This window comes from Burkholderia sp. Bp9004 (assembly GCF_003858025.1).
In the GTDB taxonomy this organism is placed as follows: Bacteria; Pseudomonadota; Gammaproteobacteria; order Burkholderiales; family Burkholderiaceae; genus Burkholderia; species Burkholderia diffusa.
In genome coordinates, this window is record NZ_QTQD01000019.1 from 1 (window position 1) to 113,141 (window position 113,141).

A 113,141-nucleotide genomic window follows, 5' to 3' on the forward strand; every position below is an offset into this window, starting at 1 on the left:
TCTGGCGGTTGCTCGGTGCCGTGCTCGGCGAGCCGGGGCTGCACGAGCTTGTGTACGACGCGCGGCTCGAGCGCGTGCTTTCGCACGGCATCGGCATCTGGGACGTGCTGGCCGCGTGCCATCGCGAAGGCAGTCTCGATTCGGCGATCCGGCATGCGAAGCCGAACGACTTCGACTCATTGCGTGAGCATGCGCCGTTGCTGAAGAAGGTCTGCTTCAACGGCAAGACGGCGGGGCGGTTTGCTGAAGTGATCGGCGCAGCCGGTTACGAAACGCTCGTTCTGCCGTCTTCGAGCCCGGCAAATGCTTCGCTTTCGTTCGAGCAAAAGCTGCTGCGTTGGCGCGAAGTCGAATCCTGATTGCATGGATGGTCTCCGGGTGTCGAATCAGCCCAAACCTCAACCAGTTTTCGATGCGCTGCGCGAACATGCGCCATTGCTGAAGCGTGAAGCTAGACGCGTTCGACGCGTACCTCGACCGAGTCCTTGGGGACGGTCAGCCGCGTGCGGTCGAGCAGGGCATCCGCGGGAGCGGTGCCGTCCGGGTTCAACGGCCTCACTTTGTTGAACACCACGGAAAAACACTCCGGCGTGACGGTGGCCGACGCATAGCCCTGTGCGTCGTGGTCGGCGTAGCGCAGGTCGGGGTTGTTCGTCATCAGGAAGGTGTCGAGTTTGGCCGGAGTGGCGGCCAGCGACGCAAGCGGCGTGCCGCCCCATGCGGCTTTCAGGTAGGAATAGAAGGACGCGCTGCTGATGCCTGCGCAAACGAAATCGACGGCCACGGGCGTACCTTTTTCCGGGTCGGGGTCGTCCCGCACGACGCCACACTGAAACGCGTGCAGGTCCCCGCTGATCGCGACGACGTTGCGGATCCCCTGCTCGTTCAAGTATGAGAGCAGTTCGTGTTTGTGCGCCGGATAGCCGTCCCATGCGTCGCAATCGACCACGAGGCGTGCTGCCGGTGTCTTTGGCGCGCCTGGCATCACGGCCCACAGACGGTTCAACATCACCTCGTTGCCCCACACCTTCCAGGTCGCAGGCGAACCCTTTAGCGTGGCTTTCCACCATTGCGTCTGCTCCGCGCCAAGCATCGACGGCGCGCGACCGAGCTGCTCGGTATCCCGCGCCTCGAAGCGCTGCAGCACATTCTGGTTGACGAAGTAGCGCGAGCCGGCCGCGTCATCGCCTTTGACCGGGTCGTGCCCGTGTGTGCGCGCGACAGCCGCCTCGCTGACGACATGGTCGTCGCGATACAGCCGCTCGTCCGTCATCACGAGATGCATCAGCATGCCGAAGCGAAATTCGCGATAGATACGAATGTTGGTGTACGACGGATTGTCCGGTTCGAAGCGCACGTCGCTCCAGTCCACCGGCATGTACTCCGCCCACGCGCGACTGGCGTTGCGGCGACGCTGCGTCTCCTGCCTCTCTTCGTTGGTGTAGACCTGATGATCCTGCCAGCAGTCGTCGGAGAACTCGTGGTCGTCCCATATCGCGATCATCGGCAGGCGCCGGTGCAGCGTCTGCAAGCGAGGGTCGGCACGATAGGTGCGGTAGAGCGTTCGATAGTCTTCGAGCGTATCGGCGTACACGCGGCCATCGGCGAGAGGCTTTCCGTCAGGCAGGCGCAGCGGAGGATGCGCCGCCTCGACCGCGCCGGGTCTTGAGGCCCCGACCGTTTCATAGATGTAATCGCCCACATGCACGACGAAATCGAGATCGCTTTCGGCTGCCAGCAGGCTCATGGCTTGCCAGTGATTGATGCTCCAGTCCTGGCAGGTGAGCCATGCGAAGCGAACGCGGTCGTTGGCCTCGTGGGCATCCGGAGCCGTGCGCGCGACGCCGGTGGCGCTCACGTCGGCGCCGGCGACGAACCGGTAGTGGTACGTGATATTCGGTGAGAGCGCCGTTACCTTCGCGCGCACGGTGAAGTCATAGGTGGCGCGTGCCGTCAACGGTACGCTGGCGACGAGAGCCGCGAAATCCGGCCGCGTCGATACTTCGAGCCGTAACCGTACCGTGTCCGCGACGCCTTTTGCGCGGTGCCGCGCGTCCTCGGAGACCGGCACGCATCGCGTCCAGAACACGACGGAGCGATCGCGCGGATCGCCGCTGGCGACGCCCTGCGGGAACCGATACCGGCCTTTGCGCACGGTGCTGGCAGACGGGGCCGACCGCGGAACGCCAAGCGTACCGGTGGCTGCCGCAACCGTGAAAAAGGTCGACGACTTGAGGAAATGGCGGCGATCCATCGATCCTCCCGATCGACATACCGTGGATGCCAGGAGAGGCGCGTCGCGATGCGGCAGTATGCGATTGCGTCTCTCGCTCTGCAATCCTGCCTCCCGCCACCGGGCACGAGCGGGGGGAATGGTCGATTTACGACACTACCTCGAAGATCTGCTCGTGAAAAGTCGTTAGCCATTCCGTTTCGATGCCGTGGGCCTCGCAGCGATTGATCTGATGTCAAATCGACCCAAACCGCAACCAGCTCTGGCGGTTGCTCGGTGCCGTGCTCGGCGAGCCGGGGCTGCACGAGCTTGTGTACGACGCGCGGCTCGAGCGCGTGCTTTCGCACGGCATCGGCATCTGGGACGTCCTCGATGCGTGCCATCGGCAAGGCAGTCTCGATTCTGCGATCCGGAATGCGAATCCGCACGAACGTCACGCGCTTGCCGACCAGCATCGCCGCGACTTCGTCATGGCTCAGCCAATGGCGGGCCATGTTCGCCATGACGATGGTCAGCGGCTTGCTGATGCCGTGCCGTCGAACGCCTGTTGATCGGACGATTCGGCGGATATCGTCGCGCCGATCACTCGTCGTCGCCCCATCGCCACCGGGGCTTCTCGCCCTTGAGCAGGCACACTGCAATCAGCAGCGCGACCCACACCACGACGCAGGTGCCGTATGCAAGCGGCGAGCGTTGCGGCGGCACGAGCCACGCGGTGGCGAGGATCCCGATCGCGAACAGCAGCAACACGACCCATCCCTGCCATGCGACCGGCAACCCCCAGCCCCATCCGTAGCGCTTTGCCGGAAACCAGATCCTTTTGCCGTTCGAGTTCATGCGTCCTCCCTGGATCACCGAGTGCAGCGTAGCGCCAACCGGATTCGAAGTCATGCAGGGCATGCGGCACGGCCACCATCCCCCGCCAATGCTATCCTCTCGTCCGCCAAAACCAGCTTCACCCAGCGAGATTCACACATGACCCGACTGATCAAGCGCGCGTCCGCCGAGGCGCGCGCGTTCAAGCAACGCAAGCCGGCCGCCTACAACGGCTCCGAAAAGCTTCAGCCGCCGCGCGTGAAGCGCCGTCCGGAGATCGACGAACACGACGACGTGCCCGTCCTCGAGGCGCCGCGCAAGCCGCGCTTCGCACCCGTCACGTTCTCCGAAGAGCGCGGCGTGCGCTTCCTGCACTTCGGTACCGAATGGGTGCAGGGTGCGATGCGGATCTCGAAGCCGCTGCACATCGAGCTCGAATACGCGCAGCAGATGATGGCGTGGCTGCTGTTCCTCGAAACGCCCGAGCGGATCGTCCAACTCGGGCTCGGCACCGGCGCGCTCACCAAGTTCTCGCACCGCTTCCTGCCGCACGCGAAGGTCGAGGCCGTCGAACTGAACCCGGCCGTGATCGTCGCGGCGCGCACGATGTTCGCGCTGCCGCCCGATGACGCACGCCTCGTCGTGCATGAAGCCGATGCATGGGATTTCGTCAACGATCCGGCCAACCGCGGCACGACGGGCGCATTGCAGATCGACCTGTACGACGCGACCGCCCGCGGCCCGGTGCTCGACAGCGTGGCGTTCTACCGTGCGGTGCGCGGCTGCCTCGCCGACGCGGGCGTCGCGACGATCAACCTGTTCGGCGACCATCCGAGCTTCGTGCGCAACATGAAGCATCTGAACGCGGCGTTCGACCATCGCGTGATCGCGCTGCCGGAAGTGCACGACGGCAACCGGATCGCGATCGCGTTCTCGGGCCCCGCGCTCGACGTGTCGTTCGCGCAGCTGGAAGCCCGCGCGAAGCTGATCGAGGACACGCTGAAGCTCCCCGCGCGCAAGTGGGTGAAAGCTTTGAAAGAAACGACCGGCGCACGCGAATCCTCGTTCGCGATCTGACGCTCATGCACCGGTCGCATGCCGGTGCAACCGCTTGACTGGGGGGCGGATCACCTCGGGTTCGCCCCTGCTTGACCGCTCGCTCGCGGCTCCTATACTGGCGCGAAGCCAGGGGAGCCGCAGCTTACCCGTTTTGCCCCTCCTCTCGCCGCCGTACCCGCTTGACAAGATCGATAACCGGGAAAGATGAGGAGACGTCATGGCTCACGATGCCGACGCCAATCGGGCCGCCAAGCGCTGGCTCTGGCTGCTGGTGCTGCCGCTGATCGCGATGGTCTGGGTGCCTTCGTACAGCAAGATCGAACCGCAATGGTTGGGTTTTCCGTTTTTCTACTGGTACCAGTTGCTGTGGGTGTTCATTAGCGCGGTGATCACCGCGTTCGTGTATTTCAAGACCAAGCACGCATGGAAGGCAGGCGGCACGCAGGGAGGTGCGCGATGAATCTCGGCGCGACCTTCGTCTTCGTACTCCTGTTCATCGGTGTCACCATACTCGGTTTTCTCGCCGCGAACTGGCGGCGCGGCGATCTCGCCCACCTCGACGAATGGGGGCTCGGCGGCCGCCGCTTCGGTACGATCGTCACGTGGTTCCTGCTCGGCGGCGACCTCTACACGGCCTACACGTTCGTCGCGGTGCCCGCGCTCGTGTTCGGCGCCGGCGCGATGGGCTTCTTCGCGTTGCCGTACACGATCCTGATCTACCCGTTCGCGTTCGTCGTGTTTCCGAAGCTGTGGAGCATCGCGAAGCGGCACGGCTACGTGACGGCCGCCGACTTCGTCAACGCGCGTTACGGCAGCCGGATGCTCGCGCTCGCGATCGCGGTGACGGGCATCCTCGCGACGATGCCGTACATCGCGCTGCAGCTCGTCGGCATCGAAGTCGTGATCGGCGCGCTGGGTTTCGACACGACCGGCTTCGTCGGCGACCTGCCGCTCATCATCGCGTTCGCGATTCTCGCCGCATACACCTACACGTCGGGGCTGCGCGCGCCCGCGATGATCGCGATCGTGAAGGACATCCTGATCTACATCACGATCGCGGCGGCGGTCATCGTCATCCCCGCGAAGCTCGGCGGCTTCAGCCACATCTTCGCGTCGGTGCCGCCGGCGAAGCTGCTGCTGAAAGCGCCCGATGCGACGAGCCTGAACGGCTACAGCGCGTATGCGACGCTCGCGATCGGCTCCGCGCTCGCGCTGTTCCTGTATCCGCACTCGGTCACGGCGATCCTGTCGTCGGCGTCGGGCAACTCGATCCGCCGCAACATGGCGATGCTGCCCGCGTACTCGTTCGTGCTCGGCCTGCTCGCGCTGCTCGGCTACATGGCGCTCGCGGCGGGCGTGAAGGACATGCCGCAGTACGCGCCGTACTTCAAGGCGTTCGGCCCGAACTTCGCGGTGCCCGCGCTGTTCCTCGAGTATTTCCCGTCGTGGTTCGTCGGCGTCGCGTTCGCGGCGATCGGCATCGGCGCGCTGGTGCCGGCGGCGATCATGTCGATCGCGGCCGCGAACCTGTACACGCGCAACATCCACCGCGAGTTCGTGAACCGCAACATGACGCACGATCAGGAGACGCACGTCGCGAAACTCGTGTCGCTGATCGTGAAGGTCGGCGCGGTCGCGTTCATCCTCGGGCTGCCGTTGACGTACGCGATCCAGTTGCAGCTGCTCGGTGGGATCTGGATCATCCAGACGCTGCCGGCGATCGTGCTCGGCCTGTACACGCGCGTGCTCGACCATCGCGGCCTGCTGGCCGGCTGGGCGGCAGGCATCGTGTGCGGCACGTGGATGGCGATTTCGCTGAAGCTGGCCAGCTCGATCTTCACGATCCACCTGTTCGGTCTCGCGATTCCCGGCTACGCGGCCGTGTGGTCGCTGGTCGTGAACCTGGTGGTGTCGGTGGCGGTGAGCGTGCTGGTGCGCATGATGGGCATGGCGCACGCGGAGGACCGCACGCGGCCGGAGGATTACCTCGACGTCGCCGAGGGCTGAACGCCTCCCGGCTGTTGCAGTTTCGACACGGCGCCCGCGACGCAAATCGCGGGCGTTTTGCATGGTCCGCCGTGAACGCCCCGTGCGGCCGTGCTTCCGTTTCCGTTGATCTCCAAGCGATTCTAGAATAGTCGCGCCGCGGCGAAAATCGGTGGAAGACCGATTGGAAGCTGCGCTTCCCGTTTGCCAGTATTGCGTCCCGCCCGGCCACGCCGGGTGATTCGATCTCGACACGATTCGACTACATGAGGGATGCAATGATGAAGATTGGGTTGCTGGTGCTTGGCCTGTGGTGCGCCGCGCTTGCCGGTTGCGTGAACGCGTACTACCGGTGAGGCGAACGATGAGAGTCCTGTTGATGTGGGTGCTCGTCGCCCCGATCCTGCTCGCCGGCTGCGCGAACATGTATTACCGGTGATGGTGGGCCCGATGAAAACGATCTTGCCGGCCGCGCTGCTGTGCGCGATGCTCGCCGGCTGCATTTCAGTCTACGGTCCAGGACAGCGGTACGCGGCGCGCGATGCGCCGCCGCAGCGGCAGGATACGTCCGACGGCGCGCACGGCGCCGACGATGCGTCGGGCATCGTAATCGGCAATCGCAAGTATGACGAAGTATGGACGGCCGTCGCGCAGTTCTACGCGGACCACAAGCTTGCCGTGCGCGTCAGCGATCGCGACGCGGGGCTCCTGGCCGCCGCCTATGCCGATTATCCGAACGCAGCGAATTTCCTGGATTGCTCCGAGCTGAAGCAGACGTCGAACGTGACACACACGCTGAAGGTCGTGACGCGCATCGACGACGCCACGCAAGGCGTGGCCGTGTCGATCGACGTCGCGGGCACGGCCAGCGTGGTCGCGGCCGGCAAGCAGAAGAGCGCGCGCGTCGCGTGCCACTCGAACGGCACGCTGGAGCGGGCGCTGGCGGAGGCGCTGCGCAAGTAGCGAGGCCGCCCGGATCACGGCGCTTGCGCGGCGGTCCGGGCGGCGCGCGTGCGTTACTGCCCCGCGCGTTTCGCGAGATCCTCGCGTTGCGAGAGATCTTCGACGTTGACCATCCAGTGCACGCCGAAACGATCCTTCGCCATGCCGAAGCCGAGCGCCCAGAACGTCTTGCCGAACGGCATCGTCACTTCGCCGCCGTCGGCGAGCGCATTGAACAGCTTCTGGCCTTCCTCGACCGTCGCCGGGTTCAGCGACAGCGAATAACCCGAATGCGTGCCGCCCGGCTGGCTGCAGTCGCCGTCCGAGCACATGATCATCGAGTCGCCGATCGTGAAGCTCGCATGCATCACCTTGTCGCTCATCTCCGGCGACATCGGGTAGTCGGGATTCGGCGGCGCGTCCTTGAAGTGCATCTTGAACATCGTCTTCGCGCCGAGCGCCTTTTCGTAGAACTGAAGGGCCTCTTCCGCGCGGCCGTAGAACGTCAGATACGGTTGGACCTGCATCGTTGTCTCCTGTTGGCCGGGCCGGCGTGTCGGTGCCGGCCCGGGTACTTCCAAGATTGACCGGGAAGAGCACGCCGGGATGCGGCCGGCGCACTCGTGACGTGGATTGTAGTGCGCGCGCTTGACGATGGAATGAAAAATAAAAACGGCCGCGAACACGGAGTTCGCGGCCGTTCGTCACGCTTGCTGACGGCTGTTGTCAGGCTTGCTGACAGTTCAACTGACAACCGTCACGTGCAGCGCGGTTCAGCGCAGTGCATCGATCAGCTTCTCGAGCTTCACCGCGTCGGCGGCGAACACGCGGATGCCCTCGGCCAGTTTTTCCGTTGCCATCGCTTCGTCGTTCAACTGGAAGCGGAACGATGCCTCGTCGATGGCGACGCGCTCGGTCGGCTTGTCCTGCAGCGCGTCCGGCGACAGCTTGCGTGCCACCGTATCGTTGCTTTCCTGCAGCTTCTGCAGCAAATCGGGGCTGATCGTCAGCAGGTCGCAGCCCGCGAGCTCGGTGATCTGGCTCGTCGTGCGGAAGCTCGCGCCCATCACTTCGGTGTTGTAGCCGAACGTCTTGTAGTACGTGTAGATGCCTCGCACCGACTGCACGCCCGGATCGTTCGCACCGCCGTTCTTCGCTTCATCCCAGTCGGCCCCGGCCTGCTTCTTGTACCAGTCGTAGATGCGGCCGACGAACGGCGAGATCAGTTGCGCGCCGGCTTCCGCGCATGCGGCGGCCTGGACGAGCGAGAAAAGCAGGGTCATGTTGCACTTGATCCCTTCCTTCTGCAGCACCTCGGCCGCGCGAATGCCTTCCCACGTCGACGCGAGCTTGATCAGGATGCGCTCGCGGCCGATGCCGGCGGCTTCGTAAAGCTTGATGAGTTCGCGACCCTTGTCGATCGAGCGCTGCGTGTCGAACGACAGGCGCGCATCGACCTCGGTCGACACGCGGCCCGGGATCAGCTTCAGGATCTCGGTGCCGAATGCGATCAGCAGGCGGTCGATGATGAAATCGGTGCTTTCGTTGCGATGATCGCGGACGGTTTTCTCGAGGATCGGCTTGTACGCGTCCTTCTGGACGGCCTTCAGGATCAGCGACGGGTTCGTGGTCGCGTCCTGCGGCTTGTATTGCGCAAGCTGCTGGAAATCGCCCGTGTCGGCGACGACGGTCGTATATTGCTTCAGCTGGTCGAGTGCGGTAGTCATGGCGATTCGGGAGGAGGGCGCAAGGCGCCGGGGTTCTCACGGGCCGCGCGAGCGCGGCAGCGAAGCGAGGCGGCGCCCGGGCGCCACCTCCGATCCGCTATTTTAGGCCCGAATCGCGTCGTGCACGTTTCGGCGTGCCGTTTGCGGTGCGGGGCCGCGCCATGCGGCGCTACGCGGGGCGCCGCGCGTTCAGGATCACCTGCGTGACGATCCCCGCGACGAGCCCCCAGAACGCCGAGCCGATCGACAGCAGCGTGAGGCCCGACGCGGTGACCATGAACGTGACGAGCGCGGCTTCGCGCTGCTTCACGTCCTGCATCGCATTTGCGAGCCCGCTCATGATCGAGCCGAACAGCGCGAGCGCGGCGACCGACACGACGAGCGCCTTCGGCAGCGCCGCGAACAGCGCGGCGATCGTCGCGCCGAAGATCCCGGCGACCAGGTAGAACGTGCCGCACCACACGGCGGCCGTGTAGCGCTTCGCGTGATCCTCGTGCGCTTCGGGGCCGGTGCAGATCGCGGCGGTGATCGCCGCGAGGTTCACGCCGTGCGAGCCGAACGGCGCGAGCAGCAGCGATGCGAGACCCGTGGTCGCGATGAGGGGCGACGACGGCGTCGAATAACCGTCCGCGCGCAGCACGGCGATGCCGGGCACGTTCTGCGATGCCATCGCGACGACGAACAGCGGAATGCCGATGCTGACGATCGATGCGATCGAGAACGCGGGCATCGTGAACACGGGCTGCGCGAGCGCGATGTGGAAGCGGCTGAAGTCGAGCAGGCCGAGGCCGCCGGCCACCGCAGTGCCGACGATCAGCGTCGTGACGATCGCGTAGCGCGGCGCGAGTCGCTTGACGATCAGGGAGGTGAAGAACATCGCGAGCACGAGCGCGGTCTGGAACTGCGCGGCGCGGAAGATCTCGATGCCGATCTCGAACAGGATGCCCGCGAGCAAGGCGGCCGCGATGCCGGCCGGAATGCGCCGCATCAGCGTGTCGAACAGCCCGCTCACGCCGACCGCGGTCAGCAGCAGCGCGCACACGACGAACGCGCCGATGGCCTCGGGGTACGGCACGCCGGGCAGCGACGCGATCAGCAGCGCGGCGCCGGGCGTCGACCATGCGACCACGACAGGCGCGCGAAAGCGCAGCGACAGGCCGATCGTCGTCAGCGCCATGCCGATCGACAGCGCCCAGATCCACGACGAGATTTGCGCGTCGGTCAGGTGCGCGGCGCGGCCGGCCTGAAACATCAGCACGAGCGAGCTCGTGTAGCCCGTCATCATCGCGACGAAGCCGGCGACGAGCGCGGAGACGGACGTGTCGGTGAAAAAGCGGCGGCCGCCGGCGCGGCCAGCGCTCGCGGTGGGCGAAGGGTTCATGCTATCTCCGGGGAGAGGCCGCTCTGACGCGGCCTTCGTGTCTGCAGGGCGGGTTCGTTATTTGCTGAGTGCGCGCATCGCGGTTTCGAGGCCCGCGAGCGTGAGCGGATACATGCGCTGGCCGAGCAGGTCGCGGATCACCGCGACCGATTGCCGGTACTCCCATAGCCGCTCGGGCTCGGGGTTCAGCCAGGCATGGTGGGGGAACTGGTCCGCGAGGCGGCGCAGCCAGACGGCGCCTGCTTCCGGGTTGTTGTATTCGACCGAGCCGCCGGGCTGCAGCACCTCATACGGGCTCATCGTCGCGTCGCCGACGAAGATCAGCTTGTAGTCGGGCGTGAACTTGTGCAGCACGTCCCACGTCGCGGTGCGCTCCGAGTGACGACGGCGGTTGTTCTTCCACAGGTGGTCGTACACGCAGTTGTGGAAGTAGTAGAACTCCAGGTGCTTGAATTCGGCCTTCGCGGCCGAGAACAGCTCTTCGGTGCGCCTGATATGGTCGTCCATCGAGCCGCCGACGTCGAGCAGCATCAGCACCTTCACGTTGTTGTGACGCTCGGGCACCATCCGCAAGTCGAGCCAGCCGGCGTTCGCGGCCGTGCTGCGGATCGTGCCGGGCAGGTCGAGCTCCTCGGCCGCGCCTTCGCGCGCGAAGCGGCGCAGGCGCCGCAACGCGACCTTGATGTTGCGCGTGCCGATTTCGACCGAATCGTCGTAGTCGCGGTACGCGCGCGCCTCCCACACCTTGACGGCGGTGCGGTTGCCGTTCGACGGGCCGCCGATGCGCACGCCTTCCGGGTTGTAGCCGCCGTGCCCGAACGGCGACGTGCCGCCGGTGCCGATCCACTTGTTGCCGCCTTCGTGGCGTTCCTTCTGCTCGTCGAGCAGTTCCTTCAGGCGCTCCATCAGCTTGTCGAGCCCGCCCATCGCTTCGATCTGCGCCTTTTCCTCCGGCGACAGCTCGCGCTCGAGGCGCTTCTCGAGCCAGTCGAGCGGGATGTCGAACGCTTCGGACGGCAGCACGGACACGCCATGGAAATACGCGCCGAACGCCTGGTCGAACTTGTCGAAGTACTGCTCGTCCTTGACGAGCGTCATCCGTGCGAGGAAGTAGAACGCGTCGATCGACGGCGAGATCAGGCCAGCCTTCAGCGATTCGAGCAGCGTCAGGTATTCCTTCACCGAGACGGGCAGCTTGGCTGCGCGCAGCGCGTAGAAGAAATTGAGCAGCATGGCCGGGCCTTCGCGGGTGGGTTACCGGTTGTGCCGGTTCATGTAGACGAGCCGCTCGAGCAGGCTCAGATCCTGCTCGTTCTTCAGCAGCGCGCCCGCGAGCGGCGGCACGATCTGCTTCGCGTCGGCGCCGCGCAGCGCGTCGGCCGGGATGTTCTCGGCGAGCAGCAGCTTGAGCCAGTCGAGGAGTTCGGACGTCGACGGCTTCTTCTTCAGCCCCGACACGCCGCGCAATTCGAAGAAACTTTGCAGCGCCGCCTGCAGCAATTCTTCGCGGATGTTCGGAAAGTGGACCGCGACGATCTGCTGCATCGTCGACGGATCGGGAAACTGGATGTAGTGGAAGAAGCAGCGGCGCAGGAACGCGTCGGGCAGTTCCTTCTCGTTGTTCGACGTGATGATCACGAGCGGGCGGTGCTTCGCGCGTACCGTCTCGCGCGTCTCGTACACGTGGAATTCCATCCGGTCGAGCTCGCGGAGCAGGTCGTTCGGGAATTCGATGTCGGCCTTGTCGATCTCGTCGATCAGCAGCACGCTCGGGTGCTCGGCGTCGAACGCCTGCCACAGCACGCCCTTGACGATGTAGTTCGAGATGTCCTTCACGCGTTCGTCGCCGAGCTGCGAGTCGCGCAGCCGCGATACCGCGTCGTATTCGTACAGGCCCTGCTGCGCCTTCGTCGTCGACTTGATGTGCCACTGCAACAGCGGCATGTCGAGCGCGGCCGCCACTTCCTCGGCGAGCATGGTCTTGCCGGTGCCGGGCTCGCCCTTGATCAGCAGCGGGCGTTGCAGCGTCAGCGCGGCGTTGACCGCGAGCTTCAGGTCGTCGGTGGCGACGTAGTGCGAGGATCCTTCGAAACGCATGGCGGCGCTCTTTCCTGGTCGCAAAAAAACCCAGTATAAGTCAGAAGGGCTGTCCGGTTGGCCCGGGGCCGCGTATCGTTGCGGGGTTGCGGCGGGGCCGGACTGGGGCGCCATATGGACGCGTTCCCCGCCGACGCGGTACAATCTGGCCGTTTTTTTTGGCCTGCGTGGCGATCCGATAAGCAAAACGGCGCGGGCCGTTGCCGCTTCGGCGCCAGTTTCCCCTCAAGCTAGGTTACAAGAGCTATGAACAAATTCGTCGGCAAACACGTCGTTGTCGCAGCGCTCGTGGCGCTCGCGGGCAGCGCGCAGGCGGCCGGTGTGGTCGGCAACCCGAAGGACGGGGCGAGCAAGGCCGCCATGTGCATCGGTTGCCACGGCATCCAGGATTACCGCGCGGCGTACCCGGAGGTCTACCGGGTGCCGGTCCTCGGCGGCCAGAACCAGCAATACCTCGAGAACGCGCTGAAGGCCTACCGCAAGAAGGATCGCCACTTCCCGTCGATGAATGCGATCGCCGGTTCGCTGACGGACCAGGACATCGCGGATCTGGCGGCTTACTACGCCGCCCAGAAGGCCGACACGAAGGACAATCCCTACAAGTAAAGCGCGCGCCGCCGATCTGACCGGCGGGACAGGAGCATTCATGAATAACGCATTCAAGACGGCGGCGGTTGCACTGGCGGCCGGCCTCGCGATCGGTACCGCGCATGCGGCGGACACCACGAAGGGCAAGGAGCTGGTCGAGTCGCACAATTGCGCGGCCTGCCACGGCGCGCAGCTGAACAAGCCGATCAACGCAGAGTATCCGCGCCTCGCCGGCCAGCACGCCGACTACCTCGTGTGGGCGATGCGCCAGTACCAGATGGGGCTGACGAACCCGCTGCTCGGTCGCAATAACGCGATCATGCAGGCGCAGGTGCAGAACCTGTCGGTCAGCGACATGAAGGACATCGCGGCCTACATCGAGTCGCTGAAAGAGACCGATCTCGTCTTCAAGAAGTAAGCGCATCGGACCTTCCCGGTCCGTGCAGCCAGAGTACCCCGCCGCGGCGGGGTATTTTTTTGTCCGCGGCGCTCAGTCGCGCGACGCGCGGCGCAGGATGCGCTGCAGGTACGCGTCCGTATCGGGCGGCGTGCCGGTGCGCTGCGCTTCCCAGATCGTCTCGCCGAGGCATTCCATGATCATGTGCTGCGCCTCGTGGGTCGAATCGAGCTTCGCGGCCAGCTTGTCGTGCGCGGCGCGGATGCCGGGCGGCTGGTCGATCGACAACTGCTCGCTGATCGCGAGGTGCATCGACAGGTGCAGGAACGGGTTCGTGCGGCCTTCCTCGGGCGTGTAGTTGCGCGCGGCGGCGCCGTCGGCGTCCGCGAGGTCGTCGTGGTATTCGGGATGCTCGACGATCCAGTCGGCTGCCATCGCTTCCAGCGGCGTCAGGATCTCGCCGGCGCGCTGCTTGCGCCAGGTCTCGGTGAAAAAGCGACGGACTTCGTCGCGACTCGGATTGAACATGGTGGGGATGCGTCGTGATTCGGGCGGCGTCATGCCGCGTCGCGCATTGTACGCCGGGTCGGCGCACGGCGCTGGCGGCGGGCGGCGCGCGGGCGGGGCGCCCGCCGTGGCATAGCGCGGGCGACGTCAACTGGAGTCGGCCAGCGCGGGCCGCGGCGCGGCGCAACGGGTAAGCGCGGGCTAGGCTGCCGGCCACCGGGCCGTTAAACTCCGACGATTCCCGTCGTCGCGCTCACACCGTTCCGTCATGTCCGCCACCGTCCGCTCATCGTCCGCCGCGCTGCAGGGCGCGCTCTATGTCGCGCTGTCCGCCGCCGCATTCGGCGCGATGGCGATCTTCGGTCGTTATGCGTATGCGGCCGGCGTCGACGTGCTCGGGCTGCTCATCGTGCGCTTCGCGATCGGCGGCGCGGTCCTTGCCGCGATCGCCCGGCACCGCCGCGTCGCATGGCCGCGCGGCCGCGCACTCATACCGCTCGTGGCGATGGGCGCGCTCGGCTACGTCGGGCAGTCGTTTTGCTATTTCAGCGCGCTCCAGCATGCGCAGGCGAGCCTCGTCGCGCTGCTGCTGTACCTGTATCCGGCCTCCGTCACGCTGTTGGCCGCGTGGTGGCTCGGCGAGCGCCTCACGCGCGCGAAGGCGGTCGCGCTCGTGCTCTGTGTCGCGGGCTCGGCGCTGATGGTCGGCGGCGGCCACGGCGAGCCGCTCGGCATCGCGCTCGCACTGGCCGCCGCGGTGATCTATTCGCTGTACATCGTCGGCGGCACGAAGGCGACGCGCGGCGTCGATCCGCTCGCGACCACCGCGATCATCTGCCTGTCGGCGACCGCGACGCTCGTCGTGATCGCGATCGTGCGGACCACGGCGTTCGGCGCGCCGCCGCGCTGGCCGGAGACGGCCGCCGGCTGGGCGTCGATGCTCGCGATCGCGCTGGTGTCGACGGTCGCGGCGATGCTCGCATTCTTCGCCGGGCTCGAGCGGCTGGGGGCCGCGCGCACGTCGATGCTGTCGACGCTCGAACCGGTCGTGACGGTCGCGCTTGCGGCGCTGCTGTTCGGCGAGGCGCTGTCGCCGTTGCAGTGGGTCGGCGGCGTCGCGATCCTCGCGGCCGTGCTGGCGCTCGTGCGTGCGGGCGGCGCGGCGGCCGACGACGCGACGGCGACGTCCAACGCATAAGCAGGGAAACGGGGAAAGTCGTGGGGGCCGCAACGGCGCTCGCGGGTCGTGCCGCGCGCCGCGCACGGCTCGGGCGGCCGCGTGCTGCGCGTCAGCCGCGGCCGGCGGTCACTCGTTCGGCGGTGGTGTCTTCGGCCGGAATTCGCACAGCGGCTCGATCGCGCAGTGCCAGCATTCGGGCTTGCGGGCCTTGCACACGTAGCGACCGTGCAGAATCAGCCAGTGATGTGCGTCCTGCAGGAATTCCTTCGGCGTGAACTTCTCGAGCGCGGCCTCGACGGCCCGCACGTCCTTGCCCGGCGCGAGCCCCGTGCGGTTCGCGACGCGGAAGATATGCGTGTCGACCGCGATCGTCGGCTGGCCGAACGCGGTGTTCAGCACGACGTTCGCGGTCTTGCGGCCGACGCCCGGCAGGCTCTCGAGCGCGTCGCGATCGGCCGGCACTTCGCCGTCGTAGCGCTCGAGCAGGATGTTGCACGTCGCGATCACGTTCTTCGCCTTGGTGCGGTAGAGGCCGATCGTCTTGATGTAGTCGGCGACGCCTTCTTCACCGAGCGCGACGATTTGTCGCGGGGTGTTCGCGACCGGGAACATCTTGCGCATCGCCTTGTTGACCGACACGTCGGTTGCCTGCGCGGACAGCATCACCGCGATCAGCAACTCGAACGGCGTCGTGTATTCGAGCTCGGTCGTCGGATGCGGATTGAGGCTCTGCAGCGTTTCGTAGATCGCGCGTCGTTTGGAGGCGTTCATGGACGGTTCTTGCCGGGCGGCGCGGTCGGGCCGTTCCGGTCGTCGTTGTTCGGATCGTCGTGGTCGTCACGGGTGTCCGCAGCCTCGGTGTCGCGCTGCGCCTGCTGTTCGGCGAGCCGCTTGCGGCGGGCTTCGGCCGCGTCGATCTGCGCCTGCACGGCCGCGCTCACGCCTTCGGTGTTCTTCGGTCCGGCACCTCGTTCGGACAGTTCTTCCTTCTTCTTGCGTGCGCGTTCGAGCGCGGCGGCGATGATCGCGCGTTTCCTGGCGTCGGCATCGTCGGCCGGGGCGGCGCCCGGTGCGCCAGGCGGTGCCGCGGCCGGCGCAGCCTTGGCCGCACCGGCACCGGCACTGGCCGCGCGGCGGGCGGCGGCACGCGCTTCGGCGGCCTCCCGTTCGCGACGCTGGCGGGCGAGCCGGCGGTCGTGGCGTTCGCGCGCGGCGTCCGCCTGTTCCTGCGACCACGCGTCCCAGCCGGTGCGCTCGTCGGTCACGGGGACCATCGCGATGCAGTCGACCGGGCAGGGCGGCACGCACAGGTCGCAGCCGGTGCACAGCGATTCGACGATCGTGTGCATCTGTTTCGGTGCGCCGACGATCGCGTCGACCGGGCATGCCTGCATGCACAGCGTGCAGCCGATGCACAGGCTTTCGTCGATGAACGCGACAGCGCGTGGATGCTCGGTGCCGTTGACGGGGTTCAGCGGGATCACGGGCTTGCCGAGCAGGCTCGCGAGGCGTGCGATGCCTTCGGCGCCGCCGGGCGGGCACTGGTTGTAGTTCGCGTTGCCGGCGGCGATCGCGTCCGCGTACGGACGGCAGCCGTCATAGCCGCACTTCGTGCATTGCGTCTGGGGAAGCAGATCTTCGATGCGATCTGCGAGGGTCTTGGAATCGGTCACGGTGACAACGGGCGCAGCAGCGCCGAATGGCTCTCGGCCGCGTCTGGCGCGGCCGGAAAGGTTTGCCAAACCTCGATTATCGCCGATTTCCCGCATTGCGCTGGACGCTGTCTGTGCGCATAATCGAACCGCTTTTTTGCAGGGGCTCAGCAGGAGGGCGGCCGCACGCGGTGCGCTCGTTCCAGGGCAGCCGGCGCCGAGGCGGTGGGGGTGCCGGTCCGGATCACGCGGCTCACATAGCAAAACGCCACCATGAATCAGCCAAAAATCAAAAGAGATCCTGAAGGTACCCGCCGCCGCATCCTGATGGCGGCAGCCGAAGAGTTCGCGAGTGGAGGGCTGTTCGGCGCGCGCGTCGACCAGATCGCGCGCCGGGCCGAAACCAACGAGCGCATGCTCTATTACTATTTCGGCAGCAAGGAGCAGTTGTTTACGGCCGTGCTCGAACACGCGTTCTCCGCGCTGACCGAGGCCGAGCGCGTGCTCGATCTCGACGGCGTCGCGCCCGTCGAGGCCGTGACGAGGCTCGCGCATTTCGTGTGGGATTACTACCGCGATCATCCGGAGCTGCTGCGGCTCATCAACAATGAGAACCTGCACGAAGCGCGCTACCTGCACAAGTCGACGCGAATCCGCGAGATGATGTCGCCGATCGTCGCGAAGCTCGGCAACGTGCTGATGCGCGGCCAGAAGGCCGGGCTGTTCCGCAGCGACGTCGATCCGCTGCGCTTCTACGTGACGCTGTCGGGGCTCGGCTACTACATCGTGTCGAACCGTTTCACGTTGGCCGCGACACTCGGCCGCGACTTCAGCGAAGCCGACGAGCGTGCGGAGATGGTCAGGATGAACACCGAGGTGCTGCTCGCGTACCTGTTGCGACGCTGAGCCCGCGCGCCGATGAGCGGCTCACCGTTGGCCGCCGGATAAAAAAACGCCGCCGTGCGCAAGCAACGGCGGCGTTTTTGCGTCGGAACGCGGCGCGTCAGGCGGCCTTGCGCGCGCGAACGGTTTTGGCGCGTGTGCCGCCCGCGCGTTTCGCGGCCGGTGCGGCCTTCGCGGTTGCCGTCTTGGCGGGCGCAACCGTCACGGCCGGCGCCTTCGCGCGCGCGCGCTTCGGGGCGGTCGCGCGCACCGTCACCTCGGGTTGCGGCTTGCCGGCCGGCACGGCGGTGAGCGTCGTCGCTGCCGGTGCTTCGGCGGGCACCTTGGTCGCGCCGTTCTTTGGTTCCGGCGCATGCTCGCGGATGAAATCGCGCAGCTGCGGGTAAATGATCGTGCGCCAGCGGCGGCCCGAGAAGATCCCGTAGTGACCGCACTTCTCGGCGGTCAGGCTGCGGCGATCGTCCTGCGGGATGCCCGTGCACAGCTCGTGCGCGACGTGCGTCTGGCCGCTGCCCGAGATGTCGTCGAGTTCGCCCTCGATCGTCATCAGCGCGGTGTGCTTGATGTCCTGCGGACGCACGCGCTCGCCTTCGACATCCCACGTGCCTTCCGCGAGCCGGAATTCCTGGAACACGACGCGGATCGTCTCGAGGTAATACTCGGCCGCCATGTCGAGCACCGCGTTGTACTCGTCGTAGAAGCGGCGGTGTGCCTCGGCGTCATCCTCGTCGCCGCGCAGCAGGCTCTGGTAGAAGTCCCAGTGCGACTGCGCGTGACGTTCCGGATTCATCGCGACGAAGCCCGTGTGCTGCAGGAAGCCCGGGTACACCTGGCGGCCTTCGCCCGGATAGTTCGCGGGCACCGTGTGGATCACGTTGTTCTCGAACCACGCGGTCGAGTGCTGCGTCGCGAGCGAATTGACCGACGTCGGGCTGCGGCGCGCGTCGATCGGGCCGCCCATCATCGTCATCGTGAGCGGCGTGTCCTCGCCGCGGCTCGCCATCAGCGAGATTGCCGCGAGCACCGGCACGGTCGGCTGGCACACGGAAATCACGTGCAGGTTGCGCGCGCCGATGTGGCGGATGAATTCCTGGATGTACGCGATGTAGTCGTGCAGGTGGAACGGGCCGACCTCGACCGGCACCATCCGCGCGTCGATCCAGTCGGTGATGTACACCTTGTGATCCTGCAGCAGCGTGCGCACGGTGTCGCGCAGCAGCGTCGAGTGGTGGCCCGACAACGGCGCGCAGACCAGCACGACCGGCTCGTCCTTCAACTGCGTGACGGCATCGGCGTCGTCCGAATAGCGTTTGAAGCGCAGCAGCCGGCAGAACGGCTTCTCGACGATCGTCTGCTCAACGATCGGGATGTTGTGGCCGTCCTTGACGATCTGATGAATGTTGAATTCGGGCTTCTCGTAATCCTTGCCGAGCCGGTACATGAGCTCGTACGCGGCGGCCATCCGCGTCGCGCCGGGCATCAGCGAGAACGGGCTGGACGGATTGGCGAACGATTTGGATGCGGCCTGGGCCCAGGCCGTGAGCGGGCTCAACATCGCCCGCTGGAATTCGTGCAGTTGGTAAAGCATGCAGACTACTCCCGCGTGGGGGACGGTGCGCAAGGGCGGCGTGGGGCGTCGCGGCGTGCCGTGTGGGTCGGCGACCGGCCATGTTGCAGTGCGGCCGGACAATCGAATCGATCATATCGGACAACGATGGGTGGTGCAATGCAACATTTCCCCGATTTTTCATCAAACTGTTGCGAATTGACGATCTCTGAAGAAGCCGTTCCGCCCCCGGTCAGCGCCCGGTCGCCACGGCCGGCGCGGGCTGGCCGGCCGCGCGCGCCATGGCGTCCTCGTGGTGCATCAGGTTCATCGCGGTGTGCACCAGCGCAACGTGCGAGAACGCCTGCGGGAAGTTGCCGACGAGCCGGCCCTCGACCGGGTCGTATTCCTCGGCGAGCAGCCCGAGGTCGTTGGACAGCGCGAGCAGCCGGCTGAAGAGCCGGTGCGCGTCGTCGATCCGGCCGAGCAGCGCGTAGTTGTCGACCAGCCAGAAACTGCACGCGAGAAACGTGCCTTCGCCGGGCGGCAGGCCGTCGTCGTACTCCGTCGTTCGGTAGCGCATCACGAGGCCGTCGTGCAGCAATTCCCGCTCGATCGCGTCGACCGTGCCGACGATGCGCGGGTCCTCCGGCGGCAGGAAGCCGAGCAGAGGCATCAGCAGCACGCTCGCGTCGAGCTCGTCGCTGCCATAGCTCTGCGTAAACGCCCGTTTGCCTTCGTGCCATGCGTTGTCGCAGACATCGGCGTGGATCCGGTCGCGCAGCGCGCGCCAGCGGTCGAGCGACGCGGGCAGCCGGAACATCTCCGCCGACTTGATCGCACGGTCGAACGCGACCCACGCCATCACCTTCGAGAACGTGAAATGGCGGCGGCCGCCGCGCGTTTCCCAGATGCCCTCGTCGGGCTCCTGCCAGATCTTCTCGAGATGATCGAGCAGCGAACACTGGACGGACCACACCGTGTCGTCGGCCTGCAGGCCGCCCACGCGCGCGAGGTGCAGCGCGGCCATCACTTCGCCGAACACGTCGAGCTGGAGCTGGTTCGCCGCGCCGTTGCCGACGCGCACCGGTTTCGAGTCCTGGTAGCCGGGCAGCCAGTCGAGCTCGATTTCCGGCAGCCGGCGCTCACCCGCGATCCCGTACATGATCTGGATTTGCTCGGGCGAGCCGGCCATCACGCGGCCGAGCCACGTGCGCCAGGCGCGCGCCTCGTCGTAGTAGCCGCCGCGCATCAGCGCGAGCAGCGTGATCGTCGCGTCGCGCAGCCAGCAGTAGCGGTAGTCCCAGTTGCGGTTGCCGCCGATCTTCTCCGGCAGCGACGTGGTGGGCGCCGCGACGATCCCGCCGGTCGGCTCGTACGCGAGCGCCTTCAGCGTGATCAGCGAGCGGCGCACGGCGGCCGCGTAGCGACCCTGCACCTGGCAGCGGCCCGACCATTCGAGCCAGTAGTTCTCGGTGCGGGCGAGCATCGACAGCGGATCGCGCGCGGGCGGCAACCGCAGGTGCGACGCCGCGTAGCTGAGCGAAAACGGCACGCGTTCGTCGGCGCTCACCGTGAATTCCGCGAGCGTATGGAGGTTCTTGCCCGTGAGCGGCACGGGCGTGCGCAGCACGACGGTATCGGGGCCGGCGATCGCCTTCATGCCGTCCTCGCGCGTCAGCTGCGTGACCCACGGGACGGAGAAACCGTAGTCGAAGCGCAACACCAGTTCCATGCGCATCTTCATCGTGCCGTGGCGGCCGACGACGATCCGCACCAGTTCGGACCAGCCGTTGCCGGGCGGCATGAAGTCGATCACGGTGACGGCGCCGTCGGCGCTTTCGTAGTCGGTTTCGAGGATCAGCGTATCGCCGCGATAGCGGCGCGTCGTGTGCGTGATCGCGGCGTCGCCGGCCGGCGCGAGCAGCCAGCGGCCGTGCTCGGGCGTGCCGACCAGCGCCGCGAAACAGGCGCCCGAATCGAAGCGGGGCCAGCACAGCCAGTCGACGGAGCCGTCTTTCGAGATCAGCGCGGCGGTGTGGCCGTCGCCGACGAGGGCGTAGTCTTCGATCAGGGCGGGCATGGGCAAGCGGTCCTTGGATATTCGAGTTCACTATGCAGGCTGCGGCGCCCGGGCTTCACGCGCCGGCGTCGCGCCCCGTATACTCGGCTCGGCGGCGGAGCGCATGAACGGCCGGCGTTTCGTCCTATCTCAACACTTGAAGCGACTCGATGCAAGGAGGATTCAATGCCCAGCCGTTTACGCGAGCGTGACGCACGCGCTTCGACACGAGGGTTCCCGCTTAGGCTCGCTCACTGGATGAAAGGTTTCGCGATCGTGCTGTCCTTGTCCGCAACCCAGGCATTCGCTCAACAATCGCCGGCGCCGGCCGACGGCGTCTACAACCTGCTGGTGGGCACCTATACGGGGCACGGCAGCGACGGGATCTACGTATACCGCTTCGATACGAAAACGGGCAGCGTCTCGCCCGTGTCGTCGGCGAAGACCGTGAACCCGTCGTACCTGTTGCCTAGCCGCGACGGTCGCACCGTCTACGCGGTCAATGAACTGCCCGGCGACAACGGGCCGGCCACGCAGCGCGGCGGCATCAGCGCGTTCAGCTTCGATCCGAAGACAGGCGCCCTCACGTTCGTCGACCGCGTGTCGTCGGAAGGGAACGATCCCTGCTATCTCGCGCTGTCGCCGGACGGCAAGTACCTCGTCACGGCCAACTACTCGGTCGCGGCCGATCCGGGCGGCAGTTTCGCCGTATTCCCGGTCCGCGACGGCGGTGCGGTCGGCCCGGCCGTGCTGACGGTGCATCATGAAGGCACGGGGCCCGTGAAGGGGCGCCAGGACGGCGCGCACGTGCACTCGACGGTGTTCTCGCCCGACGGCCGTTACCTGTTCGTGCAGGATCTCGGCGCGGACAAGATCTACGGCTACCGCTACACGGTGGACGGCAGCCGCGGGCTGATCAGCCCGACCGACACGCGCTACACGCCGGTGAAGGCCGGCTCGGGCCCGCGTCACATGGTGTTCAGTGACGACGGCCGGTTCGCGTACGTGACGAGCGAGCTCAACGCAGCGGTCGAGGTGTTCGGCTACCACGACGGCAAGCTCACGCCGGTCGAGACGCTGCCGATGACGGTGCCGGGCTTCAAGGGCAAGGTCGGCGGCGGTGCGATCCACCTGTCGCCGGACGGCCGCTTCCTGTACGCGAGCAACCGGGGCGACGTGAACGACATCGTGATCTACGCGGTGAACAAGGCCGACGGCCGGCTGAAGACCGTCGGCCGCCAGTCGAGCCTCGGCAAGACGCCGCGCGAATTCCTGATCGATCCGACCGGCAAGTGGCTGATCGTCGGCAACCAGGACAGCGACACGTTCTACGTATTCAGTCGCGACGTCGAAACGGGGCAGCTCGGCCCGAATCCGCAGAAGGTGGCGGTCGGCAGCCCGGTCGACTTCAAGCTGGTGCCGGTGGCGCAATAAATGCAGAAAGGGCGCTGCCTCGGCAGCGCCCTTTTTCGTTCGGGCGGCCGCTTGCGCGGGGTGCCCGTATCGGTCGTCGTCGGCCGCGCGGCCGCCGTGCTCAGTCGGCCGCGGCTGGCACGAGTACCTCGCGGCTGCCGTTGATGCCCATCGGTGACACGAGTCCGGCCGCTTCCATCTGCTCGACGAGTCGCGCGGCGCGGTTGTAGCCGATGCGTAACTGGCGCTGCACCGACGAGATCGACGCGCGCCGCGTGCGCACGACGAACGCGACCGCTTCGTCGTACAGCGGATCGGCTTCCGCATCCGGCGCTTCGCCGAACAGGTCCTGCGTCGCACCGTCGGCCGCCGGGCCGTCGAGAATCCCTTCCTCGTACTGCGGCTCGCCGAACTGCTTCAGGTATTCGACGACCCGGTGCACTTCCTCGTCTGCGACGAACGCGCCGTGCACGCGCTGCGGGTAGCCCGTGCCCGGCGGCAGGAACAGCATGTCGCCCTGGCCGAGCAGCGATTCGGCGCCCATCTGGTCGAGGATCGTGCGCGAGTCGATCTTCGACGACACCTGGAACGCGACGCGCGTCGGGATGTTCGCCTTGATGAGGCCGGTGATCACGTCGACGGACGGGCGCTGCGTCGCGAGGATCAGGTGGATGCCGGCCGCGCGCGCCTTCTGCGCGAGGCGGGCGATCAACTCCTCGATCTTCTTGCCGGCGACCATCATCAGGTCGGCCAGCTCGTCGATCACGACGACGATCAGCGGCAGCTTCGACAGCGGTTCGGGATCCTCGGGCGTCAGCGAGAACGGGTTGCCGATCTTCTTTTCCTTCGCCTCCGCGTCGCGGATCTTCTGGTTGAAGCCCGCGAGGTTGCGCACGCCGACGGCCGACATCAGGCGGTAGCGCTTCTCCATTTCACCGACGCACCAGTTCAGCGCGTTCGCCGCGAGCTTCATGTCGGTGACGACCGGCGCCAGCAGGTGCGGGATGCCTTCGTAGACCGACAGCTCGAGCATCTTCGGGTCGATCATGATGAGCCGCACGTCCTCGGGCGTCGCCTTGTACAGCAGCGACAGGATCATCGCGTTGATCGCGACCGACTTGCCCGAACCCGTCGTGCCGGCGACCAGCATGTGCGGCGCCTTCGCGAGATCGGTGACGACCGGGTGGCCGGTGATGTCCTTGCCCATCGCGATCGTCAACTGCGATGCCGAATGCTGGTACTGGCGCGATTCGAGGATTTCCGACAGGCGGATCATCTGGCGTTTCGCGTTCGGCAGCTCAAGGCCCATGCAGGTCTTGCCGGGAATCGTCTCGACGACGCGGATCGACGTGAGGCCGAGGCCGCGCGACAGGTCCTTCATCAGGCCGACGATCTGGCTGCCGCGCACGCCGAGTGCGGGTTCGATCTCGAAGCGCGTGATCACCGGGCCCGCCGATGCGCCGACCACGGTCACCGGCACCTTGAACTCCTGCAGGCGTTGCTCGATGACCTGGGCGGTCTGCGCGAGGTGTTCCTCGGTGATCGTTTCGACGTCGTCGGAGGCAGGCTCAAGCAGGTCGAGCGTCGGCAGTTCGACGTTGAACGATGCGGGTGCGTGGAATTCGAACGCGTTCGGGCGCGGCTGGCGCGCGGGTGCGGCCGATGCGTCCGGGGCCGGGACGCTCGATTCCGCCGGAGCCGGCGGCACGGTGGTCCCGGAAAGCGTTGCGTCCGGAGGCGGTGCGGTCGTGACGGCCGGGATGGCGGTGCCGGTTGCCGCAGGCGTCGCGCCGGCGCCGGGCATAGACCAGCTCGCCGATGCAGCCGCGGGAGCCAGCGGGGTGGTGAACGACTGGGCCTGCGGCGCCGGTACGGACGCGATGGCGTGCGCTGGTGTCGCCGTGTCGATGGATTCGCCCGGTGCGGAGAAGGTTGGCATTGCCGACACAGGCGCCGTCGCGGAAGTCGGGGACGCGGCCGACGCCGCCGCGGCGGTGGTCGTGGCGAAGGAGGCCGGCGCGCTACCCGACGCCGCAGGCACACCGCCGAACGCGGCGGGCGCAGCGGCGCCGATCGTGCTCGTTTGGGCGAGCGCGCCGGAAGACGGCGCCGGGACGACCGACGGGGAAGGCGCGATGCCGGGTGCTGAGTGCGCTGCTCCGGCCGGCACGGCCTGCGTACCGGTCGACCAAGCGTCAGGCGTGCGGCTCGTCGGTGCAGCCGAAGGCGTCGCCGATGCGGTCGATGCGCTGCCGGACGGGGCGGTAGACGCGATCGCAGGCGACACCTGTGTGATTTGCGCCGGCTGCAATCCGGTTGCGCTGAAGGACATGCCGGTCGATGCGGGTGCCGTCGCGGCTGCCACGATCTGCGCGGTCGCGGACGGCTGCGACGTGGCCGGACCGGAAGCATTCATCGCGGGCGTCAGGGCAGACGCCGCCGCCATGCCTGGAACGGCCGCGGAAGGTTGTGTCACGGTCACACCGTGGGCTCCGGTCGCAGTCGTCGGAGCAGACGTCGCCGCGGGTGCGAGCGGCTGCGCGGTGGGAAGGGCGGCGGCACCGGTCGAAGGCGTGTGGGCGGGTGTCGTCGGTGCGGGTGCCGGCGTGACCGTGGCCGATGCCGCGCCCGTGGTACCGAGCGCCGATGATGCCGCAGCCGGCACGTGACCGCTGGAACCGTATGCGATCCCCGTGGCGCCCGCCGGCGCGGACGGCTCAGCCGATGCAACGGGCGCTGCCGATGCGGGCGGTTGCGACGGCGACCAGGAGGCCGTGCTCGTCATGCCGGACAACGAAGGCGTAGCGGCGGCAGGTGTGCTGTTCGACGTGTTCGCGAGTGCCGGTGCAGCAGAGCCCGGCGCGGTGCCGGCGCGCGACGACGCGGCAGTTGACGAAATCGTCTGCGCAGGAGCGGGGGATTCAGCGGACAACGGCTTCGACCACGATGCGGACGCAGGTTCCGCGATCGCGGATGTCGACGCCGCCGGTGCGGGTGGCATGGCGTGTTGCGTGCCGGCAGGCGATGGTGCGGTTTCTCCAGCGTGCTTTGCTGCTGCATGCCAGGCCGTTCCCGTCACGCCGCCTGCGGATGCGGCGTTCGACGTGTCCGAGGCTGCCGGCGCCGCTGCCGCGACGGGCATTGCATCGGCAAGCGACCACGTGGGCGTTGCCGCGATCGACGAAGCGGGGAGGGGAGCGGTCGGCGCGACCTGCTGGGCAGATTTCACGACGTCCCGAGCTGCTTGCGTGTCCTGTTTCGTATCGACCGATACGGCGGTATCGGCCGGCGGCGTGGATTGCGACTGGATCTGACCGACCGTCCCTGCGGCCGTTGCCGCATCCTTCGCATCGGCGGTGCGGCCCATGTCGCTTGCCGTGGACGTGACGGCGGCCGGATGCGTATTGACAGATTCGCTCGTCGCCGCCGGCTCGTCCGCGCCGGACAGCTGCGCGGCAATCAGGTTTTCATGCGATGCGCCGAGTCCGGAAACCGGCGCGCTGACGATGTCTTCCCACGGTGCAAAGTCGATCGGGGAATCGAGTGCCGGCGCGGCGGGCGCATCGGCGTCCGCTTGACGCGTCGGTGCATCGGTCTCGACGCCGGTATCCGGTGCGGCATGCTGCGCAGTTTCACCGAAGGCCGGAATGCTCGTACCAACATCGACAACGGGCATGCGCACGCTCGGCTCGGCCGGCATGAATGCATCGAGGACGATCGGTGCGTCGTCGTATGCCGGCGCGGCTTCGCGCGAAAGGCCTGCGTCGCGGGGCGCGGCCTGATGCGCGCCCGCAATGATCCCGGCGGGTACGACCGTCGATGCCGACGCCGTGACGCCCCCTGCCGCCGCAACTGCGCCGGCCAAGGTCGTCGCGGCGGCCGTCGCCGGTGCCGCATCGGGTGTACGCACATCGTCCAGCGTCGCCCATTGCGCAGTGCTGGCCTCGATCGAGCGCAGCGTGTCGTGAACGCTCGGCGCCGGCGTGATCGGCTCCGCGGGCTGCTGCACCCATGCGTAGAGCGGCGCGCGCGCGGGGACCGGTGCCGCGGGGCGGCGCCGTGTCGCGTCGGGCGACGGGCCGGCGGCGCCGGCGCCCGCCACTGGGCGTGCGGGCGTGCGCGGCGGCGTCGCGGTGGCCGGGCGCGGCGTGACCACGGTGCGCGGCGCGCCCGGCTGCTTCGATGCGGCCGCGGCTGGTCGCGCGGTGGTCGGTTGCGGCCGAACGGGCTCGAACCCGGCCGGAAGCGGGGCCGGATTCGGGCGCGGCACCTGTGCGTTCGCGGCGGCCCGCGCGAGGCTGGCGGTGCTGCCGGTCGTCGGCGGCGGCATGGCGTTCGTCGTGCCCGGTGCGGGCGGCGGGGGCATGCGATGGGCCGATGTCGGCTTCAGCCAGCCCGACGGCGCGACCGGCTCGGTGAGCGGACGCGGCGCTGCGTTGCCGCGCGGCTTCGGCCGGGCTTGCGGATCGGGTTTCCACAACGTTGGGCGCGAATAGCGGCCATTCTGGCGCGGCGCCATCGAGTTGACGGTGTGTGCGGTGGTCGGCTGCACGATGTCGTCGTCGCGATGCAGCGCGCTGCGCGGCAGGTCGGCGACGCCGCGCACGTCGTCGTCGACGTCGCGCGCGAGCTTGACGCCGAAAGACGTGTCGACCCACGCGGCGAACTGCCGCCAGCCGATGCCGGTCAGCCACGGCAGGCCCGCGAAGAACAGCACGACCATCGCAACCGGCGTGCCGATCGGGCCGAGCACATGCGCGAAGCCGTTCGAGAGCGCGTGGCCGAGCGCGTTCGTGTCGGGGCCCGACAGCGGGCTCGTCAGCGCGCAGCTCGCGATGAACACGGCCGCGAAGCCGAGCCACAGGCGAATCGAGCCGCGGCCGGCGAGTCCGCCGCCGCCGGGCAGCATCGCCTGAAGGAGACGCCAGATGAAAAGGAGGAACCAGACGGCGGAGATGCCGAACCAGCCGAAGACAACCGTGTGCATGCTTTGATGAAACAGGAAGAGGGTGGGGAGCGCGGTGCGCGACCCGCCGAGTTTAACCGGCCGGCGAACAGGACTCGAAGGCAGCATGAAGGCGTCGAAGCGCTTCCAGGCCGCGGGACGCGTGCGTCCGGGATTCGCGCGTGGCGAAGGCGGCCGGTCGGCCTTCGCCCGCGCGCGGCATCAGGGGCTCCGGCGCGTGAAGGTCAGCGTTGCGCCGGCTTCGGTCACGATCTGCAGCTGCTGCGGCTCGCGCATCTGCACGCCGGTCTTCTCGATGTGCGCGAGCGCATCGAGGTACGCGTGTTCGAGCTGGCCGCCGAGTGTGTTCGTGCATGCCATGCGCGTGCCGGCCAGCGGCCCGAAGCTGAGCAGACCGTTCTTCAGCGCATAGGTGCCCATGTAGCGGTTGCAGCCGGAAAATCCGCTGGCGCGCCGGACGCCCGATTCGGTGGACAGCGCGAGCTTGATCGGCTCGCCGTTGTCGCCGTGCGGAATCGTGCGCGGCGTGCCGTCGGCGTTCACCCAGCTCGTGAGCTCCCAGCTCGTGTCGTCGAGCAGCTGGACGGCGGCGGGGTTGTACGGGTCGGGTGCGGGGGCGGCGGAATCGGGGTGGGTCGGCATCGCGCAGGCGGCGAGAAGCGTGGCAAGCGTCAACGCGCAGAGCGGCGCGCGCAACGGGCGAAGCAGGCCGGTGCGTGCGCGTGCGGCGGCGGACAGGTGGGACATGAGCCTCGTTCCTCATCGGATTCTGATCAAGCCGTAAGAGTAACGCACCCGCCCCGCGCGAGGCGAGCCGACACTTCGCGCGCGAAAACGTTCGCATCCCACCCGCGGGCCTCGCGCGGCGGGGCGGCGAAACGACGAAACCGGCCGGACTGGCGCGGGTGCGCGTGTTAACATCGAAGCCGTTTTCGTCCTCCAACAGAACCAGCGGGAAATCACATGCAGATCGGTCAGCGGCTCGGTACGCCGCTTTCACCCTCGGCCACGCGCGTCATGCTGCTCGGCGCGGGCGAACTCGGCAAGGAAGTCATCATCGCGTTGCAGCGTCTCGGCGTCGAAGTCGTCGCGGTCGACCGTTATCCGGACGCGCCTGGCCACCAGGTCGCGCATCGCGCGCACGTGATCGACATGACCGACGCCGCCGCGCTGCGCGCGGTCGTCGAGGCCGAGCGCCCGCACCTGATCGTGCCGGAGATCGAGGCGATCGCGACCGATGCGCTCGCGGCGATCGAGGCGGCCGGCCTGGCCGAGGTGATCCCGACCGCGCGCGCGACGCAGCTCACGATGAACCGCGAAGGCATCCGCCGCCTCGCGGCCGAGGAGCTCGGGCTGGCGACTTCGCCGTATGCGTTCGCCGAGTCGTTCGACGCGTTCAGCGCGGCCGTCGCGAAGATCGGCATGCCGTGCGTCGTGAAGCCGGTGATGTCGTCGTCGGGCAAGGGACAGTCGGTCGTGCGGACCGAGGCCGACGTGAAGCCGGCCTGGGATTACGCGATGGCGGGCGGCCGCGTGAACCACGGCCGCGTGATCGTCGAGGGCTTCATCGATTTCGAGTACGAGATCACGCAGCTGACCGTGCGCGCGATCGATCCGGCGACGCTCGAGACGCGCACCTACTTTTGCGAGCCGGTCGGGCACGTGCAGGTGGCGGGCGATTACGTCGAATCGTGGCAGCCGCAGCCGATGAGCGCCGTCGCACTGGAAAAGTCGCGCGAGATCGCGCACAAGGTGACCGAGGCGCTCGGCGGGCGAGGGCTGTTCGGCGTCGAGCTGTTCGTGCGCGGCGACCAAGTCTGGTTTTCCGAGGTGAGCCCGCGGCCGCATGACACCGGCCTCGTGACGCTCGCGTCGCAGCGCCAGTCGGAATTCGAACTGCACGCGCGCGCGATTCTCGGGCTGCCGGTCGATCCGACGCTCGGCTCGCCGGCCGCGTCGGCGGTGATTTACGGCGGGCTCGACGAGCGCGGCATCGCGTTCGAGGGCGTGCGCGACGCGCTGGCCGTGCCGGGCGCCGACCTGCGCCTGTTCGGCAAACCGGAGAGCTTCGCGAAGCGGCGCATGGGCGTCGCCCTCGCGACCGGCGCGACCGTCGACGAAGCCCGTGAACGCGCGAAGCGCGCCGCGGCGGCCGTGCGGCCCGTGTCGGCGCGCTGACCAGACGAGGAGCGCGCGATGGCGTCGACATGGCGGGGGATCGGACGTATCGGCAAGGTGGGCGTCGCGCTGGCGCTGGTCGCGAGCCTCGCGGGGTGCGGCCTCGCGGCCGCGCCGTGCCGGGTCGTATCGGCCGGGCTGAAGATCGTGCCAGTCGTCGGCCATGTCGCGGCCGCGCCGACCGACGCGTGCGCCGACGTCATCGATCCCTGACCGACGAACGCTCAACCCATAACCAACGATAACCGCGCGCCCCGTGAGGGCGCGCTTACACCCGTCTCGTGAGAGGACCTGCATGATTCGCCAAGCCTTCGCCGCGCTCGCGCTCGCCGGCACCGCCGTTTCCGTCGCGCATGCCGCGCAACTGACCGTCGAGGAGATCGACGCCGATTCGCGCCAGCAGGCGTTCTATCAGTGCGCGAACCAGAAGCAGCCGGTGCGGGTGTCGTACTGGCGCGCGGGCAACGGCCAGAGCTTCGCGCTGGTGCCGGTCAACGGGCAGCAACTGCTGTTCGTCGATACCGTTTCGGCGTCTGGCGTGCGCTACCAGGCCGGACGCTATACGTGGTGGACGAAGGGCAAGGAAGGGACGCTGCGCGACGAGATCGCAGACCAGAATGCGGCACCGCTGCTGGGCGACTGCGTGCAGGTCGAGAAGAAGAAAAAGAAGAAGGGCTGAGCGCCGCACGCGATCGAATACGCCGTGCGGGCGTGCCGATTGCCGCGATCGATGCGGGCAGTCGGGTTCGACCGCGAGCCGGACCGCGGGGCAGGCGGCGCTCGGGTTCGTCGACCGCTTGCCGACTTCCCGAACCACACGCCCGCAATTCGACCCCTATTTTTTCCATCGGCCGATCGGGATAGCCCGGTCGCTTGACGCATCCGCCCGCGCCCGGCCTGCCGGAACTCGCCGCGAACCGCCACCGTGGACGTTCGCGGCGTTGTCACGGACAGATTGCCGCGCAGTGCTACAATACGGCCCTTTCCGCCGGCATTCGCGCCGAACGGAGTCCGCACGGCCTGTGGCGCCCGATGTTCGAAATGAACCGGTCCCAAGCGCCAGAGCGGCGCCGCGCGGCGCGCCGCGGCTCCGTCTACTTCCGAAATGTGATGAGCGCAGGCCCGGCCGGCCTGACGCACGATGTCCCCGCCGCGCCTTTTGAGCGAAACGCCACCATGTCCGATTCTGTCGCTAAGCCAGCCGACGCAACCTTCGATCAATTCGGCCTTGCCGCCGATATCCTGAAAGCCATTGCGGAGCAGGGTTATACGACGCCGACGCCGATCCAGGCGCAGGCCATTCCGGTCGTGCTCGCCGGCCGCGACGTCATGGGCGCCGCGCAAACGGGTACCGGCAAGACCGCGAGTTTCTCGCTGCCGATCCTCCAGCGGCTGCTGCCGCAGGCCAACACGAGCGCATCGCCCGCGCGCCACCCGGTGCGCGCGCTGATTCTCACGCCGACCCGCGAGCTCGCCGACCAGGTCGCCGCGAACGTGCATGCGTACGGGAAGCACACGCCGCTGCGCAGCGCGGTCGTGTTCGGCGGCGTCGACATGAACCCGCAGATGGCCGAGCTGCGCCGCGGCGTCGAGATCCTGATCGCGACGCCCGGCCGCCTGCTCGACCACGTGCAGCAGAAGACGGCAAACCTCGGGCAGGTGCAGATGCTCGTGCTCGACGAGGCCGACCGGATGCTCGACATGGGCTTCCTGCCGGATCTGCAGCGCATCCTGAACCTGCTGCCGAAGGAGCGTCAGACGCTGCTGTTCTCGGCCACTTTCTCGCCGGAAATCAAGAAGCTCGCGTCGACCTACCTGCGCAACCCGCAGACGATCGAGGTCGCGCGCAGCAACTCGACCAACGCGAACGTCACGCAGATCGTCTACGACGTCGCCGAAGGCGACAAGCAGGCCGCCGTCGTGCAGCTGCTGCGCGATCGCGGGCTCAAGCAGGTGATCGTGTTCTGCAACAGCAAGATTGGCGCAAGCCGGTTGGCCCGCAACCTCGAGCGCGACGGCGTGGTTGCGTCGGCGATCCACGGCGACAAGACACAGATCGAGCGGATGCAGGCCCTCGACGCGTTCAAGCGCGGCGAAATCGAGGCGCTGGTCGCGACCGACGTGGCCGCGCGCGGTCTCGACATCGCCGAACTGCCGGCCGTGATCAACTTCGACCTGCCGTTCAACGCGGAAGACTACGTGCACCGGATCGGCCGCACGGGCCGCGCGGGCGCGACGGGCGATGCGCTGTCGCTGTGCAGCCCGAACGAGCGCAAGCAGCTCGCCGATATCGAGAAGCTGATCAAGCGTCCGCTCGACGTGCAGACGCTCGCGATCGACAAGCCGGCGCGCCATCGTCACGACGAGCGTGGCGGCGATCGCGGGGGGGAGCGCAGTGGCGAACGCGGCGGCGAACGCGGCGGCCGCCGCGAGCGCGACGAGCATCGCGGTGCGTCGGGGCGTCGTTCGGGCGGTTCCGAGCGTGGCGGCCATCATCGTCGTCACGAGGCGCCGATCGACGATTTCTTCCTGAAGCCGTACGAACCGTCGGCGCCGGCGACACAGCCGGAAGAGACGAAGTCCGGGCAGCAGCCCGAGAAGAAGGGGCCGAAGCGTCAGGTCGCCGCGCTGCTCGGCGGCTTCGGAATGCCGCGCAAGCCGTCTGCGTAAGCGGGCGGTTCAGGCGGTCGGTGCGGCGCGCGAGCGCTGCCGCGGAAACGGGTGCATGCGATGAGCATGTGCCCGTTTTTCATTGGGCAAGACGATTCGTGACGAGGCCGTCGAGAGGAGGGGTGACTTGTCGCGCGGGCAGCGGGGCTTCGGCGCAGTGTCGTCGGCGCGCGTGCAGTCTCCGGTCGATTCAGCGCCGACGAATTCCGGAACCTGGTCGATATGAACTGGGATTCCGCGCGCGACTCAGCCGGCGCGTGGCCCGAAGCGACGCGCCCACGCATCGGTCGCGGCCGCGTAGAACGCATCCATCGTGCCGCCCGACGGATCGCCGTCGGCGGCAAGGCCGAGATGCGCGACGGCGGCCCGCAGCGCCGGCAGCGGATCGTCGCGCTCGAGCGCGATCGCGCCCGTCTGCTTGCTGAGCTTTTCGCCGTTCGCATCGACGACGACGGGGACGTGCAGGTAGGCGGGCGTCGGCACGCCGAGACAGCGCTGCAGGTAGATCTGGCGCGCGGTCGAATCGAGCAGGTCGGCGCCGCGCACGACGTGGGTGATGCCCGCGTCGGCATCGTCGACCACGACCGCGAGCTGATACGCCCATTGGCCGTCCGCGCGCTTCAGCACGAAATCGCCGACTTCGGTCGCGAGGTTCTGCGCCTGCGTGTGCTGCCAGCGGTCGTCGAACGTGACGATCGCATCGTCGCCGTCCGGCACGCGCAGCCGCCATGCACGCGCGGGCTTGCCGTGCAGGCCGGTGCGGCAGGTGCCTGGGTACGCGAGGGTGGTGTGGCGCTCGTGCGCGGCACGCAGCGAATCGGCGATTTCCTTGCGTGTGCAGCCGCACGGATAGACGAGACCCGCGGCGACGAGCCGTTCGAGCGCGGCTGCATAATCGGCATCGCGCGTGCTTTGCCACACGGGCGGCTCGTCGGGGGTCATGCCGAAATGCGCGAGCGTTGCAAGGATGTCGTCCGCGGCGCCGGGCACCGTGCGCGGGCCGTCGATGTCCTCGATGCGCACGAGCCACGCGCCGCCGTGCGCGCGCGCGTCGAGCCAGCTCGCGAGCGCACCGACCAGCGAGCCGAAATGCAGCGGGCCGGTGGGCGACGGCGCGAAGCGGCCGCGGTAGCCGTTCATCGGGGCGCGGAGCGATGCGCGCTTACGCGGCGCTGGCTGCCTGCGCGCAGGCCGGGCACGACTGGCCAGCCACGTAGCTCGGCGATTGCTGGGCTTCCGGCGTGACGACCGCGCGGCACGCGAAGCACGTGACGTTTTCGGTCGGCTGCAGTTGCGGGTTCAGCGCGGTGCGGTAGTCGAACACGAAGCAGTCGCCGTGATAGTGCGCGCCGCCGACTTCCTCGAAATACTTCAGGATCCCGCCCTCGAGCTGGTACACGTTCTCGATGCCGATTTCCTTCATGTGGATCGCTGCCTTCTCGCAGCGGATGCCGCCCGTGCAGAACGACACGACCGTCTTGCCCTCGAGATCGGCGCGGTTCGCGTCGATCACTTCCGGGAACTCGCTGAACTTGTCGATCCGGTAGTCGAGCGCGGCGTCGAACGTGCCGACGTCGACTTCGAACGCGTTGCGCGTGTCGAGCATCACGACCGGGCGGCCGGCATCGTCGTGGCCGCGGTCGAGCCACGCCTTCAGCGTGCGCGCGTCAACCGACGGCGCGCGGCCGAGCTCCGGCTTGATCGCGGGCTTCTTCATCGTGATGATCTCGCGCTTCAGGCGTACGAGCATCCGGCGGAACGGCTGCGAGTCGGACAGGCTCTCCTTGAACTGCAGCGTCGCAAACTTGCCTTCGAACAGCGGATCGTGGCGGATGTAGTCGATGAACGCGTCGGTCGCTTCGCGCGGGCCGGCGACGAACAGGTTGATGCCTTCCGGCGCGAGCAGGATCGTACCGCGCAGGCCGAGTTCGTTGCAGCGGGCGGTGACGAGCGGGCGCCATTGCTCGGTCGCGTCGAGCGACACGAAGTGGTAGGCGGCAAGGTTGACGATGGTCATGATGGTCCGACGTGAAAACGGCCGCGGCCGTGCGGCGGGCGCACGGCGGCCCCGCAAAAAAGGGTGCGAAGCCGGGGCGATGATTCGAAAACCCGTATTATCCCGCAAACTGAGCATGCACCGGCACCTGACCATTCGGCCGACGTCGCGCGCATCGGCCGAACGGCCGGGCGTCGGGATTTTTTGGGCAGCCGGCGCGACGACGCGGCTACAATATCGCCCATGTCAGATCCCCGCTTCGTCCATCTTCGCGTTCACTCCGAATTCTCGATTGCCGACGGCATCGTGCGTCTCGACGACATCGTCAAGGCGGCAGCCGCGGACGGTCAGGGCGCGCTCGCCCTCACCGATCTCGGCAACGCATTCGGCCTCGTCCGTTTCTACCAGGAAGCCCGCGGCAAGGGCATCAAGCCGATCGCCGGCTGCGACGTCTGGATCACCAATCCGGACGATCGCGACAAACCGTCGCGCCTGTTGCTGCTGGTGAAGGACAAGGTCGGCTACCTGAACCTGTGCGAACTGCTCTCGAAGGCGTGGCTCACGAACCAGTATCGCGGCCGCGCGGAGCTTGATGCGAGCTGGCTCGACGGCGAGCTCTCGCACGGGCTGCTCGCGCTGTCGGGTGCGCAGCAGGGCGATATCGGGCTCGCGTTCGCGGCCGGTAACGAGGAAGCCGCGCGCCGGCATGCCGAGCGCTGGGCGAAGGTGTTCCCGGGCGGCTTCTACATCGAACTGCAGCGTTACGGCCAGCCGGGCGCCGAGGCGTACATCCAGCAGGCTGCGACGCTCGCCGCGTCGCTGAAGCTGCCGGTCGTCGCGACGCATCCGACGCAGTTCATGACCGATGACGACTTCACCGCGCACGAAGCGCGCGTGTGCATCTCGGAAGGCGACATGCTCGCGAATCCGCGACGCCAGAAGCGCTTCACGACCGATCAGTATTTCCGCACGCAGGACGACATGGTCGCGTTGTTCGCTGACTTGCCGTCGGCGGTCGCGAACACGGTCGAGATCGCGAAGCGCTGCAACCTGAAGCTCGAGCTCGGCAAGCCGAAGCTGCCGCTGTTTCCGACGCCGGACGGCATGTCGCTCGACGACTACCTGGTCCAGCTGTCGAAGGAAGGGCTCGAGAAGCGCCTCGAACAGCTGTATCCGGATGCGGCGGAGCGCGAAGCGCAGCGCGAGACGTACTACAAGCGGCTCGAGTTCGAGTGCGGGACCATCACGAAGATGGGCTTCCCGGGCTACTTCCTGATCGTTGCGGACTTCATCAACTGGGCGAAGAACAACGGTGTGCCGGTCGGCCCGGGTCGCGGCTCGGGCGCCGGTTCGCTGGTCGCGTACGCGCTCGGCATCACCGATCTGGACCCGCTGCGTTACAACCTGCTGTTCGAGCGATTCCTGAATCCGGAGCGCGTGTCGATGCCCGACTTCGACATCGACTTCTGCCAGCACGGCCGCGATCGCGTGATCCAGTACGTGAAGGAAAAATACGGCGCGGACGCCGTGTCGCAGATCGCCACCTTCGGCACGATGGCCGCAAAGGCTGCCGTGCGCGACATCGGCCGCGTGCTCGACCTCGGCTACATGTTCACCGACGGCGTCGCGAAGCTGATCCCGTTCAAGCCCGGCAAGCACGTGACCATCGCCGACGCGATGAAGGAAGAGCCGCAACTGCAGGAGCGCTACGACCACGAGGACGAAGTGCACCAGCTGCTCGACCTCGCGCAGCGCGTCGAGGGCCTGACGCGTAACGTCGGGATGCACGCGGGCGGCGTGCTGATCGCGCCGGGCAAGCTGACCGATTTCTGCCCGCTGTACACGCAGGGCGACGACGGCGGCGTCGTCAGCCAGTACGACAAGGACGACGTCGAAGCCGTCGGCCTCGTGAAGTTCGACTTTCTGGGCCTCACGACGCTGACGATTCTCGACTGGGCCGAGCGCTACATCCGCCGTCTCGATGCGTCGAAGGCCGACTGGTCGCTCGCGCAGGTGCCGCTCGACGATCCGGCATCATTCCAGATCCTGAAGAAGGCCAACACGGTTGCCGTGTTCCAGCTGGAAAGCCGCGGGATGCAGGGCATGCTGAAGGACGCGCAGCCCGACCGTTTCGAGGACATCATCGCGCTCGTGTCGTTGTACCGTCCGGGCCCGATGGACCTGATCCCGAGCTTCTGCGCACGGAAGCACGGCCGCGAGAAGGTCGACTATCCGGATCCGCGCGTCGAACCCGTCCTGAAAGAGACCTACGGCATCATGGTCTATCAGGAGCAGGTGATGCAGATGGCGCAGATCATCGGCGGCTACTCGCTCGGTGGCGCCGACCTGCTGCGTCGCGCGATGGGCAAGAAGAAGCCCGAGGAGATGGCCAAGCACCGCGAGATCTTCGCCGAGGGTGCGGCGAAGAACGGCCTCACGCGCGAGAAGTCCGACGAGATCTTCGACCTGATGGAGAAGTTCGCGGGCTACGGCTTCAACAAGTCGCACGCGGCGGCCTACGCGCTGCTCGCGTATTACACCGCGTGGCTGAAGGCGCACCATCCGGCCGAATTCATGGCGGCCAACATGACGCTCGCGATGGACGACACCGACAAGGTGAAGATCCTGTTCGACGACTGCGTCGTGAACAACCTCACCGTGCTGCCGCCGGACATCAACCAGTCGCATTACCGGTTCGAGCCCGTCGCGGAAGCCGACGGCAAGCGTTCGCGCACGATCCGCTACGGTCTCGGCGCGGTGAAGGGCAGCGGCCAGAACGCGATCGAGGAGATCCTGCGCGCGCGCGAGGAAAAGCCGTTCACCGACCTGTTCGATTTCTGCGAGCGGATCGACCGGCGGGTCGTCAACCGCCGCACGGTCGAGGCGCTGATCCGTGCCGGCGCGTTCGATTCGCTGAACACCAATCGCGCGCAGATGCTCGCGTCGGTGCCGCTCGCGATGGAAGCGGCCGACCAGGCCGCGGCGAACGCGATGCAGGCCGGCCTGTTCGACATGGGGGCCGAGTCGCCGCACGCGCATGCGCTCGTCGACGAACCCGCGTGGGACGACAAGCGCCGCCTGCAGGAAGAAAAGGGCGCGCTCGGCTTCTATCTGTCCGGGCACCTGTTCGATGCGTATCGCGACGAAGTGCGCCGGTTCGTGCGGCAGAAGGTCGGCGACCTGAAGGAAGGGCGCGACAAGCTCGTCGCGGGCATCATCGCATCGCTGCGCACGCAGATGACCCAGCGCGGCAAGATGCTGATCGCGTTGCTCGACGACGGTTCGGGCCAGTGCGAGATCACGATCTTCAACGAGCAATTCGAGGCGAACAAGGCGCTGTTCAAGGAGGACGAACTGCTGATCGTGCAGGGGCAGGCGCGCAACGACGCGTTCACCGGCGGCATCCGTTTCACGGCCGACACGGTGATGGATCTCGAGCGCGCGCGCAGCCGCTACGCGCAGGCGGTGCGTCTCACGATGAACGGCAATGCGGATGCGGCGGCGCTGCGCCGCGTGCTCGAGCCGCACGTGTCGAAGGACGATCCGGCGGCCGCGCAGGCGGTCGAGGCGCCCGCGCCGCGTGGCGGCGGACGCGATGGCGGCCGTCGCCCGCAGGCGCCGCTGCCGAACGGGCTCGCGGTCCAGATTCACTACAGCAACGCGCGTGCGCAGGGTGAAATGCGTCTTGGCGACGCGTGGCGCGTCAAACCCAGCGACACGCTGCTCTCGGAGTTGCGTGCGACGTTCGACGGCAGCATCGTCGAAATCACGTACTGAGCGCCCCCCGCCGGACGGCCGTCGCCTGCATGGCCCGTCGCATCGCCATCGTGCGGTGCGGCGGGCCGTTTTCATTTCGGCGGGTGCTTGGGGCCGTCATCCGGACGCTATACAATCCCTCGCGCGCGACGCAGATGCGGCGCCGGCTGCGGCACGTCCGCCGGCCGGAGGCGATATCGCGCGCTTGAAGACGGGGGCGGTTCAGCGCAGCACGCGATGCGGCGCGATGCCGCGAGCGACCGCGCGACGAGGCCGGCACGGGAAAGTACGCCAGGATGCCGGTCGGTACGCGACGATAAAAAAACCGACAGTACGACCACAACAATGGCCAACGGGAAACCGACGGGGCGGATCCTCGTGATCCGGATTGATTTTCTGGGCGACATGCTGTGCACGACCGCTTTTCTCGGCGCGCTGAAACAGCGCTGGCCCGATGCGGAACTGCACGTGGTCGCGAACCGCTACAACGCGGCCGCGCTGGCCGGCAATCCGGACGTGCACACGGTCCATACCTACGTGTACAGCCGTCAGTGCGAGCGCAACGACCGCCCGGGACGGATGCGCGCGTTCTTCGACAGGCTGCGGCTCGTGCGCAGGCTGCGCCGCTTGCGGTTCGACCTCGTGGTCGTGCCGAACGGCGGCATGCATCGCAGCAGCATCCAGTTCGCGCGGCAGCTCGGCGTGAAGGATTGCCGCTGGCACGATGCCGATTCAGAATTCGACGATCGCAAGCCCGAACACGTCGCGTCGCGGCCGATGTGCCATGAGGCGCTGTCGGGATTCCGGCTCGTGCCCGAGCTCGGCCGCACCGAGCTCGAGGGTCTCGCGCTGTCCGTCCACCCGGACCGCGCGCTGCAGGAAACGTGGTCTCGGCTGCTCGGGCCGCGCACGAAGCCGCGCGTCGGGCTCTTCGTGTCGAACAAGGCGGCCGAGCGGCGCTGGCCGGCCGATCGATGGCGCGACCTCGGCCGGCGGCTCGCACCGCTCGCCGACGTGATCGTGTTCCGCGATCCCGCCGTGTCGGCCGCGGCCGACCACGACAGGTGGCGGGATGTGAGCGCCCGGCATGTCGCGCCGTCGTCGGTCGCCGAACTGGTGGCCGCCGCGAGCCTGCTCGACGCGATCGTGTCGGCCGATAGCGCGCCCGTTCATCTCGCGTCGGCGCTCGGCGTGCCGGTCGCCGCGCTGTTCGAGGACCGTCCCGAGAAATATCGGCGCTGGCATCCGCTCGGCGTGCCGCATGTGATCCTGCGGGCCGGCGCGACGGTCGACGCGATCGGCGTCGACGCGCTCGAGCGCGCGGTGCTTCATCTGTTGATGCCGGCCGGACAGCCCGACGACGCGATGGAGGCAGCGGTGCCGCTCCCGGCCGCCACGTTCGCGGCACCCGGGGTCGACGCATTCGTTTCGTAGCCCCGGGAAGCCAGGCGGCGACGGCATTGCCGGCGCTGCCGTCGAACGGGCAAATGGGCACGAGGCGGCGCGATGGCCGCAGGCCCGCCGTGCGCGACGCGTCGTTGCCCGCCGCGATGCCGGACGGGTGCCCCAGCTACCGACCGCGGCGCGTTATCGGCGCCTGCGCCCGCCGCCACGCCACCGGCCGCAAAATCCTGTACATTGCGAGCCTTGTCCAGCCAGCTAGACGGAACGATCGCCGTGGCCCTGTTTTCTTCCGCCCGCCCGCCCAGAACCATCCTCGTCGCAGCCCCACGCCGTATCGGCGACGTGCTGCTGACGACGCCGCTCGTGCGTTCACTGAAGGCGCGCTGGCCCGACGCGCAGATCGACATGCTGGTGTTTCGTGGCACCGAGGGTGTGCTGGAGCACAACCCCGACGTGCGGCGCGTGATCGTCGTCGCGCAGCGTGCGGGGTTCCGGGAGCGTCTGCGCGACGCGCTGTCGATGTGGCGCCGCTACGATCTCGCGTGCGCGGCGCTGAGCTCCGACCGGCCGCGTTTCTACAGCTGGTTCGCCGGCCGCAAGCGCGTCGGCCTCGTCGATCCGAACCGCGTCACCTGGCTGACGCGAATGATGCTGAACGGCATCGCGATCAATCATCACGAATCCGCGCATACGGTCGTCAGCACGCTCGCGCTCGCACCGGTGATCGGCATCGAGCCGGTATCCGAAGTCGTCGCGCCGGGCATCGGCGACGATCCCGAGCGTCGGGCGCGATTCGACGCGTGGCTCGCGGAATCGCCGGCGATCCGCGCGGGCAAGCCGCTCGTGGTGCTGCATCCGTATCCGATGTTCCGCTACAAGCAATGGCGGCTCGAAGGCTGGGTCGAGATGATCGACTGGCTGCGCGCGCAGGGATTCGCGATCGCGCTGTCGGGCGGTCCGGCCGATCGCGAGCGCGAGTACGCGGAGCAGGTCGCGGCCGAGGCGGGCGGTGACGTGCTGAATCTGGTCGGTCGCCTGACGTTCGGCGAAAGCGCGGAACTGGTGCGGCGTGCGCGGCTCTTCATCGGGCCCGATACGGGCGCGACGCACGTTGCGGCCGCGACGGGCACCGACACGATCGCGCTGTTCGGTCCGTCCGATCCGGTGCGCTGGGGGCCGTGGCCGCAGTACTGGCCCGCGACCGAGAACCCGTGGGCGCTGCGCGGTTCCGCACGGCACGGCAACGTTTGGCTGTTGCAGGGCGAGGGCGATTGCGTGCCGTGCCGGCACGAAGGCTGCGAGCGCCATGTCGACAGCCGTAGCGACTGCCTCGTCAATCTCGGGACGCAGCGCGTGAAGGCGGCGGCAGCCGAGATGCTCGGGCTGAATCCGCCGGGCGCCGCCGACGCGGTCATCGACACGTCGCGATTGCATCGCGCGCGTTCCGACTGACGCGTGAAGGCCTTGCGTTTCCTGATTTGAAAAGCGGGGGAGTGGCGACGCGTCGACGGCGCGTGGCCGTGCTTCAGGCAGCGGCGCGCGTGCGCCGCCATTGAAGCCCGAGAGGCCGAACCCGTGGCAGGTGGCAACGCGGATCGCGCGCCGCCCGCCGCATGATGCGTTAAGCGCTGCGCCGGATCGCCGACGTCTCGCGGGGCAGTGCTTCGGTGCGCGCGCCGCAGCCGAGCAGGATCCCGGCGAGCAGCACCAGCAGGTGGCCTTCGGCGAAATCGAGCAGCAGCGAATTCGCGAGGCTGCCGATCGCGAAGATCGCGAGCCACGCGAGCAGCAGCTGCCGCGAACCCGGATCGAGCGCGCGGCTGCCGCGCGCGATCTGCACGATCAGGTTCACGAACAGCAATACGCCGAGCGCGCCGAGCTGCACGGCCATCAGCAGGTATTCGTTATGCGGATTCGACGTGAGCTGCCCTTCGGCGGCCGTCTTGCCGGCCGTGAGCTTCTCGAACTCGAACTCGAGGCCACCCGCGCCGTAGCCGATCACGGGACGCATGCGATACAGCTCGAGCCCCTTCTTGTACCACTCGAGACGCAGCCCGGTCGATGTGACCGCATCGGTCTGCCGATACTGCTGCACTTCCGACACCACCTTCACAAGCCGGCCGTTGTGCACCGTGCATGCAGCGACGACGAGTGCGACGCCCACCAGGACCAGTGCACCGGCGGCGAGGCCCGCGCGCAGCGCCGACTGGCGGCGCATCAACAGCACGAAACGCACCGCGACGACGAGGATCAGCAGCAGCGCGATGACCTGCCCGGTGCGCCCCTGCAGCATCACGAACACGTTGATCAGCGACCATGCGGCGACGGCGGCATACGCGGCTCGCGACAGCGCGGTGCGGGCCGAAAGCGCGAGGTCGGCGGCCTGGTAGAACAGCAGCGCGCCGAACATGCCGGCCGCAATGTGGTTCTTGAACACCCAGGCACGCGAGAGCGGCAGTTCGGTCGCATGCGCGGGCCCGATCGCGGTCAGCCCGAGATAGTTGGTGGTCGACAGCAGCAGGATCACGCACAGCGTCCCGAACCACGCTCGCCGCACGATCGGCGCCCAGTTCGAGTGGCGGAAGGCGAGCACGGCAAACGGCAGCAGCAGCAGCTTGTCGTACTTGGCGACCCAGTTCCACGCCTTCGGGTGCGGCGCGACGGTATAGGTGACGCTCGCGGTCAGCGCCGCGAGGATCAGGAGCGCCGCGAGCGACGCCGGTTCGGTGATGAACGTGCGCAGGTCGCGCCAGAATTCGGGGGAGATGACGAGCGCGGCCGCGAACAGCCCGCAGAACACGTTGGTCAGCGCGGTCGAGACGGGCACCATGCACAGCGCGATGACGGCGAAGGCGCGGGCGGCGGTCAGGCGCCGCGTGGCGGGAGCGGAAAACGAAAGCATCGGAACCTGTCGAATGGGCGAATGCGGCATGCAGGCACCGTGCTGCGCGCCGCGCGTCCCGGCGGCACCGCGCGGGACGAAGCGCGCAGTATACGCGAAGCGGCGGGCGTTTCTTTACCGTTTCCGGGGTCCGATCAGCTGAATGCGCGCTTGATCCGCGAGCGCAGCAGTGCGCGCTTCAGGCGTCCCTCGACGGCCGGCGTATCGAGCGCGAGTCGCGAGCCGGCCGGCTCGCCGCGATGCAGGTAGTAGCGGTCGAACGTGGCCTGGGTCATGCCCCATTTGTTAAGGAACTGGCGGCGGCCATCGTTCTTGACGATCTTGCCCGTGCTCTTCTGCTGGAAGTGATAGACGAGGCTGTCGCCGACGCCGAGGAAGATCCGGCAGCCGGCGTCCCAGAATTTCATCGAGAAGTCGTTGTCGCTGCTCATCCCCGGCGACAGCTCGCTGCTGTAGCCGCCGATGCGGTTCCACCAGTCGCGGTGCACGAGCGTCGGCGGCCAGGTCGAGCCGAGCCAGTCCGCGCGCGCGAGCCGCGGCGTTGCCGCGACGAGGCCGGCCGCGTCGAACTGTTCGGCGTCGCGGCCGAAATTGCTGACGACAACGCACGGATTGCGCGTGTCGACCGGCTCCACCATCGTGCCGGACAGCATGAACAGGTCGGTCGGCATCTGCTCGATGCGCCGCACGAGCGCCGCGTCCCAGCCGGGGCAGCAGTACATGTCGTCGTTCATGTAGACGACGTAGTCGCGCGTCGCGCGCGCGGCGGCCAGGTTCACCGCGTGGCAGATGCCGATGTTGGTCGGCGACGCGGTGTGCTCGATGCCTTCGCTGCGCACCCAGTCGAGCGTGCCGTCCGAGCCGTCGTTCACGTGCACGATGATCTGGTGGTCATGCGCCGAATGGCGGCGCAGGCTGTCGACGACGAGCTTGAGGTACGGCAGGTTGTTCCAGGTCGGGATGATGATGGAGAACATGGCGGTCGGATTCGGTGGTCGTCGTGTCGGCGGCGCGTGGCGCGGCGCCGCACTCGGGCGCGCATGGCGCGCGGGCAGCCCGGCATTGTAACGCCGGGCCGGCCACATGCCGGCGGCGTCAGGATCGGGGCAGGGCGGCGCGCGCTCAGCGGGTCGGCTCGTGGCCGAGCTTCAGGAACCGGTAGTACACCGTTTCCGCGTTGAACACGGCGATCATGAAGCCCGCGCGGCCGTCGAGAAACCCGCGCCGCAGCACGTAGGTCCGCACGAACGCCCATGCGCCGCGCGCAAGCGCCTTGCCGAAGCCGCCGCGCTGGCCGGCCGCGCGGCGCTGGCGCGCGCCGGCCGTCGAATACGCATCGAGCTTGCGCACGACGGTTTCGAAATCCTCGTACGAATAGTGCATCAGCTTGCCCGGCAGCCGCTGCGCGGGCGTGTCGAACACGAGCCGTTCGTGCACCAGGTCGTCGGAGAAGCGGGCGGTGCCGCGCCGGAACAGGCGCGGCACCCAGTCCGGATACCAGCCGCTGTGGCGGATCCATTGGCCGCAGAAGCTCGACAGCCGGTCGAGCGCATAGACCTGCGCGGCCGGTGCGCGAATGGCCGCGCGGATCGACTGCGCGAGTTCCGGGCTGACCACCTCGTCGGTGTCGAGCGACAGGATCCAGTCGGTCTCGAGGGCGTCGAGCGCGCGGTTCTTCTGCGGGCCGAAACCCGGCCAGTCGCGCTCGACGATCACGCGGGCGCCGTGCGCGCGGGCGATCGCCACGGTATCGTCGGTGCTGCCGCCGTCGATCACGACGACGTCGTCGGCGAAGGTCAGCGCGTCGAGGCACTGCGCGAGCCGCGCGGCCGCGTTGAGGGCGATGAGGGCGACGCCGAGGGTGGGTTCTGCCATGAAGTCGTCGAAAAGGCGGAGAAAAACGGTGAGCGGCAGTATACCCGCGCGCCGGCCGGCGGCCGCTTCGGCGGCGGCCATGCCGGCGAGGGCGGTGCAGCTATAATGTTGGGCCTTTTTCGGCACCCGCCGGACGGGGTGAATTCCGGGCAGTCACGCCCCGGGCGCCGCGTCGCGGCTCAAGAAGGATTGCCTTGGAAACCCAGAACACTCTTCGCAAACCGATGGACGGCACCGGTACGTCGCCGGTCACGGTCCTCAAGCGCCTGTGGCCGTACATCCGGCCGCTCATCGGCATCGTGGTGCTCGCCGTGATGACGATGGGCGTCGTCGCGGCCACGGAAGCCGGGATCCCGGCACTGCTCAAGCCGCTGCTCGATCACGGCTTCGGCTCGCACGGCAGCGACCGCGCGAAATGGTACGTGCCGATCGCGGTGATCGGCCTCGCGCTCGTGCGCGGCGTGTCGCAGTATGCGTCCAACTACCTGCTCAACTACGTGTCGAACCGCATCCTGCTGCAACTGCGGCTCGAGATGTTCCAGCGGATGATCCACACGGGCGCATCGTTCTTCCAGCGCGAGACCGCGAGCACCGTGATCAACGCGATCGTGTTCGAGGTCAACCAGATCCTGTCGGTGCTGACCGGCGTGATGGTCACGCTCGTGCGCGACTCGCTGACCGTGGTGTTCCTGCTCGGTTACCTGTTCTACCTGAACTGGCGGCTCACGCTGATCGTCGCGGTGATCCTGCCGGGCATCGGCTGGCTCGTCAGCAAGATCAACCGTCGCCTGCGCCGCCTGAACCGCGAGCACCAGACGCTGACCAACGAGCTGTCCTACATCGTCGAGGAGACGGTCGGCGGCTACAAGGTCGTGAAGGTGCACAACGGCGAAGCGTACGAGATGGATCGCTTCACGACGATGAGCAAGCGCCTGCGCGGCTACGCGATGCGCATGACGATCTCGGGCGGGCTCGCGCAGCCGCTGACGCAGTTCCTCGCGTCGATCGCGCTCGCGGTCGTGATCACGATCGCGGTCGTGCAGTCGACCAACGACCAGACGACGGTCGGCGGCTTCGTCGCGTTCGTCACGTCGATGCTGCTGGTGATTTCGCCGCTCAAGCACCTGATCGACGTCAACCAGCCGCTGCAGCGCGGGATGACGGCCGCCGAGCTGATCTTCGGGCTGATCGACGAGCCGGCCGAGCCGCAGGGCGGCGACCGTGCGCTGCCGAACGCTCGTGGCGAGATCGAATTCCGCGACGTGTCGTTCGACTACGGCGCCTCCGAGCGGCCGACGCTCGACCGCATTTCGTTCAAGGTCGCGCCGGGCGAGATGATCGCGCTCGCGGGGCCGTCGGGCAGCGGCAAGACGACCCTCGTCAACCTTTTGCCTCGCTTCTTCGATCCGACGGGCGGCGCGATCCTGGTCGACGGCGTGGCGGTGTCCGACTACGACATCCACGCGCTGCGCAGCCAGATGGCGATGGTCAGCCAGGACGTCGTGCTGTTCAACGATACGATCGCCGCGAACGTCGCGTACGGGCAGACGCCCGACCGCGCACGCGTGCAGGCGGCGCTCGAGGCCGCGAACCTCGCCGACGCGGTCGCCGCGATGCCGGACGGGCTCGACACGCTGGTCGGCGGTAACGGGATGCGTCTGTCGGGCGGCCAACGGCAGCGGCTCGCGATCGCGCGCGCGATCTACAAGGACGCGCCGATCCTGATCCTCGACGAGGCGACCTCGGCGCTCGATTCGGAATCCGAGCGCCACGTGCAGGCCGCGCTCGAGCGGCTGATGGAAGGGCGCACGACGCTCGTGATCGCGCACCGGCTGTCCACGATCGAGCGTGCGGACCGGATCCTCGTGCTCGAAGCCGGCAAGATCGTCGAAACGGGCAGCCACGACGAGCTGCTGCGCCATGGCGGGCTGTACGCGCACCTTCACCGGATCCAGTACCAGCAGCAGGCGGCGTGACGTCGGATCGCACCCGTGTGCTAGTCTTGATCCGGCAGGTCCGGTTTCGTTGTTTCCGGTTCGACGTGACAACACGGAGGGAAGGGCGATGAAGAAGACGCACGGGATGATGCTGGCCGCACTGGTCGCGGCGGGTTTCGCAGCGCCGGTTGCGATGGCGCAGGATCACGGCAACTACGACAACCGCGGAGACCACGGCGGCCCGGGTATGCGGCACGGCCACGGCCCGAGGCACATGCCGCCGGGGCAGGCGATGCATCGCGAAGACGACGTGCCGCCGCGCTGGGCCGACCAGCCGCGCCGTGAGTGGCACAGGGGCGATCGTCTCCCGGACGAATTCCGCGATCGCCAGTACGTGGTCGACGACTGGCGCGGCTACCGCCTGAGCCCGCCGCCGCGCGGCTATCACTGGGTGGGCGTCGGCGGCGACTACCTGCTCGTGCAGATCGGCTCGGGCATCGTGCTGCGGGTCGGTCCGTAACACCTGTCGTCGATCATCGATTCATCAGGCTGCCGGAGCGTGCGCTCCGGCAGCCGCGTCACTTGTCCTTATCCTTATCCTTGTCCGCCGCCCGGCGGAACCCGCGCCGCTCGATGTGCGACATCGCCCAGCACATGGCCAGCGCGCAGACGGTGCCGAGCGCCACTTCCCCGAGCCGCATCAGCGGAATGTCCCATAGCGGGCCGTTGCCCGGAAACAGCAGCACGATCGTCGTGGTCACGCCGCCGAGCCGAGCCGCGCTGCCGACATTCAGGCACCAGCAGCTGATGATCGTGACCGCGACCGCGATCGCATAGGCGACGAGGCGGTCGCCACCGAGCGCGGCACCCGCGAAGCCGACCAGGCCGCCGATCATCGCGCCGATGAACTGGTCGCGCGACAGCGACATCGTGTCCGAATAGTTGTGCTGCGTGACGGCGATCGCGGTGACCGCCGCCCACACGGCCTGCTCGGTGTGCAGCGCGCGACCGATCGTGTACGCGAGGCACGCGCCGCAGACCGCTTGCAACGCCATCAGCGCGCCTTGCGTGAGCCGCTCGCCGAAAGTCAGCCCCTTGAACAGATCGAAGATCGACTGCTGGATCTGTTGGCGGGCTTCGTTGAGTGTCCTGATCGTATCCATCGTGTCGGGCCGGGAAGCGGGTGCGGGCGCGTCAGTGCGCCTGTTCCGACGGCGCGGCGGCCGGCTCTCCGGCGGCCGCATCGCCGTTGTCGACGCGCGTTTCCGGCATCGCGAGCCAGACCAGCAGCACGGCGAGCGCGCCGGCGGCGGCGAGCCCGAAGAAGCTGACCGCATTGCCGAAGTGATCGGCGACAAAGCCGGCCACGGCCGTGCTGAGCGTCGCGCCGATTCCGGCCGCAAGCCCGAACAGCCCGATGCACAGGTTGTAGCGGCCCTTGCCGCCTGCGACATCGGCCGCGATCAGCGGCAGCATCACACCGAACACGGCCGCGCTGATGCCATCGAGCATCTGCACCGGCACCAGCAGGTAGGGGCTGCTCACGCCGGCGAACAGCAGCGCGCGCACCGGCAGCGCCGAGAAGCCGAGCAGCAGGATCGGCCGGCGTCCCCAGCGTTGCGCGGAGCGACCGACCCACGGAGACAGCATCGCGACGATCGCCTGCGGCACGATGATGCACGCGGCGATCACGAGCTGCACGTTCTCGCCCATGCCGGCCGTCACTTCGCCGGCCGCGAGGTTGAGCATCGCCGCGTTCGACAGGTGGAACAGCACGACGCATGCCGCGAAGGTCAGCATCCGGCGATCGCGCAGCAGCTCGGTCAGCGTCTCGCGTGCCTCGCCTTCGTCGTGGTCGTCGGGTTTCGGCGCATGCGGAATCACTTCGTGTGTCGGCTGGATCATCGCGAGCGCGAACAGCGCGGGCAATGCCAGCACGGCGGTCAGCCAGAACACAGCGCGCGCGGAGAAATACTCGCCGGTGAGCCCCATCAGGCCCGCGGCGATCGCGCTGCCGATCGATGCCCAGCGCGCGTTGCGGCCGAGCCGGTCGCCGAGGTCGGCGCGGCCGACCAACGAGAACGAGATCGCGGCCATCGCGGGCACGAGCATGCAGCTCGCGAAGCCGTGGAACACTTCGGCCGCGATCACCGGCACGATCGTCGGGCTCGACGCGAGCAGCACCGCGGACAGGATGATGGCCGCGATCGCCCATGCGGCCGCGCCTTTCTTGTTCTTCAGCGCGTCGACGGCGGCGCCGCCCGGCACCTGGCTGACCATCGCGCTGATCGTGCCGATCGACAGCACCATGCCGATCTCGCCCTGCGTCCACTTGTGCGACGCGAGGTAGGACGCGATGAACGGACCGAACCCGGTTTGAACGTTTGCAACGAAAAAGTTGAGCCAGTCGAGGGCCCGGAGACTGCGAACGCTGACGGAATGCTTGATCGTCATCGGGCGGCACTCGCAGGCGAAGCCGGCGCGGCGGCAGTAACCGGCGGCGAGACCACGACGATCGGCTTGTCGGCCGCGTAGGGCGGCGACGCCTTGATCTGCGCGTCGTTCAGGTCGAGTTGCGGACGCAGCGCCTTGTCGCGCATGACGAAGCGCAACGCGCCCCAGCTCGCGGCGATCGAGCGGCGGTCGGTATTGACGAGCCCGCCGAGGTCGAGCACGACGGCCTGCGGTTGCGCGCCGCGGTCGATCAGCACGTCGACGACCCGGCCGATCTTCGTGCCGTTCGGGCGTTCGACGTCGCTGTCGAGCAGCGGCAGACGCGTCGCGGGCGACGCCGCGGCCGAGCCCGACAGCGGTACGGCCTTGGGTCGGGCGGCCGGCGGCAGGTCGCCCGACGGCACGTCGAGCACGATCGGCTCCTGTTTGCCGCCCGGCGTGAAGCGGAACACGTTCCACGGGAAGACGACCTTGCGGTCGCCGACACCCATGAACCCCTGGAGGTTGACGATCATCTCGCGCGGTTTGCCGCTTGCGTCGGTCACCATGTCGACCGCGCGGCCGATCACCTTGCCGTTGCGGCGCGCGACCTCGCTGTCGAGCAGCGCATGGATCTGGGTGCGGTCGAGCGGGCGTGTCGCGACGAGCGGCGGCGGGGGCGGCGGGGGCGGCGTCGGCGATTCGGGGCGCTGCACCGGCTTCGGCTTCGTCACTTCACGGTGCGGCTTCTTCGGCGCTTCCGGTTCCTCCGGCTGGACGAGCGGCGGCACGGGCGGCATCGTCAGCGGTTCGCCGGCGGTTTCCCCGACGGGCTCGACGAGCGCCTCGCTGATCGGCGCGGGCGGATTCTGGGTCGGCAGCAGCCCGCAGCCGGACAGCAGCGCGGCGGCCGCGAGAACGAGGAAGACCGTCGAGGACGGTAACGACATGCGGGATGCGGGAAACGGGAGTCCGCCGCTCATTGACACTCACTCCATGGGTCGGGGGCGGGCCCGGAGGCTCGCGGCTGGCGATGGATGGCGGGTGCGGGCGGCGCACCACGCGAGGTGAGAGTTTAACGTGTCTTGCTTTCAGGACCGATTTCGATGGCCGATTGGAGGCGGACCGTCGGGAAAAGGAAGGGATCGGTGGCGGGCCGAGGGATGCCGAGTGATGGTCGAGGATGCAGCCGCGGCGCCTGATCAGGGGTAGTCACGGTCGACACGGCGTGAATCGTGCGAGCCGTGCCGGTTGCGCGGGTGTCGGGAGGCGGGTAACGGAGGCGGAAGTGAAGGCGGGACATCCAGGCGCCGGCCTGGCCCGCCGTCATGGCGGGCCGGCGCGGGCGCTGCCCGATGCAGGCAGAAACCGGAAAGTCAGGCGTCCGGATACCACGCATCGGTGAATTCGCTGACCTTGACGTCGGTCAGCTCGGGCCGTGCGGCCAGCCATGCACGGACGTTTTCGCGGTCGGCATCGGTCGTCGTGCCGCGCGGTGCGCCGGAGATCACGTATGCGCCGATCCCTTCGTCGGCGGACGCGACGGTCAGCAGCCCGTTCGCTTCGACGAAATCGATGAACGAATCGATCAGCTGGCCGCGTTCGAGGTCGGACAATTCTTTGCTGTATTGCGCGGTTGCGTTGAACGCGAGTTCCTGGAACTCGGCGATGTGGAGTTTCTTGCGCTGGCGGCGGTTGTGGCGTTGGCTCATGGTGTGTGGTGCGTGAACGGTTGCAGGGAGAATGGTCGGGCAGTGTAGCGCATGGCTGACCGGCGGTCTCGGTTTCGAGCTGAGCGCACGAAGCAGATCAGCTCGCGTTCGCCGATTTCATCCATTTCCTGAAGTTTCGCCGCGATTAGCGGCTCTGAAACGACACGACCGTCGAACAGATCATTTCCGACGTTCTGAACCAGCATCCGCAGGCGGCTACAACCAGCTTGTGATGGACGACGCGACCGGGCAGAACCGCGTGCAGCTGGTGAGCAGCAGCGCGAACAGCCTGCTGCATCTCGGTTACATCATCGACCAGAGCGGCAATTCGCGCGGCGCGTGTCTCGGCAGCGGCTTCGACCTGCGCTCCGATGCGTTCGGCGCGGTGCGGGCGAGCCAGGGCCTGCAGGTAACGACGCATCCGAAGTCGGCCAATAGCCAGCCGTTCGTCATGACTAGAGGAAGATTGATGGCGCGTAAACTGCCAAAATGAATACGTATATGCCCGGAGAAATTGCATGCAGATGAATGACGCCGACGTGCGGGAATTGCGCGATCGATGGAAATCAGGGAAGTACAAGGATTTGCTCGACGCAAGCAAGAACGCGTTGCCGGACGACGCATGGGTGCCTTTGTGCGATACCGTGCCTCATTTTGCGGACGGCTCGCCGGCGCTCGACCTGCGCGGCGCGGCGCTACTGGACGGCAAGCTGAAAAACCTGGAACTGGGTGGCAGCCATCTAGGCTTTGCGGAGTTCGATGCCACGCAATTCGACGAGGTCGGGTTTCAGTACGCCATTCTCGATGGCGCATCCTTCAGGGGATGCGAATTCCATCTCGCACAGATGCTTCCCGTCTACGGCGATGGCACCGATTTTCGTCATGCACGATTCCGGAAATCGTTCATTGAATCTGCCAGGTTCACCAATGCCGATTTTTCCGGTGCGACACTGAACGACGGAAGCCTGAATTCGTCGCAGATGACGACGTGCAATTTTTCTGGTCTGCTGACCGAAAGAAACGATTGGCGATGGAATACGATGACTTGCTGCGATTTTGTGGCAGCACGTTTCGTCGAGTGCAGACTGACGGCGACCCGATTCGACGGCGCCAGGCTGATCGATGCAGCGTTCGAGAATTGCGATCTGAGCGGGGTGGACTTTCGTGGTGCCGATTTGACGAGCGTGCGCTTTCTCGGTGGCACATTCGGCGACGTGCAGCAGGGCGAGACGACATACCGTACGCGGTTCGACGATACGCCGGAAGCGCGCCGAGCGGTTGCCGCAGGCGGTACGGAGAATCGGCACGCAATCGAATGGTGTCCTGTCACACCCGATTCGAGCGAACCGATTCGGCCAACCGCTTCACGGAGACTGAAGGGCAGGCCCGGTGACGTCGTACCGCAGAGCGGCTGGTGGGTGAGCCCGGCCCTCGGCAGCGAGCAGGGCCGGCGCTACTTCAACGCGGGAGAGCGATTTCCGGACATCCAGTCAACGAACTGGGGGCTTGTGATCTGGAGTTATCACGCCGACGATCAAGGCTGAAATGCGCGCCAGCCGCATCCGATATTCGATATTCGCGCGCCCGACAACCGTCACATCAGCACGATATCGTACTGCTCCTGGCTCAGGTTCGACTCGACCTGCAGCGACACCGGCTTGCCGATGAAGTCGATCAGCATCGCGAGATGCTGCGACTCCTCGTCGAGGAACAAATCGATCACCTGCTGCGCGGCGATCACGCGGAATTCGCGCGGGTTGAACTGGCGTGACTCGCGCAGGATCTCGCGCAGGATGTCGTAGCACACGGTGCGCGACGTCTTCACCTGGCCCTTGCCCTGGCAGGTCGGGCACGGCTCGCACAGCACGTGCGCGAGCGATTCGCGCGTGCGCTTGCGCGTCATCTCGACGAGCCCGAGCTGCGAGAAGCTGTTGACCGTCACGCGCGTGCGATCGCGCGACAGCGCCTTCTTCAGCTCGGACAGCACCGCGTCGCGATGCTCGGCGTTCTCCATGTCGATGAAGTCGATGATGATGATCCCGCCGAGGTTGCGCAGACGCAGCTGCCGCGCGATCGTATGCGCGGCCTCGAGGTTGGTCTTGAAGATCGTGTCGTCGAAGTTGCGTGCACCGACGTAGCCGCCGGTGTTCACGTCGATCGTCGTCATCGCCTCGGTCTGATCGATCATCAGGTAGCCGCCCGACTTGAGGTCGACGCGGCGCGACAGTGCGCGCTGGATCTCCGTCTCGATGTTGTACAGGTCGAACAGCGGCCGCTCGCCGGTGTAGTGATGCAGCTTCGGGCTCACCGCCGGCGTGAACTCGCCCGCGAATTCCGCGAGGCGCTGGTAGGTCTCGCGCGAATCGACCTGGATGCGCGTCGTGTCGTCGTTCGCGAAATCGCGCAACACGCGCTGCGCGAGATCGAGATCCTGGTACAGCAGGCTCGTCGCCGGCAGCCGCTGCGCTTGCGCGACGATCGTCGCCCAGGTCTTGCGCAGATACGTGACGTCGCCCGCCAGTTCGTCGGAAGTCGCATCCTCGGCGATCGTGCGCACGATGTAGCCGCCTTTCTCGTCCGGCGGGATCACGGCGGTCAGCCGTGCGCGCACGGCCTCGCGCTCGGCCTCGCTCTCGATCTTCTGCGAGATGCCGATGTGCGGCTCCTGCGGCAGGTACACGAGCGTGCGGCCCGCGATGCTGACCTGCGTCGACAGTCGCGCGCCCTTCGTGCCGATCGGATCCTTGATCACCTGGACCATCAGCGTCTGGCCCTCGAAGACGGTCTTCTCGATCGGCTGGTGCGGCGCGCCCGACTGCGGCTCGCCCGCGAGGCGCGGATGCCAGATGTCGGCGACGTGCAGGAACGCCGCGCGCTCGAGGCCGATGTCGATGAACGCCGACTGCATGCCGGGCAGCACGCGCACGACCTTGCCGAGGTAGATGTTGCCGACCCGCCCGCGCGACAGCGTGCGCTCGACGTGAAGCTCCTGCACCGCGCCTTGCTGCACGAGTGCGACCCGCGTTTCCTGCGGCGTGAGGTTGATCAGGATTTCTTCGTTCATGGTGGGATTCAGAAGTCGACGCGCGCGGCGCGCAGCAGTGCCGCAGTCTCAAAGAGGGGCAGACCCATGATACCCGAATGGGAGCCCTCGATTCGCTCGATGAATTCGGCCGCACGCCCCTGGATCGCGTAGGCGCCGGCCTTGCCGAACGGTTCACGGCTGTCGACGTAACGTTCGAACGCGTCGCGCGGCGTGGCCGCGAAGCGCACCGACGAGCGCGACAGCGCGGGCGGCAGCAGTTCGCCGTCGGCGCCGATCACCGCGACCGCGGTGAGCACCTCGTGTTCGCGGCCCGCCAGGCGGGTCAGCATCGCGAGCGCGTCGGCGGCATCGGCCGGCTTGCCGAGGATCGCGCCGTCGATCGTCACGGTGGTGTCCGCAACCAGCACCGGCGCGGCCGGCTTGCCGCTCGCGACGAGGCGCGCACGTGCGGCCTCGGCCTTCGCGACGGTCACGCGCCGGACGTACGCATCGGCGGCTTCGCCGGGCAATTCGGCTTCGAGCGCCTCGGCGTCCTCGTCGGGGCGCGGCAGCAGCAATTCGAAGCGCACGCCGATCTGCAGCAGCAGCTCCTGGCGGCGCGGGCTTTGCGAAGCGAGGTAGAGAATCGGGAAAAGGGCGGGGGGCGTGCTGGACGGCATGGTGTCGTTATCTCGTTGTGCGCGCGCGTCGCGCGTCCAGAAGACGACGCGTCATGCGCGGTGATAGGGGTGATTCTGCGTGATGCTCCACGCCCGGTAAAGCTGTTCGGCAAGCAGCACGCGCACCATACCGTGCGGCAGCGTCATGCTCGAAATGCGCAGTAGCAGGTCGGCGCGCGCCTTGAGTTCCGGATCGAGCCCGTCGGCGCCGCCGATCACGAATGCGACGTCACGGCCGTCCTGCTGCCAGCCGGGCAGCGCCTGCGCGAGCTGCATGGTGGTCCAGTCGCGGCCGCGCTCGTCGAGCGCGACGATGCGCGCGCCCTTCGGCAGCGCGGCCTCGATCTTCTGCCGCTCGGCCGCCATCACGCTTTCCGCGCTGCGGCCGCCCGAACGCAGTTCGGGCTTGATCTCGCGCAGCTCGATGCGCAGCTCGGGCGGCATGCGCTTCGTGTATTCGTCGAAGCCGGACGCGATCCAGCCGGGCATCTTGTGGCCGACCGCGAGGATGAATAGCTTCATCGGGACGACTCGCTGCGGCTCAGCGGCGGCGGGCCGCCGTCTTGCGCGCCGGGCGTGCGGGCGCTTCTTCCTCGTCGTCCTCGCCTTCGCTGGCCGTCGCGAAACCGTCCTTGCCGCCGCCGAGCTTCATCCGCACGGGCTTGTCGCCCCAGATTTCCTCGAGGTTGTAGTACTGGCGCAGCGCCGGTTGCAGGATGTGCACGACGGCGTCGCCGCAGTCGACCAGCACCCATTCGCCCGTGTCTTCGCCCTCGGAGCTGACGATGTCGCCGCCGGCTTCCTTGACCTTGTCGCGCACGCTCGACGCGAGCGCCTTGGTCTGGCGGTTCGACGTGCCCGACGCGACGATCACTCGGTCGAACAGTTCGGTCAGGTGGCTGGTGTTGAACACCTTGATGTCTTGCGCCTTGATGTCTTCGAGAGCGTCGACGATCACGCGCTGCAGTTTGCGGATATCCATGGAATCAGGAATGGTAGAGACGATGTTGAAGAATATAGGCCCAGACGGCGGCCGGTACATGCTCGGCCGACGCGTCGGGCATCTGCGCATGACGCGCGATGCATTCGCGCAGGTGCGCACGGATGTCGGTTGCGGCGATATCGAACGCCAGTGTCGTGTCGATCAGCAGGTGGCCGGCCGGTGTCGCTTTCAGCACATCGGCGCCGGCCTGCCGCCGCGCGATTTCCCGTGCGACGGCCGGTGGCGCCGTGCCGAGGTCGAAGCCCGGGCGCGTCGACGCGCACACGTGCGCGTAGTCGAACAGCTTGCGCCAGTCGCGCCACGTGTCGAGCCGCACGAGCTGGTCGGCGCCGATCAGCAGCGACAGCGAGGCGTCGGGGCCGATCCGATCGCGCCAGCGCGCGAGCGTCTCGACCGTATAGGTCGGCCCCGCGTGCTCGATCTCGTCGGTCGCGACGGTGATCGTCACGCCGGGCAGGGACAGCGAGCCGGCAGCGGCGCGCGTCATCGCGAGCCGATGCTCGGCGGCCGACACGTCGCGCTTTTGGTAAGGCTGCCCTGCGGGCAGCAGCACGAGGTCGGTCAGGCCGAGCACGTCGGCGAACCGGCGCGCGAGCGCGAGGTGGCCGTCGTGGATCGGATCGAACGTGCCGCCCAGCAGGCCGATGCGACGTAACGGCGGGCGCGGCTGCGGGGCGGGGCGGGCGGTGGTGTCCAGAAAAACGTGTCCTGTTCTTGGGGCGGCGGGGCGCGACGGGCTCAGACCCAGTCGCGCGGCACGAGGAACTCGCTCAGGCGTGCTTCGGGCGAGCCCGGCTCGGGCTGCCAGTTGTAGCGCCAGTTCGCGACCGGCGGCATCGACATCAGGATCGATTCGGTCCGGCCACCGCTTTGCAGGCCGAACAGCGTGCCGCGGTCGAACACGAGGTTGAATTCCACGTAGCGGCCGCGCCGGTAAGCCTGGAAGTCGCGTTCGCGCTCGCCGTACGGCAGCGCGACCCGGCGTTCGACGATCGGCAGGTACGCGTTCAGGAACGCGTCGCCGACGCGCTGCATCATCTCGAACGAGCGTTCGAATCCGGGTTCGGAGAAGTCGTCGAAGAAGATCCCGCCGATGCCGCGCGTCTCGTTGCGGTGCTTCAGGAAGAAATACTCGTCGCACCACGTCTTGAAACGCGGATAGAGCTCGGCACCGAACGGGTCGAGCGCGTCCTTGCAGGTCTGGTGGAAATGCCGCGCGTCGTCCTCGAACGGATAAACCGGTGTCAGATCCATCCCGCCGCCGAACCAGAAGATCGGCGCCTCGCCGGGCTTCGTCGCGATCAGCATCCGCACGTTCATGTGCACCGTCGGGCAGTACGGGTTGCGCGGGTGCAGCACGAGCGACACGCCGAGCGCCTCGAAGCCGCGGCCGGCCAGCTGCGGGCGCGCGGCGCTCGCCGACGGCGGCAGCGCGTCGCCCGAGACGTCGGAAAAACCGATCCCCGCGCGCTCGAACACGCGGCCGCCTTCGAGAATCCGCGTGCAGCCGCCGCCGCGCAGGCGCTCTTCCGGCCCGCGCTGCCACGCATCGGTCGCGAGCGGCGTGCCGTCGAGCGCGCCGAGCGCGTCGGCGATGCGTGTCTGCAGGCCCTGGAGGTACGTGCGCACGCGCGCCACGTCGTAGGTCGAATCGGTCATGTCTGAACTGGGTGCCTCCGCGCGAAGCGGGGGCCGTAAAAAAGGCATCTGCCGGGCATTCTATCGAACCCCGGCAGAGGAGGCCGCCGCTTGTGACGGCAGGCGGCGGTCAGGGCGTCACGCGCTCTTGCGGTTCAGCGCGCGGAAGCCGATGTCGCGGCGGTACTGCATGCCTTCGAAATTGATCTGATTGATCGTGTCGTACGCATGCTGCTGGGCTTCGCGCACCGAATCGGCGAGACCGACCACGCACAGCACGCGGCCGCCCGACGTGACGAGCTTGTCGCCTTCGGCGAGCGTCGTGCCCGCATGGAACGTCACGGCCTGTTCGGTCTCGGCCGGGATCCCGTTGATGCGGTCGCCCTTGCGCGGCGCGTCCGGATAACCGTGCGCGGCCAGCACGACGCCGAGCGCAGTGCGGCGGTCCCAGTCGAGCTCGACCGTGTCGAGCGTGCCCGCGATCGCCTGTTCGACGACCTTCGAGAAATCGCTCTTCAGGCGCGCCATGATCGGCTGCGTCTCGGGGTCGCCCATCCGGCAGTTGAACTCGAGCGTGCGCGGATTACCTTCCTTGTCGATCATCAGGCCCGCATACAGGAAGCCCGTGAAGCGGATGCCGTCCTTCTCCATCCCGCGCACCGTCGGCATGATGATTTCGCGCATCACGCGTGCGTGCATCTGAGGCGTGACGATCGGCGCGGGCGAGTAGGCGCCCATGCCGCCCGTGTTCGGGCCGCGGTCCTCGTCGAGCAGGCGCTTGTGGTCCTGGCTCGAGGCCAGCGCCAGCGCGTGCTTGCCGTCGACCATCACGATGAAGCTCGCTTCCTCGCCGTCGAGGAATTCCTCGATCACGACGCGCGCGCCGGCGTCGCCGAGCTTGTTGCCCGACAGCATCATGTCGACGGCTTCGTGTGCTTCTTCCAGCGTCATCGCGACGACGACGCCCTTGCCGGCCGCGAGGCCGTCGGCCTTCACGACGATCGGCGCACCCTTCGCGTCGATGTACGCGTGTGCGGCAGCCACGTCGGAGAACGTTTCGTACTCGGCGGTGGGGATGCCGTGGCGCTTCATGAACGCCTTCGCGAAATCCTTCGAGCTTTCGAGCTGCGCGGCTTCGCGGGTCGGGCCGAACACCTTCAGGCCGCGCGCGCGGAACAGGTTGACGATGCCGGCCGCGAGCGGCGCTTCCGGCCCGACGAGCGTGAACGCGACGCCTTCGCGTTCCGCGAAATCGGCGAGTTCGTCGAGCGCCGTGATGTCGACGTTCTTCAGACGCTCGTCCTGCGCCGTGCCGCCATTGCCGGGCGCGACGTAGACCATCTGGACACGCGGCGACTGCGCGAGCTTCCACGCCAGCGCATGTTCGCGGCCGCCGGAACCGACGACGAGTAGTTTCATGGGATTCCCCGCAGACTAGAAAACAGGGCGGCCGGCACGCTCAGGCGCGCCGGCCGCGAAATCGGTCGGGCCGCCGCCGCGACGATGCGCACGGCGGCCGGCATCTCATTCCTCGACGATGACAGCGTTCGTATACACCTCCTGCACGTCGTCGAGGTTTTCGAGCGCGTCCAGGAGCTTCTGCATCTTCGCCGCATCGTCGCCGGTGAATTCGACTTCGTTCTGCGGCTTCATCGTCACTTCGGCGAGTTCGGCCTTGAAGCCCGCGGCTTCGAGCGCGTCCTTCACCGCCGAGAAGGCCTGCCAGTCGCACAGCACTTCGATCGAGCCGTCGTCGTTCGTGCTGACGTCGTCCGCGCCGGCTTCGAGCGCCGCTTCCATCAGCGCGTCTTCCGACGTGCCGGGCGCGAACAGGAACTGGCCGACGTGATCGAACATGAACGCGACCGAACCGTCGGTGCCCATGTTGCCGCCGAACTTCGAGAACGCGTGACGGACTTCCGCGACCGTGCGGGTGCGGTTGTCGGTCAGCGTGTCGACGATGATCGCCGCGCCGCTGATGCCGTAGCCTTCGTAACGGATTTCTTCGTAGTTCGCGCCGTCCGCGCCGCCGACGCCGCGGTCGATCGCGCGCTTGACGTTGTCTTTCGGCATGTTCGCGTCGGCTGCCTTGTCGACTGCGAGACGCAGACGCGGGTTCGAGCTGGCGTCGCCGCCGCCGAGGCGGGCCGCGACCTGGATTTCCTTGATCAGGCGGGTCCAGATCTTGCCGCGCTTCGCGTCGGCCGCTGCCTTCTTATGCTTGATGTTGGCCCATTTCGAATGACCAGCCATACCTTTCTCCGTGCCCGGGCGCGCTGCGCGGGCGATTGTGCCAATGTGTCGTTGAATCGGCGGCCGTCTGGGCGGGCATGATGCCGCGGGGCCGCGCGTGTCGAGTGGAACGTGATTTTATCACGCGGCGACCGTCGCTTCGGGGCCGCCGTGCATGGCCGAACGGCCGGGAGGGCCGCTCGGAGCGCCGTGCCGCGCCCCCCCGGCGCCGCCGTGCGTCAGTTCTTGGTGCCGAACAGGCGGTCGCCCGCGTCGCCCAGGCCCGGCACGATGTACGCGTGCTCGTTCAGGTGCGAGTCGAGCGATGCGACGAACAGCTTCACGTCCGGGTGCGCGTCCTGGAACACCTGCACGCCCTCGGGCGCGGCGACCAGTGCGACGAACGTGATGTTCGCGGCCGGCACGTTGCGGCGCTTGAGCACGTCGACCGCGTGCACGGCCGAATAGCCGGTCGCGACCATCGGGTCGCACAGGATGAAGATGCGATCCTCGAGATCGGGCAGGCGCACCAGGTATTCGACCGGGCGGTGATCCTCGGCGCGGTACACGCCGATGTGGCCGACGCGCGCGGACGGCACCAGGTCGAGCAGGCCGTCCGACATCCCGATGCCGGCGCGCAGCACGGGCACGATCGCGAGCTTCTTGCCCGCGATCACCGGCGCGTCGACCGCCACGAGCGGGGTTTCGACCCGCTTGGTCGTGATCGGGAGGTTACGGGTGATCTCGTAGCCCATCAGCAGCGTGATCTCGCGCAGCAGTTCGCGGAACGTGCGCGTCGACGTGTCCTTGTCGCGCATGTGGGTCAGCTTGTGCTGGATCAGCGGGTGATCAGTGATGAAGAGATTCGGGAAACGGCTGTCCTGTTTCATGACGGGGTGCCTTGGCGGCAAAAGGGGATCGGGGGCGGCGATGGCGCGAGGCCGGCCGCCGCTTATGGTCGCAATTTTACCAAGGCGCGCCACCTGATCCGGATATTATCGACGTCTCACGACAATCCGCGCGCCGTGTTCGCCCGTTTCCGACCGCTCGCCCGTCCGGCGATGCGGGCAGCTGCGCCGGCGCGCGTCGCCATAAGGGAATCGACGATGGATCTCGGCATCGCAGGAAAGACCGCGCTCGTGTGCGCGGCGAGCAAGGGGCTCGGGCGCGGCTGCGCGGAAGCGCTGGCCGCCGAGGGCGTGAATCTCGTGATCGTCGCGCGCACGCGCGACACGCTGGAGGAAACCGCGGAGGAGATCCGCGCCGGGTCGAACGTGTCGGTCACCGCCGTCGCCTGCGACATCACGACGCCCGACGGCCGCGCGGCCGCGCTCGCCGCCTGCCCGCAGCCGGACATTCTCGTGACGAATGCCGGCGGGCCGCCGCCCGGCGACTTCCGTGATTTCTCGCACGACGACTGGATCCGCGCGCTGGAGTCGAACATGCTGACGCCGATCGAACTGATCCGCGCGACCGTGGACGGGATGATCGGGCGCGGTTTCGGCCGGATCGTCAACATCACGAGTTCGGCCGTGAAGGCGCCGATCGACGTGCTCGCGCTGTCGAACGGTGCACGCTCGGGACTGACCGGCTTCGTCGCGGGGCTGTCGCGCAAGGTCGCGGGGCAGGGCGTGACGATAAACAATCTGCTGCCCGGGCTGTTCGACACCGACCGGATCGCGACGACGCTCGCCGCGTCGGCGAAGGCGCAGGGCGTGACGGTCGACGAGATGCGCGCGCGGCGCGCGAAGGAAATCCCGGCCGGGCGCCTCGGCACGCGTGCCGAATTCGGCGCGGCGTGCGCGTTCCTCTGCAGCGTCCATGCCGGCTACATCACCGGGCAGAACTGGCTGCTCGACGGCGGCGCGTATCCGGGTACGTTCTGACGCGCGCACCGCCATTCACGCATACGACAACAATCGACCCACGAAGGAAACGGAGATGAGCAAACCCCGCATCGCATTGATCGCGCACGACGCGAAGAAGGACGAGATCGTCGCGCTCGCGGGCCAGTACCGCGAGACGCTCGCGCAATGCAGGCTGGTCGGAACGGGCACGACGGGCGGCCGCATCGCCGCCGCGCACGGGCTCGAGGTCGAGCGCAAGCTGTCGGGGCCGCTCGGCGGCGACCTGCAGATCGGTGCGGAACTGGCCGAAGGCCGCGTCGACATCGTCGTGTTCCTGCGTGACCCGATGACCGCGCAGCCGCACGATCCGGACATCACCGCGCTGGTGCGCGCGTGCGACGTGCACGACGTGCCGGTCGCGACGAACGTGGCGACCGCGCGGATGCTGCTCGACGACCTGGCGCGGAACATGCAGGACGTCTGCTAGTCGCCCGCCGGCCTGATTGCCCTTGCTGGTGGCAGGGCCATGCACGCCCGGCGGTGACGCGCGAGAATCGGGCGTCGCGACGCGCACCGCCGCCGGTCCTGTACCGATCGGCACCGGCTGGCGTCGGCGACCCGAATTTCCCCTGACCGATTCAGAAACGAGGAGCGAAACGATGCCGAAAGCAATCCGATACGACCAGCCGGGCGGCCCGGACGTGATGAAGTGGGTCGATGTCGAGGTCGGCGAACCGAAGGCGGGCGAAGTCCGCATCCGGCAGCACGCGGTCGGGCTCAACTACATCGACGTGTATTTCCGCACTGGCCTCTATCCGCAGCCGCTGCCCGGTGGCCTCGGGATGGAGGCGGCGGGCGAGGTGACGGCCGTCGGCGACGGCGTGACCGCGCTCAAGGCGGGCGACCGCGTCGCCTACGTCGGGCAGCCGCCGGGCGCGTACGCGCAGGAGCGCGTGATGCCGGCCGAGCGGCTCGTGAAGCTGCCCGACGGGATCAGCTACGACGACGCGGCATCGGTGATGCTGCAGGGACTGACCGCGCACTACCTGCTGCGCCGCACGTACCCGGTGAAGGCCGGTGACACGATCCTGATCCACGCGGCGGCCGGCGGTGTCGGCCTGCTCGTGTGCCAGTGGGCGAAGGCGCTCGGCGCGACCGTGATCGGGACGGTCGGCTCCGACGAGAAGGCCGCGCTCGCAAAGGCGCACGGCTGCGATCATCCGATCGTCTATACGCGCGAGAACTTCACGCAGCGCGTGAAGGAGATCACGAACGGCGCGGGCGTGCCGGTCGTCTACGACTCGATCGGCAAGGACACCTACATCGGCTCGCTCGACTGCCTCGCGCCGCTCGGTCTGTTCGTCAGCTTCGGCAATGCGTCGGGCCCGCTGCCGCCGATCGACTCGAAGGAGTTCTCGTCGCGCGGCTCGCTGTTCTTCACGCGGCCGACGCTGTTCTCGTACATCGCGAAGCGTGCGGATCTCGAATCCGCGGCCGCCGAGCTGTTCGACGTGATCCTGTCGGGCAAGGTGAAGACGAGCATCAACCAGCGCTATCCGCTCGCGGAAGTCGGCCGCGCGCATGAAGATCTCGAAGCGCGCAAGACGACCGGCTCGACGATCCTCGTTCCCTGACGCATCCCTTCGTGCCGCACCATGCCGGCACGCATCCTGACGGGCGGCGCTGGCCGCCGCCCGTCCCGTCTTCATCCGGCCGCCGTTTCCCACCGCACGCGTTTACGCGTTTTTTATACCGGCCCGATGACCTTTGACCCGACCTTTACGCGCGTTCCCATAAGGTTCTAGTCGTCCGATTTCGACGACGGAGAACAAAAAATGGATGGGGTTTTCATCGGCGCACTGGTGTTGTTCACCGCGCTGATCCTCGGTTTGCTTGCCGGTTGCGAGAAGCTCGTGCAATACGGTCGCGGGGGGCGCGCATGACCTGGATGCTTTGGCTCGCGGGTGCCTCGACGGCCCTGCTGTTCGCGTATCTCGTCTTTGCGCTGCTGCGCGCGGAGGACATCGAATGAACGCGAACAACCTGTTGCAGATACTGCTGTTCATCGTCGTGCTGCTCGCGGCGGCCGTGCCGGTCGCGCGCTACCTGACGGGCGTGATGGACGGCAGTTCGCGCGTCGTGCGCGTGTTCGGGCCGCTCGAGCGCGCGCTGTACCGCATCGCCGGCGTCGACGCCGGCACCGAAATGAACTGGAGGCAGTATGCGATCGCCACGATCGCGTTCAACGCGCTCGGCGCGCTGTTCCTGTACGGTCTGCTGCGCCTGCAGGGCTTGCTGCCCGGCAATCCGCAGCAATTCGGCGCGATGACGGCCGACGGTGCCTTCAACACGGCCGTCAGCTTCGTCACCAACACCAACTGGCAGGACTACACGCCCGAGCAGACCGTCAGCTACCTGACGCAGATGCTCGGCCTGACCGTGCAGAACTTCCTGTCGGCGGCAACGGGCATCGTCGTGGTGATCGCACTGATCCGCGGCTTCGCGCGTCATACCGCGCAGACGATCGGCAACTTCTGGGTCGACCTCACGCGCGTGACGATGTACGTGCTCGTGCCGATGTCGATGATCATCGCCGCGCTGCTGATGAGCCAGGGTGTGATCCAGAACATGAAGGCTTACCAGGACGTGCCGGTGCTGCAGGCGAGCACCTACGCGGCGCCGAAGCTCGACGCGCAGGGCAACCCGGTGAAGGACGACAAGGGCAACCCGGTGACGGTGCCCACGCCGCTCACGAAGCAGACGCTCGCGATGGGCCCGGTCGCGTCGCAGGAAGCGATCAAGATGCTCGGCACCAACGGTGGCGGCTTCTTCAACGCGAACTCGGCGCACCCGTACGAGAACCCGACGCCGTTCTCGAACTTCCTGCAGATCTTCTCGATCCTGATCATCCCGGCCGCGCTGGCCCTCGTGTTCGGCCGGATGATCGGCGACCGCCGGCAGGGCATCGCGGTGCTCGCGGCGATGACGGTTGCGTTCGCGATCGCGATCGGCGTCGAGGTGAGCGCCGAGCAGGCCGGCAACCCGACGCTCGCCGCGCTGCACGCCGACCAGTCGACGAGCGCGCTCCAGCCGGGCGGCAACATGGAAGGCAAGGAAACGCGCTTCGGCGTCGCGCAGACCGGCATCTTCACGGTCGCGACGACGGCCGCGTCGTGCGGCGCGGTCGACACGATGCACGATTCGCTGACGCCGCTCGGCGGTCTCGTGCCGATGCTGCTGATGCAGCTCGGCGAGGTGATCTACGGCGGTGTCGGTTCCGGCCTCTACGGGATGCTCGTGTTCGCGCTGCTCGCGGTGTTCGTCGCCGGCCTGATGATCGGCCGCACGCCGGAATACGTCGGCAAGAAGATCGAGTCGTACGAGATGAAAATGGTGTCGATCGTCGTGCTGCTCACGCCGCTGCTCGTGCTGATCGGCACGTCGATCGCCGTGCTCGCCGATGCGGGCCGTGCCGGCATCGCGAACCCGGGCCCGCACGGCTTCTCGGAAATCCTGTACGCGTTCAGCTCGGCCGCGAACAACAACGGCAGCGCGTTCGCGGGCCTGACGGTCGGCACGCCCTTCTACAACTGGATGACCGCGATCGCGATGTGGTTCGGCCGCTTCGGCACGATCGTGCCGGTGCTGGCGATCGCCGGCTCGCTCGCCGCGAAGAAGCGCATCGCGGTGACGAGCGGCACGCTGCCGACGCATGGCCCGCTGTTCGTCGTGCTGCTGCTCGGCACCGTGATGCTGGTGGGCGCGCTGACCTACGTGCCGGCGCTCGCGCTCGGCCCCGGCGTCGAGCATCTGATGATGTGGCTGGGCGCGTGATGCGCGTCCGCATGGCGACACCTTGCAAAGACTGAAGAGATTGAAGAGATCGCAATGACTCAACATTCCGCAACACGGTCCATGTTCGATCCGGCGCTGCTGCGCCCGGCGATCGTGGATTCGTTCAAGAAACTCACGCCGCGCACGCAGTTCCGCAACCCGGTGATGTTCTGCGTGTACGTCGGCAGCATCCTGACCACGATCCTGTGGATCGCGGCGCTCGCCGGCCAGGCCGAGGCGCCGGCGGGCTTCATCCTCGCGATCGCGCTGTGGCTGTGGTTCACGGTGCTGTTCGCGAACTTCGCCGAGGCGCTCGCCGAAGGGCGCTCGAAGGCGCAGGCGGCATCGCTGCGCAGCGCGAAGAAGGACGTGATGGCGAAGAAGCTCAACGAGCCGCATCCGAAGTCGCCGATCCGCATCATGACCGCGTCGGACCTGCGTCGTGGCGACGTCGTGCTGGTCGAGGCCGGCGACGTGATCCCGGCCGACGGCGAAGTCGTCGAGGGCGTCGCATCGGTCGACGAATCGGCGATCACCGGCGAATCCGCGCCGGTGATCCGCGAATCGGGCGGCGACTTCTCGTCGGTGACGGGCGGCACGCGCGTGCTGTCCGACTGGATCGTCGTGAAGGTCACCGCGAACCCCGGCGAGGCGTTCCTCGACCGGATGATCGCGATGGTCGAAGGCGCGAAGCGCAAGAAGACGCCGAACGAGGTCGCGCTGACGATCCTGCTCGTCGCGCTGACGATCGTGATGCTGCTCGCGACCGCGACGCTGCTGCCGTTCTCGATGTTCTCGGTCGAGGCGATGAAGGCCGGCCACGTGGTGACGATCACCGTGCTCGTTGCGCTGCTCGTGTGTCTGATCCCGACGACGATCGGCGGGCTGCTGTCGGCGATCGGCGTGGCCGGGATGAGCCGGATGATGCAGGCGAACGTGATCGCGACGTCGGGCCGCGCGGTCGAAGCGGCCGGCGACGTCGACGTGCTGCTGCTCGACAAGACCGGCACGATCACGCTCGGCAACCGCCAGGCGTCGATGTTCGTGCCCGCGCCGGGCGTGACCGAGGAAGCGCTGGCCGACGCCGCGCAGCTGTCGTCGCTCGCCGACGAAACGCCGGAGGGCCGCAGCATCGTCGTGCTCGCGAAGGAACGCTTCAACATCCGCCAGCGCGACATGGCGCAACTGCATGCGACGTTCATCGGCTTCTCCGCGCAGACGCGGATGAGCGGTGTCGATCTGCCCGGTCGTGAAATCCGCAAGGGCGCGGCCGATGCGATCCGCCGCTACGTCGAGACGCACGGCAGCCGCTTCCCGGAAGAGGTGCGCCGCGCGGTCGACGACGTCGCGCGCCGCGGCAGCACGCCGCTCGTCGTGGCCGACCTGCATGACGGCGTGGCGCGTGTGCTCGGCGTGATCGAGCTGAAGGACATCGTGAAGGGCGGCATCAAGGAGCGCTTCGCGGAACTGCGCAAGATGGGCATCAAGACCGTGATGGTGACGGGCGACAACAGGCTCACCGCCGCGGCGATCGCGGCGGAAGCGGGCGTCGACGACTTCCTCGCGGAAGCGACGCCGGAAACCAAGCTGGCGACGATCCGCGAGCACCAGGCGGCGGGGCGCCTCGTCGCGATGACGGGCGACGGCACCAACGACGCACCGGCGCTCGCGCAGGCCGACGTGGCGGTCGCGATGAACACCGGCACGCAGGCGGCGAAGGAAGCCGGCAACATGGTCGACCTCGACTCGAACCCGACGAAGCTGATCGAGATCGTCGAGATCGGCAAGCAGATGCTGATGACGCGCGGCTCGCTGACCACGTTCTCGATCGCGAACGACATCGCGAAGTACTTCGCGATCATCCCGGCCGCGTTCGTGACGACGTACCCGCAACTGCGCGTGCTCGACATCATGCATCTGACGTCCCCGGCGTCGGCGATCCTGTCGGCGGTGATCTTCAACGCGCTGATCATCGTCGCGCTGATCCCGCTCGCGCTGAAGGGCGTCACCTACCGGCCGCTCGGCGCCGCGTCGCTGCTGCGCCGCAACCTGCTGGTGTACGGCCTCGGCGGCGTGCTGCTGCCGTTCCCGTTCATCAAGCTGATCGACATGACGCTCGCCGCGCTCGGCTGGGCCTGATGCGCCGTACCTGAAGGAAGAACCATCATGAAATCGTTGATTCGCCCGCTCGTCGTGATCTTCGTCGTACTGACCGTCGTGACGGGTCTCGCCTACCCGGCCGTGATGACCGTGTTCGGCCAGGCCGTGTTCCCGTCGCAGGCGAACGGCAGCCTGATCGAGAAGGACGGCAAGGCGGTCGGCTCCGCGCTGATCGGCCAGCCGTTCGATGCGCCGAAGTACTTCTGGGGCCGGCTGTCGGCCACGTCGCCGATGCCGTACAACGCGACCGGCTCCGGCGGCTCGAACCTCGGCCCGCTGAACCCGTCGCTGGCCGACCAGGTGAAGGCGCGCATCGCCGCGTTGCGCGACGCGGGCACCGACATCTCGAAGCCCGTGCCCGTCGACCTCGTGACGGCGTCGGCGAGCGGCCTCGATCCGGAGATCACACCGGCCGCCGCCGCGTACCAGGTCGAGCGCGTCGCGAAGGCGCGCAACCTGACGGCCGATGCGGTTGCGCAACTCGTCGCCGCGAACACGACGGGCCGCCAGTTCGGCGTGCTCGGCGAGCCGCGCGTGAACGTGCTGAAGCTGAATCTCGCGCTCGACGCGGCCCAGGCCGCGCACTGAGCGTATGCGACAACCAGCGTCCGGCGCGGCCCGATCCGCGTCGGACGGCTTTTCCGACGGCGCATGCGCCGTCTTTGCCTTTTGCGGCGATTTGGAACAACAATGACGGTACTCGTTCGCAATCCCGCGCTTCGCCTTCCTGACGCATGAACCGCCCCGATCCCGACCAACTCCTCGACAAGCTGCAGCGAGACGAAGAAAAGCAGCGGCGCGGCCAGCTCAAGATCTTCTTCGGCGCGTCCGCCGGCGTCGGCAAGACCTACGCGATGCTGCAGGCCGCGCGCCAGCGGCTGCAGGATGGCGTCGACGTCGTCGTCGGCATCGTCGAGACCCACGGCCGCGGCGAAACCGCCGCGCTGCTCGACGGCCTCGACGTGCTGCCGCTCGCGCGCATCGACTATCGCGGCCGCACGCTCGCCGAATTCGATCTCGACGGCGCGCTCGCGCGTGCGCCGCAACTGATCCTCGTCGACGAACTCGCGCATTCGAACGTGCAGGGCGCGCGTCACCTGAAGCGCTGGCAGGACGTCTACGAACTGCTCGACGCGGGCATCGACGTGTACACCACCGTCAACGTCCAGCATCTCGAAAGCCTGAACGACGTGGTCGGCGCGATCACCGGCATCCGCGTGTGGGAGACCGTGCCCGACCGCGTGTTCGACGCGGCCGACGAGGTCACGCTGGTCGACCTGCCGGCCGAGGAACTGCTCGCGCGGATGCGCGACGGCAAGGTGTATCTCGCGCAGCAGGCCGAGCGCGCGGTGCGCAATTTCTTCCGCAAGGGCAACCTGATCGCGCTGCGCGAACTGGCGCTGCGGCGCACGGCAGACCGCGTCGACGCGCAGATGCGCGAATACCGCGCCGACCGTTCGATTCAGCGCATCTGGCAGGCGCGCGAGCGGCTGCTCGTGTGCGTCGGGCCCGGCCCCGAGGCGCCGACGCTCGTGCGCGCGGCCGCGCGGCTCGCCGCGAGCCTGAAGGCCGACTGGATCGCCGTCTATGTGGAGACGCCGCGCCTGCAGCGGCTGCCCGACGCGCGGCGGCAGCGCACGCTCGACGCGCTGAAGCTCGCGGTCGAGCTCGGCGCGGAGACGGCCACGCTCGCCGGCGACGACGCGGTCGCCGCGCTGATCGGCTATGCGAAGGTGCGCAACGTGTCGAAGCTCGTCGCGGGCGGCTCGCCGAAGGTCGGGCTCGCGCGCCGCTTCGCGCGGCCATTCGGCGAAAAGCTCGCCGAGCGCGCAGGCGACGTCGACCTGATGCTGATCCGCGCGTCGGCGAGCGACGAAGTGCGCGCGGCGCCGCTCGACGCGCGCGCACGCGACTGGCGCGACGCGTTCGCGCAATTCGGCATGCGGCGTTCGCCGCCGCGTCACTACCTGTACGCGGCCGCGATCTGCGCGGCGATCACCGGCGTCGCGAGCATCGTGTCCGAGCGGCTCGACCTGACGAACCTCGTGATGCTGTACCTGCTCGGCGTCGTGTTCTCGGCCGTGCGGCTCGGGCGTGGCCCGGGCGTGCTGCAGTCGTTCCTGTCGGTCGCAGCGTTCGATTTCTTCTTCGTGCCGCCGCGCATGTCGTTCTCGGTCAGCGACACGCAGTACTTGCTGACCTTCTTCGGGATGCTGCTGACGTCGCTCGTGATCAGCCACCTGACGTCGACGCTGACGCGCCAGGCGAGCATCGCGCAGCGCCGCGAGCGCCGCACCGGCGCGATCTACGCGATGGCGCGCGAGCTCGGCGCGGCGTTGACGACCGAGCAGATCGTCGAGATCGGCAGCCGCCACGTGGGCGAGGTGTTCCGCGCGCGCGTGGCGTTCCTGCTCCCCGACAGCGCGGACAAGGTGCGGCAGAAGATCGAGGAGCCCGATGCGGCCGTCACGCTGACGGGCGCCGATCTCGACAGCGACGTCGGCCAGTGGGTGTACGACCAGCAGAAGCCGGCCGGCCGCGGCACCGACACGCTGCCCGCGACCGCCGCGCTGTACCTGCCGCTGAAGGCGCCGATGCGCACGCGCGGCGTGCTCGCGGTCGCGTCGCGCGACCCGCGTGAGCTCGAGGTGCCCGAGCAGCTGCGGATGCTCGATGCGTTCGCCGCGCAGATCGCGCTCGCGCTCGAGCGCGTGCATTACGTCGAGATCGCGCGCGACGCGCTCGTCAACATGGAGTCCGAGCGGCTGCGCAACTCGCTGCTGTCGGCGATCTCGCACGATCTGCGCACGCCGCTCACGACGATCGTCGGCTTCTCGTCGATGCTCGCGAACGGGCGCGCGGCCGCGCAGGGCGGCGACGCGGCGGCAGCCGAACGTTTCGCGCAGCGCGAGGGCGAACTCGTCGACGCGATCCACGACGAGGCGCTGCGGATGACGGGCATCGTCACGAACCTGCTCGACATGGCGCGGCTGCAGGCCGGCAGCCTGCAGCTCAAGCGCCAGTGGTCGCTGCTCGAGGAAACCGTCGGCGCCGCGCTCGCCGCGTGCAAGCGCGTGCTCGCGCGGCATCCCGCGCGCGTATCGCTGCCGGCCGACCTGCCGCTCCTGCAGATGGACGCGGTGCTGATGGAGCGGCTGTTCACCAACCTGTTCGAGAACGCGGCGAAGTACACGCCGCCCGATACGTCGATCGACATCGGCGCCGAGCGCGTGACCGACGACGGCCAGCCGTTCGTGCGCGTGCACGTCGACGATCACGGCCCGGGCCTGCCGGCCGGCATGGAAACGCGGATCTTCGACAAGTTCACGCGCGGCGAGAAGGAATCGGCGACGCCGGGCATCGGGCTCGGCCTCGCGATCTGCCGCGCGATCGTCGAGGCGCATGGCGGTAAAATCGGCGCGCTCAACCGTACCGCGCCCGACGGCCGCGTGACGGGCGCGCGCTTCTGGTTCACGCTGCCGGTCGACACGCCGCCGGCCGTACCTGCCGTACCCGACGACGAAATCGACGTGCCCGGCGCATCGTCCCCCTCCGAGCCATTGCCAGACCATGAGTGAACCGAGCCTGACCGTCGTCCTGATCGAGGACGAGAAACAGATCCGCCGCTTCGTGCGCGCCGCGCTCGAAGAGGAGGACATCGCCGTGTTCGAGGCGGAGACGGGCAAGCAGGGGCTGATCGACGCGGCGACCCGCAAGCCCGATCTCGTGATCGTCGATCTCGGCCTGCCCGACACCGACGGCCTCGACGTGATCCGCGAGCTGCGCGGCTGGTCCGAGGTGCCGGTGATCGTGCTGTCCGCGCGCACGCAGGAGGAGGAGAAGGTCGCCGCGCTCGACGCGGGCGCAGATGACTACCTGACCAAGCCGTTCGGCGTGTCCGAACTGCGCGCGCGGATCCGTGCGCAACTGCGCCGGCGCAACCAGGGCGGTGCGAACGAATCGCCGAAGGTGGGCTTCGGCGGCGTGACCGTCGATCTCGCGCTGCGCCAGGTGTGGCGCGACGGCGAGATCGTGCACCTGACGCCGCTCGAATACCGGCTGCTCGCGACGCTCGTGCGGCATGCGGGGCGCGTGCTCACGCACCGTCAACTGTTGCGCGACGTATGGGGGCCGTCGCACGTCGAGAGCCATCACTATCTGCGGATCTACATGGCGCATCTGCGCCAGAAGCTCGAGCGCGATCCCGCGCAGCCCGAGCACATCATTACCGAAACGGGCGTCGGCTACCGGCTCGTCGGCGCTGCGTGACGTCCGCGGCATGCCGCGTGATGCGGCCCGAATGCAAGGCCGCACGCCGGTGAAGTTGCATCGGCGCGACATTGCGGCCGCATGCGCCGGCCGCGCACACCGGCCACGGATTCCCCGCTATGCTGATCGTTCCGCGAACGAAACCGAGGAGCGTGCCATGTCCGTCCGTCTCGTCGTCATCAGTGCGCTGGCGCTTGCCGCGCCCGGCGCGTTCGCGCAGCCGCTGCCGCCCGGGCAGCAGCCTTCGGCCCCGCAGCAGGCGCTGGCCAATCCGGCGTCAGTCAATTGCGAAAAGCTCGGCGGCCGCCACGTGATCCGCAACCTGCCGAGCGGGCAGGTCGGCATGTGCGTGTTCAAGGACGGCCGCGTGTGCGACGAATGGGCGTTGTACCGCGACGACCGCTGCATCGGCGGTGGCGGCGCCAAGCGCGTGTCGAACTGAGACCGGGCGCGGCAGGGCGGGCGTGGCCGCGCAATGCGCTGGCCCGCCCCCGTTCATCCCCGTTCGCCCCCGCGGCCGGTGCATCCGGCATGCCTGTAAGCGTCTTGTTATACTCGGCGCCGCCCGGGGACGACCCCGGGTCATTCGCTTCAACGGGGACGGCCCCATCCGATCCGGAGTACGTCGAGATGGCATGGGTATTGTTGTTGATTGCCGGTTTGCTGGAAGTGGCCTGGGCGGCCGGCATGAAATCGTCCGAGGGTTTCACGAAGCTCGGACCGTCGGTGTTTACGATCGTGACGGCGCTCGCCAGCTTCGGGCTGCTCGCGGTCGCGATGCGCCAGTTGCCGCTCGGCACCGCGTATGCGGTGTGGACGGGCGTCGGCGCGGTTGGCGCGTTCGTGTTCGGGATCGTGATGATGGGCGAGGCGCTCACCGCCGCCCGCGTCGCGAGCGCGTCGCTGATCGTGCTCGGGCTGGTCGGCCTGAAGCTGTCGTCGGCTGCCTGACGCCGACGCGCCGGGCGCCGGCCGGCGTCCGCGCCCGGCCGTGACGCACTGCGGAATTGCGGCGGCCCTCCTGCCAGCCTGTCTATAATGGAACGGATTCGGGCCTGAATGTCGCCGTGCCGTTCTCGGCACGCGGCGCCGGTCGCCACGCGCCGCGCGGCCGGTCGTACCGACTCGATCCGATCAATCGGCAAAGCGCACGGAAAAGTGCAAGGAGAGGGCCATGATCGAAGCCATTTCGCTCGGCGCGGGGCTCGCATGGGCGAGCGGGCTGCGCCTTTACCTGACGGTGCTGATCGCCGGCGTGCTCGCGCGGGTCGGCTGGCTCCATCTGCCGGACACGCTCGCGGTCCTGATGTCGCCGTGGGTCATCGGCGCCGCCGCCGTGCTCGCCGTCACCGAATTCCTTGCCGACAAGATTCCCGCGTTCGATTCGCTGTGGGACGCGGTGCACACCTTCATCCGCATTCCGGCCGGCGCGGTGCTGGCCGCCGGTGCGCTCGGCCATGCCGACCCGACCGTGCTCGCGGTCGCCGGGCTGGCCGGCGGTTCGCTCGCCGGTGCCGCCCACGTCGCGAAGGCCGGCACGCGCGCGCTGATCAACCTGTCTCCCGAGCCGATCTCGAACTGGGTCGCGTCGTCCACCGAGGACGGCCTCGTGTTCGGCGGCCTCGCACTCGCGTTCTTCGTTCCGCTCGCGTTCCTCGTCCTGCTCGCGGCGTTCATCGCGGCGTCGGCCTGGGCGCTGCCGCGTCTGTGGCGCGGCGTGTCGGGCGGCTTTCGCGGGATGGCGAACCACATGGTGTCGCGGCTCAATTCGATCGGGGGCAAGCGCGATTGAAGGCGCCGTCACCCGTCGAGCGGCAGCACGCTGACCCGTCGCCGGCCGGGCGGCCCGGCCATGCCGGCCGCTTCGGCCTGCACGACCTGATTCGCCAGGCCGCGCGGATGACCGCGCGCGACTGGCGCGCCGGCGAACTGACGCTGCTCGTGCTGGCGCTGGTGCTCGCGGTCGCCGCGCTGACGAGCGTCGGCTTCCTCGCCGACCGGCTGCGCCAGGGGCTCGAGCGCGACGCGCGCCAGATGCTCGGCGCCGATTTCGTCGTGCGCGCCGACCATCCCGTCGATCCGTCGTTCGACCGCGAGGCGCGCGCACTCGGGCTGCGTACCGCGACGACCGCGATCTTCCCGAGCATGATCGCATCGGCCGCCGGCGGGCAGGCGAGCGACGCGGCGCCGGCGCGCCTCGCGGCGGTGAAGGCCGTCTCGCCCGGGTATCCGCTGCGCGGCGCGGTCGAGATCGTGCCGGCCGGCACGACCGTCGCGCACAAGGCGACCGCGATCCCCGCGCCAGGTACCGTGTGGGCCGATCCCGCGCTGCTCGACGCATTGCATCTGAAGGCGGGGGACACCGTGCGTGTCGGGCTGCGCACGTTCACGGTGGCCGCGTCGATCTCCCGCGAACTCGATCGCGGTTTCTCGTTCGTCAATTTCTCGCCGCGGCTGATGATGCGCGCGGACGAACTCGCCGCGACGGGGCTCACCGGTTACGGCAGCCGTGTCACGTACCGGCTGCTCGTGGCCGGCGACACACCGGCCGTCGCGCGCTTCGAGGCCTACGCGCACGCGCGCGTCGACGGCGGCAAGCTGCGCGGCGTCGGTCTCGAATCGTTGCAGGAAGGCCAGCCGCAGGTGCGCCAGACGCTCGATCGCGCGCGCCACTTCCTGACGCTCGTCGCGCTCCTCACCGCGCTGCTCGCGGCGGTCGCGATCGCGATGGCCGCGCAGCGCTACATGCGGCGCCATCTGGACGGCTGCGCGACGATGCGCTGCCTCGGCGTGAGCCGCCGCACGCTCGGCGCGCTGTTCGCGCTCGAATTCGCCGGCATCGGCATCGTCTCGGGCGTCGCCGGCGCGGTGCTCGGCTACGCTGGCCACTGGGCGCTCCTTGCGGCGCTCGGCAGCCTGATCGACGTCGTGCTGCCGCCGCCCACGCCTTGGCCCGCGCTCGTCGGGATCGGCGCTGCGCTCGTGCTGCTGCTCGGCTTCGCGCTGCCGCCGCTTGCACCGCTCACCCGCGTGACGCCGGTGCGCGTGCTGCGGCGCGACTGGGGCGACGCGTCGCGCACGGCCTGGGCCTTGTACGCGCTCGGTGTCGTGCTGTTCGCGGGGCTGCTGATCGTCGCGGCAGGCAACCTGAAGCTCGGGCTGATCGTCGCGGGCGGGTTCGCGGGCGCCTTGGTCGGCTTCTCGCTGATCGCGCGGCTCGCGCTGTACGCGGCGGCGCGCGCGGTGCGCGATGCGCGCGTGGCAGCGGGCGTCGGCTGGCGCTATGCGCTCGCGTCGCTGCACCGGCGCGGCACGGCCAGCGCGCTGCAGATCACCGCGCTCGCGCTGGGCCTGATGTGCCTGCTGCTGATCGCGATCACGCGCAACGACCTCGTCGCGGGCTGGCGGCAGTCGACGCCGCCCGATGCGCCGAACCAGTTCCTGATCGACATCCAGCCCGACCAGCGCGACGACGTCGCGGCATGGCTCGCCGCGCACGGCGTACGCGACGCGGTGCCCGCGCCGATGGTGCGCGGCCGGCTCGTCGCGATCAACGGCAAGCCGGTGAACCCGGACGCATATCCGTCGGACGAGGCGCGCCGGCTCGTCGACCGCGAGTTCAACCTGTCGTATACGACCGAGCTGCCGTCGGACAACCGGATCGTCGCCGGCGACTGGTTCGGCCGTTCGGCCAGCCCGCAGATCTCGATCGAGGCCGGGCTCGCGAAGACGCTGAACGTGAAGCCGGGCGACACGCTGCGCTTCGACGTGACGGGGCTGACGGTCGATGCGCCGATCACCAGCGTGCGCAAGCTCGACTGGGGCTCGTTCCGCGTCAACTTTTTCGTGCTGATGCCGCCGCCCGTGCTGAAGGATTTCCCGGCCGTCTACCTGACGAGCTTCCACCTGCCGGCCGAGCAGGCGGCGCTGCTCGATCCGCTGATCGCGCGCTACCCGAACCTGACCGCGATCGACGTTGCACCGATCCTCGCTCAGTTGCAGCGGATGATGCTGCAAGTGGTCGGCGCGGTGCAGTTCCTGTTTGCGTTCACGCTCGCGGCGGGTGTGCTCGTGCTGTACACGGCGCTCGCCGGCTCGCGCGACGAGCGCGTGCGCGAGGCTGCGCTGCTGCGCGCGCTCGGCGCGTCGCGCGCGCAAATCAATGCCGTGCAGCGCGCGGAATTCATCGTCGTCGGCGCGCTGGCCGGCGCGCTGGCGTCGGCCGGTGCGATCGCGGTCGGCTGGGTGCTCGCGTCGCGCGTGTTCGACTTCCGGCTCGCCGTCGATCCGTGGCTCGTGCCGGCCGGCATCGCGGCCGGCGTCGCGTGTGCCGGTGCGGCCGGCTGGCTGAGCCTGCATAATGTGTTGCGGCGCCCGGCGCTGCAGTCGCTGCGCGACGCCTGAGCGTCGCCGGCGGCCCCGACTATCCCGTTTCCGATTATCCGTATGACCGATGTGAATGATGAGGCGCCGTCGCAACCGACGGCGTTCGAGCTCGTGGGCGGCGAAGCCCGCGTGCGCGAAATGGTGGACCGCTTTTACGACCTGATGGACCTCGAGCCCGAGTTCGCGGAGATTCGCGCGCTGCATCCGGCGTCGCTCGACGGCTCGCGCGACAAGCTGTTCTGGTTCCTGTGCGGCTGGCTTGGCGGCCCCGATCACTACATCAGCCGGTTCGGCCATCCGCGGCTGCGCGCGCGGCACCTGCCGTTCCCGATCGCGTCGGTCGAGCGCGATCAGTGGCTGCGCTGCATGGCGTGGGCGATGGAGGACATCGGGTTGGCCGAGCCGCTGCGCGAACGGCTCATGCATTCGTTCTACGACACGGCCGACTGGATGCGCAACCGGCCCGGTTGATCGACCGGTACGCCGCTGTCCGGACGCCGGACGATCTGCGTCTGGGCGCCTGGCCCGTGCGGCGCGACACTGACCGCTTCCCCATCGATACGAGGTTCGCCCGATGACGACCCACGCACTGTTTCGTGAAGATGCCTATCTGACGCAATGCGAGGCCGTCGTCGCGGCCGTCGGCGACGACGGCATCCGCCTCGACCGCACCGTGTTCTATCCGCTTGGCGGCGGGCAGGCCGGCGACAGCGGCACGCTGACGCTGCCCGACGGCAGCACGATCACGATCGCCGACACGCGCAAGGCGAAGTTCGACGGTGCAACGCCCGACGATGCCGTGCACGTGCCCGCGAAGGGCCAGGAAGCGCGCGTCGCGGCGCTCGCCACCGGCGCGCGCGTGGTCGCGGACATCGACTGGCTGCGCCGCTACCGGCACATGCGGCTGCATACGGCCGCGCACCTGATGTGCGCGGTGCTGCCTTACCCGGTCGACGGCTGCAGCGTGACAGCCGACTACGTGCGGCTCGATTTCGCGACGTCGGACGCGATCGACCGCGTCGACGTCGAGCGCCGTCTCGCGGCGCTGGTCCACGGCGCGCATGCGGTCACCACCGAATGGATCACCGACGCCGAGATGGCCGAGCGGCCCGACCTCGTGCGCACGATGAGCGTGAAGCCGCCGATGGGGCTGGGCCGCGTGCGGCTGCTGCGCATCGAAGGCGTCGATCTGCAGCCGTGCGGCGGCACGCATGTGCGCAATACGTCGGAAATCGGCGACCTGCGGGTCGCCAAACTTGAAAAGAAGAGCGCGCGGACACGGCGCCTCGTACTGGAGTTTGCATGACGGTCGAAAACCTGACGGACAGTGCCGCGGCGCTCGATCCGCAAGCGCGCGAGATTCTCGATTTCTGGTTCGGCGAGCCGGGTTCGGTCGAGTTCGGCCACGCGCGCAAGGTGTGGTTCAACGGCGGTGCGGCGTTCGACGAGGTACTGCGGACGCGCTACGGCGCCTTGCTCGACGCCGCGTGCGACGGCGCCCACGATCAATGGGCCGACACGCCGCTCGGCGCGCTCGCGCTGATCGTGGTGCTCGACCAGTTCTCGCGCAACATTCATCGCGGCACGCCGCGTGCGTTCGCCGCCGATTCGAAGGCGCTGGCGCTCGCGCGGCGCGTCGTCGCGGCCGGGTGGGACACGCAATTGCCGAGCGGCCATCACCGCGCCTTTGCGTACCTGCCGTTCGAACATGACGAGTCGGACGAGAGCCAGCGCGAGGCAGTGCGCCTTTGCGCGGGCATTCGCGGCGAGGCCGGGTGCGAGAGCTATCACCACTTCGCGTTGCGTCATGCGGCCGTGGTCGAGCGCTTCGGTCGTTTTCCGCACCGGAACGCGATTCTCGGCCGTGTGTCGACCGATGCGGAGACAGCATTCCTGCGCGAGCCGGGCTCGTCGTTCTGACGTGCGGGGCGGTGGGGCGGCGGGCGTGGAAGCGCGCTTGAGCGCCGCTTGCCTGGCCTCCCGGAAATGAGGACGGCGCCGTTTCGCGGCGCCGCCTTGCATTACTGCGTTTCGTGCTCTTCGGGGGTGCGCACGTAGACGCGCAGCAGTTCCTCGTCGTCGCCCGGGCGAGCGCCGGTCCAGAACAGTTTCCAGTCGCTGCCCGGCGCCGGATCGACCGACCGCACGCCCTGGACGATCATCCACGTGCAGCGTGTCGTCTTCGCGTCGTCGATCGGCGTGTGCTGGATACCGGAGAAGTAGTACAGCATCGGCGCTTCCGATTCCCCGAGCCCGTGCAGGCTCGCCATGCAGTCGCCGTCGCCCCATTTGAGGGCGAGATGCGCGTTCAGGTCGTCGAATACCGACCGGTAACTCTTCGCCACGTCGAGCCACGGCAGCAACAGCGTATACACGAGGCCCCACGCAACCACAGCACCCGCGCCCCACGACAGCGCGCCGCGCCAGAGGCCGGTCGTGCGCAGCTTCGGCAGCAGCCACAGCCAGCCGGCCGTCAACACGAGCGCGCCGACCACGAGCCCGGGCACGATCGGCATCGTCCAGTCGAGCGGCAGCCATCGGCCGAGCGGCGCGAGGCCTGCACGCGATGCACCCGGATCGGCCATTACTGCCCAGATCCCCCACGCGAGCGCGACGACGGTGCCGAACAGCAGGCGGCTCAGGTAATCCCATGCAAGATGCAGCCCGCGCGGCAGGCGCTCGATCGCCTGTGCGGCAACCAGCGCGAGCGGCGCGAAGAACGGCAGGATGTAGAGCTGGCGCGAGGTCGCGGACACTTGCAGCACCGCGAGGCCAATCCCGGCGAACAGGACGGGCAGCGCGATGCGCGGCGTGCGCCACTCGCGCCATGCGCCGCGTGCCAGCGCGACGATCGCGAGCGGCGCGACCGGGAAGCCGAGCAGCAGGAACGCACGCAGGATGAAGAACGGCTTGTCGTTTTCCGCGCCGAGTTCCGGCACCGAGAAACCGAAGAAGCGGCCGACGTTGTTGTCCCAGAACCAGGTCATGAACAGCGTCTCGGAACGCAGGAACAGCGCGGTCGGCCAGATGAGCGCGAACGGTGCGAACACGAGCGCGGCGACGCCGAGCGAGCGCGCGAACGCACGTGTACGGCAGGCAGGGTAGAGCACCAGCGCGCCCGTGAGCGTGGCCGCGAACACGAGTGGCACGAACAGACCCTTTGCCATCAGCGCGATGCCGACGCCCGCGCCGAAGATCGGCGCGGCCCAGCGGCCGGACGGCCGCACCGGCAGCCCATGCCGCATCTGGCGCGCGCGCGCGACATGCTGCATCACGAGCTCGAGCAGGCCGCAGAAGCCCATCGCGGTGCCCGCGAACAGCGCGACGTCCGTCATCATGTCATGCACGTGCTTGACGACGACGAGCGTGCTCGCGCTCAGCACGACGGGGCCGATCACGCGCAGGTCGAGCCAGCTGTCGGCCCGGCTGGCACTGCGTGCCGCGCGTGCGATGAAACCGAACGCGAGCGCTGCGAACAGCGCGCTCGCGAGCCGTGCCGCGTCGTGCAGCGGCATCACCCGCTGCAGCAGCCACGCGAGGCTCGTCGCGACCCACGCGTAAAGCGGCGGCTTTTCCATGAACGGCTGGCCGGCGTTGGTCGGCACGACGAAGTCGCCCGTCTCGAGCATGTGCTGGATGATGCCGAACGTATAGGTTTCGTCCTGCTTCCACGGATCGTGGCCGAGCACGCCCGGCAGCGTGTACGCGCAGACCAGCGCGGCAACCAGCAGCCAGACGCGCCAGCCGAGCCGGACGACGCGATCGCCGGCGGCGTCCGTCGCGGCGGTGCCGGCCACGGCAGGCGTGCCGGCGGCATGGAGCGTCGCGCTGAGGTCGGGGTCGGCGGCTGATCGGGCGTGCGTGGCCGAAGCGGGCACGGACGTGCGTCGCCGGCGGCCGGGCGCTGCGGTTCCTGGCATGGAAAAGATCTCGGTCGGGTCAAGCTGGTCCGGCGACATGGGCCGGACCCAGTAAGGGTCGCATCAAGGCGAGATGACAGCCGGATGACCGGCTGTTTTTGGCTTGGCGCTAGTAAAGCACGGAACTGTTACGGATGTTTACTGAAATGGTCACGATATTGTGGAGATTTGTGGTGTCGTGACCACGGACCGCTTCAGCCGGTCCGTTTTTCCGCCTTCTGGGGCGCGATTACCGGCCGCCGCCGACGTCGAGCAGGGCGCCCGTCGTGTATGACGCCGTGTCGCCGAGCAGCCAGACGATCGCTTCCGCGATCTCTTGGGCCTCGCCCGCACGGCCGAGCGGGGTCTGCGCGCCGAGGCGTGCTGCGCGGCCGGGCTGGCCGCCGCTCGCATGGATATCCGTCTCGATGAGGCCGGGCCGCACCGCGTTGACGCGCACGCCGTGCGGCCCGAGTTCCTTCGCGAGGCCGATCGTCAGCGAATCGACCGCGCCCTTCGAGCCCGCGTAGTCGACGTACTCGTTCGGCGAACCGAGCCGCGACGCGATCGACGACACGTTGACGATCGCGCCGCCGTGCCCGCCGCGATCGGTGGACAGCCGGCGCGCGGCTTCGCGCGCACACAGGTAGGCGCCGAGCACGTTGGTATCGAACATCCGCCGCAGCCGGTCGACCGGCATGTCGGCGAGCGGCATCGACGGCGCGACGATCCCTGCATTGTTGACGAGTGCGTCGAGGCGACCGAACGCCGCCGCCACGGTGTCGAACATCGCGATGACGTCCGCTTCGTTCGCGACGTCGCCGGCCACGACGCACGCGCGAGCGCCGGCGTCGCGAACGGCTTGCGCGGTCAGTTCGGCTGCCGCCGCGTCGCGTGCGTAGTTGATGCCGACGTCCCAGCCGCGCTCGGCCGCGAGCACGGCGGTCGCGCGGCCGATGCCGCGGCTCGCGCCGGTGATGAGGACGGCCTTGCGCTCGGACGACGGTGCGGGCATCGCGTGCGACTCCCGATAAACGTTACTTGGCTGCGTCCGGCGCCCACTTGTCACGGACGGGCGGCTGGTAGCGGCGCAGCTGTTCGATCAGCGCGACCGGTTCGGCGTCGATGCACAACGCGTCGAAGTAGGTCGGGCGCATGAAGCCTTCGTCGACCGTATGGCGCAGCAGCGCGATCAGCGGATCGTAGAACGAATCGATGTTGTACAGCGCGACGGGCTTGCGGTGATAGCCGAGCTGCGCCCACGTATAGACCTCGAAGAATTCCTCGAGCGTGCCGGCGCCGCCGGGCATCGCGACGAACGCATCCGCGAGGTCGGCCATCATCTTCTTGCGGTGGTGCATGTCGGGCACGACGTGCAGTTCGGACAGCCCGGTGTGGCCGACTTCCTTGTCGACCAGCAACTCGGGGATCACACCGACCACATGGCCGCCGGCAGCCATCACTTCATCGGCGATCACGCCCATCAGGCCGACGCGGCCGCCGCCGTAGACGAGCGTGAGGCCCGCATCGACGAGCGCGCGGCCGAACGCGCGTGCGGCGTCCGCATAGACGGGCCGCACGCCGGACGACGAGCCGCAGTAAACACAGACTGCCTTCATTGTTTCGTATCCTTCGCGGCGGGCTTGGCGGCGACCGGGCTGCCCGCCGGGCGCGACGAACCGTCGCGCGGCGGCAGGTAGTCGGTGAACTGGCGCTTGGGCAGCTTGCCGGAGACGAGATCGTCGAACAGCTGGCGCGAACGGCCGCGCAGGTACGGGGCCATGACCGAGATCACATGCATGCTCACCTGGTGCAGCTCTTCGCGGATCGCGTCCTGGTCGTTGTATTTGCGCGGGTGCATCACGTACTGATACGACAGCCAGTACGTCGAGATCACGGCCATGTTGGTGGCGATGACCTCGATCTCGGCGGGCGTCGCGACCATTTCGGCGTCGGACACGAGCAGCTCGCACATGTCGTGCGCGAAGCGCACCTTGTGGCTGATGATCTGCTTGAAGTGCGTCTCGAGCGTGCGGTTGCGCGCGAGCAGGTCGTTGAGGTCGCGATACAGGAACCGGTAGGTCCACATGAAGTCGGCCATGTACTGCAGGTACGACCAGGTTTCGTCGATCGTCGGACGGTGATCTTCGGGAAAGCGCAGCCGTCGTTCGATCTGCTGCTCGAACTGCGCGAAGATGCTGTTGATGATGTCGTCCTTGTTGCGGAAATGGTAGTACAGGTTGCCTGGACTGATTTCCATTTCCTCGGCGATCGTCGTGGTCGTGACGTTCGGCTCGCCGATCTCGTTGAAGAGTTTCAACGACAACTCGAGAATCCGTTCGCGGGTGCGGCGGGGAGGTTTCGCTTCCATGTCGTCCGGCCCTGTGTGTGCCGGACTGGCGGGCGCTGCAATCGATGCTGCGAGATTCGTCCGGCGCGGGTTGCTGTTCTAAGTCTAGCGGACGATTATAAACCGCTGTTTCCTGACAACGGGCGCATTTCGTGATCGCGGCGCGTTCCCCGCGCATGGTGCACCGCCGCACGGCGGCGATGCCGCGGATGCCGCTAGAAGCCGAGCCAGCGTGCGATCACCGGGCCGAGCACGAAGCCCCACGTCGTCACGCATGCGAACAGCGCGACCGTGACCGCCGCGCTGCCGAGATCCTTCGCGCGCTTCGACAATTCGTGGCGCTCGAGCGAGATGCGATCGATCGCGGCCTCGACGCTCGAGTTCAGCAGCTCGACGATCAGCACGAGCAGCACCGACGCGATCAGCAGCGCGCGCGATGCGGCGGGGACCGGCGAGAACGCACCGATCGGCAGCATCAGCGCGGCGAGCGTGAGCTCCTGGCGAAACGCGCTCTCCTCGCGGATCGCGACGCGAAACCCGTTCAGCGAATGCTTGAGCGCGTACCACGCACGCGTGATGCCGCGGTGGCGCTTGTACGGGTTCGGCGGCAGCGGCGCGAGCCGATCGTCGGGACCGAGCGGTTCGTGCGGGTGCACGTCCGCGTCGGCGTGCGGCTCTTCTTCGTCGAACGGACGATGTGGTTGCGCCGTCGTGGCAGGGGGCGGGGTCTTGTCGTTCAGGTCTCGTTTCAAACGGCGGCACCTTCGGCGGGCGAGTACGCAGTCTTCGGCAGCGGTTTCAGATGCGACGCGAACTGCTCGGACGCCGCGCGCCACGAAAAGCGCTCGGCCCACGCGCGGGCAGTCTCGCGTTCGATCTTGAGCGCCTCGAGGCAGGCTTCCTGCAGGTCTTCGTGCATCGCGCCGGCATCGCCCCCGCCGAGCACGTCGATCGGGCCCGTGACCGGGTACGCGGCGACCGGCGTGCCACACGCGAGCGCCTCCAGCAGCACGAGGCCGAACGTGTCGGTGCGACTCGGGAACACGAACACGTCGGCCGCAGCATACACCTTGGCGAGCTCGGCTTGCGACAGGACGCCGAGATAGTTCGCTTCCGGATAGCGCGATTTCAGCTCGGCGAGCGCCGGACCTTCGCCCGCGACCCACTTCGAGCCGGGCAGGTCGAGGCGCAGGAATGCCTCGACGTTCTTCTCGATCGCGACGCGGCCCACGTACAGGAAGATCGGCCGCGCGGTATTGAGCACCTTCGACTCCATCGGCCGGAAGATGTCGAGGTCGACGCCGCGCGTCCACAGCACGACGTTCGTGAAGCCGAACTTCTCGAGGTCCTGCTTCACGACCGGGGTCGGCGCCATCACCGCGAGCGACGGCGCGTGGAACCAGTGCAGGAACTTGTAGGTCGCCGACAGCGGAATGCCGAAGCGCGCCTGCACGTATTCAGGAAAGCGCGTGTGGTACGCGGTCGTGTACGGCAGCTTGCGTGCGCGCGCATAGCGTCGCGCGGCGAGGCCGAGCGGGCCTTCGGTCGCGATGTGCAGCGCGTCGGGTGCGAACGCATCGATCCGGGCGCGCAGCTTGCGGTACGGCAGAATCGACAGGCGGATCTCGGGGTAGGTCGGGCAGGGCACCGTGCGGAATTCCAGCGGCGTCAGCATTTCGACCCGGTGGCCGAGCGCGGTGAGTTCGCGGGAGGTGCTCTTCAGCGTGCGCACGACGCCGTTGACCTGCGGTTCCCACGCGTCGGTGACGATCATGATCTTCATCGCGGCATGTGTCCTGTAAGTGGAGTTGTGTCAGGCGGTGGCCTTGGCCTTGCGCGACGGGGCAGCGGACGGCGCGGTGCGCATCGCCGTCCAGTAGACGATCTTCAGTTCGCCTTCCATCGTTTCGACGAGCGCGGACAGGCTTTCGACCCAGTCGCCGTCGTTGCAGTACAGCACGCCATCGATGTCGCGGATCTCCGCCTTGTGGATGTGCCCGCACACGACGCCGTCGCAGCCGCGGCGGCGCGCTTCGTCGGTCATCACGGTCTCGAACTGCGAGATGAAGTTCACCGCGTTCTTCACCTGATGCTTCAGGTACTGCGACAGCGACCAGTACTGGAAGCCCAGCCGGCTGCGGATCCGGTTGAACCAGCGGTTCAGCACGAGGATCAGCGTGTAGAGCGTGTCGCCGAGATACGCGAGCCATTTCGCGTGCTGGATCACGCCGTCGAACAGGTCGCCGTGGACAATCCACAGGCGCTTGCCCGCGAGCGTCGTGTGAAATGCCTCGCCCCGCACCTGGATGTCACCGAACGCGAGGTCGCAGAACTGCCGCGCGCCTTCGTCGTGGTTGCCCGGAATGTAGACCACCTGCGTGCCCTTGCGCGCCTTGCGCAGGACCTTCTGCACGACGTCGTTGTGCGCCTGCGGCCAGTACCAGCCCTTCTTCAGCTGCCAGCCGTCGATGATGTCGCCCACGAGGTACAGGTATTCCGAATCGTTGTGGCGCAGGAAGTCGAGCAGGTACGGCGCCTGGCATCCGCTCGAGCCGAGGTGAATGTCGGACAGCCAGATCGTGCGGTAGCGATGGGCGGACGGCTCGGGGTCGTCGTGCTGCCTGGCGTGCGCGGCCGTCGGCTCGTTCGACGAAAGGGCATCGGTTGCGGCCGAGCCGGACAGGAAGGCGGTGACGGCGCGGGCGCCGAGGGGTTGACGGAACAGGGAGGTCGCGGACGTTTTCTGGCCCATGCATGACTCGCGCCGGTTGACATTACCGGCATTGCGCCATGCGGGCGTGACCATGCCGTGACAGTCACGAGACGTTCTTATTACTGTCGTTCCGCCATGTTTAGCAGTGAATGCGGCGGCGTTGCGCAATCCGCCGAACAGACCGCCTTTGCGATGACCGGGCACGCCGAGCGGGGTGGCCGTGACGGTGCCTTCAAGGGATTTCGTCTGACGGATGCGCCGACGCGCGGAACCGGTCGCGCTCGCGGGGACCGCATCAGCGCGTCAGCGCGGAATCGCGACGACGCGCGTGCGGGCGATGCGGTCGTGCGGGAATTGACGATCGGCATGCAGGCGGGCGGCGCCGGCCCATGCGACGATCCACGCGGCAGCCAGCGCGAGCGTGACGGGCACCGACAGGCCGAGGAGCGGATGCAGCGCGAGCGGCGGCAGGAACCACAGCCACCCGAGCGCGTAGCGGACGAGCGCATGGCCGGCGTTCAGCGGCTGGCCGCTGGACGATTCGAGCCGCAGCCGCCAGGTCTTCATCGGCAGCGTCTGGCCGCCGTGGGTCCAGAACCAGACGAAGTACCCGCCGACGACGAGCGCGATCCACGCGGCGAGGAGGTTGTGATGAACGAGGCCGTTGCGCTGCTGCGTCGCGAGGCTGAATGCGAGGCCGGCGAAGAACACGATGCCGAACAGCAGCACGGCTTCGTACAGCATCGCGGCGAGGCGCCGCCGCACGGACGGCACGGCGAAGACGGCCGGGGCCTGGGGTGCGGGGGCGCTCGCCACGTCGGGTCAGGAACCCTTGAACATCGACGGCGCGTCGGCCGGCGAGACGGGCGTGACGGTCGCGGGTGCGGTGCCGGACGTGGATGATGCCGCCACGGGCGGTGTGCCGGCGCCGGCCGTAGCGGGCGCCGATGCCGGCGCGGCGTTGCTCGCCGGATGCTCGTGCGAATTGACGAGGCGGCGCACATCGCGGTCGGCGACCGTCGGCGGCGCGCTGACGACGCTCGGTCGGCGACGGCGCTCGGTCGCGGCCAGGCGCTCCTTCTGTTCTTCGGGAAGTTGCTGGTAGGCCTTCCACGCACGCTCGCGCGCCTGCGCGGACAGCTCCTTCGCGCTCTGGTAATTCTCACGCGCGACGCGGCGCTGCTCGGGCGTCATCCGCACCCACTCGGACATCCTGTCCTGCAGGTGCTTCTGCTCATCGGGCGTCAATTTCGCGAAACGTGATGCGATCTTCAGCCATTTGCGCTTGCGAGCGTCGCTGAAGCCGTCCCACTGGTCGGCGAACGGCGCGAGTGCCGAGCGTTGCGCAGGCGTCAGGCGCGCCCACGACAGCGGGCCGTTGGCGGCCGGCAGCGGCAGGGGCAGCGGGGCGAGTTCGGTGGTCAGCCCGGCGGCGGCCGAGGTCGGCGCGGGCGCGCTGCTGGCCGCCGCGGAGACCGTCGCGGCGGGCGGGTTGAATCGGGAATAGGTGGCGACGTAGGAAACGGCGATCGCGATCACGCATCCGAAAAATACGGCCAGGCCGCGTTTCTGACTCACCCGTGCGATCCCCTCGTTATTCTCTGTTAGCGTGCGTGCGAAAGATACGCGTTGAACCCGTGATCGAGATACGCGTTGAGCGGCAGGTCGTCGCTGAGCATCGCCGCGTCGATGTCGGCGAGTTCGGCGGTGCGCTGCATGTCTTCCCAGTACGCGATGCCGACGAGCCCCGCGAGCAGCAGCGCGAGCGGCCAGGCGCGCAGCAGGCGGCGCGCGAACGACGTCTGCGGGCGACTCGCAGGCGGCGTGCCGTATGCGGCGGCGGCACCGGCGAAGGCGGGCACGAACACCGGCGCGGTCGCGGGTTCCGGCTTCTTGCGCGCGAGCGCGGCCCCGCGCGCGGCGGCCAGACGGTCAGTGGTCGCGGCAGGCAGCGCCGCGGCACGTTCGTCCAGCGCGCGGCGGACCTTCAGCGCGAATTCGTGTTCTCGATTTACGGGAGCGGAGCTCATAGCGTGATTCCTTTGGCCTTGAGCGCTTGCGCCAGGGTGTGGGTGGCTCGCGAGCAGTGCGTCTTGACGCTGCCTTCGGAGCACCCCATTGCGGCGGCAGTCTCGGCGACATCCATATCTTCCCAATAACGCATCAGGAACGCTTCCCGTTGACGCGTCGGAAGTTTCTGGATTTCTGCGTCGATCAGGGCCAGAACCTGCTCCCGCTCGAGGCGGTGCTCGGTGCTCTCGACGCCCGCGTTGTCGTCCGCGGACTCGAGCGTTTCCAGCGGATCGAAGTCCTCGTCGTCCGTGTTGTTGAGCGACGAAAAGAGCGTGACCCAGGTATTGCGGACCTTTTGCCGGCGGAACCAGTCATGGATCGCGTTCTGCAGGATCCGCTGGAACAGCAGCGGCAGCTCGGCCGCCGGCCGGTCGCCGTACTTCTCCGCCAGCTTGATCATCGCGTCCTGCACGATGTCGAGCGACGCATCGTCGTCGCGCACGGCGTACGCAGCCTGCTTGAACGCGCGCCTTTCGACGCCCGCCAGAAAGTCGGCGAGTTCCTTGTCTGATGCCATTCCGTAAAGGTATGCGCTGCGGACTGCGGCGTGTGAAAGGTCGAAAAATTTCGTAAAACCCGCGGATGCTAACAAATTTTCGCGCGACTTGGCACCGGTGACGGCTCGGTACGTTGCGCGCGAGCAGCGTCCGCGGGCCGCCGGGCGGGGCGCATGATGCGCTGCGGGATATTTTGCTTGACGACCCAATCATGACCCGCTATCGTCAATGATTCGCAACATGAAGTGATGGTCTCATTTGAGGCTGGCCCAAGAAGCCCGCCCTTCAAACTGGACGCGCCGCTTGAACCCGAGCCACAAGCCCGGCAGAGAGCACCCGATCAATTTTTTGCCGAAAATTCGAAAGGTCAAAATGAACATGCCCAGCGCGGAATTCTCCACGTCGGAACCCCTTTCCCCTCGCGATAGCGACTCCATCGGCGCCACCGTGCTCATGAAAGCACTGGCCGACGAGAACGTCGAATTCATCTGGGGCTATCCCGGCGGCTCGGTACTCTACATCTACGACGAGCTTTACAAGCAGGACAAGATTCAGCACGTGCTGGTGCGCCACGAACAGGCGGCCGTGCACGCAGCCGATGCGTATGCGCGTTCCACCGGCAACGTCGGCGTCTGTCTCGTGACGTCCGGCCCCGGTGTCACCAATGCGGTGACCGGCATTGCAACGGCCTACATGGATTCGATCCCGATGGTCGTGATCAGCGGCCAGGTGCCGACTGCCGCGATCGGCCAGGACGCGTTCCAGGAATGCGATACGGTCGGTATCACGCGTCCGTGCGTGAAGCACAACTTCCTCGTGAAGGACGTGCGCGACCTCGCGGAAACCGTCAAGAAGGCGTTCTACATCGCCCGCACCGGCCGTCCGGGCCCGGTGCTGATCGACATCCCGAAGGACATCTCGAAGACGCCGTGCCAGTACGAGCCGGTCAAGAGCGTGTCGCTGCGCTCGTACAACCCCGTCACGAAGGGCCATTCGGGCCAGATCCGCAAGGCCGTGTCGCTGCTGCTGTCGGCGAAGCGTCCCTATATCTACACGGGCGGCGGCATCATCCTCGCCGACGCGGCGCGCGAACTGAACCAGTTCGCCGACCTGCTCGGCTACCCGGTCACGAACACGCTGATGGGCCTCGGCGGCTATCGCGCATCGGACAAGAAATTCCTCGGCATGCTCGGCATGCACGGCACGTACGAAGCGAACATGGCGATGCAGCACTGCGACGTGCTGATCGCGATCGGCGCCCGCTTCGACGACCGCGTGATCGGCGACCCGGCGCACTTCGCGTCGCGTCCGCGCAAGATCATCCACATCGACATCGACCCGTCGTCGATCTCGAAGCGTGTGAAGGTCGACATCCCGATCGTCGGCGACGTGAAGGAAGTGCTGAAGGAGCTGATCGAGCAACTGCAGACGGCCGAGCATGGCCCCGACACCGAGGCGCTCGCGCAATGGTGGAAGGACATCGAGGACTGGCGCTCGAAGGACTGCCTGAAGTTCGACCGCGAAAGCGAGATCATCAAGCCGCAGTACGTGGTGGAGAAGGCGTGGGAGCTGACGGACGGCAACGCGTTCGTGTGCTCGGACGTCGGCCAGCACCAGATGTGGGCGGCGCAGTTCTACCGTTTCAACAAGCCGCGTCGCTGGATCAACTCCGGTGGCCTCGGCACGATGGGCTTCGGCCTGCCGGCAGCGATGGGCGTCAAGATGGCGCACCCGGACGACGACGTGCTGTGCATCACGGGCGAAGGCTCGATCCAGATGTGCATCCAGGAACTGTCGACCTGCCTGCAGTACGACACGCCCGTGAAGATCATTTCGCTGAACAACCGCTATCTCGGCATGGTCCGCCAGTGGCAGCAGATCGAATACAGCAAGCGCTATTCGCATTCGTACATGGATGCGCTGCCCGATTTCGTGAAGCTCGCCGAAGCGTACGGCCATGTCGGCATGCGGATCGAAAAGACCTCGGATGTGGAGCCGGCGCTGAAGGAAGCGCTGCGCCTGAAGGACCGCACCGTGTTTCTCGACTTCCAGACCGATCCGACCGAAAACGTCTGGCCGATGGTACAGGCCGGCAAGGGCATCACCGAGATGCTGCTCGGATCGGAAGATCTGTAACGGCGCGACGCGCGCCGGGGCCGAGGCGGCCGCCTTCACGAAGGGCGGTGCGGCACCGGGCGGCGCGCGGCGCGAGTGAATCGACACGGACACATTCTGGAAGAAGCGAACATGAGACACATCATTTCCGTCCTGCTGGAAAACGAACCGGGCGCGCTGTCGCGCGTGGTCGGTCTGTTTTCCGCACGCGGCTACAACATCGAAACCTTGACGGTGGCGCCGACCGAAGACCAATCGCTGTCGCGGCTGACCATCGTTTCCATTGGCTCTGACGACGTGATCGAACAGATCACGAAGCATCTGAACCGCCTGATCGAGGTGGTGAAAGTGGTGGACCTGACCGACGGTGCACACATCGAACGTGAGCTGATGCTGATCAAGGTACGAGCAGTGGGCAAGGAGCGCGAAGAAATGAAGCGGATGTCGGATATTTTCCGCGGACGCATCATCGACGTGACCGAAAAGACCTACACGATCGAATTGACGGGCGCGAGCGACAAGCTCGACGCATTCATCCAGGGGCTGGACGCGACCGCGATCCTAGAGACCGTGCGCACCGGCAGCTCCGGCATCGGACGCGGCGAGCGCATCCTGAAGGTGTGATGCCAGACAGGCACGCCGGGTGCGCCGTCATGTCCCGGCCCGCAGTACTCCATCTGAACGAATTGTTGAATTTTTGAATTGGCGAAGGAACCATCATGAACGTTTTCTACGATAAAGACGCTGACCTCTCCCTCATCAAGGGCAAGCAAGTCACGATCATCGGCTACGGCTCGCAAGGCCATGCACACGCACTGAACCTGAAGGACAGCGGCGTGAACGTGACGGTCGGCCTTCGCAAGGGCGGCGCGTCGTGGAGCAAGGCCGAAAACGCAGGCCTGTCGGTCAAGGAAGTCGCGGAAGCGGTGAAGGGCGCGGACGTCGTCATGATGCTGCTGCCGGACGAGCAGATCGCCGACGTGTACGCGAAGGAAGTGCACGCAAACATCAAGCAGGGTGCCGCACTGGCATTCGCACACGGCTTCAACGTCCACTACGGCCAGGTGATCCCGCGCGCCGACCTCGACGTGATCATGATCGCGCCGAAGGCACCGGGCCACACCGTGCGCGGCACGTACTCGCAAGGCGGCGGCGTGCCGCACCTGATCGCGGTTGCGCAGAACAAGTCGGGCGCGGCACGCGACATCGCGCTGTCGTATGCGGCAGCGAACGGCGGCGGCCGTGCCGGCATCATCGAGACGAACTTCCGTGAAGAGACCGAAACCGACCTGTTCGGCGAGCAGGCCGTGCTGTGCGGCGGTACCGTCGAGCTGATCAAGGCAGGTTTCGAGACGCTGGTCGAAGCGGGCTACGCGCCGGAAATGGCGTACTTCGAGTGCCTGCACGAACTGAAGCTGATCGTCGACCTGATCTACGAAGGCGGCATCGCGAACATGAACTACTCGATCTCGAACAACGCCGAGTACGGCGAGTACGTGACGGGCCCGCGCGTCGTCACGGAAGAGACGAAGAAGGCGATGAAGCAGTGCCTGACCGACATCCAGACGGGCGAATACGCGAAGAGCTTCATTCTCGAGAACAAGGCAGGTGCGCCGACGCTGCAGTCGCGCCGTCGCCTGACGGCCGAGCACCAGATCGAGCAGGTCGGCTCGAAGCTGCGCGCGATGATGCCTTGGATCGCGAAGAACAAGCTCGTCGACCAGACGAAGAACTAAGCACCACGTGCTGTTCCGGCCCTTCGAGTGGAGGGTCGGTATCAAAAAGCCGTCCGAAGGCAGCAGTGCCCCGGGCGGCTTTTGCTATCCTACGGGCTTTGCAATTCACCGAACACCGAACGAACCCATGAACTATCCTCATCCGATCATCGCGCGCGAAGGCTGGCCGTTCATCGCGATTGCAGCCGTCATCGCGTTGTTGATCCACGCCGTCGGGGGCTTCGGCTTCGCGTGGCCGTTCTGGCTGCTGCTCGTCTTCGTCGTCCAGTTCTTCCGCGATCCGCAGCGCCCGATCCCGGCGCAGCCGAACGCGGTGCTGTGCCCGGCGGACGGCCGCATCGTCGCGGTCGAGACCACCCAGGATCCGTACGCGAATCGCGAAGCGCTGAAGATCAGCGTGTTCATGAATGTCTTCAACGTTCATTCGCAGCGTTCGCCGGTCGACGGCGCGGTCACCAAGGTCGAATACTTCCCGGGCGCGTTCCTGAACGCGGCGATCGACAAGGCGTCGACCGAGAACGAGCGCAATGCGGTCGTGATCCAGACGGCGAGCGGCAAGACCGTCACCGCCGTGCAGATCGCAGGCCTCGTCGCCCGCCGGATCCTATGCTACGTGCGTGCCGGCGAGCCGCTGTCGCGCGGTCAGCGCTACGGTTTCATCCGCTTCGGTTCGCGCGTCGACGTGTACCTGCCGCTCGGCAGCCGCGCGAAGGTGTCGATCGGCGAGAAGGTCTACGCGTCGTCGACGATCCTCGCCGAGCTCGAACAGTAAGCGGCGGGACGCACGATGGCCGCATTCAAACCGCGTCGTCCGCGCAACGGCTCCGGCCAGACGCCACGCCCGTTCCGCCGCAACAAGGTGATGGCGCCGGATCAGGCGCCCATCGAGAGCCGCCGCGCCGCGCGCCAGCGGTTCCTGAAGACGCGCGGCATCTACCTGCTGCCGAACGCGTTCACGACCGCTGCGCTGTTCTGCGGCTTCTTCGCGGTCGTGCAGGCGATGAACGTGCGCTTCGAGATCGCCGCGATCGCGATCTTCGTCGCGATGGTGCTCGACGGGATGGACGGGCGAGTCGCGCGGATGACGCATACCCAAAGCGCGTTCGGCGAACAGTTCGACAGCCTGTCGGACATGGTGTCGTTCGGCGTCGCGCCGGCGCTCGTGATGTACGAGTGGGTGCTGAAGGATCTTGGCCGCTGGGGCTGGCTCGCTGCATTCGTCTACTGTTCTGGCGCCGCGCTGCGTCTCGCGCGCTTCAACACGAACATCGGCGTCGTCGACAAGCGCTTCTTCCAGGGGCTGCCGAGCCCGGCCGCCGCCGCGCTGATCGCCGGCTTCGTCTGGCTCGCGACCGACAACCGCGTGCCGATGAAGCTCGGCTGGCTGCCCTGGGTCGCGTTCGCACTGACGATCTATGCAGGCGTGACGATGGTGTCGAACGCGCCGTTCTACAGCGGCAAGGCGCTCGACGTACGGCACCGCGTGCCGTTCGCGGCGATCCTGCTGGTCGTCGTCGCGTTCGTGCTCGTGTCGTCCGATCCGCCGTTGATGCTGTTCTGCCTGTTCGTGCTGTACGGGCTGTCCGGCTACGTGTTTTGGGCCTACATGGCCGTGCGCGGACGGGCGAACCCCGCGCGCTCGTCGCAGCGCGATCACTGACGCGCAACCTGCCCGGCAACGGCGGCCACGAGGCCGCCGTTTTCATTTGCCCCTTTTTCGCGCGGCGCGGTCCGGCATCCCGGGTGCCGTCCGATTGCGCACCCAGCGGAATGCCGCTATAGTCTTCGGCATGACTGCATTTTCCCGCCTCTCCCTCCTTCTAGCCGGTGCGCCGCTACGCGCGCTAGCTTTGGCGCGCCTGCCGCGCTGACCGTTCTCGCCCTCCGTCAAGCCTCGTCTGTTGTTGAGCGTCGCCAGCGGTGGCGCGATCTCATTACGTTTGATTCCCGTATAAAGAGCCCTGGAGCCCCCCATGACAGACAAGCTGATCATTTTCGATACGACGTTGCGTGACGGTGAACAATCGCCCGGTGCGTCGATGACGAAGGAAGAGAAAGTCCGCATCGCGAAGCATCTCGAGCGGATGAAGGTCGACGTGATCGAGGCGGGCTTCGCGGCCAGCTCGAACGGCGACTTCGACGCGATCCACACGATCGCCGGCCTGGTGAAGGAGAGCACGATCTGCTCGCTGGCGCGCGCCAACGACAAGGACATCCAGCGTGCGGCCGACGCCCTGAAGCCGGCCAATAGCTCGCGGATCCACACGTTCATCGCGACGTCGCCGCTGCACATGGAGAAGAAGCTGCGGATGACACCCGACCAGGTGTTCGAGCAGGCTCGCCTCGCGGTGCGCTTCGCGCGCAAGTTCACCGACAACGTCGAATTCTCGCCGGAAGACGGCAGCCGTTCGGACCTCGACTTCCTGTGCCGCGTGCTGGAAGCCGTGATCGCCGAAGGGGCGACGACGATCAACATCGCCGACACGGTCGGCTACGGCGTGCCGGAACTCTACGGCAACCTCGTGAAGACGCTGCGCGAACGCATTCCGAACTCGGACAAAGCGATCTTCTCCGTGCACTGCCACAACGACCTCGGGATGGCGGTGGCGAACTCGCTCGCCGGCGTGAAGATCGGCGGTGCGCGGCAGGTCGAGTGCACGATCAACGGTCTCGGCGAGCGCGCGGGCAATACGTCGCTCGAGGAAATCGTGATGGCCGTGAAGACCCGCAAGGACTACTTCGGCCTCGACGTCGGCATCGACACCACGCAGATCGTGCCGACGTCGAAGCTCGTGTCGCAGATCACCGGTTTCGTCGTGCAGCCGAACAAGGCCGTGGTCGGCGCGAACGCATTCGCGCACGCGTCGGGCATCCACCAGGACGGCGTGCTGAAGGCGCGCGACACCTACGAGATCATGCGCGCGGAAGACGTGGGCTGGACCGCGAACAAGATCGTGCTCGGCAAGCTGTCGGGCCGCAACGCGTTCAAGCAGCGCCTGCAGGAGCTCGGCGTGTCGCTCGACAGCGAAGCCGAGCTGAACGCCGCGTTCATGCGCTTCAAGGACCTCGCCGATCGCAAGGCCGAGATCTTCGACGAAGACATCATCGCGATCGTCTCCGAAGAATCGGCGCTCGCGCAGGAGCAGGAGCACTTCAAGTTCGTGTCGCTGTCACAGCATTCTGAGACGGGCGAGCAGCCGCAGGCGAAGATCGTGTTCGCGGTCGAGGGCAAGGAAGTGACCGGCGAGGCGCGCGGTAACGGGCCGGTCGATGCGACGTTCAACGCGATCGAGGGCGAAGTCGGCAGCGGTTCCGAACTGCTCCTGTATTCGGTGAACGCGATCACGACCGGCACGCAGGCGCAGGGCGAAGTGACCGTCCGGCTGTCGAAGAGCGGGCGGATCGTCAACGGCGTTGGCACCGATCCGGACATCGTCGCGGCGTCCGCGAAGGCGTACATTTCGGCGCTGAACAAACTGCATTCGAAGGACGACAAGGTCAACCCGCAGCGCTCGTAAGCGCTGCGCGTCGAGCGCTCGAAGCACACGAAACGCCCCGTGCGGCCTTGCGCCGCCCGGGGCGTTTTTTCATGCGCCATTCATTCGGCCGCCGGCGCGCGGAACAGCCAGCGGCGCGCGGCAGGGCGAGGCGCCGGGCTGCGGCGGCGGAATTCCACCGCGATCCCGCGCCGCGGCGCATCGGCGACGAACGCGTCGAGCAGTTCGAGCACGTCGTGATCGATGTAGTCGGCGCGCGTTGCGTCGATGATCACGGCCGCGCGGTCGGGAATGTGCCGCAGGTGATGCTTGACCTGCACCTTGCCGAGGAACGAGACGTCCTTGCGGAACGAAAGCAGGAAGTGGTCGTCGTGCTGCGCGAGCGTGACGGGGCTCTTCAGGTTCGCGACCGCGACCGCCAGCACGCTGCACGCGAGGCCGACGGCAATGCCGAACAGCAGGTCGACCGCGAGCACGCCCGCGATCGTCGCGGCGAACGGCACGAACGCGGCCGGGCCCTGCCTCAGCACCGAGCGGAACAGCGCCGGTTTCGCGAGCTTGAAGCCCGTATGGATCAGGATCGCGGCCAGGCTTGCGAGCGGGATCAGGTTGATGAGCCCGGTGAGCGCGAACACGCTGGCAAGCAGCAGGATCCCGTGCACGATCGCCGACATCCGGCTTTGCGCACCCGCGTTCACGTTCACCGAGCTGCGCACGATCACCGACGTGATCGGCAGCCCGCCGAACGCACCCGCGACGAGATTGCCGACGCCCTGGGCCTTCAGTTCGCGATCGGGCTGCGTCGGCCGGCGCTTCGGGTCGATCTGTTCGACCGCCTCCAGGCTCAGCAGCGTCTCGAGGCTCGCGACGACCGCGAGCGTGATTGCGACGCGCCACACGTCCGGATTGACGAGCTGCGCGAAGTTCGGGCCGAGCTCCGCATGCTTGAGCGAGGCCGCGAACGCCGCGAACGATCCGAGCTCGGGCAGCGTCACGCGATGGGCTGCGCCCGGCGCAACGGCCGGCGCGACGAAGCCCAGCACGAGCGTCGCGCCGATGCCGAGCACGACGACCGCGAGCGGCGCGGGCACCGAGCGCACCAGCGCGAAGCGGCGCAGCGCGGGCGTGTCCCATGCGATCAGCAGCGCGAGCGACGCGAGCGCGATGGCCGTGGCAGCCCATGCGACCGGCAGGCCCGGCCAGTTCGCAAACGATTGCGCAGCCGAGCCTCCGATGCCGAACGCGAACGGAATCTGCTTCACGATCAGCAGCAGGCCGATCGCGGCGAGCATGCCCTTGATGACGGGCGACGGCACGTAGGCGGCGAAGCGGCCGGCGCGCAGCATGCCGAACCCGAACTGCAGCACGCCGGACAGCAGCACCGCGAGCAGGAACGCGGAGAAGCTGCCGAGTTGCGCGATCCCTTCGACGACGATCACGACGAGGCCGGCGGCTGGCCCGCTGACGGACAGCGACGAGCCGCTCAGCAGCGCGACGACGATGCCGCCGACGATGCCGGACACGAGCCCGGCGAACGGTTCGACGCCGGAGGCGTTGGCGATGCCGAGACAGAGCGGCAGCGCGACGAGGAAAACGACGATGCCGGCGACGATGTCGCGCGGCAGGGTGGACAGGCGCTCGTTCAGTTTCATGGTTGGGGCGGTTTCGTGGGCGTTGGGGCGGGGGTATGAATCAGCCGAGCGCGGCGGCGGTCGTGGCCAGCGCGGGTTCGACATCGACGGGCGGTGCCGCGTAGCCGGAATCGAGCTCCAGCAGGCGACCGTCGGCGAGCGAGAATATCCAGCCGTGCACGAGCGGCGGCCGTTCGCGTTCGCGCACGATCGGCGATGCGCGCAGCAGTCGCACCTGCTCGAGCACGTTCAGCTCGGCGAGGCGGTCGGCGGCGGCCGTGTCGTCGAGCCCGTCGAGCGTGTCGCGATGGCGCCGCGCGAGCGCGCAGAGCGGCGCGATGCGGCGCGCGACGTGCGGCAGGTCGGCCGGCGGCGGCAGCAGCGACGCGCGCACGCCGCCGCAGCCGTAGTGGCCGCACACGATCACGTGGTCGACCTTCAGCACGCGCACCGCGTACTCGAGCACGCTGGCGGAATTGTCGTCGTCGGGATGGAACAGGTTCGCGATGTTGCGATGGACAAACAGTTCGCCGGGCGCGCAGTGCGTGATGGTTTCGGCCGGCACACGGCTGTCTGCGCAGCCGATCCACAGCACGCGCGGGTTCTGGCCACGCGCGAGCGCGTCGAAGAAACCAGGCGTGTGTTCACGCGTCTCGCGGGCCCAGGCAATGTTGGCAACCAGCATGCTCTTGGGGCGATTCATGAGGACTCCTTTCTGACAACGGCAAATAAATATCGACGAAATGACGCAACTCCATTCTTTCTAAATTGAAAGGTTGGATTTGGACTGATATTAGGGGTATGCCCTAGCGCTCCGGGGGCATTGAAACAAACTGTTTCAAATTGATTTGGCGCAGTGCATTGCGTGCACCAACCCGACGCATGACATGCATCGCGTATGCCGGTTTCTGCGCAGCGGGCCGCATGACGGGGCGTTCAGCGGATTGCCATCGGGATGTCATTGACCGGAAAAGTTTTCCGCCATATTCCGTGCATTGAATAACGTGCCGGAAAAAATGAAATGGCCATTCACGCAATAATTCGTGAATGGCCATTGTGAAAATTGCGCGTAAATGCGCAATCGGTCAGAACAGATTACGGCGATCGGGATCGTGCAGCGGGTCCGGTGTTTTCTGCGTGGTGCGCAGGATGCCCTGCGGATCGAAATAGAAGCTGTACATCATGTACCAGACGTTGTCCTCGAGATACCGGTATGTCCACACCTCGCGCTTCATCAGCGGGAAGTAGGACGTCTCGACCGGGCGGCCGAAATTGACGAGCACGTCGGTCTTCGTCCACTTGCCGATCTCCGCGCGATAGAACTCGCTCGGCTGCAGCACCTGGCGCACGTTGACGATCCTGTGGGCTGCGTCGACGTCGGCCGCGATCGTGATTTCGCCCATCGGCTGGGTTGGCCACATCAGCCGCTTGCCGCCGCCGGGCAGGTCGTAGATCTCGCGCGGTGGACCCATGCGCGCGACGATCGCCGACTCGTCCTGGCCGGCCTGGTATTGCTGCCACGGTTGCGCGCAACCGGCCAGCAGTGCGGCGGCACCGGCGACCAGCACCGGCAGGCGCGCGGGAATACGAATGCGCATGGGATCCTCCAGAACACGGAAACAGGCCCCGTTGTATCACGGACGGCGCGCGCCGGTGCATCGCGCGGAAAAAATCGGTGCGGATCGGCGGCGTGGCGAAGCTTGCGGGCGGCGGGCGCGCCGGCCTATGATCCGCGCTTCTCGGGCAGATCGAAGGGCAGGTGGCCGATGCAGGGGTGGAAATGGTGCGCGCTCGCGTTGAGCGCAGGATGGATGCTGGTGTCGTCCGCGTTTGCCGGCGGCGAGCCGGTGCGGATCGCGCTGATCGAGGGGATGTCGGGCCCGTTCGCGAACGCGGGCGCGGCGGTCGAGCGCAACCTGCGCTTCGGCGTCGAGCAGGTCAACGCGGCGGGCGGCGTGAAGCTGCGCGACGGCGCGCACCCGCTCGAACTCGTCGTGCTCGACAGCAAGGGCAGCCCGGAGGAGGCGCTCGTGCAACTGCGCGCGGCCGCGGACCGCCATATCGGCTTCGTTGCGCAAGGCAACAGTTCGGCCGTCGCGGCCGCGCTCGTCGCGGCGCTCGACAAGCTGAACGCGCGCGACCCGGACAACCGGATGCTGTTGCTGAACTATTCGGCCGACGATCCCGCGCTCACCGGCGCGCGCTGCAGCTTCTGGCATTTCCGCTTCGACGCGCACGCGGGCATGCGGATGGCCGCGCTCGCGGACGTGATGGCGCGCGACCGCGCGCTGCGCAAGGTCTATCTGCTGAACCAGGACTACAGCTTTGGTCACGACGTCAGCACGCTCGCGCGGCAGGCGCTGGCCGCGCGGCGCACGGACGTGACGATCGCCGGCGACGAATTCCACCCGATCGGCCGGATCAAGGATTTCTCGCCGTACATCGCGAAAATCCGCGCGAGCGGCGCGGATGCCGTCGTGACCGGCAACTGGGGCAACGACCTCACGCTGCTCGTGAAGGCGGCGCGCGAGCAGGGGCTGAACGCGAAGTTCTATACGTTCTACGGCAACAGTCTCGGCGCGCCGGCCGCCCTGGGCGATGCCGGGGTCGGGCGCGTCGTGGCCGTGGCCGACTGGCACCCGAACGCGGGCGGCGCGAAATCCGACGCGTTCTACCGCACGTTCCGGACCCGATTCCCGGCCGCGCAGGACGACTATCCCGTGCGGCGGATGAGCCTGATGATCGAGATGCTGGCCGCGGCGATGAACCGGGCGGGGTCGGCCGACCCCGTGGCGGTCGCGCGGTCGCTCGAGGGCCTGTCGTTCGACGACGGCTTCCATGCGTCGCGGATGCGCGCGCAGGATCACCAGCTGATCCAGCCCCTTTACGTGATGGAGATGGACAAGGCCGGCACACCGGGCGTGCGCTTCGACAACGAGGGGTCGGGCTATGGCTTCCGGACGGTGCTGGCGGTGCCGGCGCAGCGCACGGAGATGCCGTCGGCGTGCTCGATGACGCGTCCGTGACAGGAGGCGGTAAGAACGGTGGGGAGTTGTGCTACAATGCCCGCCGGTTGTAAGTCACGGCACGGCCATTCTTCCGTGTCCGCCTGTTCAGTTAGAAAGGAAATCACATGTCTGTTGCAGATATCAAGAAGTCGGAAGTCGTTGCTCAGTTCGCCCGCGGTACCAACGACACGGGTTCGCCCGAAGTCCAGGTCGCACTGCTGACCGCACGTATCGTCGAACTGACGGGTCACTTCAAGACCCACGCGAAGGACCACCACAGCCGCCGCGGCCTGCTGCGCATGGTGAGCCGCCGCCGCAAGCTGCTCGACTACCTCAAGGGCAAGGATGCCGACCGTTACCGCGCGCTGATCGAGAAGCTGGGTCTGCGTAAGTAATCGAGGCGATTGCCGCCAGCAAGATGCCTGTGTCAGTCCGCTGATGCAGGCATTTTGTTTTTGCGCGGTGCGTAGCGTCACGCGCACCGCAGGTTGTCCGGCACGTGAGTGCCGGCTGCCGGAACGGCTGATACCGGGGTCGGGATTTGTGTCATTCCAGCGCGTCGCTCGACGAGCGCCGCGCTGGAATGGCATAAAAAACACACCTTGCTCCGGGTGATTCGGTCGGGACGCCGCCGCACGGGATGACCCGGGCGGCGAATGAAATGAATGAATTCAAAGGAGCAACCATGTCCATGTTCAACAAGGTCGTGAAGGAATTCCAGTGGGGCCAGCACAAGGTGCGCCTCGAAACCGGTGAAGTCGCTCGCCAGGCGAGCGGTGCCGTGATCGTCGACGTGGAAGACACCGTCGTGCTGGCAACCGTCGTCGGCGCGAAGTCGGCAAAGCCGGGCCAGGATTTCTTCCCGCTGACCGTCGACTACCTCGAAAAGACCTACTCGGCCGGCAAGATCCCGGGCGGCTTCTTCCGTCGCGAAGGCCGTCCGTCGGAACACGAGACGCTGACGTCGCGCCTGATCGACCGTCCGCTGCGCCCGCTGTTCCCGGAAGGCTTCTACAACGAAGTGCAGGTCGTGATCCACGTGCTGTCCGTGAACCCGGAAATCCCGGCGGACATCCCCGCGCTGATCGGTGCATCGGCTGCGCTCGCCGTGTCGGGCCTGCCGTTCAACGGCCCGGTCGGTGCCGCGCGCGTCGCGTACATCGACAACGCATACGTGCTGAACCCGACGCGTGACCAGATCAAGGCATCGAGCCTCGATCTCGTCGTCGCCGGCACGGAGCGCGCGGTGCTGATGGTCGAATCGGAAGCCGACCAGCTGCCGGAAGACGTGATGCTGGGCGCGGTCGTGTTCGGTCACGAGCAGATGCAGACGGCGATCGACGCGATCCACGAACTCGTGCGCGAAGGTGGCAAGCCCGAGTGGGACTGGCAGCCGGCACCGAAGAACGAGGCGCTGATCGCGCGCGTGACGGAACTGGCGCACGGCGACCTGCTCGCCGCTTACCAGCTGCGCGACAAGCAGGCGCGTTCGACGAAGCTGAAGGAAGTCTACGCGGCGACCTCGGCGAAGCTCGAGGAAGACGCGCTGGCGGCCGGCACGGTCGCGGCCGACAAGGCTACCGTCGGCAACATCCTGTTCGACATCGAAGCGAAGATCGTCCGTTCGCAGATCCTGAACGGCGAGCCGCGCATCGATGGTCGCGACACGCGCACCGTGCGTCCGATCGAGATCCGCACCGGCGTGCTGCCGCGCACCCACGGTTCGGCGTTGTTCACGCGTGGCGAAACGCAGGCGCTCGTCGTCGCGACGCTCGGCACGAAGGGTGACGAGCAGATCATCGACGCGCTCGAAGGCGAATACCGCGAGCGCTTCATGCTCCACTACAACATGCCTCCGTTCGCGACCGGCGAAACGGGGCGCGTCGGCTCGCCGAAGCGTCGTGAAATCGGCCACGGCCGTCTTGCGAAGCGCGCGCTGGTCAAGTGCCTGCCGAGCGCCGACGAATTCGGCTACTCGATCCGCGTCGTGTCGGAAATCACCGAATCGAACGGTTCGTCGTCGATGGCGTCGGTGTGCGGCGGCTGCCTCGCGCTGATGGACGCCGGCGTGCCGATGAAGGCGCACGTCGCGGGTATCGCGATGGGCCTGATCCTCGAAGGCAACAAGTTCGCGGTGCTGACCGACATCCTCGGCGACGAGGATCACCTCGGCGACATGGACTTCAAGGTAGCCGGCACGGAGCAAGGTGTGACGGCGCTGCAGATGGACATCAAGATCCAGGGCATCACGAAGGAAATCATGCAGGTCGCGCTCGCGCAGGCGAAGGAAGGCCGCATGCACATCCTCGGCAAGATGACGTCGGCGGTCTCGGGTGCGAACACGCAACTGTCGGAATTCGCACCGCGCATGATCACGATCAAGATCAACCCGGAAAAGATCCGCGACGTGATCGGCAAGGGTGGTTCGGTGATCCGCGCGCTGACGGAAGAAACGGGCACGACCATCGACATCTCGGATGACGGCGTCGTGACGATCGCGAGCACGAGCAGCGAAGGCATGGCCGAAGCGAAGAAGCGCATCGAGAACATCACGGCCGAGATCGAGGTCGGCCAGGTGTACGAAGGCACGGTGCTCAAGCTGCTCGATTTCGGCGCGATCGTGAACCTGCTGCCGGGCAAGGACGGCCTGCTGCACATCTCGGAAATCGTCAACGAGCGCGTGAAGGACATTAACGACTACCTGAAGGAAGGTCAGCAGGTGAAGGTCAAGGTGATCCAGACGGACGAGAAGGGTCGCGTGCGTCTGTCGGCGAAGGCGCTGCTGAACGAAGCAGCGGCAGCGTCGCAGTCGGATACGCCGCCGCAGCAGTAAGCGGACGGGCGTAAGAGCGGCCGGCAGTGCGAAAGCGTGCCGGCCGTTTTTTCTGTAGCATCGTTGTGCGGCGCAGCAGCGCCGGCGAGGCGCCCGTGCCGCGCACGGGTGCGCCCCCCCGACTGATCCTGGAGCGACCACCATGAAAGCCATCGAAATCACCGAATTCGGCGCCCCCGACGTGCTGAAGCTCGCGGAGCGTCCGCGCCCCGAACCGAAGCGCGGCGAAGTGCTGATCAAGGTGGCGGCTTCTGGCGTGAATCGGCCGGACGTATTCCAGCGCAAGGGCGCGTATGCGCCGCCGCCGGGTGCGTCGGATCTGCCGGGCCTCGAGGTCGCGGGCGAGATTGTCGGCGGTGACCTGTCGGATGCGGCGCTGAACCCGTTCGACCTGAAGGTGGGCGATCGCGTCTGCGCGCTGCTCGCGGGCGGCGGTTACGCCGAATATGCGGTCGCGCCGCTGCCGCAATGCCTGCCGGTGCCCGACGGGCTGACTGACATCGAGGCCGCATCGCTGCCCGAAACCTTCTTCACGGTGTGGAGCAACGTGTTCGACCGCGCGCTGCTCGGTGCGGGCGAGGGCGGCGAGCAGGAAACGCTGCTCGTGCAGGGCGGCTCGAGCGGGATCGGCGTGACGGCGATCCAGATCGCGCACGCGCTCGGCTTTCGTGTCTTCGCGACGGCGGGGAGTGCCGATAAATGCCGTGCATGCGAGGCGCTCGGCGCCGAGCGTGCGATCAACTACAAGACCGAGGACTTCGTCGAGGTTGTCAAGTCGCTGACGCACGATCGCGGCGTCGACGTGATCCTCGACATGGTCGCGGGTTCGTACGTGCCGCGCGAACTGTCCGCGCTCGCGGATGGCGGCCGCCTCGTGCTGATCGCGCTGCTCGGCGGCGCGAAGGCCGAGGTCAACCTGAATGAAATCCTGCGCCGCCGGTTGACGGTGACGGGCTCGACGCTGCGTCCGCGGCCGGTCGAGTTCAAGGCGCGCATCGCCGCGCAGCTGAAGGCGCGTGTCTGGCCGCTGCTCGCGGACGGCCGCATCAAACCCGTCATCTACCGCGTGCTGCCGGCAGGGGAGGCCGCCCAGGCGCATGCGCTGATGGAAAGCGGCGAGCACATCGGCAAGATCGTGCTCGATTGGGGTGCGAACGCGTGACGGCCCGTGCGACGGGCTTGACATGTGTGGTTTGACCGGTTCAAGCCGCGCGCAGTAAAATCGCGGGTTTGCTTCGCCAGATCCAACCTGACGGGCCGGTTTCCGGTGCGTTAATGACAAGATAGTGACGAGACAGACACGATGTCGAAACAACGAACGAAGCGAGTGATCGGCAACTGGAAGATGCACGGCCGGCTGGCCGGCAACCAGGCATTGCTGAACGAAGTGATGCAGGGCGCGGGTGCGGTGCCGGCCGAAACGTCGGTCGGCGTGTGCGTGCCGTTCCCGTACCTCGCGCAGGTTCAGGCGCAGCTCGGCGGCGGCCGTGTCGCGTTCGGCGCGCAGGACGTGTCCGCGCACGAGCAGGGCGCGTTCACCGGTGAAGTGGCGGCCGCGATGGTGGCGGAGTTCGGCGCGCGGTATGCGATCGTCGGTCACTCGGAGCGTCGCGCGTATCACGGCGAGCGCAACGAAACCGTCGCCGCGAAGACGCAACGCGCGCTTGCGGCGGGCCTCACGCCCGTCGTGTGCGTCGGTGAAACGCTCGACGAGCGCGAAGCGGGCGCGACCGAGCAGGTAGTCGGTGCGCAGCTCGACGCCGTGCTGGCCGTGCTGACGGCTGACGAAGCCGCCCGCATCGTCGTCGCATACGAGCCGGTCTGGGCGATCGGCACGGGCAAGAGCGCGACGTCGGCGCAGGCGCAGGACGTGCACGCATTCCTGCGGGCGCGTCTCGCGGCGAAGGGGGCGGCGGACGTATCGGTGCTGTACGGTGGCAGCGTGAAGCCGGACAACGCGGAAGAGCTGTTCGCGCAGCCCGACATCGACGGCGGCCTGATCGGCGGCGCGTCGCTGAAGGCGGAAGATTTCCTGGCGATCTGCCGGGCCGCACGTTGAGCGGTCCGGGATCGAATTGAACCATGATGGCGGCCGGTTGGTCCGGTTGCCTGATCCAATCGGGTGGGTGTGATGCTGTTATTCAAGACGCTGATTATTGTCGTGCAGGTGCTGTCTGCACTCGGTGTGATCGGACTCGTGCTGCTGCAGCACGGCAAGGGTGCGGACATGGGCGCTGCATTCGGCAGCGGCGCGTCGGGCAGCCTGTTCGGTGCAACGGGCTCCGCCAACTTCCTGTCGCGCACGACGGGCATTCTCGCGACGATCTTCTTCGTCGCGACGCTCGCGCTGACGTACCTCGGTTCGTACAAGTCGACGCCGTCGGCGGGCGTGCTCGGTGCCGCCGCGACCGCGCCGGCATCGACGCCCGCAGCGTCGGCGCCGGCCGTCGCGGCGTCCGCTGCCGCAGGTTCGGCAGCAAGCGCGCCTGGTCAGGATGTCCCGAAATAAAAGGTCAAAATTTTTGCGTTTGTGCGTTGAACAAATCTGGAACTCGGGTTAGAATTTAATTCTTGAAGCGATTCGCGGGAAACAAGCAGCACAACCCGAGTTGCATGCAGTGCCGACGTGGTGAAATTGGTAGACACGCTATCTTGAGGGGGTAGTGGCGAAAGCTGTGCGAGTTCGAGTCTCGCCGTCGGCACCAAAGTTACTCAATGCCAGCCGCTTCTAGTGGCTGGCATTTTTCATTTCTGGGGTGTGCCTTGCGATTGTCTTGTGATCGCGAGCACTCCGAAATGATTCCTTCCGCCGGAAGTGGTATTCTCCGGACGCTCAGAACCAACCGATAGAGGATTGCCTTGAACCTCGCAGCCTATTACCCCGTCTTGTTGTTCCTCCTCGTGGGCACTGGTTTAGGTATAGCGCTGGTCAGCATCGGCAAGCTCCTTGGTCCCAACAAGCCGGACGTCGAGAAGAACGCACCGTACGAGTGCGGCTTCGAAGCCTTTGAAGACGCCCGGATGAAATTCGACGTCCGGTACTACCTCGTCGCCATCCTGTTCATCATCTTCGATCTCGAAACCGCATTCCTGTTTCCGTGGGGCGTCGCGCTCCGGGACATCGGCTGGCCGGGTTTCATCGCAATGATGATTTTTCTGCTCGAATTCCTGCTGGGCTTTGCCTATATCTGGAAGAAAGGCGGCCTCGACTGGGAGTGATGGGTTAATCGCCGGTTTGCATGGGCGGCCACGCTGGGCCGCTCGTCTGGAGTGGAAAGCAAATGAGTATCGAAGGGGTCTTGAAGGAAGGGTTTGTCACCACGACGGCTGACAAGCTGATCAACTGGACGCGTACCGGCTCGCTGTGGCCGATGACGTTCGGGCTCGCGTGTTGCGCCGTCGAGATGATGCATGCGGGCGCGGCCCGTTATGACCTGGACCGGTTCGGGGTCGTGTTCCGTCCGAGCCCGCGTCAGTCGGACGTGATGATCGTCGCCGGCACACTGTGCAACAAGATGGCGCCCGCACTGCGCCGCGTGTACGACCAGATGGCCGAGCCGCGCTGGGTGATCTCGATGGGGTCGTGCGCGAACGGTGGCGGTTACTACCACTACTCGTACTCGGTGGTTCGCGGTTGCGACCGGATCGTACCCGTTGACGTCTACGTGCCGGGCTGCCCGCCCACGGCCGAGGCGCTGGTCTACGGCGTGATCCAGCTTCAGGCGAAGATCCGCCGCACCAACACCATCGCCCGTCAATAAAGTCCCGAGCGTCCCCCTCAATATGGCAAGCAAAATCGAGACCCTCAAGGCAAACCTCGAAGCAGCGCTCGGCGCGCGCGTGGTGAGCCTCACCGAAGCGATCGGTGAACTGACGCTCGTCGTGAAGGCGAGCGATTACCTCGAAGTCGCAAAGATGCTGCGCGACGATCCGAAGCTCCGTTTCGAGCAACTGATCGACCTCTGCGGCGTCGATTACCAGACCTACGGCGACGGCGCCTACGACGGCCCGCGTTTCGCGGCCGTGTCGCAGCTGCTGTCGGTCACGAACAACTGGCGCCTGCGTCTGCGCGTGTTCGCTCCGGACGACGATCTGCCGATCGTGGCATCGCTCGTCGACATCTGGGCCTCCGCAAACTGGTACGAGCGCGAGGCGTTCGACCTGTACGGCCTCGTGTTCGAGGGTCACCCCGATCTGCGCCGCATCCTCACCGACTACGGTTTCATCGGTCACCCGTTCCGCAAGGACTTCCCGGTGTCGGGTTATGTCGAAATGCGTTACGACCCGGAAGAGAAACGGGTCGTCTACCAGCCGGTGACGATCGAGCCGCGCGAAATCACGCCGCGCGTGATCCGCGAGGATCGCTATGGCGGTCTGAAACATTAAGGGGGCGTCATGGCAGAAATCAAGAACTACACCCTCAACTTCGGCCCGCAGCACCCGGCAGCGCACGGCGTGCTGCGTCTCGTGCTCGAGCTCGACGGCGAAGTCATCCAGCGCGCCGATCCGCACATCGGCTTGCTGCATCGCGCGACTGAAAAGCTCGCGGAAAGCAAGACCTTCATCCAGTCCGTGCCGTACATGGACCGTCTCGACTACGTGTCGATGATGGTCAACGAGCACGGCTATGTGCTCGCAATCGAGCGTCTGCTCGGCATCGACGTGCCTGAGCGCGCGCAGTACATCCGCGTGCTGTTCGACGAGATCACGCGCGTGCTGAACCATCTGATGTGGATCGGCGCGCACGCACTCGACGTCGGCGCGATGGCGGTGTTCCTGTACGCATTCCGCGAGCGTGAAGACCTGATGGACGTGTACGAAGCGGTGTCCGGTGCCCGGATGCACGCGGCGTACTACCGTCCGGGCGGCGTCTACCGCGACCTGCCTGACGCAATGCCGCAATACAAGGCGTCGAAGATTCGCAACGAGAAGGCGCTCGCGAAGATGAACGAAGCGCGCAGCGGCTCGGTGCTCGACTTCATCGACGACTTCTTCACGCGCTTCCCGAAGTGCGTCGACGAATACGAAACGCTGCTGACCGACAATCGGATCTGGAAACAGCGTCTGGTCGGGATCGGCGTCGTCAGCCCGGAGCGTGCGCTTCAGATGGGCCTGACGGGTCCGATGCTGCGCGGCTCGGGTATCGCGTGGGACCTGCGCAAGAAGCAGCCGTACGAAGTGTACGACCGCATGGATTTCGACGTGCCGGTCGGCGTGAACGGCGATTGCTACGACCGCTATCTGGTGCGCGTCGAGGAAATGCGCCAGTCGATCCGCATCGCGAAACAGTGTATTGAGTGGCTCCGCAAGAATCCGGGCCCGGTGATGACGGACAATCACAAGGTTGCACCGCCGTCGCGCGTCGGCATGAAGACCAACATGGAAGACTTGATTCACCACTTCAAGCTCTTCACCGAAGGTTTTCACGTGCCGGAAGGCGAAGCGTACGCGGCGGTCGAGCATCCGAAGGGTGAATTCGGCATCTACCTCGTGTCGGACGGTGCCAACAAGCCGTATCGCCTCAAGATCCGCGCACCGGGCTTCGCGCACCTCGCGTCGCTCGACGAAATGGCGCGCGGCCACATGATTGCCGACGCCGTCACGATCATCGGTACGCAGGACATCGTGTTCGGCGAGATCGATCGCTAATGGTTGCGCCGCCTGCGCGAGCGGGCGGCGAGCAGTAAGTCACACGCGATGCGCGCTGAACCGGCGCGGCTTCGCAAGCTGTCAACAGTGAGCGCCAGGTCTGCCGTCCTTGCACAGCAGTGCGGCAGGTTGTTCGTTCGGTAGGAATTGAAAGAGTCGTGTCTGAAAATGATCTCAGCTGAAGGCCTGAAGGAAATCGATCGAGCGTTGACGAAGTATCCCGCCGATCAGAAACAGTCCGCCGTGATGTCGGCGTTGGCCGTTGCTCAGGAAGAGCACGGCTGGCTGTCGCCCGAACTGATGCAGTTCGTCGCGGACTATCTCGGCATGCCGGCCGTTGCCGTGCAGGAAGTCGCGACGTTCTACACGATGTACGAGCTCAAACCGGTCGGCAAGCACAAGATCACGCTCTGCACGAACCTGCCGTGCCAGCTTGGCCCGCACGGCGGCGCGGAAGCGACTGCCGACTACCTGAAACAGAAGCTGGGCATCGGCTTCGGCGAGACCACGCCCGACGGCAAGTTCACGCTGAAGGAAGGCGAATGCATGGGCTCTTGCGGTGATGCGCCGGTGCTGCTGGTGAACAATCACAGAATGTGCAGCTTCATGAGCCGCGAGAAGATCGACCAGCTGCTTGAGGAGCTCTCGAAATGACGTCCCTCCACGACCGTCACATCAAACCGCTGATCCTCGCTGGTCTGAACGGCGAGAACTGGCATCTCGAAGACTACGTCGCGCGCGGCGGCTACAAGCAACTGCGCCGCATTCTCGAAGAAAAGATTCCTCCGGAGCAGGTGATCGCCGACGTGAAGGCGTCGGGCCTGCGTGGCCGTGGCGGTGCGGGCTTCCCGACCGGCCTGAAGTGGAGCTTCATGCCGCGCCAGTTCCCGGGGCAGAAGTACCTCGTCTGCAACTCGGACGAAGGCGAACCGGGCACGTTCAAGGATCGCGACATCCTGCGCTGGAACCCGCATGCACTGATCGAAGGCATGGCCATCGGCGCGTACGCGATGGGCATCACCGTCGGCTACAACTACATCCACGGGGAAATCTTCGAAGTGTATCGACGCTTCGAGGCCGCGCTCGATGAAGCGCGCGCCGCGGGTTTCCTCGGCGACAACATCATGGGCTCGGAATTCTCGTTCCAGCTGCACGCGCACCACGGTTACGGCGCGTACATCTGCGGCGAGGAAACGGCGCTGCTCGAGTCGCTCGAAGGCAAGAAGGGCCAGCCGCGCTTCAAGCCGCCGTTCCCGGCGAGCTTCGGCGTGTACGGCAAGCCGACCACGATCAACAACACCGAGACGTTCGCGGCGGTGCCGTTCCTGCTGTCCATCGGGCCGCAGAATTACCTCGAGATCGGCAAGCCGAACAATGGCGGCACGAAGATCTTCTCGGTGTCGGGTGACGTCGAGCGTCCGGGCAACTATGAAGTGCCGCTCGGCACGCCGTTCGCGACGCTGATGGAGCTCGCCGGCGGGATGCGCGGCGGTCGCAAGATCAAGGCCGTGATTCCGGGCGGTTCGTCGGCACCGGTGATCCCGGGCGACATCATGATGCAGACCGATCTCGATTACGATTCGATCGCGAAGGCGGGCTCGATGCTCGGTTCCGGCGCGGTGATCGTGATGGACGAGACGCGTTGCATGGTGCGTTCGCTGTTGCGCCTGTCGTACTTCTACTACGAGGAATCGTGCGGCCAGTGCACGCCGTGCCGTGAAGGCACCGGCTGGCTGTATCGCGTCGTGAATCGTATCGAGCACGGCGAAGGACGCCAGGAAGATCTGGACCTGCTGAACTCGGTTGCCGAGAACATCATGGGCCGCACGATCTGCGCGCTCGGCGATGCGGCGGCGATGCCGGTACGCGGGATGCTGAAGCATTACTGGGACGAATTCGCGTACCACGTCGAGCATAAGCACTGCATGGTCGGCGGCCACGCGCACGCGGCGGCGGCCTGAAGCGAAGCACCGGTTGCGGAATTTGAGCGCACGGTCGGGCGAAGGCGCGAACGGGCGGAAATAGGTTAAGGACCATTCACCATCATGGTTGAACTTGAAATAGACGGCAAGAAGGTCGAGGTGCCCGAAGGCAGCATGGTGATCCAGGCTGCGCACAAGGCGGATACGTACATTCCTCACTTCTGCTATCACAAGAAACTGTCGGTCGCGGCCAACTGCCGGATGTGTCTCGTCGAAGTCGAGAAGATGCCGAAGGCCGTGCCTGCCTGCGCGACGCCCGTGTCGGCAGGCATGATCGTGCGCACGCAGTCCGACAAGGCCGTGAAGGCGCAGCAGTCGGTGATGGAATTCCTCCTCATCAACCATCCGCTCGATTGCCCGATCTGCGATCAGGGCGGCGAATGCCAGCTGCAGGATCTGGCGGTCGGTTACGGCAAGTCGTCGTCGCGCTACTCGGAAGAAAAGCGCGTGGTGTTCCACAAGAACGTGGGCCCGCTGATCTCGATGGAAGAAATGTCGCGCTGCATCCACTGCACGCGCTGCGTCCGCTTCGGCCAGGAAATCGCCGGCGTGATGGAGCTCGGCATGCTGGGTCGCGGCGAGCACTCGGAAATCACGACGTTCGTCGGCAAGACGGTCGACTCCGAACTGTCGGGCAACATGATCGACCTGTGCCCGGTCGGCGCGCTGACCAGCAAGCCGTTCCGCTACAGCGCCCGTACGTGGGAACTGTCGCGCCGCAAGTCGGTGAGCCCGCACGATTCAGTCGGCGCGAACCTCGTCGTGCAGGTGAAGAACAACCGCGTGATGCGCGTGTTGCCGTTCGAGAACGAAGCGATCAACGAATGCTGGATCTCGGACAAGGATCGCTTCTCGTACGAAGGCCTGAACAGTGAAGAGCGCCTGACGAAGCCGATGCTGAAGCAGGGCGGCCAGTGGATCGAGACCGACTGGCAGACCGCGCTCGAATATGTCGCGAAGGGCCTGAAGGGCATCGCCGCGGATCACGGCGCGAACGCGCTGGCGATGCTCGCGAGCGCGCACAGCACCGCTGAAGAGCTGTTCCTCGTTAAGCAGCTCGCCAGCGAACTGAAAACGCCGAACGTCGACTTCCGTCTGCGGCAGCAGGATTTCTCGGCGCCGGTCCAGGGCGCACCGTGGCTCGGCATGCCGATCACCGACCTGTCGAGCGTGGATGCCGCGTTCGTCGTCGGTTCGTTCCTGCGCCGCGACCACCCGCTGTTCGCCGCACGCCTGCGCCAGGCCGCGAAGAACGGCGCGAAGCTGCACTTCCTGCACGCGACCGCCGACGACTCGCTGATCCCGACGGCGCAGCGCATCGTCGCCGCGCCGTCGGCATGGCTCGACGAGCTGGCCGGCATCGCCGCGGCCGTCGCGCAACTGCGCGGCGTCGCGCTGCCCGACACGCTCGCGGGCGTCACGGCATCGCCGGCTGCGCAAGCGGTCGCCCAGTCGCTCGCGAACGGCGAACGCCGCGCGGTGCTGCTCGGCAACGTCGCGGTCCGCCATCCGGAATTCGCGAAGCTGCACGCGGTCGCCCAGTGGATCGCCGACAACACCGGCGCGACGTTCGGTTTCCTCACGGAAGCGGCGAACACGGTCGGTGCGCACGTCGTCGGCGCGCTGCCGGGCGAAGGCGGCCTGAATGCACGCGAAGCGTTCGCACAGCCGCGCAAGGGTTACGTGCTGCTGAACGTCGAACCGGAATTCGACACCGCCGATCCGGCGCAGGCGCTTGCCGCGCTGAACCAGGCTGAAATGGTCGTCGTGATGTCGCCGTTCAAGCACGGCCTCGATTACGCCGACGTGCTGCTGCCGATCGCGCCGTTCACGGAAACGTCCGGCACGTTCGTCAACGCGGAAGGCACCGTGCAGAGCTTCAACGGCGTCGTGCGCCCGCTCGGCGAAACGCGTCCGGCATGGAAGGTGCTGCGCGTGCTCGGCAGCCTGCTCGGCCTGCCGAACTTCGAATACGAGACGGCGGAAGAAGTGCGTCTCGCGGCGCTCGGCGACGCAGGCGTCGCGGGCCGCCTGTCGAACCAGACGTCGGTCGCTCCGGCGCGCGTCGCGGCGAATGCCGCGAATGGCGGCTTCGAGCGCCTGGCCGATGTGCCGATCTATCACGCCGACGCGCTGGTGCGCCGCGCAGGTGCGCTGCACCTGACGGCTGCCGCGAAGGCAGCGAATGCCGCAGCCCTGCCGGCCGCGCTGTTCGACAAGCTGGGCTTGAAGGAAGGCGACGCAGTGCGCGTGCGCCAGGGCGAGCGTGCGGTGCAGTTGCCGGCCGTGCGCGACGCGAATCTTGCGGAGACGGTCGTTCGCGTGTCGGCGGCGACGCCTGCCGGCGCAGCGCTCGGCAGCCTGTCCGGTGAACTGGTGGTGGAGAAGGCGTAAATGAGCTTGTTCGATACGATCAACGCGGGCGGAGCCCAGCTTCTCGGCGTCGCGTGGCCGACGGTGTGGGCCGTCGTGCGCATCCTCGTCGTCGCCGTCGTGATCCTGCTGTGCGTCGCGTACCTGATTCTGTGGGAACGCAAGCTGATCGGCTGGATGCACGTGCGTCTCGGCCCGAACCGCGTCGGCCCCGGCGGCCTGCTGCAGCCGATCGCCGACGTGCTGAAGCTGCTGCTGAAGGAAGTGATTCAGCCGAGCGCCGCGAGCCGTTGGCTGTACCTGATCGCGCCGGTCATGACCGTCGTGCCGGCGTTCGCCGTGTGGGCGGTGATCCCGTTCCAGGCCGAAGCCGTGCTCGCGAACGTGAACGCAGGCCTGCTGTATGCGATGGCGATCTCGTCGATCGGTGTGTACGCGGTGATTCTCGCCGGCTGGGCGTCGAACTCGAAGTACGCGTTTCTCGGCGCGATGCGCGCTGCGGCGCAGATGGTGTCGTACGAAATCTCGATGGGCTTCGCGCTGGTGCTCGTGCTGATGACGGCCGGCAGCCTGAACCTGTCGGAAATCGTCGGCTCGCAACAGCACGGCTTCTTCGCCGGCCACGGCGTGAACTTCCTGTCGTGGAACTGGCTGCCGCTGCTGCCGGCCTTCGTGGTCTACTTCGTGTCCGGCATCGCCGAAACGAACCGTCACCCGTTCGACGTGGTGGAAGGGGAGTCGGAGATCGTCGCAGGTCACATGATCGATTACTCGGGCATGGCGTTCGCGCTATTCTTCCTCGCCGAGTACATCAACATGATCGTGATCTCGGCGCTGGCCGCGACGCTGTTCCTCGGCGGCTGGGACGCACCGTTCGAATTCCTGTCGTTCATTCCGGGCATCTTCTGGCTGGTGCTGAAGGTATTCGCGCTGCTGTCGGTGTTCATCTGGGTGCGCGCGACGTTCCCGCGCTACCGTTACGACCAGATCATGCGTCTGGGCTGGAAGGTGTTCCTGCCCGTCACGGTGATCTGGGTGGTCGTGGTCGGCTTCTGGATGATGTCGCCGCTCAACATCTGGGTGAAGTAATCGGACGAAATCATGACGGCAATCCAACACTTCTTTAAGACCTTCTTCCTGACGGAGCTGCTGAAGGGGCTCGCGCTGACCGGTCGTTACACGTTCAAGCGCAAGTTCACCGTGCAGTTCCCGGAAGAAAAGACCCCGATTTCGCCGCGTTTCCGCGGGCTGCATGCGCTGCGCCGCTATGAAAACGGCGAAGAGCGCTGCATCGCGTGCAAACTCTGCGAGGCAGTGTGCCCCGCGATGGCGATCACGATCGAATCGGAAACGCGCGCGGACAACACGCGCCGCACGACGCGCTACGACATCG

General features: G+C 67.3%; 103 protein-coding genes, 1 tRNA gene and 2 pseudogenes (1 of these 106 running past the window's edge). 60 read left to right on the top strand and 46 right to left on the bottom strand.

The genetic code is table 11. The features are described from left to right. A partial coding sequence (locus DIE08_RS20605) for a DNA-deoxyinosine glycosylase (protein WP_124903315.1) occupies window positions 1-359 on the top strand: 359 nt, incomplete at its 5' end. Window positions 360-451: 92 nt separating this feature from the next. Here the strand turns inward: DIE08_RS20605 and DIE08_RS20610 are convergent. Beyond that, window positions 452-2,254, bottom strand: coding sequence for an alkaline phosphatase (locus tag DIE08_RS20610; protein ID WP_124903317.1), 1,803 nt, complete (start codon window positions 2,252-2,254; stop codon window positions 452-454). Window positions 2,255-2,484: 230 nt separating this feature from the next. Between DIE08_RS20610 and DIE08_RS20615 the strand changes: the two are divergent. After that, window positions 2,485-2,682, top strand: a pseudogene (locus DIE08_RS20615) (DNA-deoxyinosine glycosylase); the annotation flags it as partial. A gap of 133 nt (window positions 2,683-2,815) precedes the next feature. Here the strand turns inward: DIE08_RS20615 and DIE08_RS20620 are convergent. Continuing rightward, entirely contained in the window at window positions 2,816-3,070 is a 255-nt protein-coding gene (locus DIE08_RS20620) for a hypothetical protein (protein WP_124626901.1), read from the bottom strand. A gap of 138 nt (window positions 3,071-3,208) precedes the next feature. Between DIE08_RS20620 and DIE08_RS20625 the strand changes: the two genes are divergently transcribed. The 4 genes from DIE08_RS20625 (at window position 3,209) to DIE08_RS20640 (ending at window position 7,057) form a co-directional block, all read left to right on the top strand. Continuing rightward, window positions 3,209-4,126, top strand: coding sequence for a hypothetical protein (locus DIE08_RS20625; protein ID WP_059600359.1), 918 nt, complete (start codon window positions 3,209-3,211; stop codon window positions 4,124-4,126). A gap of 199 nt (window positions 4,127-4,325) precedes the next feature. After that, the gene (locus tag DIE08_RS20630; protein WP_059600360.1) at window positions 4,326-4,568 is read left to right on the top strand and encodes a DUF3311 domain-containing protein; all 243 of its coding nucleotides are present in this window, start codon (window positions 4,326-4,328) and stop codon (window positions 4,566-4,568) included. Further along, entirely contained in the window at window positions 4,565-6,115 is a 1,551-nt protein-coding gene (mctP, locus tag DIE08_RS20635; RefSeq protein ID WP_059600361.1) for a monocarboxylate uptake permease MctP, read from the top strand. The genes DIE08_RS20630 and mctP overlap by 4 nt, the downstream gene beginning before the upstream one ends. 429 nt (window positions 6,116-6,544) lie before the next feature. Then, window positions 6,545-7,057, top strand: coding sequence for a hypothetical protein (locus tag DIE08_RS20640; RefSeq protein ID WP_124903319.1), 513 nt, complete (start codon window positions 6,545-6,547; stop codon window positions 7,055-7,057). A gap of 53 nt (window positions 7,058-7,110) precedes the next feature. On the opposite strand, the gene DIE08_RS20645 is transcribed toward DIE08_RS20640, so the two are convergent. The 5 genes from DIE08_RS20645 to DIE08_RS20665 form a co-directional block, all read right to left on the bottom strand. Continuing rightward, the gene (locus DIE08_RS20645) at window positions 7,111-7,563 is read right to left on the bottom strand and encodes a VOC family protein (protein ID WP_059527353.1); all 453 of its coding nucleotides are present in this window, start codon (window positions 7,561-7,563) and stop codon (window positions 7,111-7,113) included. 246 nt (window positions 7,564-7,809) lie between these two features. Continuing rightward, entirely contained in the window at window positions 7,810-8,763 is a 954-nt protein-coding gene (tal, locus tag DIE08_RS20650; protein ID WP_124903321.1) for a transaldolase, read from the bottom strand. Between the two features lie 169 nt (window positions 8,764-8,932). Further along, window positions 8,933-10,144, bottom strand: a complete 1,212-nt coding sequence (locus DIE08_RS20655; protein WP_124903323.1) for a benzoate/H(+) symporter BenE family transporter — start codon at window positions 10,142-10,144, stop codon at window positions 8,933-8,935. Window positions 10,145-10,201: 57 nt separating this feature from the next. After that, complete coding sequence (locus DIE08_RS20660) at window positions 10,202-11,377, bottom strand: VWA domain-containing protein (protein WP_124903325.1); 1,176 nt, start codon at window positions 11,375-11,377, stop codon at window positions 10,202-10,204. A 21-nt stretch (window positions 11,378-11,398) separates the two neighbouring features. Beyond that, a complete protein-coding gene (locus DIE08_RS20665) occupies window positions 11,399-12,241 on the bottom strand; it encodes a MoxR family ATPase (RefSeq protein WP_124903327.1) in 843 nt (280 codons plus the stop codon). Between the two features lie 246 nt (window positions 12,242-12,487). Here DIE08_RS20665 and DIE08_RS20670 point away from each other — a divergent pair, with 246 nt between their 5' ends. Continuing rightward, the gene (locus DIE08_RS20670) at window positions 12,488-12,847 is read left to right on the top strand and encodes a cytochrome c (protein WP_011885616.1); all 360 of its coding nucleotides are present in this window, start codon (window positions 12,488-12,490) and stop codon (window positions 12,845-12,847) included. Window positions 12,848-12,887: 40 nt separating this feature from the next. Then, window positions 12,888-13,247 carry a cytochrome c gene (locus DIE08_RS20675; protein ID WP_011885615.1) on the top strand — a complete coding sequence of 120 codons (360 nt, stop codon included), beginning with the start codon at window positions 12,888-12,890 and terminating at the stop codon, window positions 13,245-13,247. Between the two features lie 72 nt (window positions 13,248-13,319). On the opposite strand, the gene DIE08_RS20680 is transcribed toward DIE08_RS20675, so the two are convergent. Further along, a complete protein-coding gene (locus tag DIE08_RS20680; protein ID WP_409360402.1) occupies window positions 13,320-13,787 on the bottom strand; it encodes a DUF1841 family protein in 468 nt (155 codons plus the stop codon). A gap of 214 nt (window positions 13,788-14,001) precedes the next feature. Between DIE08_RS20680 and DIE08_RS20685 the strand changes: the two genes are divergently transcribed. Further along, window positions 14,002-14,931 carry a DMT family transporter gene (locus tag DIE08_RS20685; RefSeq protein ID WP_124903329.1) on the top strand — a complete coding sequence of 310 codons (930 nt, stop codon included), beginning with the start codon at window positions 14,002-14,004 and terminating at the stop codon, window positions 14,929-14,931. A gap of 108 nt (window positions 14,932-15,039) precedes the next feature. Here DIE08_RS20685 and nth read toward each other — a convergent pair whose 3' ends face one another. Continuing rightward, window positions 15,040-15,684 (bottom strand): endonuclease III, encoded by a 645-nt coding sequence (gene nth / locus DIE08_RS20690; protein ID WP_124903331.1) that lies wholly within the window; start codon window positions 15,682-15,684, stop codon window positions 15,040-15,042. Further along, window positions 15,681-16,682, bottom strand: coding sequence for an electron transport complex subunit RsxB (rsxB, locus tag DIE08_RS20695; protein WP_124903333.1), 1,002 nt, complete (start codon window positions 16,680-16,682; stop codon window positions 15,681-15,683). Before rsxB ends, nth begins: the two co-directional genes overlap by 4 nt. 156 nt (window positions 16,683-16,838) lie before the next feature. Between rsxB and DIE08_RS20700 the strand changes: the two genes are divergently transcribed. Beyond that, window positions 16,839-17,471 (top strand): TetR family transcriptional regulator, encoded by a 633-nt coding sequence (locus DIE08_RS20700; protein ID WP_041490613.1) that lies wholly within the window; start codon window positions 16,839-16,841, stop codon window positions 17,469-17,471. A 97-nt stretch (window positions 17,472-17,568) separates the two neighbouring features. On the opposite strand, the gene DIE08_RS20705 is transcribed toward DIE08_RS20700, so the two are convergent. Then, a complete protein-coding gene (locus DIE08_RS20705; RefSeq protein WP_059600371.1) occupies window positions 17,569-19,056 on the bottom strand; it encodes a polyhydroxyalkanoate depolymerase in 1,488 nt (495 codons plus the stop codon). 211 nt (window positions 19,057-19,267) lie between these two features. Next, window positions 19,268-21,097 carry a glycoside hydrolase family 15 protein gene (locus tag DIE08_RS20715; RefSeq protein WP_124903335.1) on the bottom strand — a complete coding sequence of 610 codons (1,830 nt, stop codon included), beginning with the start codon at window positions 21,095-21,097 and terminating at the stop codon, window positions 19,268-19,270. A gap of 165 nt (window positions 21,098-21,262) precedes the next feature. On the opposite strand from DIE08_RS20715, the gene DIE08_RS20725 reads away from it, so the two are divergent. Continuing rightward, the gene (locus DIE08_RS20725) at window positions 21,263-22,510 is read left to right on the top strand and encodes a lactonase family protein (protein ID WP_124903337.1); all 1,248 of its coding nucleotides are present in this window, start codon (window positions 21,263-21,265) and stop codon (window positions 22,508-22,510) included. 100 nt (window positions 22,511-22,610) lie between these two features. Here DIE08_RS20725 and DIE08_RS20730 read toward each other — a convergent pair whose 3' ends face one another. Next, window positions 22,611-27,476, bottom strand: a complete 4,866-nt coding sequence (locus tag DIE08_RS20730; RefSeq protein ID WP_124903339.1) for a DNA translocase FtsK — start codon at window positions 27,474-27,476, stop codon at window positions 22,611-22,613. A 180-nt stretch (window positions 27,477-27,656) separates the two neighbouring features. Continuing rightward, a complete protein-coding gene (locus tag DIE08_RS20735; RefSeq protein ID WP_059600375.1) occupies window positions 27,657-28,202 on the bottom strand; it encodes an META domain-containing protein in 546 nt (181 codons plus the stop codon). 216 nt (window positions 28,203-28,418) lie between these two features. Between DIE08_RS20735 and purT the strand changes: the two genes are divergently transcribed. The 4 genes from purT (at window position 28,419) to DIE08_RS20760 (ending at window position 32,303) form a co-directional block, all read left to right on the top strand. Beyond that, entirely contained in the window at window positions 28,419-29,633 is a 1,215-nt protein-coding gene (purT, locus tag DIE08_RS20740) for a formate-dependent phosphoribosylglycinamide formyltransferase (protein ID WP_059600376.1), read from the top strand. 18 nt (window positions 29,634-29,651) lie between these two features. After that, a complete protein-coding gene (locus DIE08_RS20745; RefSeq protein ID WP_059600377.1) occupies window positions 29,652-29,846 on the top strand; it encodes a DUF6726 family protein in 195 nt (64 codons plus the stop codon). An 82-nt stretch (window positions 29,847-29,928) separates the two neighbouring features. Then, the gene (locus tag DIE08_RS20750; RefSeq protein ID WP_124903341.1) at window positions 29,929-30,312 is read left to right on the top strand and encodes an MliC family protein; all 384 of its coding nucleotides are present in this window, start codon (window positions 29,929-29,931) and stop codon (window positions 30,310-30,312) included. A gap of 431 nt (window positions 30,313-30,743) precedes the next feature. Then, window positions 30,744-32,303 (top strand): DEAD/DEAH box helicase, encoded by a 1,560-nt coding sequence (locus DIE08_RS20760; protein WP_059600454.1) that lies wholly within the window; start codon window positions 30,744-30,746, stop codon window positions 32,301-32,303. 246 nt (window positions 32,304-32,549) lie between these two features. Here DIE08_RS20760 and gluQRS read toward each other — a convergent pair whose 3' ends face one another. Further along, window positions 32,550-33,443 (bottom strand): tRNA glutamyl-Q(34) synthetase GluQRS, encoded by an 894-nt coding sequence (gene gluQRS, locus DIE08_RS20765; RefSeq protein WP_124903343.1) that lies wholly within the window; start codon window positions 33,441-33,443, stop codon window positions 32,550-32,552. A 22-nt stretch (window positions 33,444-33,465) separates the two neighbouring features. Further along, window positions 33,466-34,320, bottom strand: a complete 855-nt coding sequence (locus DIE08_RS20770; RefSeq protein WP_124903345.1) for a sulfurtransferase — start codon at window positions 34,318-34,320, stop codon at window positions 33,466-33,468. Between the two features lie 222 nt (window positions 34,321-34,542). Here DIE08_RS20770 and dnaE point away from each other — a divergent pair, with 222 nt between their 5' ends. The 3 genes from dnaE (at window position 34,543) to DIE08_RS20785 (ending at window position 40,911) form a co-directional block, all read left to right on the top strand. Next, window positions 34,543-38,076 (top strand): DNA polymerase III subunit alpha, encoded by a 3,534-nt coding sequence (gene dnaE / locus DIE08_RS20775; RefSeq protein WP_124903347.1) that lies wholly within the window; start codon window positions 34,543-34,545, stop codon window positions 38,074-38,076. Window positions 38,077-38,400: 324 nt separating this feature from the next. Beyond that, entirely contained in the window at window positions 38,401-39,489 is a 1,089-nt protein-coding gene (locus DIE08_RS20780; RefSeq protein WP_124903349.1) for a glycosyltransferase family 9 protein, read from the top strand. A gap of 243 nt (window positions 39,490-39,732) precedes the next feature. Then, a complete protein-coding gene (locus DIE08_RS20785; protein WP_124903351.1) occupies window positions 39,733-40,911 on the top strand; it encodes a glycosyltransferase family 9 protein in 1,179 nt (392 codons plus the stop codon). 169 nt (window positions 40,912-41,080) lie between these two features. Here the strand turns inward: DIE08_RS20785 and DIE08_RS20790 are convergent, their stop codons facing one another. The 3 genes from DIE08_RS20790 to DIE08_RS20800 all read right to left on the bottom strand — a co-directional run bounded on the left by DIE08_RS20790 (window position 41,081) and on the right by DIE08_RS20800 (window position 44,236). Then, the gene (locus DIE08_RS20790) at window positions 41,081-42,361 is read right to left on the bottom strand and encodes an O-antigen ligase (protein WP_124903353.1); all 1,281 of its coding nucleotides are present in this window, start codon (window positions 42,359-42,361) and stop codon (window positions 41,081-41,083) included. A 134-nt stretch (window positions 42,362-42,495) separates the two neighbouring features. Continuing rightward, window positions 42,496-43,338 carry a glycosyltransferase family 2 protein gene (locus DIE08_RS20795; protein WP_124903355.1) on the bottom strand — a complete coding sequence of 281 codons (843 nt, stop codon included), beginning with the start codon at window positions 43,336-43,338 and terminating at the stop codon, window positions 42,496-42,498. Window positions 43,339-43,483: 145 nt separating this feature from the next. Beyond that, window positions 43,484-44,236 (bottom strand): glycosyltransferase family 2 protein, encoded by a 753-nt coding sequence (locus tag DIE08_RS20800; protein WP_124626815.1) that lies wholly within the window; start codon window positions 44,234-44,236, stop codon window positions 43,484-43,486. 224 nt (window positions 44,237-44,460) lie between these two features. Between DIE08_RS20800 and msbA the strand changes: the two genes are divergently transcribed. Then, entirely contained in the window at window positions 44,461-46,212 is a 1,752-nt protein-coding gene (gene msbA / locus DIE08_RS20805; protein ID WP_239007344.1) for a lipid A export permease/ATP-binding protein MsbA, read from the top strand. A gap of 88 nt (window positions 46,213-46,300) precedes the next feature. Next, entirely contained in the window at window positions 46,301-46,693 is a 393-nt protein-coding gene (locus DIE08_RS20810) for an RcnB family protein (RefSeq protein WP_124626819.1), read from the top strand. A gap of 58 nt (window positions 46,694-46,751) precedes the next feature. Here DIE08_RS20810 and DIE08_RS20815 read toward each other — a convergent pair whose 3' ends face one another. The 4 genes from DIE08_RS20815 to DIE08_RS20830 form a co-directional block, all read right to left on the bottom strand. Further along, window positions 46,752-47,336, bottom strand: coding sequence for an aromatic acid exporter family protein (locus DIE08_RS20815; protein ID WP_124903357.1), 585 nt, complete (start codon window positions 47,334-47,336; stop codon window positions 46,752-46,754). 31 nt (window positions 47,337-47,367) lie between these two features. After that, complete coding sequence (locus tag DIE08_RS20820) at window positions 47,368-48,627, bottom strand: MFS transporter (RefSeq protein WP_124903359.1); 1,260 nt, start codon at window positions 48,625-48,627, stop codon at window positions 47,368-47,370. Further along, window positions 48,624-49,589, bottom strand: a complete 966-nt coding sequence (locus DIE08_RS20825) for a PRC-barrel domain-containing protein (RefSeq protein WP_124903361.1) — start codon at window positions 49,587-49,589, stop codon at window positions 48,624-48,626. Before DIE08_RS20825 ends, DIE08_RS20820 begins: the two co-directional genes overlap by 4 nt. 393 nt (window positions 49,590-49,982) lie before the next feature. Beyond that, entirely contained in the window at window positions 49,983-50,318 is a 336-nt protein-coding gene (locus DIE08_RS20830) for a YggL family protein (protein ID WP_059600391.1), read from the bottom strand. A 205-nt stretch (window positions 50,319-50,523) separates the two neighbouring features. Here DIE08_RS20830 and DIE08_RS20835 point away from each other — a divergent pair. Both DIE08_RS20835 and DIE08_RS20840 read left to right on the top strand, forming a co-directional pair. Next, window positions 50,524-50,763, top strand: a pseudogene (locus DIE08_RS20835) (type VI secretion system Vgr family protein); the annotation flags it as partial. Window positions 50,764-50,836: 73 nt separating this feature from the next. Then, on the top strand, window positions 50,837-51,862 hold the full coding sequence (locus DIE08_RS20840) for a pentapeptide repeat-containing protein (protein ID WP_124903363.1): 1,026 nt from the start codon (window positions 50,837-50,839) through the stop codon (window positions 51,860-51,862). A 50-nt stretch (window positions 51,863-51,912) separates the two neighbouring features. On the opposite strand, the gene rng is transcribed toward DIE08_RS20840, so the two are convergent. The 9 genes from rng to upp all read right to left on the bottom strand — a co-directional run bounded on the left by rng (window position 51,913) and on the right by upp (window position 59,786). Beyond that, window positions 51,913-53,382, bottom strand: coding sequence for a ribonuclease G (gene rng / locus DIE08_RS20845; RefSeq protein ID WP_059600392.1), 1,470 nt, complete (start codon window positions 53,380-53,382; stop codon window positions 51,913-51,915). 8 nt (window positions 53,383-53,390) lie between these two features. Further along, complete coding sequence (locus DIE08_RS20850; RefSeq protein ID WP_124626829.1) at window positions 53,391-54,023, bottom strand: nucleoside triphosphate pyrophosphatase; 633 nt, start codon at window positions 54,021-54,023, stop codon at window positions 53,391-53,393. Window positions 54,024-54,074: 51 nt separating this feature from the next. Next, window positions 54,075-54,545, bottom strand: coding sequence for a 23S rRNA (pseudouridine(1915)-N(3))-methyltransferase RlmH (gene rlmH / locus DIE08_RS20855; protein WP_044844705.1), 471 nt, complete (start codon window positions 54,543-54,545; stop codon window positions 54,075-54,077). A gap of 19 nt (window positions 54,546-54,564) precedes the next feature. After that, window positions 54,565-55,005 (bottom strand): ribosome silencing factor, encoded by a 441-nt coding sequence (gene rsfS, locus DIE08_RS20860; protein ID WP_006752218.1) that lies wholly within the window; start codon window positions 55,003-55,005, stop codon window positions 54,565-54,567. Window positions 55,006-55,009: 4 nt separating this feature from the next. Next, the gene (locus DIE08_RS20865) at window positions 55,010-55,768 is read right to left on the bottom strand and encodes a nicotinate-nucleotide adenylyltransferase (protein WP_151049486.1); all 759 of its coding nucleotides are present in this window, start codon (window positions 55,766-55,768) and stop codon (window positions 55,010-55,012) included. Continuing rightward, window positions 55,765-56,685 carry an oxygen-dependent coproporphyrinogen oxidase gene (gene hemF, locus DIE08_RS20870; RefSeq protein WP_124626833.1) on the bottom strand — a complete coding sequence of 307 codons (921 nt, stop codon included), beginning with the start codon at window positions 56,683-56,685 and terminating at the stop codon, window positions 55,765-55,767. The genes DIE08_RS20865 and hemF overlap by 4 nt, the downstream gene beginning before the upstream one ends. Window positions 56,686-56,802: 117 nt before the next feature. Beyond that, window positions 56,803-58,083, bottom strand: a complete 1,281-nt coding sequence (gene purD, locus DIE08_RS20875) for a phosphoribosylamine--glycine ligase (RefSeq protein ID WP_059600396.1) — start codon at window positions 58,081-58,083, stop codon at window positions 56,803-56,805. Between the two features lie 105 nt (window positions 58,084-58,188). Then, window positions 58,189-58,917: a YebC/PmpR family DNA-binding transcriptional regulator gene (locus DIE08_RS20880; protein ID WP_044844700.1), complete on the bottom strand. Its 729-nt coding sequence runs from the start codon at window positions 58,915-58,917 to the stop codon at window positions 58,189-58,191. Window positions 58,918-59,135: 218 nt separating this feature from the next. After that, window positions 59,136-59,786 (bottom strand): uracil phosphoribosyltransferase, encoded by a 651-nt coding sequence (gene upp / locus DIE08_RS20885; RefSeq protein WP_011657517.1) that lies wholly within the window; start codon window positions 59,784-59,786, stop codon window positions 59,136-59,138. Between the two features lie 216 nt (window positions 59,787-60,002). Here upp and DIE08_RS20890 point away from each other — a divergent pair, with 216 nt between their 5' ends. From DIE08_RS20890 to DIE08_RS20965, 16 genes are all read left to right on the top strand, one after another. After that, a complete protein-coding gene (locus DIE08_RS20890; RefSeq protein WP_059600397.1) occupies window positions 60,003-60,782 on the top strand; it encodes an SDR family oxidoreductase in 780 nt (259 codons plus the stop codon). A gap of 55 nt (window positions 60,783-60,837) precedes the next feature. Further along, window positions 60,838-61,230: a methylglyoxal synthase gene (locus DIE08_RS20895; RefSeq protein WP_059533273.1), complete on the top strand. Its 393-nt coding sequence runs from the start codon at window positions 60,838-60,840 to the stop codon at window positions 61,228-61,230. Between the two features lie 172 nt (window positions 61,231-61,402). Beyond that, on the top strand, window positions 61,403-62,377 hold the full coding sequence (locus tag DIE08_RS20900) for a quinone oxidoreductase (protein ID WP_124626835.1): 975 nt from the start codon (window positions 61,403-61,405) through the stop codon (window positions 62,375-62,377). Window positions 62,378-62,682: 305 nt separating this feature from the next. Beyond that, on the top strand, window positions 62,683-62,775 hold the full coding sequence (kdpF, locus tag DIE08_RS20905; RefSeq protein ID WP_006752209.1) for a K(+)-transporting ATPase subunit F: 93 nt from the start codon (window positions 62,683-62,685) through the stop codon (window positions 62,773-62,775). Then, the gene (kdpA, locus tag DIE08_RS20910) at window positions 62,772-64,577 is read left to right on the top strand and encodes a potassium-transporting ATPase subunit KdpA (protein WP_124903365.1); all 1,806 of its coding nucleotides are present in this window, start codon (window positions 62,772-62,774) and stop codon (window positions 64,575-64,577) included. Before kdpF ends, kdpA begins: the two co-directional genes overlap by 4 nt. 54 nt (window positions 64,578-64,631) lie before the next feature. Then, window positions 64,632-66,716 (top strand): potassium-transporting ATPase subunit KdpB, encoded by a 2,085-nt coding sequence (gene kdpB, locus DIE08_RS20915; RefSeq protein WP_059600400.1) that lies wholly within the window; start codon window positions 64,632-64,634, stop codon window positions 66,714-66,716. Window positions 66,717-66,743: 27 nt separating this feature from the next. Next, the gene (kdpC, locus tag DIE08_RS20920) at window positions 66,744-67,325 is read left to right on the top strand and encodes a potassium-transporting ATPase subunit KdpC (protein ID WP_124903367.1); all 582 of its coding nucleotides are present in this window, start codon (window positions 66,744-66,746) and stop codon (window positions 67,323-67,325) included. A gap of 146 nt (window positions 67,326-67,471) precedes the next feature. After that, entirely contained in the window at window positions 67,472-70,315 is a 2,844-nt protein-coding gene (locus DIE08_RS20925; protein WP_124626844.1) for a sensor histidine kinase KdpD, read from the top strand. After that, window positions 70,308-71,006: a two-component system response regulator KdpE gene (kdpE, locus tag DIE08_RS20930; RefSeq protein WP_124626846.1), complete on the top strand. Its 699-nt coding sequence runs from the start codon at window positions 70,308-70,310 to the stop codon at window positions 71,004-71,006. The genes DIE08_RS20925 and kdpE overlap by 8 nt, the downstream gene beginning before the upstream one ends. A gap of 157 nt (window positions 71,007-71,163) precedes the next feature. After that, window positions 71,164-71,448 carry a DUF333 domain-containing protein gene (locus DIE08_RS20935; protein WP_059689393.1) on the top strand — a complete coding sequence of 95 codons (285 nt, stop codon included), beginning with the start codon at window positions 71,164-71,166 and terminating at the stop codon, window positions 71,446-71,448. A 188-nt stretch (window positions 71,449-71,636) separates the two neighbouring features. Then, window positions 71,637-71,957, top strand: coding sequence for a quaternary ammonium compound efflux SMR transporter SugE (sugE, locus tag DIE08_RS20940; protein WP_124903369.1), 321 nt, complete (start codon window positions 71,637-71,639; stop codon window positions 71,955-71,957). Window positions 71,958-72,180: 223 nt separating this feature from the next. Then, the gene (locus DIE08_RS20945; RefSeq protein WP_059600405.1) at window positions 72,181-72,798 is read left to right on the top strand and encodes a DUF4126 domain-containing protein; all 618 of its coding nucleotides are present in this window, start codon (window positions 72,181-72,183) and stop codon (window positions 72,796-72,798) included. 107 nt (window positions 72,799-72,905) lie between these two features. Next, on the top strand, window positions 72,906-75,410 hold the full coding sequence (locus DIE08_RS20950; RefSeq protein WP_124903423.1) for an ABC transporter permease: 2,505 nt from the start codon (window positions 72,906-72,908) through the stop codon (window positions 75,408-75,410). A gap of 42 nt (window positions 75,411-75,452) precedes the next feature. Continuing rightward, window positions 75,453-75,863, top strand: a complete 411-nt coding sequence (locus DIE08_RS20955; RefSeq protein ID WP_059533253.1) for a group II truncated hemoglobin — start codon at window positions 75,453-75,455, stop codon at window positions 75,861-75,863. A 103-nt stretch (window positions 75,864-75,966) separates the two neighbouring features. Continuing rightward, window positions 75,967-76,698 carry an alanyl-tRNA editing protein gene (locus tag DIE08_RS20960; protein ID WP_124903371.1) on the top strand — a complete coding sequence of 244 codons (732 nt, stop codon included), beginning with the start codon at window positions 75,967-75,969 and terminating at the stop codon, window positions 76,696-76,698. Beyond that, window positions 76,695-77,312, top strand: coding sequence for a DUF924 family protein (locus tag DIE08_RS20965; protein WP_124903373.1), 618 nt, complete (start codon window positions 76,695-76,697; stop codon window positions 77,310-77,312). Before DIE08_RS20960 ends, DIE08_RS20965 begins: the two co-directional genes overlap by 4 nt. A gap of 101 nt (window positions 77,313-77,413) precedes the next feature. On the opposite strand, the gene DIE08_RS20970 is transcribed toward DIE08_RS20965, so the two are convergent. The 11 genes from DIE08_RS20970 to DIE08_RS21020 all read right to left on the bottom strand — a co-directional run bounded on the left by DIE08_RS20970 (window position 77,414) and on the right by DIE08_RS21020 (window position 86,944). Continuing rightward, window positions 77,414-79,312 (bottom strand): glycosyltransferase family 39 protein, encoded by a 1,899-nt coding sequence (locus tag DIE08_RS20970; protein WP_124903375.1) that lies wholly within the window; start codon window positions 79,310-79,312, stop codon window positions 77,414-77,416. Between the two features lie 229 nt (window positions 79,313-79,541). Next, on the bottom strand, window positions 79,542-80,306 hold the full coding sequence (locus tag DIE08_RS20975; RefSeq protein WP_059680579.1) for an SDR family oxidoreductase: 765 nt from the start codon (window positions 80,304-80,306) through the stop codon (window positions 79,542-79,544). 22 nt (window positions 80,307-80,328) lie between these two features. Then, window positions 80,329-80,910, bottom strand: coding sequence for a TIGR00730 family Rossman fold protein (locus tag DIE08_RS20980; protein WP_059600411.1), 582 nt, complete (start codon window positions 80,908-80,910; stop codon window positions 80,329-80,331). Further along, window positions 80,907-81,662 (bottom strand): TetR/AcrR family transcriptional regulator, encoded by a 756-nt coding sequence (locus DIE08_RS20985; RefSeq protein WP_124903377.1) that lies wholly within the window; start codon window positions 81,660-81,662, stop codon window positions 80,907-80,909. The genes DIE08_RS20980 and DIE08_RS20985 overlap by 4 nt, the downstream gene beginning before the upstream one ends. 194 nt (window positions 81,663-81,856) lie before the next feature. Then, a complete protein-coding gene (locus DIE08_RS20990) occupies window positions 81,857-82,393 on the bottom strand; it encodes a diacylglycerol kinase (RefSeq protein WP_059600413.1) in 537 nt (178 codons plus the stop codon). Further along, window positions 82,390-83,424 carry a glycosyltransferase family 1 protein gene (locus tag DIE08_RS20995; RefSeq protein ID WP_059600414.1) on the bottom strand — a complete coding sequence of 345 codons (1,035 nt, stop codon included), beginning with the start codon at window positions 83,422-83,424 and terminating at the stop codon, window positions 82,390-82,392. The genes DIE08_RS20990 and DIE08_RS20995 overlap by 4 nt, the downstream gene beginning before the upstream one ends. Before the next feature lie 30 nt (window positions 83,425-83,454). Then, the gene (locus tag DIE08_RS21000; RefSeq protein ID WP_124626855.1) at window positions 83,455-84,393 is read right to left on the bottom strand and encodes a UDP-2,3-diacylglucosamine diphosphatase; all 939 of its coding nucleotides are present in this window, start codon (window positions 84,391-84,393) and stop codon (window positions 83,455-83,457) included. Window positions 84,394-84,657: 264 nt separating this feature from the next. Beyond that, a complete protein-coding gene (locus DIE08_RS21005) occupies window positions 84,658-85,098 on the bottom strand; it encodes an RDD family protein (RefSeq protein ID WP_409360403.1) in 441 nt (146 codons plus the stop codon). Window positions 85,099-85,176: 78 nt separating this feature from the next. Further along, a complete protein-coding gene (locus DIE08_RS21010) occupies window positions 85,177-85,932 on the bottom strand; it encodes a DUF3106 domain-containing protein (protein ID WP_124626859.1) in 756 nt (251 codons plus the stop codon). Between the two features lie 26 nt (window positions 85,933-85,958). After that, window positions 85,959-86,384 (bottom strand): DUF3619 family protein, encoded by a 426-nt coding sequence (locus DIE08_RS21015; protein ID WP_124903381.1) that lies wholly within the window; start codon window positions 86,382-86,384, stop codon window positions 85,959-85,961. After that, window positions 86,381-86,944: an RNA polymerase sigma factor gene (locus DIE08_RS21020; protein ID WP_124626863.1), complete on the bottom strand. Its 564-nt coding sequence runs from the start codon at window positions 86,942-86,944 to the stop codon at window positions 86,381-86,383. The genes DIE08_RS21015 and DIE08_RS21020 overlap by 4 nt, the downstream gene beginning before the upstream one ends. A gap of 352 nt (window positions 86,945-87,296) precedes the next feature. On the opposite strand from DIE08_RS21020, the gene DIE08_RS21025 reads away from it, so the two are divergent. The 6 genes from DIE08_RS21025 (at window position 87,297) to DIE08_RS21055 (ending at window position 94,293) form a co-directional block, all read left to right on the top strand. After that, window positions 87,297-89,060, top strand: a complete 1,764-nt coding sequence (locus DIE08_RS21025) for an acetolactate synthase 3 catalytic subunit (RefSeq protein WP_124903383.1) — start codon at window positions 87,297-87,299, stop codon at window positions 89,058-89,060. A 111-nt stretch (window positions 89,061-89,171) separates the two neighbouring features. After that, complete coding sequence (gene ilvN, locus DIE08_RS21030) at window positions 89,172-89,663, top strand: acetolactate synthase small subunit (RefSeq protein ID WP_034207977.1); 492 nt, start codon at window positions 89,172-89,174, stop codon at window positions 89,661-89,663. 95 nt (window positions 89,664-89,758) lie between these two features. Then, on the top strand, window positions 89,759-90,775 hold the full coding sequence (gene ilvC, locus DIE08_RS21035; RefSeq protein WP_059533228.1) for a ketol-acid reductoisomerase: 1,017 nt from the start codon (window positions 89,759-89,761) through the stop codon (window positions 90,773-90,775). Between the two features lie 127 nt (window positions 90,776-90,902). Then, the gene (locus DIE08_RS21040; RefSeq protein ID WP_059468119.1) at window positions 90,903-91,547 is read left to right on the top strand and encodes a phosphatidylserine decarboxylase; all 645 of its coding nucleotides are present in this window, start codon (window positions 90,903-90,905) and stop codon (window positions 91,545-91,547) included. A 15-nt stretch (window positions 91,548-91,562) separates the two neighbouring features. Continuing rightward, window positions 91,563-92,435 (top strand): CDP-diacylglycerol--serine O-phosphatidyltransferase, encoded by an 873-nt coding sequence (pssA, locus tag DIE08_RS21045; RefSeq protein ID WP_059600421.1) that lies wholly within the window; start codon window positions 91,563-91,565, stop codon window positions 92,433-92,435. A 313-nt stretch (window positions 92,436-92,748) separates the two neighbouring features. Continuing rightward, on the top strand, window positions 92,749-94,293 hold the full coding sequence (locus tag DIE08_RS21055) for a 2-isopropylmalate synthase (protein ID WP_059600422.1): 1,545 nt from the start codon (window positions 92,749-92,751) through the stop codon (window positions 94,291-94,293). A gap of 80 nt (window positions 94,294-94,373) precedes the next feature. Here DIE08_RS21055 and DIE08_RS21060 read toward each other — a convergent pair whose 3' ends face one another. The 3 genes from DIE08_RS21060 to DIE08_RS21070 all read right to left on the bottom strand — a co-directional run bounded on the left by DIE08_RS21060 (window position 94,374) and on the right by DIE08_RS21070 (window position 97,501). Beyond that, on the bottom strand, window positions 94,374-95,924 hold the full coding sequence (locus DIE08_RS21060) for a SulP family inorganic anion transporter (RefSeq protein ID WP_124903385.1): 1,551 nt from the start codon (window positions 95,922-95,924) through the stop codon (window positions 94,374-94,376). A gap of 40 nt (window positions 95,925-95,964) precedes the next feature. Then, window positions 95,965-96,606, bottom strand: a complete 642-nt coding sequence (locus DIE08_RS21065) for a carbonic anhydrase (RefSeq protein WP_124903387.1) — start codon at window positions 96,604-96,606, stop codon at window positions 95,965-95,967. 382 nt (window positions 96,607-96,988) lie between these two features. Next, window positions 96,989-97,501 carry a hypothetical protein gene (locus tag DIE08_RS21070; protein WP_124626871.1) on the bottom strand — a complete coding sequence of 171 codons (513 nt, stop codon included), beginning with the start codon at window positions 97,499-97,501 and terminating at the stop codon, window positions 96,989-96,991. A 168-nt stretch (window positions 97,502-97,669) separates the two neighbouring features. Between DIE08_RS21070 and DIE08_RS21075 the strand changes: the two genes are divergently transcribed. From DIE08_RS21075 to nuoI, 16 genes are all read left to right on the top strand, one after another. Next, window positions 97,670-98,929, top strand: coding sequence for a branched-chain amino acid ABC transporter substrate-binding protein (locus tag DIE08_RS21075; protein WP_124903389.1), 1,260 nt, complete (start codon window positions 97,670-97,672; stop codon window positions 98,927-98,929). A 107-nt stretch (window positions 98,930-99,036) separates the two neighbouring features. Then, on the top strand, window positions 99,037-99,306 hold the full coding sequence (gene rpsO / locus DIE08_RS21080) for a 30S ribosomal protein S15 (protein ID WP_006398792.1): 270 nt from the start codon (window positions 99,037-99,039) through the stop codon (window positions 99,304-99,306). Between the two features lie 290 nt (window positions 99,307-99,596). Then, window positions 99,597-101,744 carry a polyribonucleotide nucleotidyltransferase gene (gene pnp / locus DIE08_RS21090; protein WP_059600427.1) on the top strand — a complete coding sequence of 716 codons (2,148 nt, stop codon included), beginning with the start codon at window positions 99,597-99,599 and terminating at the stop codon, window positions 101,742-101,744. Window positions 101,745-101,886: 142 nt separating this feature from the next. After that, window positions 101,887-102,906, top strand: a complete 1,020-nt coding sequence (locus DIE08_RS21095) for an NAD(P)H-quinone oxidoreductase (protein ID WP_059600428.1) — start codon at window positions 101,887-101,889, stop codon at window positions 102,904-102,906. A 141-nt stretch (window positions 102,907-103,047) separates the two neighbouring features. Then, on the top strand, window positions 103,048-103,803 hold the full coding sequence (tpiA, locus tag DIE08_RS21100; protein WP_124903391.1) for a triose-phosphate isomerase: 756 nt from the start codon (window positions 103,048-103,050) through the stop codon (window positions 103,801-103,803). Window positions 103,804-103,875: 72 nt separating this feature from the next. Next, the gene (gene secG / locus DIE08_RS21105; RefSeq protein ID WP_124903393.1) at window positions 103,876-104,253 is read left to right on the top strand and encodes a preprotein translocase subunit SecG; all 378 of its coding nucleotides are present in this window, start codon (window positions 103,876-103,878) and stop codon (window positions 104,251-104,253) included. A gap of 111 nt (window positions 104,254-104,364) precedes the next feature. Further along, a tRNA-Leu gene (locus DIE08_RS21110) sits at window positions 104,365-104,449 on the top strand. 154 nt (window positions 104,450-104,603) lie between these two features. Beyond that, window positions 104,604-104,963 carry an NADH-quinone oxidoreductase subunit A gene (locus DIE08_RS21115; RefSeq protein ID WP_006398798.1) on the top strand — a complete coding sequence of 120 codons (360 nt, stop codon included), beginning with the start codon at window positions 104,604-104,606 and terminating at the stop codon, window positions 104,961-104,963. A 62-nt stretch (window positions 104,964-105,025) separates the two neighbouring features. Next, on the top strand, window positions 105,026-105,505 hold the full coding sequence (locus DIE08_RS21120; RefSeq protein WP_006398799.1) for an NADH-quinone oxidoreductase subunit B family protein: 480 nt from the start codon (window positions 105,026-105,028) through the stop codon (window positions 105,503-105,505). Window positions 105,506-105,527: 22 nt separating this feature from the next. Then, window positions 105,528-106,130 (top strand): NADH-quinone oxidoreductase subunit C, encoded by a 603-nt coding sequence (locus DIE08_RS21125; protein ID WP_059600431.1) that lies wholly within the window; start codon window positions 105,528-105,530, stop codon window positions 106,128-106,130. 9 nt (window positions 106,131-106,139) lie between these two features. Continuing rightward, a complete protein-coding gene (locus DIE08_RS21130) occupies window positions 106,140-107,393 on the top strand; it encodes an NADH-quinone oxidoreductase subunit D (protein WP_006750459.1) in 1,254 nt (417 codons plus the stop codon). A gap of 168 nt (window positions 107,394-107,561) precedes the next feature. After that, on the top strand, window positions 107,562-108,047 hold the full coding sequence (nuoE, locus tag DIE08_RS21135) for an NADH-quinone oxidoreductase subunit NuoE (RefSeq protein WP_006478266.1): 486 nt from the start codon (window positions 107,562-107,564) through the stop codon (window positions 108,045-108,047). After that, complete coding sequence (gene nuoF, locus DIE08_RS21140; RefSeq protein ID WP_006756904.1) at window positions 108,044-109,354, top strand: NADH-quinone oxidoreductase subunit NuoF; 1,311 nt, start codon at window positions 108,044-108,046, stop codon at window positions 109,352-109,354. Before nuoE ends, nuoF begins: the two co-directional genes overlap by 4 nt. 84 nt (window positions 109,355-109,438) lie before the next feature. Beyond that, window positions 109,439-111,769, top strand: a complete 2,331-nt coding sequence (gene nuoG, locus DIE08_RS21145) for an NADH-quinone oxidoreductase subunit NuoG (RefSeq protein WP_124903395.1) — start codon at window positions 109,439-109,441, stop codon at window positions 111,767-111,769. Then, window positions 111,770-112,837 carry an NADH-quinone oxidoreductase subunit NuoH gene (gene nuoH, locus DIE08_RS21150; RefSeq protein ID WP_059533202.1) on the top strand — a complete coding sequence of 356 codons (1,068 nt, stop codon included), beginning with the start codon at window positions 111,770-111,772 and terminating at the stop codon, window positions 112,835-112,837. A gap of 12 nt (window positions 112,838-112,849) precedes the next feature. Continuing rightward, window positions 112,850-113,141, top strand: partial view of an NADH-quinone oxidoreductase subunit NuoI gene (gene nuoI / locus DIE08_RS21155; protein ID WP_009691265.1) — the 5' portion only. The gene runs 197 nt beyond the window's last position; the window shows 292 of its 489 coding nt (coding positions 1-292); the start codon lies at window positions 112,850-112,852; its stop codon lies beyond the right edge, outside the window.

What these genes read in the sequence shown, in the direction of transcription:
- DIE08_RS20610 (WP_124903317.1), bottom strand. Translation starts at nt 2,254, where the DNA reads ATGGATCGCCGCCATTTCCTCAAGTCGTCGACCTTTTTCACGGTTGCG.
- DIE08_RS20620 (WP_124626901.1), bottom strand. Translation starts at nt 3,070, where the DNA reads ATGAACTCGAACGGCAAAAGGATCTGGTTTCCGGCAAAGCGCTACGGA.
- DIE08_RS20625 (WP_059600359.1), top strand. Translation starts at nt 3,209, where the DNA reads ATGACCCGACTGATCAAGCGCGCGTCCGCCGAGGCGCGCGCGTTCAAG.
- DIE08_RS20630 (WP_059600360.1), top strand. Translation starts at nt 4,326, where the DNA reads ATGGCTCACGATGCCGACGCCAATCGGGCCGCCAAGCGCTGGCTCTGG.
- mctP (WP_059600361.1), top strand. Translation starts at nt 4,565, where the DNA reads ATGAATCTCGGCGCGACCTTCGTCTTCGTACTCCTGTTCATCGGTGTC.
- DIE08_RS20640 (WP_124903319.1), top strand. Translation starts at nt 6,545, where the DNA reads ATGAAAACGATCTTGCCGGCCGCGCTGCTGTGCGCGATGCTCGCCGGC.
- DIE08_RS20645 (WP_059527353.1), bottom strand. Translation starts at nt 7,563, where the DNA reads ATGCAGGTCCAACCGTATCTGACGTTCTACGGCCGCGCGGAAGAGGCC.
- tal (WP_124903321.1), bottom strand. Translation starts at nt 8,763, where the DNA reads ATGACTACCGCACTCGACCAGCTGAAGCAATATACGACCGTCGTCGCC.
- DIE08_RS20655 (WP_124903323.1), bottom strand. Translation starts at nt 10,144, where the DNA reads ATGAACCCTTCGCCCACCGCGAGCGCTGGCCGCGCCGGCGGCCGCCGC.
- DIE08_RS20660 (WP_124903325.1), bottom strand. Translation starts at nt 11,377, where the DNA reads ATGCTGCTCAATTTCTTCTACGCGCTGCGCGCAGCCAAGCTGCCCGTC.
- DIE08_RS20665 (WP_124903327.1), bottom strand. Translation starts at nt 12,241, where the DNA reads ATGCGTTTCGAAGGATCCTCGCACTACGTCGCCACCGACGACCTGAAG.
- DIE08_RS20670 (WP_011885616.1), top strand. Translation starts at nt 12,488, where the DNA reads ATGAACAAATTCGTCGGCAAACACGTCGTTGTCGCAGCGCTCGTGGCG.
- DIE08_RS20675 (WP_011885615.1), top strand. Translation starts at nt 12,888, where the DNA reads ATGAATAACGCATTCAAGACGGCGGCGGTTGCACTGGCGGCCGGCCTC.
- DIE08_RS20680 (WP_409360402.1), bottom strand. Translation starts at nt 13,787, where the DNA reads ATGACGCCGCCCGAATCACGACGCATCCCCACCATGTTCAATCCGAGT.
- DIE08_RS20685 (WP_124903329.1), top strand. Translation starts at nt 14,002, where the DNA reads ATGTCCGCCACCGTCCGCTCATCGTCCGCCGCGCTGCAGGGCGCGCTC.
- nth (WP_124903331.1), bottom strand. Translation starts at nt 15,684, where the DNA reads ATGAACGCCTCCAAACGACGCGCGATCTACGAAACGCTGCAGAGCCTC.
- rsxB (WP_124903333.1), bottom strand. Translation starts at nt 16,682, where the DNA reads ATGCGGGAAATCGGCGATAATCGAGGTTTGGCAAACCTTTCCGGCCGC.
- DIE08_RS20700 (WP_041490613.1), top strand. Translation starts at nt 16,839, where the DNA reads ATGAATCAGCCAAAAATCAAAAGAGATCCTGAAGGTACCCGCCGCCGC.
- DIE08_RS20705 (WP_059600371.1), bottom strand. Translation starts at nt 19,056, where the DNA reads ATGCTTTACCAACTGCACGAATTCCAGCGGGCGATGTTGAGCCCGCTC.
- DIE08_RS20715 (WP_124903335.1), bottom strand. Translation starts at nt 21,097, where the DNA reads ATGCCCGCCCTGATCGAAGACTACGCCCTCGTCGGCGACGGCCACACC.
- DIE08_RS20725 (WP_124903337.1), top strand. Translation starts at nt 21,263, where the DNA reads ATGCCCAGCCGTTTACGCGAGCGTGACGCACGCGCTTCGACACGAGGG.
- DIE08_RS20730 (WP_124903339.1), bottom strand. Translation starts at nt 27,476, where the DNA reads ATGCACACGGTTGTCTTCGGCTGGTTCGGCATCTCCGCCGTCTGGTTC.
- DIE08_RS20735 (WP_059600375.1), bottom strand. Translation starts at nt 28,202, where the DNA reads ATGTCCCACCTGTCCGCCGCCGCACGCGCACGCACCGGCCTGCTTCGC.
- purT (WP_059600376.1), top strand. Translation starts at nt 28,419, where the DNA reads ATGCAGATCGGTCAGCGGCTCGGTACGCCGCTTTCACCCTCGGCCACG.
- DIE08_RS20745 (WP_059600377.1), top strand. Translation starts at nt 29,652, where the DNA reads ATGGCGTCGACATGGCGGGGGATCGGACGTATCGGCAAGGTGGGCGTC.
- DIE08_RS20750 (WP_124903341.1), top strand. Translation starts at nt 29,929, where the DNA reads ATGATTCGCCAAGCCTTCGCCGCGCTCGCGCTCGCCGGCACCGCCGTT.
- DIE08_RS20760 (WP_059600454.1), top strand. Translation starts at nt 30,744, where the DNA reads ATGAGCGCAGGCCCGGCCGGCCTGACGCACGATGTCCCCGCCGCGCCT.
- gluQRS (WP_124903343.1), bottom strand. Translation starts at nt 33,443, where the DNA reads ATGAACGGCTACCGCGGCCGCTTCGCGCCGTCGCCCACCGGCCCGCTG.
- DIE08_RS20770 (WP_124903345.1), bottom strand. Translation starts at nt 34,320, where the DNA reads ATGACCATCGTCAACCTTGCCGCCTACCACTTCGTGTCGCTCGACGCG.
- dnaE (WP_124903347.1), top strand. Translation starts at nt 34,543, where the DNA reads ATGTCAGATCCCCGCTTCGTCCATCTTCGCGTTCACTCCGAATTCTCG.
- DIE08_RS20780 (WP_124903349.1), top strand. Translation starts at nt 38,401, where the DNA reads ATGGCCAACGGGAAACCGACGGGGCGGATCCTCGTGATCCGGATTGAT.
- DIE08_RS20790 (WP_124903353.1), bottom strand. Translation starts at nt 42,361, where the DNA reads ATGCTTTCGTTTTCCGCTCCCGCCACGCGGCGCCTGACCGCCGCCCGC.
- DIE08_RS20795 (WP_124903355.1), bottom strand. Translation starts at nt 43,338, where the DNA reads ATGTTCTCCATCATCATCCCGACCTGGAACAACCTGCCGTACCTCAAG.
- DIE08_RS20800 (WP_124626815.1), bottom strand. Translation starts at nt 44,236, where the DNA reads ATGGCAGAACCCACCCTCGGCGTCGCCCTCATCGCCCTCAACGCGGCC.
- msbA (WP_239007344.1), top strand. Translation starts at nt 44,461, where the DNA reads ATGGACGGCACCGGTACGTCGCCGGTCACGGTCCTCAAGCGCCTGTGG.
- DIE08_RS20810 (WP_124626819.1), top strand. Translation starts at nt 46,301, where the DNA reads ATGAAGAAGACGCACGGGATGATGCTGGCCGCACTGGTCGCGGCGGGT.
- DIE08_RS20815 (WP_124903357.1), bottom strand. Translation starts at nt 47,336, where the DNA reads ATGGATACGATCAGGACACTCAACGAAGCCCGCCAACAGATCCAGCAG.
- DIE08_RS20820 (WP_124903359.1), bottom strand. Translation starts at nt 48,627, where the DNA reads ATGACGATCAAGCATTCCGTCAGCGTTCGCAGTCTCCGGGCCCTCGAC.
- DIE08_RS20825 (WP_124903361.1), bottom strand. Translation starts at nt 49,589, where the DNA reads ATGAGCGGCGGACTCCCGTTTCCCGCATCCCGCATGTCGTTACCGTCC.
- DIE08_RS20830 (WP_059600391.1), bottom strand. Translation starts at nt 50,318, where the DNA reads ATGAGCCAACGCCACAACCGCCGCCAGCGCAAGAAACTCCACATCGCC.
- DIE08_RS20840 (WP_124903363.1), top strand. Translation starts at nt 50,837, where the DNA reads ATGCAGATGAATGACGCCGACGTGCGGGAATTGCGCGATCGATGGAAA.
- rng (WP_059600392.1), bottom strand. Translation starts at nt 53,382, where the DNA reads ATGAACGAAGAAATCCTGATCAACCTCACGCCGCAGGAAACGCGGGTC.
- DIE08_RS20850 (WP_124626829.1), bottom strand. Translation starts at nt 54,023, where the DNA reads ATGCCGTCCAGCACGCCCCCCGCCCTTTTCCCGATTCTCTACCTCGCT.
- rlmH (WP_044844705.1), bottom strand. Translation starts at nt 54,545, where the DNA reads ATGAAGCTATTCATCCTCGCGGTCGGCCACAAGATGCCCGGCTGGATC.
- rsfS (WP_006752218.1), bottom strand. Translation starts at nt 55,005, where the DNA reads ATGGATATCCGCAAACTGCAGCGCGTGATCGTCGACGCTCTCGAAGAC.
- hemF (WP_124626833.1), bottom strand. Translation starts at nt 56,685, where the DNA reads ATGACCGATTCGACCTACGACGTGGCGCGCGTGCGCACGTACCTCCAG.
- purD (WP_059600396.1), bottom strand. Translation starts at nt 58,083, where the DNA reads ATGAAACTACTCGTCGTCGGTTCCGGCGGCCGCGAACATGCGCTGGCG.
- DIE08_RS20880 (WP_044844700.1), bottom strand. Translation starts at nt 58,917, where the DNA reads ATGGCTGGTCATTCGAAATGGGCCAACATCAAGCATAAGAAGGCAGCG.
- upp (WP_011657517.1), bottom strand. Translation starts at nt 59,786, where the DNA reads ATGAAACAGGACAGCCGTTTCCCGAATCTCTTCATCACTGATCACCCG.
- DIE08_RS20890 (WP_059600397.1), top strand. Translation starts at nt 60,003, where the DNA reads ATGGATCTCGGCATCGCAGGAAAGACCGCGCTCGTGTGCGCGGCGAGC.
- DIE08_RS20895 (WP_059533273.1), top strand. Translation starts at nt 60,838, where the DNA reads ATGAGCAAACCCCGCATCGCATTGATCGCGCACGACGCGAAGAAGGAC.
- DIE08_RS20900 (WP_124626835.1), top strand. Translation starts at nt 61,403, where the DNA reads ATGCCGAAAGCAATCCGATACGACCAGCCGGGCGGCCCGGACGTGATG.
- kdpF (WP_006752209.1), top strand. Translation starts at nt 62,683, where the DNA reads ATGACCTGGATGCTTTGGCTCGCGGGTGCCTCGACGGCCCTGCTGTTC.
- kdpA (WP_124903365.1), top strand. Translation starts at nt 62,772, where the DNA reads ATGAACGCGAACAACCTGTTGCAGATACTGCTGTTCATCGTCGTGCTG.
- kdpB (WP_059600400.1), top strand. Translation starts at nt 64,632, where the DNA reads ATGACTCAACATTCCGCAACACGGTCCATGTTCGATCCGGCGCTGCTG.
- kdpC (WP_124903367.1), top strand. Translation starts at nt 66,744, where the DNA reads ATGAAATCGTTGATTCGCCCGCTCGTCGTGATCTTCGTCGTACTGACC.
- DIE08_RS20925 (WP_124626844.1), top strand. Translation starts at nt 67,472, where the DNA reads ATGAACCGCCCCGATCCCGACCAACTCCTCGACAAGCTGCAGCGAGAC.
- kdpE (WP_124626846.1), top strand. Translation starts at nt 70,308, where the DNA reads ATGAGTGAACCGAGCCTGACCGTCGTCCTGATCGAGGACGAGAAACAG.
- DIE08_RS20935 (WP_059689393.1), top strand. Translation starts at nt 71,164, where the DNA reads ATGTCCGTCCGTCTCGTCGTCATCAGTGCGCTGGCGCTTGCCGCGCCC.
- sugE (WP_124903369.1), top strand. Translation starts at nt 71,637, where the DNA reads ATGGCATGGGTATTGTTGTTGATTGCCGGTTTGCTGGAAGTGGCCTGG.
- DIE08_RS20945 (WP_059600405.1), top strand. Translation starts at nt 72,181, where the DNA reads ATGATCGAAGCCATTTCGCTCGGCGCGGGGCTCGCATGGGCGAGCGGG.
- DIE08_RS20950 (WP_124903423.1), top strand. Translation starts at nt 72,906, where the DNA reads ATGACCGCGCGCGACTGGCGCGCCGGCGAACTGACGCTGCTCGTGCTG.
- DIE08_RS20955 (WP_059533253.1), top strand. Translation starts at nt 75,453, where the DNA reads ATGACCGATGTGAATGATGAGGCGCCGTCGCAACCGACGGCGTTCGAG.
- DIE08_RS20960 (WP_124903371.1), top strand. Translation starts at nt 75,967, where the DNA reads ATGACGACCCACGCACTGTTTCGTGAAGATGCCTATCTGACGCAATGC.
- DIE08_RS20965 (WP_124903373.1), top strand. Translation starts at nt 76,695, where the DNA reads ATGACGGTCGAAAACCTGACGGACAGTGCCGCGGCGCTCGATCCGCAA.
- DIE08_RS20970 (WP_124903375.1), bottom strand. Translation starts at nt 79,312, where the DNA reads ATGCCAGGAACCGCAGCGCCCGGCCGCCGGCGACGCACGTCCGTGCCC.
- DIE08_RS20975 (WP_059680579.1), bottom strand. Translation starts at nt 80,306, where the DNA reads ATGCCCGCACCGTCGTCCGAGCGCAAGGCCGTCCTCATCACCGGCGCG.
- DIE08_RS20980 (WP_059600411.1), bottom strand. Translation starts at nt 80,910, where the DNA reads ATGAAGGCAGTCTGTGTTTACTGCGGCTCGTCGTCCGGCGTGCGGCCC.
- DIE08_RS20985 (WP_124903377.1), bottom strand. Translation starts at nt 81,662, where the DNA reads ATGGAAGCGAAACCTCCCCGCCGCACCCGCGAACGGATTCTCGAGTTG.
- DIE08_RS20995 (WP_059600414.1), bottom strand. Translation starts at nt 83,424, where the DNA reads ATGAAGATCATGATCGTCACCGACGCGTGGGAACCGCAGGTCAACGGC.
- DIE08_RS21000 (WP_124626855.1), bottom strand. Translation starts at nt 84,393, where the DNA reads ATGGGCCAGAAAACGTCCGCGACCTCCCTGTTCCGTCAACCCCTCGGC.
- DIE08_RS21005 (WP_409360403.1), bottom strand. Translation starts at nt 85,098, where the DNA reads ATGCTGTACGAAGCCGTGCTGCTGTTCGGCATCGTGTTCTTCGCCGGC.
- DIE08_RS21015 (WP_124903381.1), bottom strand. Translation starts at nt 86,384, where the DNA reads ATGAGCTCCGCTCCCGTAAATCGAGAACACGAATTCGCGCTGAAGGTC.
- DIE08_RS21020 (WP_124626863.1), bottom strand. Translation starts at nt 86,944, where the DNA reads ATGGCATCAGACAAGGAACTCGCCGACTTTCTGGCGGGCGTCGAAAGG.
- DIE08_RS21025 (WP_124903383.1), top strand. Translation starts at nt 87,297, where the DNA reads ATGAACATGCCCAGCGCGGAATTCTCCACGTCGGAACCCCTTTCCCCT.
- ilvN (WP_034207977.1), top strand. Translation starts at nt 89,172, where the DNA reads ATGAGACACATCATTTCCGTCCTGCTGGAAAACGAACCGGGCGCGCTG.
- ilvC (WP_059533228.1), top strand. Translation starts at nt 89,759, where the DNA reads ATGAACGTTTTCTACGATAAAGACGCTGACCTCTCCCTCATCAAGGGC.
- DIE08_RS21040 (WP_059468119.1), top strand. Translation starts at nt 90,903, where the DNA reads ATGAACTATCCTCATCCGATCATCGCGCGCGAAGGCTGGCCGTTCATC.
- pssA (WP_059600421.1), top strand. Translation starts at nt 91,563, where the DNA reads ATGGCCGCATTCAAACCGCGTCGTCCGCGCAACGGCTCCGGCCAGACG.
- DIE08_RS21055 (WP_059600422.1), top strand. Translation starts at nt 92,749, where the DNA reads ATGACAGACAAGCTGATCATTTTCGATACGACGTTGCGTGACGGTGAA.
- DIE08_RS21060 (WP_124903385.1), bottom strand. Translation starts at nt 95,924, where the DNA reads ATGAAACTGAACGAGCGCCTGTCCACCCTGCCGCGCGACATCGTCGCC.
- DIE08_RS21065 (WP_124903387.1), bottom strand. Translation starts at nt 96,606, where the DNA reads ATGAATCGCCCCAAGAGCATGCTGGTTGCCAACATTGCCTGGGCCCGC.
- DIE08_RS21070 (WP_124626871.1), bottom strand. Translation starts at nt 97,501, where the DNA reads ATGCGCATTCGTATTCCCGCGCGCCTGCCGGTGCTGGTCGCCGGTGCC.
- DIE08_RS21075 (WP_124903389.1), top strand. Translation starts at nt 97,670, where the DNA reads ATGCAGGGGTGGAAATGGTGCGCGCTCGCGTTGAGCGCAGGATGGATG.
- rpsO (WP_006398792.1), top strand. Translation starts at nt 99,037, where the DNA reads ATGTCTGTTGCAGATATCAAGAAGTCGGAAGTCGTTGCTCAGTTCGCC.
- pnp (WP_059600427.1), top strand. Translation starts at nt 99,597, where the DNA reads ATGTCCATGTTCAACAAGGTCGTGAAGGAATTCCAGTGGGGCCAGCAC.
- DIE08_RS21095 (WP_059600428.1), top strand. Translation starts at nt 101,887, where the DNA reads ATGAAAGCCATCGAAATCACCGAATTCGGCGCCCCCGACGTGCTGAAG.
- tpiA (WP_124903391.1), top strand. Translation starts at nt 103,048, where the DNA reads ATGTCGAAACAACGAACGAAGCGAGTGATCGGCAACTGGAAGATGCAC.
- secG (WP_124903393.1), top strand. Translation starts at nt 103,876, where the DNA reads ATGCTGTTATTCAAGACGCTGATTATTGTCGTGCAGGTGCTGTCTGCA.
- DIE08_RS21120 (WP_006398799.1), top strand. Translation starts at nt 105,026, where the DNA reads ATGAGTATCGAAGGGGTCTTGAAGGAAGGGTTTGTCACCACGACGGCT.
- DIE08_RS21125 (WP_059600431.1), top strand. Translation starts at nt 105,528, where the DNA reads ATGGCAAGCAAAATCGAGACCCTCAAGGCAAACCTCGAAGCAGCGCTC.
- DIE08_RS21130 (WP_006750459.1), top strand. Translation starts at nt 106,140, where the DNA reads ATGGCAGAAATCAAGAACTACACCCTCAACTTCGGCCCGCAGCACCCG.
- nuoE (WP_006478266.1), top strand. Translation starts at nt 107,562, where the DNA reads ATGATCTCAGCTGAAGGCCTGAAGGAAATCGATCGAGCGTTGACGAAG.
- nuoF (WP_006756904.1), top strand. Translation starts at nt 108,044, where the DNA reads ATGACGTCCCTCCACGACCGTCACATCAAACCGCTGATCCTCGCTGGT.
- nuoG (WP_124903395.1), top strand. Translation starts at nt 109,439, where the DNA reads ATGGTTGAACTTGAAATAGACGGCAAGAAGGTCGAGGTGCCCGAAGGC.
- nuoH (WP_059533202.1), top strand. Translation starts at nt 111,770, where the DNA reads ATGAGCTTGTTCGATACGATCAACGCGGGCGGAGCCCAGCTTCTCGGC.